Below are 100,786 nucleotides of genomic sequence, written 5' to 3'. Positions count from 1 at the left end.
TACTAAGAGCATAGGGTGAATGCCTTGGCACCAGAAGGCGAAGAAGGACGTGACAAGCTGCGAAAAGCTACGGAGAGGCGCAAATAGCCATTGACCCGTAGATATCCGAATGGGGAAACCCGGCCGAGTTAAGCACTCGGTCATCGTAACATGAATCCATAGTGTTACGAGGGCAGACGTTGGGAACTGAAACATCTAAGTACCAACAGGAAAAGAAATCAAAAGAGATTCCGTAAGTAGTGGCGAGCGAAAGCGGAAGAGCCCAAACCAAAAGATAGCAATATCTTTTGGGGTTGAGGACTAGCATAATGATCCTTGAGATATAGCAGAATGAGCAGCTGGAAAGCTGAGACCATAGAGGGTAAAAGTCCCGTAAGCGAAATGTTGAGAGGCAGGCTAGAATCCAGAGTACCACGAGGCACGTGAAACCTCGTGGGAAGCAGGGTGGACCACCATCCAAGGCTAAATACTAACTGGTGACCGATAGTGAAGCAGTACCGTGAGGGAAAGGTGAAAAGAACCCCGGGAGGGGAGTGAAAGAGAACCTGAAACTCTATGTTTACAAGCAGTTGAAGAGCGTTAAAGCTCGACAGCGTACTTTTTGTAGAACGGTCCGGCGAGTTATTGTATGCAGCAAGGTTAAGTACTAGAAGGTACGGAGCCGAAGGGAAACCGAGTGTTAAAAGCGCGAGAAGTTGCATGCTATAGACCCGAAACCGGGTGACCTACCCATGGACAGGTTGAAGCGGGAGTAAAATCTCGTGGAGGACCGAACCACATGACCGTTGAAAAGGTCTGGGATGAGCTGTGGGTGGCGGAGAAATTCCAATCGAACTCGGAGATAGCTGGTTCTCCCCGAAATAGCTTTAGGGCTAGCCTCAAGGGAAAATCAAACGGAGGTAGAGCACTGAATGGGCTAGGGGCCTTACCGGGTTACCGAACCCTATCAAACTCCGAATGCCGTAATGATGTTACTTGGGAGTCAGACTATGAGAGATAAGTCCCATGGTCAAAAGGGAAACAGCCCAGACCATCAGCTAAGGTCCCAAAATCACAGTTAAGTGGAAAAGGATGTGGGTTTGCTAAGACAACTAGGATGTTGGCTTAGAAGCAGCCACTCATTCAAAGAGTGCGTAATAGCTCACTAGTCGAGTGAGCCTGCGCCGAAAATTACCGGGGCTAAACTGTGTACCGAAGCTATGGATCAGCGTACATCCAATAGTATTGCTAAATGAAATAAGAAGCGAAGAGGTAATTTCACGAAATGTAACAAATGAAAAATAAATCAAAACATTTCGTCAAATTACATACAGCTAAACTTGTACCGTTAGCAGTAGTATTGGATGTACGAGGGTGGTAGGGGAGCTTACTGTAGTAGGTTGAAGCAAGATCGAAAGGACTTGTGGACGAGACAGTAGTGAGAATGCCGGAATAAGTAGCGAGAGTAAAGTGAGAATCTTTACCGTCGAAAGCCTAAGGTTTCCTGGGGAAGGTTCGTCCGCCCAGGGTAAGTCTGGACCTAAGCTGAGGCCGAAAGGCGTAGGTGATGGACAACAGGTTGAAATTCCTGTACTACCGTTAATCGTTATGAGAGAGGTGGTGACGCAGGAGGATAAGTCAAGCGATCAGCTGGAAAAGATCGTGCAAGCGGGGTAGATAGTCCGGTAGGCAAATCCGCCGGATGTTTCGAAGACGTGATGCGGAGGGAAAACAAGTACCGAAGTGACAGATTCCACACTGACGAGAAAAACCACTATCCAGATTAAAGGTACCAGTACCGCAAACCGACACAGGTAGGTGAGGAGAGAATCCTAAGACGAGCGGGAGAAGCGTTGTTAAGGAACTCGGCAAATTGACCCCGTAAGTTAGCGAAAAGGGGTGCCTCAAGAGATTGAGGCCGCAGAGAATAGGCCCAAGCAACTGTTTATCAAAAACACAGGTCTCTGCTAAATCGAAAGATGAAGTATAGGGGCTGACGCCTGCCCGGTGCTGGAAGGTTACGGGAATTGCTTAGGGGAAACCCGAAGGCATGAACTTAAGCCCCAGTAAACGGCGGCCGTAACTATAACGGTCCTAAGGTAGCGAAATTCCTTGTCAGGTAAGTTCTGACCCGCACGAATGGCGTAATGACTTGGGCACTGTCTCAACAACGTACCCGGCGAAATTGTAGTACTTGTGAAGATGCAAGTTACCCGCGACTAGACGGAAAGACCCCATGGAGCTTCACTGTAGCTTGATATTGGGTTTCGGTATTTTTTGTACAGGATAGGTGGGAGACTGAGAAGTGGTGGCGCCAGCCATCATGGAGTCGACGTTGGGATACCACTCTAAAAGTACTGGAACTCTAACCTGAGACCATAAGCTGGTCTAGGGACACTGTCAGGTGGGCAGTTTGACTGGGGCGGTCGCCTCCCAAAGAGTAACGGAGGCGTCCAAAGGTTACCTCAGTGCGGTTGGAAATCGCACAGCGAGTGCAAAGGCATAAGGTAGCCTGACTGCGAGAGAGACACCTCGAGCAGGTACGAAAGTAGGGCTTAGTGATCCGGTGGTATGAAAGTGGAATTGCCATCGCTCAACGGATAAAAGCTACCCTGGGGATAACAGGCTTATCTCCCCCAAGAGTCCACATCGACGGGGAGGTTTGGCACCTCGATGTCGGCTCATCGCATCCTGGAGCTGTAGCAGGTTCCAAGGGTTTGGCTGTTCGCCAATTAAAGCGGTACGCGAGCTGGGTTCAGAACGTCGTGAGACAGTTCGGTCCCTATCTGTCGCGGGCGCAGGATATTTGAGAGGATCTGTCCTTAGTACGAGAGGACCGGGATGGACGAACCTCTAGTGCACCAGTTGTCATACCAATGGCACAGCTGGGTAGCCAAGTTCGGCAGGGATAAACGCTGAAGGCATCTAAGCGTGAAACCCACCTCAAGATGAGATATCCCACTAGCAATAGGTAAGACCCCATGTAGACTACATGGTTGATAGGTCAGGAGTGTAAGCATAGTAATGTGTTAAGCTGACTGATACTAATAGGTCGAGGGTTTGACCCAAAAGAAACAGGTATCAAAAAAGTAGAAGGTCTTAAAACTAGACAATGAGAGAGCTTCACATCTTCTTAGAAGAATAACATTAGTCAGTTCTGAAGGTACAAAGTACCTGAGCAAAAATTAATAAGTCAGAATCAGATTTTCAGATGCAAGCAATACAAGGCACCGGCGAAGCGAGGAACGGAGTTTATGTGGATAAATGAGTACCGGAGCTAGGAAGGTAACGAAGTAGTGCGACGCATATTAAAATCTGTGAATTTTCTGGTGGAAATGACGAGATGGACACACCCGTTCCCATACCGAACACGGCAGTTAAGCATCTCAGTGCCGATAATACTTGGCTGGAGACGGCCCGGGAAAGTAGGTCTCTGCCAGATTTATATTCCTCAATAGCTCAGTCGGTAGAGCATGCGGCTGTTAACCGCAGGGTCGTAGGTTCAAGTCCTACTTGAGGAGCCAAAAAATAGATCCTTTAGGGTCTATTTTTTTTATGAAAAAATTTCATCAACAGATTCTTTTAGGGTCTTTTTTTTATAAATTTTTTAATATTGGTTGTTAATGGTCGATTAATTTTTATTAATATAGTGAAGCTAACAACTAAGAGCATGTTTAAATAATATCTATTAATTTTTTTTGGGAAATATATAATTTTTGATAAAATAAAAGGATTTTAAGTAACAATATGGAATATATACATTATACCAGAAAAATATACATAAATAGATAGTAGAAGTTTTAAACTTTATTTGGATGTGATTGCTAATGCTCAACAAGACACGAAAGCGGCTTGGAGATTTATTGTTGGAAGTTGAAATGGTAACACCAAATCAGCTTGAATCCGCTATTGAAGTGCAGAAAAAAACCGGTGAGAAACTGGGTTCTATATTAACAAAATTAGGTTATGTTACTGAAGATGACATAATTCAAGTTCTTGAATTTCAGCTTGGTATTCCACATGTTAAACTTGAAAAATATAATATTGATAAATCAGCTTATTTAGCAATACCTGAGAGTATTGCTAAGAGGTATGGTCTTATTCCTATTAAAAAGGAAAAAGGAATTTTGACTGTTGCAATGAGTGATCCTTTGAATGTTTTTGCGATTGATGACTTAAACATTTATTCAGGTATGGAGATACAGCCTGTTATTGCAAGTCTAGATGATATTTCCAAAGCAATAGATAAATATTACAGTGCACAAAAAGCTATGAAGGCTGTTGAGGAATTTAAAAAAGAACAAGTCTCTACAATAAAGATAAATTCAGATACATCAGAAGAGCAAATTGAAGAAATTAATAACGCACCTGCCGTTAAGGTTATTAATTCAATTATAGAGCAAGCTGTGAGAAACAGAGCCAGTGATATACATATAGAGCCTTTTGAAGAATACATAAAAATCAGATTTAGAACAGATGGTCAGCTTTGTGAAATTATGAGGCCAGAAATTGACATAATGCCTGCAATTTCTGCACGTATAAAGATAATTGGTGGTATGAATATTGCGGAGAAAAGGCTGCCACAGGACGGTAGGATAAGTATAGAGGTTGACGGAAAGGAATATGATCTTAGAGTTTCAATTCTTCCAACAATTTTTGGGGAAAAAATTGTTATAAGAATTGCAGATAAAAAGGCATTTGTTTTGAGTAGAAGTCAACTAGGGTTTAATGAACTAGAGGAGAAGCAGTTTCACAAAATGCTTCTCAACCCCCACGGTATTATTTTGGTAACGGGGCCCACAGGAAGTGGAAAGACTACTACTCTTTACAGTGCAATAAGTGAAATCAACAGCCCTGACATCAATATCGTAACAGTTGAGGACCCTGTAGAGTGTGTTATTGATGGAGTAAATCATGTTCAGGTTAATACAAAAACAGGTATGACTTTTGCGGCAGGACTCAGGTCTATATTAAGACAGGATCCTGATGTAATAATGATTGGTGAAATACGTGACAGAGAAACTGCGGAAATAGCTGTCAGAGCAGCAATAACCGGACATCTGGTGCTTAGTACACTTCATACAAACGATGCACCAAGCTCGGTTTTAAGGCTTATAGACATGGGAATCGAACCTTATATGGTTTCATCGTCTATTGTAGGTGTTATTGCTCAGCGATTATACAAAAAAATTTGCAATAATTGTAAAATAGAATATTTAGCAAATGAGGATGAGAAGAGAGTATTGGGTATCACAGATAAAGAGACTGTTTTATACAAGGGGAGAGGTTGTCCCATGTGCAATCATACCGGGTACAGAGGACGACATGGAGTTTATGAGTTGATATCAATTACAAAGAAGCACAAAGAATTGATTAATAAAAAATGCTCGGAAGAAGAATTCAGGAATTATTCCATACAAAATGGAATGGTTACACTAAGAGATAATTTAGCGAAAAAAGTGCTGGCAGGATACACAACTATTGATGAATTAATCCGTATTGCATATTCAAATGATTAAATTTATAGATAAGATAATTAATAATTTGATATTGTTTTGATAAGAAAGGCTTTGGAATTTATTATGCTTTCATTAGAGGATTTGCTAAAAAAGACTTTAGAATTTGGTGCTTCAGATTTACATTTAACAGTGGGGGTTCCTCCAACTATCAGAAAAAACGGAAGACTTTCTACCATAGGTGAAGAAAAGCTCATGCCCTCAGATACTGAAGCTTTCGTCAGAAGTATGCTCAACGAAGAACAGTGGAGAAAATATCAGGAGATTGGTGAACTGGATCTTTCTTTTTCACTTAAAGGTATGGGAAGATTCAGAGTTAATGTTTACAAACAAAGGGGTACCTGCTGTGCCGCCATCAGAATGGTAAACTTGCTTATTCCTTCTATCGAGGAACTTGGCCTACCTAATATTGTTACGGACATGAGCAAGAAAACTAAGGGAATGATTTTAGTTACCGGCCCCACCGGAAGTGGAAAGTCAACTACTTTAGCTTTAATTATTGATTTGATAAATAAAAATAGAGACTGCCATATACTTACATTGGAAGACCCTATAGAGTATCTTCACAAACACAATAAATCCATTGTAAATCAGAGGGAAATAGGGAATGATTCACAATCCTATGCTGCTGCACTTAGAGCTGCATTAAGAGAAGATCCTGATGTAATTCTAGTAGGAGAGATGCGAGATACTGAAACCATAGCTATAGCTGTTACTGCGGCAGAGACAGGACACTTAGTTTTGTCTACGTTACACACTATTGGAGCTGCTAATACAATTGACAGAATAATAGATGTATTTCCTCCTTATCAGCAGCAGCAGATAAAGGTTCAGCTTTCTACTGTCATTCAGTCAGTTATTTCCCAACAGCTTCTTCCGAGAAAAGATAAGCCTGGAAGAGTTCCGGCTATTGAAATTATGGTAGCTACTCCTGCTATAAGGAATTTAATACGTGAGGGGAAAACATATCAGATTAATTCCCAGATTCAGACAGGTGCAAAATACGGTATGCAAGCAATGGACTTAAGTTTGGCAAGCCTATATAAAAGAGGAATTATAAGCCAAGAGGATGCAATGACTTATGCCATGGATCCGGATAATATTATCAGATATATGGGATAAATCGAGTAATATTTATTGACTATTAATTAGGTTATGATATATTAAATATATAAACATTTCCATATCAATACATTTGTGGTTCACAATAATATATTTTTAAATAATATACTTTTTAGGTGATTTTTGTTGGCTAATTATATTTATAATGCTAAAACCAAGTCAGGTGAAACAGTATCCGGCAATGTGGAAGCATCCGACGTCAACATGGCAATAGCTTTTGTCAAAGACAAAGGGTATTTTCCTATGGCAGTGTATGAAAATACCGGACACGGTAAGGAATTTGAGTTTAAAGTACATAAAAATGTAAAGGTTAAAGACCTGTCAATTTTGTGTCGGCAATTTCATACTATGCTAAATGCGGGAGTTTCTGTTATCGGATGTCTTGATTTGTTGCGTAGCCAAACACAGAATCCTACCCTGCGTGATGCAATGTCACAACTTTATGATGATGTACAGAAGGGAAAAACACTTTCCGAATCAATGAAATCACTTTCTAAAGTTTTTCCGGTTCTAATGGTCAGCATGGTAGAAGTGGGTGAGGTAAGCGGAACCCTTGAACTAGTTCTGGAGAGACTATCAATACAGTTTGAAAAAGACACCAAAGTTAAGTCAAAAGTTTCAACTGCTATGATGTATCCTGCGGTTATAGGGTGTATTGCCTTAGTAATGGTTACATTTATGATTGTCTTCATAGTACCTAAATTTGTAAGTATGGTTAACAGTGTTGGAGGGTCACTTCCAATGCCAACCAGAATAATATTATATATAAGTGGACTTTTTACCAATCCTTTATTTTTGATAGGATTTGCTCTTTTTATAGCAGCTGTGGTGTTTGGATTTAGAAGGTTTAAACGTACGGAATACGGTAAATTTTTAATTGACAGTTTTATTTTTAAACTGCCAATGGTTGGTGTAAATGTTCAGAAGATTTTGGCCTCACGTTTTACAAGAACCTTGAGTACTTTGTTAAAATCAGGTGTTTCTCTGATTCATGCCCTTGAGGTTGTAGACGGTGTAGTAAACAACCAGATTGTTTCCAGAGGTCTTATAAAGGTTAAGGAAAGTATTAAAATGGGTTCAAATTTGGCAGCACCTCTTGAGAAAATGGGAATTTTTCCGCTGATGGTAACTCATATGATCAGTGTTGGAGAAGAAGCAGGTTCTCTTGATTCCATCATGGAAAAGGTGGCGGATTTCTATGATGAGGAAGTGGAGACATCTATAAGCAAACTGGTTGCTATGATGGAACCAATTCTGATGATGGTACTTGCGGTTATAATAGGCTTTATTGTTGTAGCAATGATATTGCCCATATTCAGCATGTATCAGGGTGTGGGCCAATAAAATAAATATATATATAACTAATAAGGGGGAGTTCTGATGTTCAAGTTTATTAAGAAAGTAAAGAAGAATCAAAAGGGTTATACCCTTACAGAGTTGATTGTGGTTGTAGCAATTCTGGGTATACTGGCTGCGGTAGCAACACCTATGGTATTAAATCAAGTGCAAAAGGCAAGAAATAGTGCGGATGCAGCTAACTTAAAGGCAATTCAAAATGCATATTTAGTAGGTATGGCTGGCGATTCAAATGCATCGGTTCCGTCTGATTTTACAGGCGTAAAGAATAAAATAGGAGATGCACTGGCATCTATTCCGAAACCTCACGATAGTAACAAGAAGTTTTATATTAATCCCAAAACAGGTGAAGTCACTGCTGCCACTGCAACACCAAGTCCTACAGCAGATTGGATTAATATGAATCCTTAATCAAAATGCAAACATTAATCATAATTTACATAATAATATTCGGGCTTGTAATAGGCTGTTTTCTTAATGTATGTATTTCTCGCATACCACAAAAGCAGTCTATTATAAGCCCCCCATCCCGTTGTACCAGTTGTGGGACAACACTTAGGCCACTGGATCTTGTGCCTGTATTCAGTTTTGTATTTTTGAGAGGCAAATGCCGCTACTGTGGGGAGAAAGTATCCGCCGTGAATCCCATAGTAGAAATCATTACAGCAGCTGTTTTTGTTGTAATTTATCTAAAATACTCATTAACAGTTGAGTTTGCTGCCATGACATTGCTATCCTGCATACTTATTTGCATTGCTTTCATAGATGCAGAGTACAGAATAATTCCAAATGGGTTTATTATTACAGGTTTAATAAGCGGTTCAGCTTTATTTTTATACAATTTATTTTATCCGGTGTATATCTTTGGAGACAGAGTATGGTTTAACCCTATATTGGGTTTTGCTGTGGGTACAAGCTTTCTGTTAATTGTTTCCCTTGTGGGAATGCTTGTTTACAAGAGTGATGATGCTATGGGAATGGGTGATATAAAGCTTTTTGCGGTTATTGGCCTTTTCCTTGGGTGGCGTATGACAATTATCAGTTTAATGCTTTCTGTCTTTGCAGCGGCTATCGGATGTGTTTTACTCATTATACTAAAAAAGAATAACAGAAAGTCCACTATTGCATTTGGGCCATATATAGCAATTGGGACTTTTATAACAATTCTATACGGATGGAATTTACTGGAACAATACATGACCTTACTCAAATAGATATATAAATCGAAATATTGAGGCGAAAGATATGATTGGAAAAAATCTTTTGGCGTTGGATATAGGGAATGACACTATTAAAATTGTCTGCGGCTCCGCAAGTAAGAAAAATATATTAATAAATGAATATGCTATCATTAATACACCCGTTGAGTGCATTAATGACGGTATGATATTTGATGCGGATACGGTGGCTGCGGCTATTTCTGATGCTATTAAAACTCACAAAATACGAGGCGGGGCTCTTGTAATGACTGTTACTGGAACGGGAGTTATTACAAGAGATATAATACTGCCAAAATCAACGGAACAGGAAATTGAGAAGATGCTTGAATTTGAGGCCCAGCAGTATTTTCCTGTGGATTTAAAGGATTATACCGTTGATTTTAAGGTTATGGAGAATATAGGAGAGCAGATTCGTGTGTTGGTTGTAGCTGCTCCTAATAAGCAAATTGAGACTTATATTAATCTGGCAAAGCTTTTAAAACAGCAATTAGCAGCTATAGATATTCCATCTAATTGTGTTCTGAAGCTTTTATCTTTTTTACCCCTGTCTAATGACGAAGCTGCAGAAGAATATGCTGTGGTTGATATAGGAAGGGATACTTCTAGAGTATGTTTTTTCAGAAATAACATTTTAAAATTCAGCAGGATTTTATTAAATGGTGTATCAGAGGTTGACAGCATTATTGCAAATAAATACAATCTGGAATTTAAAGCTGCTGAGGAACTTAAAAAGTCTTTTAAAGGGTTTAACAGTCAGTCTGATTCGGAAGATAGATTTAATGATTTAGGCGAGGTTATTAAAGGGGCACTTGACGGCATAATATCTGATTTAAACAGGTTTTTTGAATTCTATAATTCCAGAGATAATTCAAACAATGTAGAAAAAATTTACATTTATGGCGGTGGCAGTAAACTGACAGGTATTACAGAGTACTTTTCAAGTACTTTCAATATGCCGGTTTTACCCTTTCCTTTATTAAAAGAAATTGATTATAAAGGGCATAAAGGAAAAGAAGCTTTTGACAAGGACTATCCTATTTTGATTAACGCCGTAGGGTGTTTGAACAGGACATTTAAATAGACCTTCTCGTATTAAGGGACATGGTGAGGAGGGGCATTATTGAATATTAAAAGTGAAAAGGGTGTTACCTTAACAGAGGTAATCGGGGCAGTAACGATTTTGCTTATACTAATGGTACCACTATCATTTATTTTTACTACTACTTATACCAAATGTGTGGTAGAGGCTGACAAAGCGGCTGCTCAGCAAGTAGCAAGAGAAGTTCTGTATGGCGATGGAATAAACTTCAATGGCATAATAGGTGATTTGGGAAAGTCAAATTCAAAATGCAGTGAAGTAGTTATTAAAGATATACTTCCAGATGGATGCAGTATAAGTATTCCTTCTGGTAATGGAATCACAGAGTACTTGTATGAAACGGATAGTAGCGGAGGTGTGATTAAATATAACGGTAAGAGGATTAATGAAAAATCTTCTTCAGGAAAAGAAATTAAAATAATAGATTTTTATCTTCAAAAAATTATAAAAAATAATTTTAACGATAATGACCAATTAAGAGTTCAAGTCAGGGTATCTTGCGGCAAAAGCGGAATTGTAGAGGTTGAAAGCAGCTACAGATTCCCCAATATAGAAGAGTAGATAAAATATACATGCAAGGGTGGGATAGTATTTGAAAGACTTAAATCTTATTCCTAAAAGTTTGATTGTTGACAAAAAGAATAAAGTTAAAAAGACATATCTCTCTATCCTTATAATTTGTATAGGCATTATAGTTGCCGCTGCATATATAGTTCCTACAATTTATGAAAACAATTTGCGTAATAATAAACAAGAACTTGAAAAGAAGGTAAATAGTACGAATAGCTATGTTGAAACCGTGAATGAGTTCAATTCTCTAAAAAAAGCAGTAGAAGTAAGGGAAGCTGAAGGAAAGAGACTATCCTCTAATCGTCTTGATATTTTGGGTATTGTTAATGCAATCGAAAATGCATGCCCTGAGAAGCTTTTTATCCAGAATTTTGCATCAACGGGAAATAACGAATCAGATGCAAAAGTTGTTTTAAAGGGCGTTTCAACGGATGAGAACACCTTGGCTTCTTTTTTAAGAAATCTTATGGATGATGATTATTTTAATAGTGTTGTTTTATCAAATATTTCAAATAATCAAGTAAATAACGGTACTACTTTTGAAGTTACCTTAAATGGTATAAAGAAAAGCGACCTTATTATATATAATAGCTGGAATAACGGGTTCAGGATTTGTTATGAGCCTGACTGGAGTAAAAAAGCAGATAAAAATGATAATGTTTTGTTTACAGCAAATAATAGATTGACTTCTAGAGATGCAGATTCTCTTGAAATCACTGTCATTTCTACTGAACTTACATCAAAGAAATTTACTGATAAGAGAATTAATAAATTAAAAAATGAGCTGGAAGGATTTGATGAAATATATACTTCCAAGACTAAAAGCTCAGGAGAGGAAGCTTACAAAGTAATGTATCTGGGAGATGAAAAGGGAACCAGATATAAATATTTAGAGCTTTGCCTAGTCAAGGACAACAAGGGCTTCATAGTTAAATATAAAAGCGAGCCTAATAGTTTTGATGTTAAGGCAAGAACAATTGACCGTATACTTAAATCCTTTATTGTAATAGAAAGTTCGTAAATAGTTTTGATTCAGTTTGAGTGATTATTTGATAAACTATGAAAGAAGTGGAGATACATATGACGTTAACTCAACGTGATAAAAAACTACTAATTGCTTTGGGAGTTGTGGTATTTACTGTTGGTTTTCTGAAGTTCTTATTGTTGCCAAAGTTAGCTTCCATCAGCCAACTTAAAACGGACATTGCAACATTAAATGACTCCTATGCCATAAATATGGCTTATAAGGCAAAGGTAAACAGAATTGACGGAGATATCAAGATACTCTCTAAAAAGCTGTGGGACTTGAGAGAAACTTATCCGCCAAGTATTGACAGTGATGAGCTTCTGGTGCTTATGGATAATTTAACAAGTGAGGCCGGACTGGAAGTAAAGTCAATTTCTTTCAGCTCTATAAGTGGGATTGATGGAGGTAAGGCAGATTCAGAGGATGATTCTTCGTCAGAAGACAAGGATACTACTCAAAAAGAAGCCGATAGACATGGGGATAAGGTTAATGATAATGATATTTTAGAAAATGGAGATGGAAGTAAGTTAGGTAATGGAATATTGTCTGATATCAGAAATTACTTTTATCTTTGGGGACTTAAAAGTAAAAAAAGCAGTGCAGATGATTATGCTATGCCGGATGGCAAAAGCTACGGTGTATCTGTTAAACTTGAGGCCACTGGAAGTAATGAGCAAATAAAAGCCTATTTTGATAAGATTTCAAAGCTCAAAAACAAGGCGCTATGTAAAGCGGTTAGTATTTTACCCGGACAGGGCAGCAACCAGAATGATAAAAATAAGCAAAACTTAAAGCTGAGTGCTGATATAGTATTTTACGGAATTTTGGATAAAGGAGCAGGCGAATATTATATGCTTGAAGATGGCAAATGGGCTCCGATTCCCGCTAACGGAAAAAAAGATATTTTTAAAGCATATAATGGATTTAATCCGTTAGGGCAACCCGGATATACAAAAGATAAGAATATTAGCAATACTAACAACAATGTTGAAGATAAAGCTAAAAGTCAGTTGGATGAAAATATTCCCAGTATGTATGATTTTTCTGTAGTAGCATCTCACTTCGGAGGTGGGCTTGCTCCAAGTGTATCAATTAACTGTAAAAACCCGGCGTTACCGGAAAATTCCTACTCGGTAGTTTATGGTGACAACAAGGGTATAGAAAATGCTGAAATATTTATTGAGCAGAAAAACGGTAAATATTTCTGTAAATTTAAAACAGACCATGAAAGTTACCCTGATAAGGAATACAGGCAGACTATGGAATTTGTTCCGGTGGGAGAGGATTTAAAGCTTGTTATTATTTCTTCTGAGAGGCGAGATGAGAACGACAATTCAGGTGTAAAACTAAATATAATTAATAATTCGGATAAGCAACTTGTTTATCAGATTTTCATGGATGATTCCAGTTTGCCCAGAGTTGAAATTGGGAAAACAGTTGGAAATGTTATTAGGCAATAATAGCAGGTGATTTTTATGCTTAAACTCAAAAAGCTGCTTAAAAATGAAAATGGCGAAACCTTTATAGAAGTATTGGCTGCAGTAATTTTACTGGCGGTAATTGCAGGACCTTTGCTGAGTATAACCCTGTCTTCCTATTACTATAACAGGGATTCGGAGCAAAAGATTAAAGCGGCTTCCATAGCACAAATGGTGATGGATGAAGTAAAGTCTAAAAAGAACCTTAGAAGTACCGGGGACAGTTACTTACCGTTTGACATAGAGCCTTTTAAAGAGGCGGTTAGCACAACGCTGCAACCATACTACAAGATTGTAAACGTAGAAAAGGGTCAGTTAACGCCTACAACAGATTATACATATGATTACTCTGAAGCAGATAACCCTGATTTGGAGCTCATTATTGAACAGGGCACTAGTGGGGATAATGAGATACCTATGATTGAATTGAGAGTACTTCATGGAGCCATAGGTCCAAGCAGTATGAAAATTGATTCAGGGTTTAATTGCCGTATTGAGAAACTAATTATGGAGTTTGATAAAAATGGCTCTAGTTTCAAATGTGGTATAGGCAAAAGTTCACCTGTTAGTTTATTAGAATTTACACCGGTCAGTCAGGATTATATAAAGCTTAAGTTAAGTTGCAAAAATGATGATGGTAAGCCCAACTCTGATGAGCAGATTAAGGTTTTTACTTACAGCAATCAGGAGGTTAATCTTAAGGCATATGTAACTGATGGCAAAGAGTTGGAACCAGGAGTTTGCTTTGTTAATAAAAGTAGCAAGATGGAATATGAAATTAATTACATGGAAACAAAGGCTTTTGATTATAGTGGTTGGATGAATGAACTTCTCAAAATAGTAGTTGAAATCAGAAAAAAAGATGGCACAGTTATTTATACAGCCTCATCCTATGTAAAGAAGTAGCAGGTGATTACAATGTGTAAAATAAGGGGTTATTTTAAAAACAGTAATGGTTCTTCTTTGGCTATGGTTTTATTCTTAGTGTTTGTTTTATCTGCTACTGCTTTGGCTGTTATGGCACTTACAGGTTCAGAACTTGTTATGAGTACTGTAACATCTGACAGAAGCAAAGCTTTGTTTGCTGCTCAGGCAGGTGCCGAAAAAGTTGCTCAAAAGCTGGATACGCAAGTAGGAAAAATACAAGATGAAGCAAGGGTAACTTCCAGCCAAGTGATTAAAAAGGCTATTGATGACAGATTGCCTGTTTTCAACGAAATAATTGATACTACTGATTCTAATAATATTAAGGTATTGAAAGAGAAAGAACTAAATGATATTTATGAAGCTGAATATAAATATCAATTTTTTAAATTATTGCTGGATTGGATTGAACAGCAGACAGCTGCCGGAGGAGAATGGGACAGTACTATAACCCATGGTGTCCAACATATTGTTACTAAAGAGGGAAAAGATGTTATAATAAATGATGGAAGCTTTTTTTACAGCTTAATACGTCCCAATAAATCTGAAAAATTTTATTCGTCTATAGTTGATACCACACTTCAGATAAATGAAATTTCCTCAATCACCGTAAAATCAACGGGAGAATACAAGTCAGGCAAGTATACTTACAAAAGAAGCATTTTAGCAGAGTTTAGTCTTTTAACTGAATCAGTAAATGACAATTCTGAAATACCAATTATTTACAGCAAACTTACAAAGGTTAAGGTCAATAAGGACAACAAACCTGAAATACTTAAAAATAAAGCTATTGTGGCACGAAAAAATATTATTTCGGTTAGCGGAACCGTTAACATTGAGAAGGGAAATGCTATTTGCTTTGGATATATCCCAACCACAAACGGTACTGATATTGACTATAATGCTGATGGTTATAAATATGGCGGTTTTATGGCAGGGATGACAAGAGATACTTGGAATGATACCAATTTGGGACATGATAACAAAAGCATTAAAAATAGCATAATAGATGCTATACCCAGTATGTCTGATTTTGATTTCACAAATCTCCCGGGCTCTTTTAATATTCAAGAAGGTAATGCAATTACCGCAGCATATATTCATACTCTGTATAGTAATGCAAACTCACCATCAAAAATAAACATTCAAAAAGGAGATGTTTATGCCAGAAGTGTAAAAGTAGAAAATAAGGCTCATTCAAGTGAAGTTAACTTGAAGAATGTTATCTTAACTGATGATTTACGAATTGATTCAAATAATTCCACTGTAAATATAGGTAAGTGGGATGGAGGAGAAGCCGGGGAGGGTATGATTGTAGGGCTGAATCCAGGGGATTCAGCCTCTGGGTATGATACTTCCAGTGCAGTTATAGTTTCGGGGGACTCAAACCTTAATATAAACGGAAGTCTTTATATTGGAGGAACAACGTACTTTAACGAATATAAAAATATTACTGACAATAAAATGTACTTTTCAGGAATATCAGTACTGAAATCGGGAAGTTTACCGGCAGAAGCATTCCGTATGTGGGATGACATTGAAGTTCCGTCAAAGGAGGAATTCCCCGGAAATATATTTTATTTATTTGACAATACCCGTGATAAAAACGGCGTGCCGGACGCTGATGATTATATATATGTAAATGACCCTATAGAACAGCAAAAACTTATTAGTGCAGGGTTTAATTATAAGTCCAAGAACGAAAGTCAGTCTGATGAGTCTACCACAGTACAAATGATGATGGGAAGTCAAACAAGGCCTTTGTTCAACATACTTGACAGAGCTATGCACTTTAAATGGATATGGGATAACTTTTGGAAGGATGATGTGGGATATTATTCTTACCTAAATTCAGGAGATATCAAAATAGCATATTATGAAAAAGATAGTGATGGCAATGATATTAGAAAAACAGATAAAGTTAAAGGCTGGTGCTTTGGAGCTGTTGCCGCCAACGATACGGTTTATGGACCATATGGTGGATTTACGGAGACGGGTAACGAACAGTACTATATTGAAAAAGGTATGAGGTCTCTTTTATATAGAAATAACATGAATTTATTTGTACAGGAGTTTGAACAGGTAATGGATGTAAAGCCTGCTAAGAGCCTGACGGATAACGGAAGTGCCAGCGAAAAAAAAGGACTTATTAATACAGAAGTAAGGCCGGATGAAATAGTAGTTTCCAAATCAGGAATTTTTTTACTTAACAGCAGCCATAATGTTGTTTTATCAGGAGGGCAGGTAAACAGTGTAGATATTCCAAGAGAGGACGGATATTTGCAAGGGATTATCTATTCTGCAGGTGATATATATGTAGGGGCAGGGACTAAATTCAAAGGGATATTAATTGCAGAGGGTAATATAGTATTTCTTGGAGGAGCAGATATTTCTTATGATGAAAATGTCGTAGATATACTTTTGAGTGAAGAACCCGATGCAGGGAGACTGTTTAATTACAATGCGTCGGAGATTATTTTAAGTAATTCATCTATAAAGACAATTAAAAAACCAAATGTTAAAAATATAAAGATAACTTCATGGAAGGAAGAAAAATAAAATAATTGCATGGAGGTTGATGCTAATGTTCAAGAAAGCACTATGTGTCTTGATGGCTCTTATCATTATGATTGGGCTAATGATTCCACAGACAGTTCTGGCTGAAAGTAATACATACACAGAAGAATCAAATACACTATCTGGCGACCAAAGGTTGACTGTAGAAATTCAAAAGGTTGATTCAATATTTGTCTGGTTTACAGATGTTATATTGAGCCACGGATACGAGGATTGGTTTCCTGATAATAATTCCTGTAGTGATTACAACTATGATAATGGTATTTTCCAGTATATCAAGGTGAAAATCACAAATACCAGTGATTCTGTTATAACTCTTAGTGGAAATAACCAACTTGTGCTTAGGTTTACAAACAAGTCTGGAAAAGAACTGGGTTTGAAAATATATGAGTTTTCTGCCTATAAAAACATTGATAAATCAAACAGAGAGTATTCATTTGGCTCCGGATTGCTATCAAACAGAACTATAAAAAGTCATGGCTCCATGGATATCTACGGTTATGTAAAATGGATGAACTTCTCTGATTTGGGATGCACTATAGTGAGACAGCCTGCAGAAAATAAAATACAGATTAGACTTACTGAAAAAAGTTATCCAACTAATCCTTCTGAGTTTTCGTCTAAGGATAGAATTCATTCGGTGTTAAAGCTGTATAACGAGGGTAGTAATAATATTGATTTAAATAAAGTAAGAATACATTACTACTTTAACATGGATGGTGACTTAAACAAGGTTGCTCCTAAAACTGAAAAAGTAGAGGGAAAAATTTATAATTACCAGTCTAGCCGGTCAAATCCATATGAAGATGTTATACAAACCCTACCATCAGTATTTATTAATATGGGTGAGTATTCAACACCTGAAACCAACTGTTTTATTGAAATCGGTTTTCCGTCAAAAGATAACGTATCAAGTTACACGAATTATTTGTATAAATTTTTACGGTATCATAGCAGTTTATGGAATGACATTTTTATAAAGAGTGATGTAAACTGGCTGGATGATATTTTAGTAAAAAATATTAATATTGGAGGCAGCAATTGTTCTTCTGATAATGAGAAACACAGATGGTGGTGGAACTGGGCCAAGGACTATACTGTCAGTTCAAAGAATTATGAGCTTAGTGGGAAATCAGGCAATAATACTTCACATGCTGATATTGAGCTTGAAATAGTAAAGGAATTTATAGCTCAAACCACTGGAGATACGTCTGAACTGAGAAAATTTAAACAGGCTAATCACTACTCATTTAATCCCGGAGAAGAAGTGGATTGGGAAAGAGTTACAGTATATTATGATGGTGAACTTATATGGGGAAAAGAACCGGGGAAAGAGCTTGTGGCGCCTCAAACCCTTCGGGCAATTGCTAAAAGAGATGGCATATTGGTAAGCTGGGATGAGGTAAATGGTGCGGAAGGTTACAAATTGTGGAGAAAAGGTCCTGGTGATACTGATTTTCTTCCGCTTCCTCAGTTGTTATCTGACAGCTCCATTATTGACAATAACGTTTTGCCTGGAAAAACCTATACATATAAGGTGCAGGCTGTTTCAGAGAATGGAGAGAAGTTGGGACCATTTTCAAATGAAGCTTCTGCCACTGCCTTGATTCTGACGGTTAATGGGTTGTATGCGGAATATAATAACTGGAAAACTATTGATGGTAGTAGTTTAACAAACTATGGCTATGATTTGGAAAGCAATTTTACCACAAATTATATAATGGAAAATACGGAACTTGCAATGTCCAGAATTGACCCTAAAATTGATTTTACAAAAGATAATGCAGAACTTTACTACAGATGGGGCAATAGGGCGCCTGATCCGAAAGTCAATGCTGACCACTATTCAGTGATTTGGTCAGGGTATATTATGCCGGAGTTCGACGAGAACTATACATTCTATACCATAACAGACGACGGAGTGAAACTATGGATTGATTTAAACAGAAATGGCAGATTTGATACAAACGAGCTTTTGATTTCAAACTGGCAAAAGCATTCTGAAACAGAGAATAGTTCAAAGTCAGTACAAATGGAAAAGGGCAAAAAGTACAGAATTAGAATGGAATACTATGAAAATGAGTACGATGCCGTTGCAAAACTTTTATGGAGTAATCCGCGAAAAGCAAAAGAAGTAGTCCCAAACTCTCAGCTGTTTGTTGACGGAAAAATTGATATTCCCAGGACTCCGATAAATCTTAATATAGATTTGAATAATGACAATAGTGTAGTACTTACATGGGACAGTATTCCTGAAGCACAGGGATATAAGATTTATCAAACAGACTGGGAAGGCAATACCACAATAATTAATGTAAAAGATAATTCATACACCGTGCCTAACTTGCAATTTGGTGAATACAAATTCAGTGTAAGTGCTTGGAATGAGGCAGGAGAGAGTGCAAAATCTGAGCCTGTGAAGGTTGTAGTGGGACTGGGTGCACCTCAGAATCTGAAAGGTACTGTAAACAAAAACACAATTAACCTTTCATGGGACCCGGTAGATACTGCCTCGGGATACAGGCTGTATAGAGTGAGCGACGGAATACAGACAACAGTTCTTTCTATAGATAATAAATATACTGACAATAAGGTTGAATACGGAAAGGTATATAAGTATTTTGTTTCGGCCATAAAAGATGGCTATGAGGGTGCAAAATCAAGAGAAATAACTATTGCTGTACCCCCTGCTGCTCCTTCAAACTTAAAGGCGGCTCGGGCGGGAGAAGCTGTTCAGCTGCGGTGGAATCCTGCTCAAGGGGCTCAAACCTATAGCGTATTAAGGTCTAATAGCCCTAATGGGCCATACGAAATCATTAAAGAAGGAATAACAGAAATATCCTTTTTGGATAATTCTATTCCTAAAACCACAAACAACAGAGGAGTAAAATACTATTATAAGGTAGTTGCCGTTGCAAACGGTGTAAAAGGTCCTTACTCTAACATTGCAGATGTTGTAATGTATCCTTTTGTTGAAACAGAACTGGGTTTTGTATCGTATGACATAATAAATAATTCAAGAAACCCAAATCTTGAGTTTGTACTGGGCTCGTATATACCTGTTTCTTTTGAGTTACAGTTCAAAAACAGAACTTCAAATCCAGGAATGGTTATGAATACTGATGTTACAAATAAAAAGAATATCAATGAAAAACCATTTTTCTTGGAATTGGTCAGCAAAAATATAAAGGTTACTGTAAAGAAAAAAGATTCTACTGAGTTTTTAAAGGTTAATGATAATAAAATAACTAAAAAAGTCATTAAAGTAAAAGATAAATATATGATTGACATAGAAGTAAACGGAAGTTATGATGCAGGAGATGTGGTGAAAATTGAGTTTAGCCCCAAAGTATCCACATATAAGGATGATGATGTAGAGGATTACTATGGAGCTATATACCAGCTTAATTTAGGCTTGTACGCAGATGGTTATGGAAGCAGCGAAAAGCCAATAACAACAGATATTAATGGAAATTCTCTTAACCCTCTTGAAGTAAGAATTGTCAATCCAAATAAGCTCAATTAATTTAATTAGTAAATTTTATAAAGACTTGATTTCCTACATGGAGATTAGGTCTTTTTTTATTTTGGCAAATATTTCCGTTATATATATTACAAATATGTTGTAAATAGGTTTGATTTTATTACCCGGATTCTGTATAATCTCAATGTATCTGATTGAAAATATCAATTCATGATTATACTACATAATATCACAAAAAACATGGGGAATGGGGAACTTCTAAATGAAAAACAGGAAAAACATTAAGGTTTTATTTACATCTCTTTTTCTAAGTATGACCGTTGCAGCAGGTTCATTTTTTCTTACAGGATGTAATGAAAACGGGACAAAAGACCCTCAAAGCACAAGCGCAAGTACAAGCACAACTCCTTCATCTGCTGTAAGTACTGAGACAAAGCCTTCAGATTCGACAGCTGCAAATTCTACAGCAGCCTCAGATTCTACAAAAGAAGAGCAAGTACCTCAATCCGAAGGGTTACAATTATCGCCAAGTATTGAAAAAGCAAAAGTTAAGGCCGTATACCTTACAGGGCCTTCTGCTGGTTCTTCGGCAAAAGTTGATAAAATTATAAATATGGCGAAAAATTCTGAGTTGAATACTGTGGTTATTGATGTCAAGGAAGATGGTGCGGTAAATTATAGCACAAACCTTGATTTGGTTAAAAAATATGGCAAGCAAGTAAAATACTATAATCCTAAAGATGTTGTAAAAAAATTCCATGACAATGGAATATATGTAATAGGCAGAATAGTTGTTTTCAAAGACCCTGTTCTGGCCAAAAACAGAGCAGACCTGGGGGTAAAGACTCCAACTGGAAAACTATGGCTGGAAAACGGTTCAACCCCTTGGACAAACCCTTATATGGAAGAGGTTTGGGATTACAATTTAGCAATCGCAAAAGAAGCTATATCATACGGTTTTGATGAAATTCAGTTTGACTATGTAAGATTCCCTACAGGAAGTAAAAAATCCATTAGTTATGGTGCAAATGTTCCTGAAAAGGCCGAAGCAATAAACGAATTCCTTGCAAAATCTGAAAAAGAACTTCATCAGGAGTTGGGAATACCTGTTTCAGCAGACGTGTTTGCAATAATTATTGAAAGTAAATTAGATGGAGAAAGTATTGGACAGAGATTCCAGGAAGTTGGAAAAGATATATACTGCATAAGCCCAATGATTTACCCGTCACACTATGCAAATAATTCACCAAAAGGAATAATGGGTAATGGCGTAGGTCAGAAGATTAATGGGGTTACTTATACCAAACCGGATATGGATCCTTATGGTGTAGTTTACAATTCTTTGTTATCAGCAAAGAAGAAAATATCTGAAACTACGAACTACAAGGCAAAATTAAGACCATATATACAGGCGTTTACTGCGAAATATCTGCCAGCAGGTTATTTCCAGACTTATGGTACGGAACAGATCAGACAGCAAATCAAGGCAATTTACGATGCCGGGTATGAAGAATGGATACTTTGGGATCCAAGTAATAAATATCAGGAATCATATTTTGAAAAAGAAAAATAATTATTTCCCTTGAAAAAAATGCCTTGCTTCATTTAATTAATGGGGCTAGGCGTTTTTTTTATAAATTCAGAAATATTTATCTGTATTGAATATGTGTAATTTAAGTGATACAATATGTAGTGTCTTTTGAAGAGTAAAATACAAAATATAGACAAATGAGAGGGGATTTATTGATGAAGTTATCGGAGAATGCCATCAAAGTATTGGAGAAAAGATATCTTGAGAAAGACGAAAACGGAAATTTACTTGAGGACTGTGAAGGAATGTTTCATCGTGTTGCAAAGGCAATAGCCTCTGCAGATGCTAAGTATACTGATGAAAAAGGATTGGCGGCAATTGAACAGGAATTTTATGATATGATGGCTAATCTTGAATTTTTACCTAATTCACCTACTTTGATGAATGCTGGAAGACCTTTAGGTCAGTTAAGTGCTTGTTTTGTTCTTCCTGTAGAAGACACAATGGAAGGCATTTTTGAATCTATAAAAAATGCTGCATTAATACATAAAAGTGGCGGAGGAACTGGTTTCAGCTTTTCTAGACTCCGTGCAAAAGGATCAACTGTAAATTCAACTGGCGGCGTTGCAAGCGGCCCTATAAGTTTTATGAAGGTTTTTAATGCCGCAACAGAAGCGGTAAAACAAGGGGGAACCAGACGCGGTGCCAACATGGGTATTTTAAGAATTGATCACCCTGATATTATGGAGTTCATTTCCTGCAAAAGTGATAATTCAGAAATAACTAATTTTAATTTAAGTGTTGGAATTACTGAAGATTTCATGAATGCTGTAGAACACAATCTGGAATATGAGCTTTTGGATCCTAAATCAAAGAAGCCTGTTGCAAAACTTAATGCTAAAGAAGTTTTTAATGTAATTGTTGAAATGGCTTGGAAAAACGGAGAGCCTGGTATAATTTTCCTAGACAGACTTAACCGGGATAATGTAACTCCTAAGCTTGGAGAAATAGAAAGTACCAATCCATGCGGTGAGCAGCCATTGCTGCCTTATGAGGCATGTAATCTTGGCTCAATAAACCTATATAATATGATGGATGATTCACATAAAACAATTGATTTTGATAAATTAGAAAAAACGGTTAGAAAAGCTGTTCGTTTTCTGGATAATGTAATAGAGGTTAACAAATATCCTTTGCCTGAAATTGATAAAATGACAAGAGGTACCAGAAAAATAGGCCTTGGTGTTATGGGATGGGCAGATACACTTTGTGCACTGGGAATAGCATACAATTCTCAAACTGCAATTGATTTAGCAGACAAGGTTATGTCATTTATCAGTGACATTGCAAAGAAAGCTTCACAGGATTTGGCTGAATTGAAGGGTGTTTTTCCTTTTTATGAGGACAGTATATATGCCCAAAAAGGTATAAAGATGAGAAATGCCACTACTACCACTATTGCACCAACTGGTACATTGAGTTTAATAGCCGGTGTTTCAAGCGGAATTGAGCCGATTTTTGCAATTTCATATATCAGAAATGTTATGGACAACAGTGAATTGGTGGAGGTTAACCCTGTATTCAAAGCTGCTGCACTTTCAGGGAACTTCTATTCAGACGAACTTATGAAGAAAATTGCCAAGGTTGGAACTGTTAAAAATATGAATGAAGTACCAAAGAATGTTCAGGATATATTTGTTACTGCACATGATGTACTTCCCGAATGGCATGTAAAAATGCAGGCGGCATTCCAGCGTCATACAGACAATGCGGTTTCCAAGACAGTTAATTTAAGTCATGATGCAACTACTGATGATGTTAGAGAGGTATTCACTCTGGCTTACAAGACTCAGTGCAAAGGTGTAACAATTTACAGAGACGGAAGCCGCGACCTGCAGGTTCTCAATATTGGGAAAGTTAAAGGTAAGGAAAAAGCTGCTGACAAGGAGCCAGCCGAAGAGAATATTTACTGTGATGCTTGTGCAGTTAATAATATGCCCGGTAAAATAGAACCAAGGCCAAGACCAGACATTACAACAGGCTTTACAGAAAAAGTGGGAATAGGCTGCGGAAATCTGTACATTACTGTAAACTACGATGAAAATGGTATTTGCGAGGTATTCACAAATACAGGACGTGCAGGAGGCTGTCCTTCGCAATCAGAAGCTACAAGCCGTTTAGTATCGGTAGCATTACGTTCAGGTATGGATGTTAAATCAATTGTTGAACAGCTAAAAGGTATAAGGTGTCCGTCTACTATACGCCAGAAGGGCTTGAAGGTTTTGTCCTGTCCGGATGCAATAGGCAGGCTTATTGAGAAAGTTGCCAAAATCCAGAGCAACAAAGACGAGGACGTAGCAGGCGAAATATGTGCAACAACAGAATACAGTTTACTACAAAAGCCTTCTGCCAGAACTGCTCATACTGAAGCAAGTGATTGCGACTCACAATGCAGCAGCTGTACAATGAATGCAGTATGCTCAAACCCAGAAAATGATGTAGATTTTGTAAGTGCTGAATGCCCGGAGTGTGGTAAGGCACTGGAGCATGAAGGCGGTTGTGTTATTTGCAGGAGCTGCGGGTATAGTAAGTGTGGGTAATATCTTGGGGTGGTGTAAGGTCCTAGAAAAACTAGCATAGACTGGATTAGGTTCTTTTACACAGAAAACGTTTTTGAATTTTAATTAAATGAACTTGATTTATTTTTATAGTGAATAGAAAAAGGCTTCTTCTAAAAAGGAAGCCTTTTTCCTATTTATATGACGTCAACTAAATAAATATATTATGTTGTTCATTACTTTGATATGTTTGTTAAAGAAAGTCGCTAATATTATGTAATTATATTTTACCTAAAATGTAAATATAAACGTGGTATTGAATAATTTTACAAAATATTATAAAATATACAGATAGCTTGGTAGTATGGTAGCATGGTAGAAAAGTCATTTAAGTTAAGCTTTATGTTTTTAGCAAATTATGTTCATATGAATTGCAGTTAATTTTACTTCGCTGTTATTTTAGTTGTACAAATTGAAATAAAGAAAACTTTTCTTTGAAATATCCTATATATAGAGTATTTCCTTTCAAATGATTTATTTTTTACTTCTGCTTTATAAATCAAGCTAAAAAGATTTATAAAAAAATAAACAGGAGTGATTAGTGAATGTCTAATGTAAAGTTTTATTACGGTGAAAATGTACCTCTAGAAATGCATAAGGTACGAATTGTACAAAAATTGAATCTTGTGTCTATTGAACGTCGATTGGAAGCTATTAAAGAAGCAGGAAATAATACGTTCTTATTAAAAAACCGTGATGTTTTTATGGACATGCTTACTGACAGCGGTGTAAATGCAATGAGTGATAAGCAGTTGGCTGCTATGATGGAGGCCGATGACAGTTACGCTGGTTCTGAGACTTTTTCAAAACTGGAAAGCAAAATCACAGAAATTTTTGGAAAAAAGTATTTTCTTCCTGCACATCAGGGAAGAGCCTGTGAAAATATTCTTTCTCAGGGATTTGTGAAGCAAGGCTCAATAATTCCTATGAATTATCACTTTACGACTTCAAAAGCTCATGTTTATTTAAATGGTGGTACAGTAGAAGAAATAATTATTGATGAAGGTTTAAATGTTACCAGCGAATATCCTTTTAAGGGCAATATGGATGTTAATAAGCTAAAAGCAATAATTGCAAAGCATGGCCCTGATAAAATTGCTTATGTTCGTTTGGAAGCAGGAACAAATCTTATAGGCGGACAGCCTTTCTCACTTCAAAATATGAAAGAAGTTCATACTGTTTGTAAAGATTTTGACATTATGTTAGTACTGGATGCAAGTCTATTAGCAGATAATCTGTATTTTATTAAAACCCGTGAAGAAGCTTGTAAAAATATGAGCATAAGAGAAATAACCCGTGCTATGGCCGATTTATCCGACGTAATTTATTTTTCTGCACGTAAGCTTGGATGTGCTCGTGGGGGCGGAATTTGCACAAATAATAAGGATGTATATTTAAAACTTCGTGAGCTAGTAACGCTTTATGAAGGTTTTTTAACATATGGAGGTATGTCTGTTCGTGAAATGGAAGCAATAACAGTAGGTCTTGATGAAACTATGGATGAGAATATGATTAATCAAGGACCTCAGTTTATTGAATACATGGTGAATGAATTAAAAAAGCATGGTGTACCCGTCGTAACTCCGGCAGGTGGTTTGGGATGTCATATAAATGCTATGGAATTTCTTTCACATGTACCTCAAAGCCAATATCCTGCAGGTGCACTTGCTTCGGCACTTTACTTAGTAAGTGGTGTGCGTGGAATGGAAAGAGGTACAATTTCTGAGCAGAGAGATGAAAATGGAAATGAAACATTCTCTAACATGGAACTTTTAAGATTGGCAATGCCCAGACGCGTATTTACTCTTTCACAAGTCAATTATGCTATTGATCGTGTTCGCTGGCTATATGAAAACCGTAAATTGGTTGGTGGGCTAACCTTTGTGGAAGAGCCCCCAATATTACGTTTCTTCTTTGGAAAACTGTCAACAGTTTCAGATTGGCAGACTGAATTAGTTTCAAAGTTTAAAGCGGATTTTGGAGATAATTTATAGAGGTTATATACCTGAATTATTGAAATAATAGAAAATCCAGAAATGCCATTGTTAACTGGTGTTTCTGGATTTTTATACTATTTCTTCATCTTCATCTTTAATAAATGTTCTACATACTCTTTATCGAACGTTTCTACGAGCTGATATCTTGATTTTACATTGAGTAGTTTATAAATACGAGTCAAATTCTTTTTTACAGTACTTAGTTCAATATTTAACTCACTAGAAATCTGAGAACGACATTTGTTATCAAATATTAACTTTACATGCATTAATTGATGGCTAGTTAAAGAGTGTAGAAGACTATTGGTTTTTTCTTTTCTATAAGCATCAGCAAGAATATAATTAGGACTAACATCTGATAGTTGTTTGATTTTTGTAGAAATGTTTTCATTAATCGTAGTAGTAACTGGGGAAAGGACAGATTCTTTCGTAGTATAAACACCCGTGAGCATAATGGTTTTTGAGTTTATGTGTTTTATAAACAGTTCCTTCTTTAAATAAATACCATCCCAATCGTCGTTGGTCAAATTAATATCCAGAAAGATTATGTATGGATTATTTTTTATTGAAGGAAATGAAGTGTCTGTATCATTGTTTGAGATTGGCAATTTTATGCTGCTCATTGTTTGATCACCTCTTTTGAATTATATGTTTGCTAAAGTAAAAAGGAACTTGGTTTTATTTAAAAGTATTTTACATGTTTTATGGATTAGGACCAGCCATACTTATTGATATATATATGAAATAGTTAGAATGATTAATGAAAAATTAAGTACTATTAGGGAATATAAAAGCGATAGGTGCATAACCTTGTACTGAATTTGGAAAATATGGTAAAATAAGTACGCAAAGTAATTTTTCAAAAGAAAATGAAGACAAAGTTTTGGAGGATGTAATGGCAAACACACTTTTTTCTATAAAACCTTTATTAGAGACAATATTTAAAATCTTGAATAAAAGTACTAACTATTTTGCGGATGCATACTTATTAAAGAATGTTTCTCTAGTTTCTAAATGGAAGACAGGAAAAGTGATACCCAAAAATGAGGATATAAGTAAGATTGTTGAATTTGTAAACAATGAATCTACGGGAATGCAACGACATTTAATACGTAATAAACTAGAAGAATTAATTAATGAATCCTCGCTAGATGTGCATCTAAAAAGTATGTTGCTTAGAATAGAAGACTTTTCAGTGTTTTTGACTGAAGTACTCATTCTTTCCGTATCAGATACAGCTGAAAAAAGTGAATCTGAAACATTAGTGTACAATGAAGTGACGGAAGAACTACCGGAAGAAGAAGTGAATTTGCAGGAGGTACTATCTGATTCACATAGAATTCAAAGATTTTTCAAAGCAGTTTCAAAGAATTTGCACAAAACAAGGATAAAAAAAGTATTTCTTGTTATAGCGTTATGTGTTGCTATATTGATTTTTTTTAAGTTTATAACTAATAAGGATTTGAACAATTCAATATATGTGAGTAATCCAAACTTATCTAATGAATCTACTACAATAGAACTTTCTGATAAGTATTTTATGTCATATACGCGTATTAGTGATTCTGGTGATGAGGTTCAGGTAGACATTAATAGTAGTATTCCTATACAATTTCGTAATGCGTCTCCTCTATTGTTTGATAATGTGTTATACCTGCCTTTTGGAGACGTATTTATGAACATGGGATTTTCATTTGTTGATTTTAATGGCAGTACTAAAGTCTGCAAAGAAATGCGAACAGGACAAACTGTTATAGCAAAGGTAGGTACTAAAGAACTTCAGGTTAATGATAAAATAGTTAAGCTATCAGATTCCATAAGAATGGGAAAATACGATTTGTACATACCTGCATATAGTCTAAAAAATTTTACTTCATATTTAGACAGAATGATTCCTCAGAATATTGATATTAAGATAGATAGTAAAGATGAACCCCAATATAGGAATCCCCCTCGTATAGTTGATGGTGTTCTGTATCTATCCTTTAGATATATATTTGAAAAGTTTAAATATAATGTTATGCCTGATAGAACAACACAAAAGGAAACGGAGAGAGCCATTGCCGTAAATGATATAAAAAAAGTAGAAGTCGAGGAAGGTAAGGATTATGCAATTTTAAATGGAAATCCAATACCGCTTAGCTCAGCTGTATTTGTGTCTGGCAATATTACTTATGTTCCAGTAGATATAATTAAGCAGGTATTAAATATTGATTACAAGTGGGACAAAGATAATAGAATATTGGAAATAACAACAGGCAAGTCAAAATGATGGGGTAGGATTAATAATTATATAATGTGCAAAACAAAAACACTAAGTTTAAAACTTAGTGTTTTTTTGTCAAAAAAATAAATAGCTTCAAGGGGTAGTAAAAAAAAGTCGCCTTCAAAAAAACAATGGATTAGAATATAATAATTTACAACAAAGTAAAAAACAGGTAAATTAATTTTTTGTATGATGAAAGCTTGTGTGAGGCTTAAATATGACTATAGAAAAAGAAACTAAGAAAATAATTTTTGAAATAATAAAATTGTTTAAACCCTATAAATGGAAGGCGGTTATAGTCATTATATGCATAACATTAGCATCTGCTTTAAGTATATTAACTCCTATTATTAATCAAAAATTAATGGATGACGGGCTGATTTTAAAAAACACAAATATTATTATTAAGTATTCAATTTATAGCTTGTTGCTATTAGGGATTATTCAAGGATTAGGCGCTATTGAAACAAAATATCGTACATACATAGAAAATTTTATAGCGTTTACTCTTGAAAAAAAAGCTATCCGACATAGTTTAAGAATGAAAATGAGCTTTTTCAATGATACAAATTATGCAATGGTAATGAGTAATTTAAAAACTGATATAGGAAAAATATCTGGATTGTGTGATAGAAATACTTTTTACATTTTAACAAGCGTATTTAGAATCATAGTGGGAGTTGTAGGACTTATCATTATTAGCTGGAAACTCAGCATTTTAGTGCTGATTGTAACACCAGTTAGATATCTCATAGTAAAAATTTTATCTAAAAAAAGAATAAACTTATTTAGAACCTATATAAAAATAAGTCAGGATTATTCAAGCTGGCAGGGAGACACTTTTGCAGGGATAAAGGAAGTAAAGAACTGGGTTCTGGAAGATTTAAAAATAAATGAATTTATAAAAAAACAGAGAGATATCATTAAGCAAAATATAAAAATAGCTTATTTGGAAAGTGTAAATGGAATTTCAGAAACTTTATTTACTGAAATAATTATAACACTAATGTACATAATTGGCGGATATTTGATTGTAGGGCAAGAACTTACTGTTGGAAAGCTATTTGCATTTATCACATATAGTCATTACGTTACAGGGCCGATATTCGCAATTATGAATATTAAATATATTTTTGCAGGAATATTACCATCAGCCAAAAGGTATTTTGATTTTTTGGATATGGAATATGAAGGGGATTACAGAAAAGGAAAGTTAGAGAGAATAAATTCCGATGAGGTTTTAGGAAGTATTGAATTTAAAAATGTTGTTTTTTCCTATAAGGAAAAAGAGCCAATATTGAAAAACATAAGTTTTAAAATCAATCCCGGAGAAAAAGTTGCAGTAATTGGAAGAAATGGAGTAGGGAAAACAACTATTATAAATTTAATTTTAAGATTTTTAACACAAAATTCAGGGCAGATACTTTTGGATGGTAAGGATATTAATTCCCTTAACTTAAAGGATTATAGAAAACTGATAGCTATCGTAAGCCAAGATATTTATCTATTTAATACAACAATAAAAGAGAATATAATGCTTAATTCCAAAAAGACAGCAGATGAGTTTTGTACAGTTATGGAAAAATGCAGGGCAGATAAATTTATTGAAGAAATGCCTGATAAATATGAAAGCATGGTAGGGGAAAGAGGGAGTAAATTATCTGGTGGTGAAAGACAGAAGGTAGCTATGGCTAGAGCCTTAATAAGGGATTCAAAGATTCTTATATTAGATGAAGCTACAGCCAATTATGACATGCAATCCGAACGTGAGATAAATAATGCTATAAAGGAAAATTATAAAGATAAAACAACAATTATAATAACTCATAAACCTGACATATTGGAGATGGTAGACAAAATTATAGTTATAAATAATGGACAGGTTGAAGACATGGGTAATCACCATGAACTATTTACTAGAAACAAGTTTTACCAGGAAATGATGAGTGTGCCGGAAGGTATAACTGCTTAGCGTTATTAATATCCTTACTTTAGTTCTCGAGAAAAGAAGGATTTTAATATAAATACATAACGAAAGGAAAGATGAATAATGAAAAAATTAGGAAAGAAGAAGGTTGAAGCTGTAAAGACTATAGAGGCGTATGGAGATAGTACTATATGTACTAACAACTCTGACTACTGTGAATGCAATGGATACGTGTCTCATTATGAGCAAAATAATAGAAATTGGAGCGACTCCTATTATTATTGGAATTCGTAATATGAATTAAAAGAAAAGTAGAGTGCATAGGATGATTTTTTATCCTATGCACTACTAAAAAAGGGTGGTGTGTATGGGTAATAAACCGTTGATAAAGCTTTTTAAAACAAGAGAAAAGTTCTATTTTTTTGATACCAATAAGAATACTATAGTGGATATTACTAGCAAGCAATATCAGGCTATTGAAAAGTATATAGATAGTAATTCAGAAAGTAGTATAGCTTTAGAAGCTATTAATAATATGCGTGAAGAGGGCTATTTATCTTCAAATAGAGTAAAAGAAATAGTAAGTTCAGTGGATGAGGTATTTCAGTTCTATTTAGAGAACAATGTAGAGATGATTATTTTACAAGTAACACAACAATGTAATTTCAGATGTGAATATTGTATTTATTCAGGTAGCTATTATAATAGGACACATTCGAGTAAAAGAATGGACTTTGAAACAGCCAAAAGAGCTATTGACTTTCTTATTAGGCATTCAAAAAACCATGACAGAATAGGTATTAATTTTTATGGCGGAGAGCCTCTGATTGAATTTGATTTAGTTAAGAAATGTATAGAGTATGCTGAAGAAAAGTGCGAAGGGAAAATAGTACAATTTTATATGACCACAAATGGATATCTCTTAAATGATGAAGTTGTGGAATTCTTATTCAAGCATCATGTACATATAACTATCAGTCTTGATGGACCAAAGGAGATTCATGATGGACATAGAAAGCTTGCTTTTAATGACGGTGGTACATTTGACAAAGTTTATGAAAATATTGTAAATATACAGAAAAACTTTAATAATTATATGTTTTTTATTTCGTTTAATACAGTTATTGATACAAAAAATAATTTTTTTACTATAGATGAGTTTTTCAAGAACAATGAGGTTATAAGAAACTTAGATAGCAGAATAACATCAATTTCTGAAAGTGGTAGCAAAAAACCTTTAAAGGTATCAGATACCTTTTATATTAATAGGGAATATGAAGTTTTTAGAGAAATGTATTACCTTGTAAGAAAGCATACAAATAAAAGCAGATCTAAAATAACAAAAAATGCATGTGATAGCATAACTGGTTTACATGAACGTTTAAAGCCTGAAAACAGACTGCCTGAAAAATCACATCCAAGAGGTTCATGTATTGTTGGAAGCAAAAGACTTTTTATAAGTGCGGATGGCATGTTTTATCCATGTGAAAAATGTAATGAGGCTTCTGACCTATTAAGAATAGGAGATTTAGATAATGGTTTTGACACGGAGCAAGTTAGAAAACTTATAAATATCGGTAAAATAAGTGAGGATGAATGTAAGAATTGTTGGGCTATAAACCATTGTACTATATGCCCTGCTGTTTTAAATAGTTCAGATAATGAGTTTACAACAGAAGCTAAAATGGAGATGTGTAAAAAAGTTAGAATGGAAGTTGAAGAAAATTTAAAGAATTATTGTGTTCTCAAAGAATTTGGTTATGCTTTTAAAAGCGCTGAAGAAAATATGAATTTAATCAGTAATTAGGGAAGTGGGGTTGCTAGAAATGAAAAGTAAATATAATACAATGATATATCCCTTTGATATAGATAGTGTGTCACTAATCAGGCATAATGATATTGTTGAGGACTATACTTTTGTACATGCAGTTTCTCCAAATGGATGGGGGCTTACAGGCAAGGATGCTGGTTGTGCTGATGATGGCGAACCTACGGGGTTAATTGTTGAGAGCGATTTTAATAAAGCTTTGGAGGATTGTGATACTGTTATATTTGTAACGTCCAGTATAGAGTTAGACTTCATAAACAATGTATATCCTAAAATTATAAAGGCTGCTGAAAGTTCAAAGAATATAGTATGTGCTATAAAATTAGAAGAAGAAACACTGCTTAAAGTTAGTGAAATTTGTAGTAAAAATGATAAGTTTTTCAAGTATTTAATAGATGATCATAAAGCAAGTAAAAATCTATTACTTGAAAAGATTTTCAAAGTCGATGTACCCATAATATTTGTGGCTGGTTTATGTGAACAAACAAATAAATTTGAGGTACAGCTAAATATCAGAAAAAACTTAATGAAGATGGGCTACAAGGTGTCGCAAATAGGTACACGTAATTATTGTGATTTAATGGGATTTCATTCTTTTCCTCAGTTTATGTTTGAAAAGGATTTTTATGAGTGGGAAAAGGTAACCTTATTTAACTATTATGTAAGGAAGATAGAAATTGAGGAAGAGCCAGATGTTATAGTAATAGGTATTCCTGGAACAACGATACCGTTTAATGAAACTTTTCCAAGTAAATTTGGAATTTTAGCTTATATGGTTTCACAGGCGGTGACTCCTGATGTTACTGTATTAACTACTTTATATCAGAAAGGGTTTTCGAAGGAATACTTTGATTTAATGTCTAAGGTACATGAAAACAAATTTGGATATAGCATAGATTGTTATAATATTGCAAATTCAATATTTAATAGCGAATATAGCAGACTTGTTGAAAAAATGCAGTTTGTTACTTTAGATTATAAATTTATTAGCGAAAAGATTAAAAGTTACAGCAATTTACAAACACCTGTCTTTAATATTTTGGATAAGAATGATGGTAAAAGGATGACAGAATTTCTAGTAAATAAGCTGTCAGAATATGCAGTTTAAATAAGCTGGTTAGGAGGATTATATGTGTAACTCGTTAGAAAAAAATTATATAACTGAGAAGCTAAATAAAATATTTAAAAATAGATTTGAGATTGATTTATTTAGCGAGGAATTGGCTGTAAATATTGATGACAATATTCTAGGCAAGAAGTTTAGATTCAGGGCAAGGGATCTTATATACTTGGTATATGATATTGAAAAGGAATTTAACATTATTATAACAGATGAAGATATTGATGATATTAAGCTTAATACCCTAAGAAATATTATAACTGTTATTAACAAAGAATTAGAGCAAGCTAAGAGAAAAATCGTTTAAATGTAATATTTAGAATAACAGATAATGGTATTGAATTTAATGAAGCTGCATGTAATTTAGGAGTAAAGGTATCCGAAAATCAAACTGAAGGTGAATATACATCGAATTATATATCCACTGGAAGAATTTTAAATAAATTACTTCAGTAAATCCAATATAGCATTTCTCCAATATTATCTTATCTTGAATTAAATATTATTCTCAAATAAGAATTTCATAAATGCCAATAATTTTACATAACTACTTCAATGATAAATTTTAATCGAAAGGGGGAAAGGGTGAGCAGATAAGCAAGTTAAGGAGTAGTATTGTAAAATTTAAATAGCTGCAGTTACGTTTAATTTAACTGCACTAAATCAAAATATCTATAAATATAAGGAGAAAGTACTTATGAAAAAGATTACAAAATCAATACTAGGTTTTCTAGCAGCAACAATTTTATTTATTCAAGTAAGTCCCTTAAGTGCAAGTGCAGCAATAAATAGGCATTTTGCGATTAAAAACACAACAAAGGATGTATGGTACGGTGTAACAGCAGACGTAACAATACCGTCCACTATCAGTGGATTAGGTAGGGGAAGTGCAGGATATGCTGACTGGTATATAGGTATGGATCCATCAAGTGGCACTGCAGTTGAAGCAGGAATATCCTATAGTCAAGGGGAGTTTCGCGTGTTTTTAAATACCGGTAATGGTAATGGCGCTGGTGTAGTTGATTCATCAATTAAGCCTGGACAAAAGGTTAATCTAAAAATCAGGTTAAGCTCTGATGGTAAAACTGCATCTCTATATGTAAATGGAGCCTTAAGAAAGTCTGAAAGCACTGTTGGAAAGTTTACTAATGGAAAAGGAAAAGCAAAGATAGTAATCGGAGTACAAGATGAAGGAAATGCTTCTACTAGTGTAGCTACAATTGATAATGTTAAGCTTTGTGCAAACTCGGCAGGTACTACTTACACAACAATGACTTCTTCAATGGGCAGTTATAGTACATATAATGCAGGAACTACTTCTAAAAATCCTTTCACAGTATCTTCTACATTTCCATTAAAGGCTAGTTTAAATTCTGGATACTAATAAAAGATTGGGTCTGTAAATAATTTGAAAAGGCATATCAAGTATCCCTATATTTGGGTCATTGATATGCCTTTATCTACTTAGAACAACTACATGAATATTCAATAATAGTTAATATTATCCATAAATATGACGATAAAGGAATTGACTTTAATAGTTAAAAATTTTTACTAAGCAAATTTGCCTTCCAAATATAATGCGCTGGCAGGTGTAAAGTCAACAATGAATAACATAAAAATAACATTAAAATGGCAATATAATTTACATAATACAGAATACCAATTATTTACAAAGTAATTGATTGAGGTGATTAAAAATGGGGATTAGTACTACATATAGTAATTACTATAATGTAAAAGGCAGATTTACGTCAGAAACACAAGAAATTCCTGAATGGAAAAAGAAGTATGAAGTCACAACTGATAAAATTAAAAGTCAAAATTATAGTCAAAACAGTAATGAATATAAGGCATATTGCAAGTTGGAAGAAACTTATTATTCTTCTTCCATTTCTAACCGTGCAAAATATCAATGTGTTGATGAACTGAGTAATGCATTGGGGCAAAAATATTTGTTTAGTTCTAAATATAAAGATTATACTTATTCCCAAAGGCGAGCTATGTATGAAAATGAATTAGAAATGACATTATATGGGTGTTTGTTAGGAGGCGGTAATTTAAATGATCCCCATATATCAGGAGCTGTTAGTGAACCAACTGAGGAAAATAAGATTAGTTATAACCGTAAAATGGTAAATACACAGTTTAAGAGTATACTCTCTAATGTTGGCATAAAATGGGGGCTGTTAGATAATATTACTTTGACAATCGAACCATTTGATTATAAGCTTGAGGTACTTGGAATAGATAACCAAGAAATTATCCGGCAGTTAGAAGAAGCACTTAATAAGGATAATAATTCTAACCAGCTATTTTTTTATATATTACATAATTGTAGTACAAATATATCAGATGATGTTAGAACAAAGTATCGTGTTTCAAAAGATTTCCAGAATGTAACAGGATTGGATTTAAGAGATTTTGAACAAGTGAATGGTGACTTTATCAATAAGGATGGTAAAAATGCTTTAGACTTATATAAAGAAGCTCTTAAATCTACTACATCAGTACCAAGTGAATTCAAGGGCAATGCTTATTCATATTTTAAAGAGTTATTAGATAAAATAGCAAAAGTTAAGTTTTCAGAAATACCTGATTTAAATTTAAGCATTGGATTTAAAAATGGAATGCTTTATGACCTATCCAATGAATATGTTCAGAAAGATACTTTTAATATGTCAGTATAGATTAGATTTTTTTATTTACCAATATAAAAAAGATTTATATTGATGTGTAAAACATTTACATATTATAATAGAATTGGACGTGTGTAAAAACGTTAGAACAAAAGGAAATAATTGTTGGGAGGGAAAAGAATGTATAGTTTAAGAAAAAGGCTGTTGTCATTAGTGTTGGTATTAAGCATTTGCTTTTGTGGAAGTTTTGTTTTTAATGCCAACCAGGTTGCTACTGCGGCCACAGGACTTATCGGAGACCTGAATGGAGATGGTGCCATCGATGCACTGGATTATTCGTTAATGAAGCAAGTCTTGCTTGGCTCGATTACCGACCTACCTGTTCAGGATGATCTATATGCTGCTGACCTTGACGGTGATGGAAATATAACAGCATTAGATTTATCATTATCAAAGCAGTATCTTTTAGGACTTATTACAAAGTTTCCTAAAAATCCACCTGAAAACGTTACCACTGTTATAATGCCTTTAGGGGATTCAATAACTGATGGTATATTTGTACCAGGAGCGTACCGAATTAAGCTGTGGGAAAATATAACAAATGCTGGGTACAAAGTTGATTTTGTAGGATCTCTGTCAAACGGACCAGCTGAACTTGGTGATAAAGACCATGAAGGTCACTCTGGCTGGCGTATTGATCAGATTGATGCCAATATTAATACTTGGATGACTACATATAAGCCAAAAATTGTTTTATTGCACATTGGTACAAATGATATTTCACAAAATTATGATTTGAATAATGCACCTAACAGATTAAGTTCATTAATTGACAAGATATGCGCTAAATTACCTAGTGGCGGAAAACTCTATGTTGCAAAAGTCATTCCTCTTAGCTATGCAGATGTAAGAAATTATAATAATCAAGTTGCCCAAGTGGTTCAGAACAAGGCTAGTCAAGGCAAACCTGTATATCTTGTTGATATGTACAGTGCAATATCACTATCTGATTTATCAGATGGAGTTCATTGCAACAGAACAGGTTGTGATAAGATGGCGGATGTTTGGTTTAATGCTATTAAAAATGATTTAGGCAAATAATTTACCTTTATACATTTTAAGAGTTCATAAAATAGAATTTAAATTTAGCTCCTTAATTTGTGTTAAATATTTTCAACACAGATTAAGGAGCTGTTTTATTATGCAAAAAATAAAAATGAAGTTAGGATGTTTTGGATGAATTAAATCTTACAAACTTTGCTTTCAAGAGTAAAATGAGCAGTATTCCCACGCCTGCGCAGATAGCCGCAATTACAAATGCAGGGAACATCAATGATATATCATTAGCAGCTATGTTTTTATAATATCCGGCCACATATGAGGAAACAACGGCTCCAATACCGAATCCCATCAACACCAAACCATAATTTGTTGCCATGTGCCGAGCTCCGAACAAATCCGCGGTAAGAGCTGGAAAATTACTTAAGAAACCGCCATAGAAAAAGCCTATAAAGGCGATAACCACATAAATCCAGTACCCATTTGCGGCGTTAACAAGCAGGGACATGCCACCTGTGCCTGCAAGAAGGATAATAAGAGTAAGCTTGCGTCCTATTTTATCCGAAATTATACCCCACAGAAGCCGACCAAAGGAGTTGCATATAGAGATTATAAGAACTCCCACCACCGCAGTTGACTCAAGCCCTTTAGCAACTGCAATAGGTTTGGCGAATCCAATCATCATAAGGCCGCCCATGCAGGCAAGAGCCATTGCAAGGGTAATCAGATAGTAAGAAGGTGTTGCAAGGACTTGCTTTGGCGAAAGTTCAACACCTGTAGGCACGGGAGATTGTTGCTTTGATGCTCCACTTGGAGCTGATTTCATATTTTCATAGTTCTCTGGTGGATTTTTAATCATAAGTCCACCAATTGTACAAACCACAAGAAAGAGTCCGCTGAGAACCATAAAGGTTTTCTGTTCACCCATCTGCTGTCCAGAAATGGTAACATTCCTATGTAAAGCTGTAGGTTTATCACAATCGGATGAAGATACATATATAGATATAAGAGAACATTGGGCAAAAAAATGGATTGCAGCAGCGGTTTCACAGAATATAATTGACGATGGATTAACATTTCGACCGGATGATGCTATAACAAGACAAGAAGCTGTAGAGATGCTGTGCAGAGCGCTGGGTTTATCCCCTGACACATTAAATGAAACACCATTTTGTGACATAACCGCAGATTCAGGATATTCTACTAGAGCCTTTAAAGAATACCTTATGCTTGGCTCAGTCAAGGATAATGAAAGATATTTTTATCCCTTGAGTGTTCTTAAAAGAAGTGAAGCAGCTGCCATAATAGTAAATCTTTTAGATTATAAGTCAGATATAGAAAGCTTTAAAGCACAAAAGAAGGCTATATTGGATAAACAGGAAAAAGAAACTCCTACTACCCAAAAAATACAGCAGAAAGAAGTAATAGTCAGTACGGCAGAGGAGTTGATTAAGCAAATAGGTTCTAACAAAAGAATTTTGCTAAAACCCGGTACATATAATCTGTCATCTATTAAGCAGCTTGACAATGGGGACAAAACCGTTACATGGAAGCAGGTTGATGATGGAAAAGAACTAAACCTTAATAGTATTCATAATCTGACAATTGAAGGTATGAATAATCAAATAGCAGAAATAAAAGTAAATCCTATGCAATGGGAAGGGTAATTGGTCAGGAATACGATAACATAAGGTGCAGGTGCATTGATATTGACAAAACTGTGGATATAGACTCAATCTTTTCTGAGTTGGGTCAAAAGAAGTTTATATTTAATGTTTCATATCGTAATGGAGAAAGGTATATTCAGAGCCTGCAAAGAGAAACCCTGGATAGTAACGGCAGAGATAAGATTCAAATCAGGGAGAAGGGTGTGTACATAGTTGCTGGGGGTTCAGGCGGAATAGGTCTGGAAATATGCAGGTATCTCGCAGCAGAGAAAAAAGTGTCAATGACGTTTCGATTTTGTAATTTTATAGCGTTTAAATTTTGCTGTTTTATGGCAAAAAAATTATTCCTTAGTCTTAAATAATGTATTTACCATTGTGGTACTTCCTGTCATCATCTCCTTTCGTTCCTTTAGACGATAACTTTCACCTTTAATACTTACAACTTGACAATGATGTAGAATTCTGTCAAGAATAGCGGAGGCAATAGTTATATCTGAGAATACTTCATTCCATGCTGAAAAAGCTTTATTTGAAGTAAATATGGTTGTATTTCTTTCATATCGTTTGGCTATTAATTGAAAAAATAAGTTTGCACCTTGAATATCCATTGGAAGATATCCAATTTCATCAATGATTAGTACCTTGTATTTGGCAAAGTTCTTCAATCGTTCCTGAAGTCTATTTTCATAATGGGCTTTGTTCAACTGCGTAATTAAGTTATGGCAGTTAATATAATAAGTGGAATATCTATGCTCTGCAGCAATCATTCCAAGTGCTACAGCAAGATGTGTTTTGCCAACACCAGGAGTACCTAGAAAAACAACATTTTCTTTATTTTCCACAAAGCGCATGGTCGCAAGTTCCATGATCTGCTCTCTGTTAATGCTAGGTTGAAAATCAAAGTCAAACATGTCAAGTGTCTTTTTATATGGAAATCCTGACATTTTAATTTGATTTTCCACAGCTCTTGATTTCTTTGACTTGGCTTCTTCTGTGAAAATATGATCTAAGATATCGACGATATTTCTCTTTTCATGAATGGCTTGCTCTAAGTAATTATCAATAATCGTAAGTGTATTTCTCATTCCTAATGTTTCAAGGTTGTTCTTGATTCTTTCGTAAGCTAGTTCACTCAAAATGTTACTCCTCCCATCAGCTCATCATACTGTTTAAGAGAATGTTTTGGAGATGGAAAATCTACAATATCTGGATTATGTAGAAGTGTGTTTTCTATATCAAAACTCTGTTTAACCAACATTGTTTTATAGTGTTCTTTGTTGACGTTTAAGGTGTTTTTACTGTATGATAATTTATGAATTGATATTTGTTTTCCTTGAAAATATGCAGCTAACATATTTTGAAGGACAATGACTGCCACATCTTTGCCTACATATTCTGCTGGTACAGAATACTTATTACCGGCATAGCTGATAAGGCAGTCTTTTTCAACTCTTCGAAGATTAATTTTGTCTATTATGTATTCTCTTTTTAATGGAGATAACATCTCATCTCTCAATCGATCAATAGGACGTTCATTGGTAGTTCCATGAACCTTGCTGTTAACCTTATTACACCATGCATACGCCTGTCCATTTAAGTCATCGAGAGAAGCGTATTTTATACCTGTCATAAAGTTGTCTCTAACATATGCAACGGTTCGTTCTACTTTTCCTTTTGTCTGTCCGCGATATGGTCTACATAGAACAGGCTTATATCCATAAAATCCTGCAAAATCTTCAAACTGTCTATTGAGTTCACTGTCAGCTTGTTTTAATAATCGCTTTACAACAACTTGTTTCATATTGTCGTATAATATTTCTTCAGGATATCCTCCAAAATATCGAAAAGCATTTACATGACAACGTATTAGTGTTGAAGTACTCATATCTGTTACAAATTCAATATATCTCATTCTAGAATACCCTAAAACCATGAGAAAACAGTAAAGCTTTTTATATTCTCCATTTTCCAGTACCTTATAGTTTTCAAAGAATCCCCAGTCAACCTGTCCCTGAAGTCCAGGCATCGTTTCAAATCGGACAGTGGCTTTTTGATTTAAGTCCTGTTTTTTTGATGAAACATACTCACGGACTATGGTATATTTGCAGTTACAGCCTTGTTCTAGAAGCTTTTCATGAATTCTTACTGCACTAAATGGTGCTTCTTCTAGCCATAAATCGATCTGGTGCTTGTAAGAGTCTAATTTAGAAGGTTTGGGACCAGTAAGCTGATAGACAGGTTTTATATCTGATTCTGCATATTTCTTTGCAGTACGTGGATCCATATGATATTTTCTTGCAATCTCTGTGTAAGATAATCCTTTCTTGCGATCATTTCGTATTTCCATCCAGTAGTTTCCTTTCATTCTTTGTACACCCCAAGTTTTATTTGAAGTGTATCACAAGTTATTTTGTTACCACCATATACATACAAAATTTAACCGCTGTTTTCTTACATTTTATCACCGTCATTGACAGTCGAAACTAAAGTCCGGGCAGCAAGTAGAGGTGGCATTAGTCACTCGCGATACATACAGTGTTAATGAGCATGAGAAAAAAGCCAATCCCGACAATGCTGCGTTATTTGCTCTGGGCAGAGTAATATCTGCGGAATATAGAAGTATAAGGTGCAGAGGTATTGACATTGACTCAGACACAGGTAGCGATATACTTGCAAGAGAGATTTATTCTGAGCAGACTTCGTATTTAGTGGCCATAAGAGATGGAAGAAGATATATTCAAGAGTTAGGAAGATTGGATATGGACGGCGGCAGACATAAAGAGGTAGATATTAAAAGCGAGGGTGTATATATAATCACAGGAGGCCTTGGTGGAATAGGGCTTGAAATTGCGAGGCATATATCCCGGAAAGGGGCTGGAAATGTTGCTCTGATAAACAGAACAGCCATGCCTGACCGTGATAAATGGGCTTCAATTCTTAAAGCCAATGTTGATTCAAAATTATGTAAAAAGATTAGTAAAATAAATAGTATTGAAGCTAATGGAACGGCTGTTTATACATATCAAGCGGATATATCGTTAAGAGATCAGTTGGTGGGTGTTATTGATGAAATAAGGAGCAAATTCAAAAAAATTAACGGAATAATCCATTGCGCAGGAATGGCCGGAGAGGGACTTCTTGCAGTAAAGTCTCAGTCGGATTTCAGTAAAGTGCTGTCCCCTAAAATAGATGGTACATACATGCTGGATAATGTGACAAAGGATGATGAAATTGACTTTTTTGTTACATTTTCATCCATAATGTCCATATTAAACGTACCCGGTCAGGGGGATTACGCAACAGCCAATGCATATATGGACGCATTTGCACAGTGGAGAGGTTTTCAGGGGAAAAGGACGGTATCCATCAGTTGGCCGGCATGGAAGGATACCGGAATGGCTGCGGAATACAAGGCAGATAAAAATAAATCATTATTTAAACCAATTTCGGTTGAGCAGGCATTAAGTGACTTTGAGCTGATTTTAAAATCAGGCTCATCCCATGTAATTGCAGGGGAAATTGATTATGAAATGTTGTCAGGTATATCTGAAGAAGTACAGCTTTTCAAGCTGGAAGATGATATTGCCGCTGAACTGAAAAGTACAGTAAATACTAATAGAGGTACCACTGCAAATATGAGCCCGCTACCCAGGGTTAAACTGAAAGGCGGGGTGTCTGGATGCTATACCAAGCTCGAAAAAATAATCGGGAATATTTGGGGAGCAATTCTGGAAATCGGTGAAATCAGCATTCACGATGATTTCTACGATTTGGGAGGAAATTCGCTGTTATCTATAAATATGGCAAATAAACTTAAAGAGCAATTGAATGTTGAAATTGATATAAATAATTTATTTGAACATTACAGTATTGCCGATTTGGCTGTATATATCAGTGAAAAGTACCCGGAGTCGACACAAGATAAATCCTTTGAGGATGATTTGGATAAAGCGGTGGCAAATCAAGAATGTGTAACAACAAATACTGTTTTACCCGAATCAAACAAAATTGCTATTCAGGATTCCATAATCAATCAGATAAGCGGATTAATGTGGAGACAAATGAATTGCCTTGACAGAGGCTTTGGTGTACTGATAGGGCAGCATAGCAATGAAATGTTAAGACTGTTCAAATTATTTCTTGGTATCAAGCGATGTTTTAATCTAGAGGGATATTTGGGAGGTATATACAGCAAACAGACTTTCTATAACGGTAATCTTGTAGAGAACCAACTTCTTGAAAGCTTTGGATTAAAAGCTTGCGTAATGAAAGTCAATACTTTGGAAAGCTTACATGCAACAATATGCAGCTATATAGATAAAGGAAAGCCGGTTTTAGTTTGTTTTGATGAATATTATACATTCTACTCTTCCTTCTACCTAAGCAAGCACACTAACCACCTGGCTCTGGTTAACGGTTATGACAGTAGCAAGAAGGTATATTCAGTTATTGATTACAACCACTTGATGCAAAATGGATCAAAGATTATAAATTATGGCCAATTTTATACTACTTTTAATGTTATTGAACATATTTACTCCAATATGGAGAGTATGGAAATCCTTGTACTTGAAAAACAGCAGGATGTGGTTATTAGTCAGATTGCAAATAAGTTCACAGGAATACTGGAATACATTGCTGAAAATAAACTGCAAAGTGAAGATTTAGTCTTTATTAGAAATATTATGGAAAGTGAAGATCATTATTTGGATACTGAGAGTCTGAATAAGTTGTACTTCTTTCTTGGAAGTAAGGAATTGCTAATTAACACACTCAAAGAACATTTTAAAGAAAGACATAAAGATATTATAAGTATGTCTAATGATATATTGGAGTTGTCAAATGCACTTATTAATATATGTGCTACTAGTTTGATTAGAGGGAGAAGTATAAGGTTCGATAATACAGTGGTTAACAGTATTGATAATATGTGTAAAACCAGCACGAAGTTTATTAAGGGCATTAAAGAATACATCCATAATACAGTATGGTAAACAGGGTGAGTAGCCCTATAATATGAAAATTTATATACAGAAAGGAAAATGAGGGTTATGTCAGAAATAGTTGAAATGAGATTAAAAAAGGTTATTAAGGAAAATTATAAGGGTTCGGACGTTGCCGATAATATCAGGCTTGATGATACTTTGGCTGTATTTGGATTGAATTCAGTTGAATTTGTCAAATTAGTAGTAATGATTGAAAATGAATTTGGGTTTGAATTTGATAACGAGTACCTCGATTTTTCTAAATTTACCACTATGAGGAATATTGTGGAATACATTGAAAGCAAAATATGATATTTGTAAACATATTCTAAAAAATAACTGCAAGGGGATAAAATGATGAAAAACGATATGATTTGGTTTGATGGTAGGAATTTAAAAAACGAAGAAGCTATTTTAAATATGATTTATATTTTAAACTTTGAAAATTTATTAATTAAAAAGTGTATGTTAGATACCATAACACCACCACATAAAATGAATCTGATTGTTGAAATCAACAGCGAAGTAGATATGGAAGATTTAAACAAGGAGCACATAGTTTTGTCAGCAGATCGGCAGTTATTGCAAAAATCAGTTGAAAAAGGGTTCAAGACTGCTCTTTTGCACCGGATATTTGACAGAAACAGTATGGACGAAGCATGGCAGATCGGTTCAAATTTCGATTATGTTGTAGCTGAATTTTCTGACACAACTAATATACCTTTGGAACTGCTAGTAGCAAAGCTCCAGTCCAAAAAGACTAAGGTATTAAAAATAGTTAACAGCTGTCAGGAGATGGAGCTGGCTTTCGGGGTAATGGAAGTGGGTAGCGATGGTGTTGTATTCAGCAACGAGGATCGTAGTGAAATAATCAAAGTTAATTCTTTTATAGAAAAAATGGGAACATCTAAAATTCAGTTGGTAAAAGGTAAGGTTACTGAGGTATTGCATATTGGAATGGGCTACAGGGCATGCATAGACACCACTGGTCTACTGAAAGAAAATGAAGGAATGCTCATTGGTTCAACTTCGGAAGGAGGCATTTTGGTTAGTTCTGAGACACACTTTCTTCCATATATGGAATTACGTCCCTTTAGAGTTAATGCAGGTGCCGTACATTCCTATGTCTGGGCACCAGATGGTGAAACCTCGTACATTACCGAATTAAAAGGAGGAAGTAAATTATTGTGTGTAGATACTTCAGGAAACACAAGAGAGGTAGTGGTCGGAAGGGTAAAAATAGAAAAAAGGCCATTGTTAAAGATTGAGGTTGAAGTGGACGAAAAGCGTATTAATGCAATGGTACAGGATGATTGGCATATAAGGATTTTTGGAGCCGATGGAGAGGTTAGGAATGCTTCAACAATAAAGGAAGGTGAAGAACTCCTTACTTATGTGTGCCAGGGTGGCAGGCATGTAGGTTTGAAAATTGATGAGTCAATTCAGGAAAAGTAAAGGTTAATTTGCAAATAGTTTATAATAATTTATAAAAGGAGATCGATTTCATTATGGATGGAAAAGCCTTAAGATTAGCACGGCTCATTAAACCTTCATGCAAAAAGACATGTATTGTTCCGATTGATCATGGAGTGACATTGGGGCCCATTGCAGGTCTTGGAGATTACAGAAAACTTATAGACCAAATTATAAGTGGTGGTGCAGATGGGATTGTTCTTCATAAAGGTATATTAAAAAAACTTTGTCAGGATGAAATTTTCCTGGAGGGAAATTACATATTACATTTATCCGCTTCGACAAAATTTAATGATGATTCTAACTGCAAGGTACTGGTAGGCTCTGTTGAGGAAGCAGTGCAATTAGGGGCTGACGCGGTTTCGATTCATGTTAACCTCGGGGATGCAGGTGAAAGCTCTATGCTTAGGGATTTTGGAAAAGTATCCGAGGCCTGTGCAAGATGGGGTATGCCTCTGCTTGCCATGGTATATGCTAAGAGAAGTCAAAGAAAACAGGGGGATATCGCACATACTGCCCGACTTGCAGAAGAGCTTGGGGCTGATCTTGTAAAAATTGAGAGTCCTGAAACCATGGAAGAAATGCGCGAAGTGGTGAAGAATGTTCACATTCCTGTACTAGTAGCAGGTGGTGAAAATATGAACAATCCAGAAAAACTACTTTATATGGTAAACAACTCAATTTTGGCAGGAGCAGCAGGGGTGGCCATAGGAAGGAATATTTTCGCTTCTAAGAATCCGGGTCTGCTTATAAAGCTTATTAGTATGATAACACATAAAGAAAAAGGACTTGATGAGTGTATTGAAATACTTAAAAATGATTGTAAATGTTCATCGGATACAAAGGTGCCTGTTCTTTTCTAATATAACGGTATGAATAAAAGAACCATCCAGGGACTGTAAATAGTTTTGGTGTATGAAGCCTTTCAAACTCAATAATGGCTAAGTATTTACAAAGTATTAACTCTCAAAAATTTAATATTATATTTCAAATTATTGCCATATCGCTCTATTTTTATGCATTATTTAGATTAAATCTGGCAATAATTATTTAATAGTGGTATTTCTGTGCTTATAACTGTATTTTAAGGTCTAGCCCGTTTCCGGTATCGTTGAGTCCATTTTTTTATTACATTCATTGATGCAAAATAAAGCATCTTTCAAGGGAAGTAACAGAAGGAAAAACCGCTTTAGTCTTAGTAACTTCTCTGAACTGTCGGTGCAATCCTTTAATTTTATACGGAAGTACTTTGGTTAAATAGAAAAAGATCTGTTTTGCAACAGACCCTTTTTTATCCTTATTCATTAATATTACTTTACTTTTTTCAATCTTATAACATTCCAGGAAAGATTCTTTAAGGAAGCCTTGATACTTCCATCTTCTGCAATAGCATTTCCATTGTTGCTGGGTATAACGTTATTTGGATTTTCTTTTGTATTAGTAGCTTTCACATCATCATGCTCAAGAACTATATGTTCAACAACCTCAAACTGTCCGAAGCCGTTTAGTTCAACATCAAGAGTAATGCTATCTTCCATATGTCTGTTTACTGCAAAAACGGTAATTTCATCATTGCTGTCACTAATAACTGCTGTTGCGTCTATAGCTGAAACGTCAGTAAAATCCTTAGTATCAAACTTAGGTGCTTTCATAATAGTGTTTAGAACAGTGCCACGTCCAAAAACTGAAGTGTGGAGGTATGGATAGTAAATGGTCTGCTTCCAAGCACTACCGCCGTTCTCAGTCATTATTGGTGCAATAACATTAACAAGCTGTGCAAGACAAGCTATCTTTACCCTGTCGGCATTTTTTAACAGAGTTATCAGCATACTACCAACTAATAGTGCATCCTCAAAATTGTAAATATCTTCAAGTTGGGGTGGTGCTATTGACCATCTGTCAATTTTTTTGTCTGCCTCATTGGAGTGGAACCAGACGTTCCATTCGTCAAAGGAGAGGTTTATTTGCTTCTTACTGCGCTTTTTTGCTTTTACATAATCACAGGTTGCAACAACAGACTTGATAAAGGCATCCATATCTACAGACTTTGCCAGGAAGTTAGCAGTGTCATTGTCTTGGTTTCCATAATACGTATGAAGTGAAATATAATCAACATGTTCATATGTATGTTCAAGCACCGTAGCTTCCCACTGTGCAAATGTAGGCATACCGCTTCCTGAACTTCCGCAGGCTACTAATTCGATTGTAGGATCCACCATTTTCATAACCTTTGCAGTTTCGCAAGCTAGTCTTCCGTATTCTTCTGCAGTTTTTGCACCTATTTGCCAAGAGCCATCCATTTCATTTCCAAGACACCAGGTTTTTATGTTATGAGGCTGGCTGTAACCATGAGACTTTCTCAAATCACTATAGTATGTTCCCTGAGAAAGATTACAGTATTCAATAAGATTTCTTGCTGCCTCAACACCTCTTGTTCCCAAGTTAACGGCCATCATAACTTCTGTACCTACTTCTTTAGCCCATGTCATGAACTCATTGGTTCCAACTTCGTTGGTTTCAATTGTAGACCAAGCTAACTCTGTGCGTCGAGGCCTCTTATCTACAGGACCTACACCATCTTCCCATTTGTAGCCGGAAACAAAATTTCCGCCGGGATATCTTACTATAGGCACCTGTAATTCTTTTATCATTTCTGAAACGTCTTGCCTGAATCCTAATTTGTTAGCTGTAGGGTGTCCTGGCTCATAGATTCCGCCGTAAACAGCCCTTCCCAAATGTTCAATGAAAGAGCCATAAATTCTTTTATCAACGGGTCCTACAACATAGTCTTTGTTAAGTATCATTTTTGCGTTATCCATGCCTACCTCCAATAAAAATATTAATTAGTCAAGATGATTAATAAAAATATTAATCACTTAATAGTAACCTTAATAACAATATAGTATATTCCATTTTTCTATATGTCAATACAAATAATTGACTTGATATTTACAAATTATAACGTGTAATTTATACTTGTATTAATTTAAATGAGGAGCAAGATATAAATGAAGACAGATATATCTGAAAAGTGGCTGCCTGTGTATGAAGCATTAAGCAGCAGTGTAAGAATTAAAATAATTAACTTACTTGCAATGGATGCTTTAAATATTAAACAGCTTGCCCAAGAGCTTGGCTTGAGCAGTGCAATAGTAACAATGCATGTAAAAAAACTTGAAAAAGCCGGCATTGTTCATTCAGAAAGAAAAAGCATTAACGGGGCAGTACAAAAACTATGCTTTCTTGACATAGACTCCTTGGAAGTCCAATTTCCTAGTAGACAGTCAAAAACAAGAAAATACCACGAATTTTCAATGCCAATAGGTCATTATACCAATTTTACAGTTACCCCCACTTGCGGAATAGCAACACCTGAAAAGGTTATAGGTGAGTTTGATGATCCAAGGTATTTTTTGGAGCCGGATAGAGTTAACGCAGGAATACTTTGGTTTACGGAAGGTTATGTAGAATATAAGATTCCAAATTTTTTGCTTTCAGTTCAGCAGCCTGAAGAATTAGAAATATCAATGGAGCTTGGTTCTGAAGCTCCAGGAATAAACAGCAATTGGCCATCAGATATAACTTTTTTTCTTAATGAAAAGAAAGTTGGTCAATGGACCAGTCCAGGTGATTATGGAAACAGCAGGGGAAGATATACTCCTGACTGGTGGAGCCTGCAAGTTGGTCAATATGGGCTGTATAAATCCATACGGATAACACAGGACGGATCTTATATAGATGGCATTAAAGTTTCAGATACATCTCTTTCATCTTTGGATATTCGTCAGAAATATTGGACTTTCAGAATAGCAGTATTGCCAGATTCACAAAATGTTGGTGGGGTAACAATATTCGGCAAAGGTTTTGGCAATTATAGCCGAGATATATTGTTTAAATTATACTATAAATAAATTAAAATTAATAAAAAATTCAACAAAATTCATAAAAAAATATACTTTTCAATAACGCTATTTGAATTAATAATTTACTTAATAAATTATTATAAAAAACTCTTAATATATTCTGTTTCGATAAATAAACAGCTTTGCTAAAATAATCTTGTCGGTGGAAAATACCGGTAGGCAGTAAAGTTTATTATAGGAGGAATAATTAATGAAAAAAAGGTTAATTGCGTTGCTAATGTGCTTTTCGTTAGTAATGGCAGCAGGTTGTGGAGCTGCTGGTACGGATTCGAATGATTCTGACTCGTCTCAGGCTGCCCAATCATCTACAGCTGCTAATGATTCAGACAGCAATAAGTTGATTACTATAGGTTTTTCACAGGTTGGTGCTGAAAGTGACTGGCGTGTAGCTAACACAGCATCCATGAAGTCTGCTTTGTCAGAAAAAAATGGCTTTAAGTTAATTTTTGCAGATGCACAGCAAAAACAGGAAAATCAGATTAAAGCGGTAAGAGATTTTATATCACAGGATGTTGATGTTATTGCAATAGCACCTGTTACAGAAACCGGATGGGAAACTGTATTAGGCGAAGCAAAAGATGCAGGAATACCTGTAATAATAGTTGATAGAATGATAAAGGTTTCAGATGAATCACTCTTTAGCTGCTGGGTTGGTTCAGACTTCCAGAAGGAAGGCGTTGATGCAGCTGAATGGTTGGCAAACTACATAAAAGAACAGGGAAAAACCGATACACAAAATGTTGTAGTTCTTCAGGGAACAATAGGCTCTTCTGCTGAAATAGGCCGTACAAAAGGCTTCGGTGAAACAATAAAGAAATACAGCAATTTTAATATATTAGCACAACAGACTGGGGAATTCACTCAGGCAAAAGGTCAGGAAGTTATGGAATCTTTCCTCAAACAGTACAATGACATTGACGTAGTTGTAGCACAGAACGATAACATGGCCTTTGGAGCAATTGATGCTTTAAAAGCAGCTGGTAAGGTTCCCGGAAAAGATGTAGTAATTGTATCTTTTGATGCAGTTAAAGCAGCATTCAAGTCAATGATAGCCGGAGATATGAACGTATCAGTAGAATGTAATCCGTTACACGGACCAAGAGTAGCTGAATTGGCTAAAAAGCTTATGAATGGCGAAAAAGTTGAAAAAATACAGTATGTTGATGAAAAAGTTTATCCTGCTGAAACAGCTGAACAAGAGCTTCCAAATCGTCAATATTAATTTAATCCTAGGTTGTAATTGAATAAAAAACAGGTGTGAATAAAATACTGTTTCACACCTGTTTTTTTAAAAGATTAACTGCAGCAAGTTATTGGGAAAGGATGGAGAAGGCGTGGGGAATGAAGGTCATGAAGTTCTTAAAATGAGAAACATCTGCAAGACTTTTCCAGGAGTAACAGCATTGTCCAATGTAGATTTTACATTGCGAGCCGGTGAGATTCACGCTCTTATGGGCGAAAATGGTGCTGGAAAAAGTACTTTGATTAAGGTTTTGACAGGTGTTGAAGAATTTGAATCAGGTCAAATACTTATAGACGGTTTAAATCATCCAGTTATTAATAAATCTCCCCAAGAAGCACAAGCAAACGGAATAAGTACCGTATACCAGGAGATAAATTTATGCCCAAACCTTTCGGTAGCTGAAAATATTTTTATAGGAAGAGAGCCAAAAAAGGCGGGGCGTATTGATTGGAGAGCAATAAATAAAAGAGCAAAAGAGATATTATTAAGTTTCAATGTAGATATTGATGTTACAAAATCACTGGATAATTATTCAGTAGCAATGCAGCAGATGGTTGCCATCGCCAGAGCTGTTGACATTACCTCAAAAGTGCTTATTTTGGACGAACCAACATCAAGTTTGGATGAAAATGAGGTTGAAAAACTTTTTGAGGTAATGAGAAAATTAAAGGCCCAGGGAACAGGTATCATATTCGTAACACACTTTCTTGAACAGGTATATGCAGTATGCGATAGGATTACCATTTTGAGAAATGGCAGTCTTGTAGGCGAATATGAGGTTGACAAACTGCCTAGAGTTCAACTGGTTGCAAAGATGATGGGTAAGGAATTTGATGATTTGGCTTTGATAAAAAAAGCAGCAAAGGAAGAGGAAATCAAAGCAACAAGGGAGAACTTTATCTCTGCTAAAAAGTTAGGACATACAGGAACTATCAAGCCTTTTGATTTAGAAATCAAAAAAGGCGAAGTAATAGGGCTTGCAGGTCTTTTAGGCTCTGGGCGTTCTGAATTGGCTAGAGTATTGTATGGCGCTGATAAGCCAGATTCCGGAGAATTGGAAGTAAATGGCCAGAAGTGCAGTTTTAAGGCACCCATTGATTCAATGAAAGCGGGAATGGCTTTTTGTCCTGAAAATAGAAAAGAAGAGGGAATTATAGCAGATTTATCTGTAAGAGAAAATATGATACTTGCTCTGCAGGCTAAGAGAGGTATGTTCAAACTTATAAGCAAAAAGGAGCAGGAGGAGCTTACAGATAAGTTTATTAATATGCTTCAGATAAAAACTTCAAGCCGTGAAACCCCTATAAAACAGCTAAGCGGCGGTAATCAGCAAAAAGTTATACTGGGTAGATGGCTTATGACGGAGCCGGACTTTTTAATTCTTGATGAACCTACAAGAGGTATAGATGTTGGAACAAAAACTGAAATACAAAAACTTGTAGTGGACTTTGCAAGTAAAGGAATGACGGTAATGTTTATTTCTTCCGAAATAGAAGAAATGCTTCGTACTGTTAACAGAATGGCTGTTCTGCGAGACGGCCGAAAAGTGGGAGAACTTGACGAAAGTGAATTGTCTCAGGAACATGTTATGAAGGTTATTGCAGGAGGTGATGCTAATGAGTAGTCAAATTAAGAAAATCACAAAATATCGTTTGTTCTGGCCATTAGTATGCCTTTTTGCGGTATTGGTTGTGAATCTTATCAGAACTCCTGACTTTTTTAATATATCAATTAACAGTAATGGGGTATTATATGGGTATCTCATTGATATAATAAACCGTTCCAGCGAATTAATCATTCTTGCAGCAGGTATGACAGTATGTGTAGCATCCTCGGCAGGAACAGATATTTCAGTAGGATCGGTAATGGCTGTAACAGGAGCAGTGACATGTTTCTTATTGGGAACAGGGGATGCATATAATATGCCTTACGCCCTTGCAGTATTAGCCGGGATTCTGGCTGCAACTGCTTGCGGTGCTTGGAATGGTTTCCTTGTTGCAAAAATGAAAATCCAACCAATGGTAGCAACATTAATTCTGTTTACCGCCGGCCGAGGTATTGCGCAATTGATAACCGGAGGAAATATACTTTACATAAAAGTGAAAAATTTCAAATATTTGGGCTCTGTACTTCCCGGAGTACCTTTACCGACTCCTATTTTTGTAGCTGTAGCAGTAGTAATTCTGACTTCTGTTCTTCTTAAAAAATCGGCGCTTGGAATGTATATTCAGAGTGTGGGTATAAATGCAAAAGCAAGCAGATTAATCGGATTAAATTCAACACTGATAATATTTTTGACCTATGCATTTTGTGGTTTGTGCTCAGGGATTGCAGGGACAATAGCCACCTCAAGAATCTATTCCATTGACGCAAATAATGTTGGACTGAATATGGAAATGGATGCAATTCTTGCAGTTGCACTGGGGGGGAACAGCCTAGCAGGAGGAAAATTCTCATTAGCAGGCAGTGTTATAGGTGCAATTACAATACAGGCATTGTCTACTTCACTTTACTCAATGGGAGTATCGGCAGACCAGTTACCTGTTTATAAAGCAATAGTAGTAATAATAATTGTATCCTTGCAGTCAAAAGAATTTAAAAAGTTCGTAAAAAATATTAGTCTAAAGCTAAAAATAACTGGGGCTGGAGAGAAGGTGACACAATGATAAAGAGTTTACGTAGCAAATTAAGCGGCAATAACTTTTTGCTGTTTGTAACTATTATATTATTTTTTGTGTTATACATATCCGGCATGGTGATATTCCAAGATAAAGGCTTTGGAAAGCCTCAGGTTTTTTTAAACCTGTTTATAAGTAATGCAGGATTAATTATTGCGGCTGTGGGTATGACAATAGTATTGATTACAGCGGGTATAGACATATCAATCGGCTCGGTAATAGCAATGACATGTATGCTCCTTGCCTGGATGATGGAGAAAAAAGGCATGGATGCCTGGTTAAGTATAGTAATTGTTTTGGTTGTGGGTGTTGTGTTTGGCCTTGTACAGGGTTTTCTGGTGTCATATCTCAACATTCAGCCCTTCATAGTAACGCTGGCAGGTCTGTTTTTTGCAAGAGGAATGACTGCAATAATCAGTGCTGAAATGATAACCATTACAAATAAAACATTCCTTAGTATAGCAAACGCTAAAATATATATACCGTTTATTTCCACGGTAACAAAGAAGGGAAAAGTAATACATCCTTACATATACCCCAGTGTAATTCTTGCCATTGCTGTTTTAATAATTGCTTTCGTTATTTTAAAGTACACGAAATTTGGTCGTTCTATATATGCAGTTGGCGGTAATGAGCAATCCGCACTACTTATGGGATTGAATGTCAGGAGGATAAAGCTGAAAGTATATGCACTTAATGGTTTTCTTGCAGCTTTAGCGGGTTTTGCTTTTGCCCTAAATTCCTGCGGAGGCTTTGTTGAACAGGCCAGGGGTTTTGAAATGGATGCTATTGCTTCGGCTGTAATCGGAGGAACTCTTCTTACAGGTGGTGTCGGTAATGTCATAGGTAGTTTGTTTGGCGTCATGATAAAGGGTACAATAGAATCAATAATAACTTTTCAAGGTACGCTGTCTTCATGGTGGACAAAGATTGCAATTGCAGCACTCCTATGCATATTCATTATACTGCAGAGCATATTTGCATCAATTAAGAGAAAGAGTAAATAGCATTTAAAAAAAGTAAATAGAAAGAGACAGTCTTTTATAAAAGACTGTCTCTTTTGGTGCATTCAGGATTGGGATATAAATAAGAGGAGAAATTATTATGAAAATTAAAAAATATTTAGGCATATCATTAAAAACAAAAATGAGAGCTTTGATGGTTAGTGCTATTATTCCCCTTTTGGCATTTGTTTCTTATCTTATTTTCCAAGTGGGAACATATTCGGATTACTACGATGCAATTTATAAAAGCATATCTGTTGCTAATGATTTCTCCCAGAAATTCAAATATGATTATGATTACAGCATGTATCAGATTGTAATTGGGTCAAGCAATTTCAAAAAAGAGGACATATTTGGTAAACTGGAAGATGCATATAATAAAGTGAAATACCTGAGAACATCCGCATTAATGCCTGAAAACAAAAGTACTACTAAATATATGAAAGATTATATTGATAGTCTTAAACGAAGTACTGAAATTATTAAAGAAAATTTAGAAGCTGATGGGCCTAAATACGATAAGAATTTAATGATTCTTGATAATGATATTAGAACTACTACGACCATGATTACTGATGCCATTCAAAAATACGTATATATTGAAACTTTTCAAATGAACAAGGTACATACTAAAATTGAAGCGGAAAGAAAAAGAAATGTTACGTTTACATGTATAATTTTTGCTGCACTATTAATAGTAACTCTTATTTTGGTAGAATTTATTTCTTACAGCATTACAAAGCCTATAAAAAACCTCTGTATATCAGCAAAGTTGGTTGGAAATGGAGATTTTACTACACGAGTCCCGGATTCTGAAAGTGATGAGATAGCCATGCTAACATCAAGTTTTAACACAATGATTGAAAAAATAGGCAGTCTGGTGGAAGATGTAAAACTGGAGCAAATAAATTTGAGAAAGACAGAGCTAAAGCTTATGCAGGCTCAAATAAATCCACATTTCCTTTATAATACATTAGATACTATTATATGGTTGGCTGAAGGCAACAAAACCAAGGATGTTATACAGATGGTAAGTGCATTGTCCAGATTTTTTAGGATTGCATTAAGTAAGGGCTATGACTTTATAAGTATTAGGGAAGAAGAAATGCTTATAAGGAGCTATCTACAGATTCAACAGTACCGGTATCAGGATATTCTAGAATATGAAATAAATATTTCTGAGGAGCTTGAAAATTGTAGTATTCTAAAGCTTACACTTCAGCCTATAGTCGAAAACGCACTTTATCATGGAATAAAAAACAAAAGAGGAATGGGAAAAATAGTTGTAGAGGGCTATTGTCAAGGAGAGAATGTGTTATTAAAAGTAAAGGATAATGGAATTGGAATGAATCAGGAGCAAATTGAAAAAATTAAGAAACTCTTAATCATGCCCAAGGATAAAAATGCTCCGGAGCAAAAAGGATTTGGTTTATTTAATGTAAATGAAAGAATTAAGTTGAATTTTGGGGATGAGTACGGATTAGATGTAAAAAGTGAATACGGTGTCGGAAGTGAATTCACTATTTGTATCCCAAAAATCACCCAAAACCGTCATTATAATATTTAAATTTCAAAAAGAAGGTATTGTAAATCTTAGGATGGAATATTGTACTTAGTACGGTCAGAGAGGTGATACAGGTGTATAAAATATTTCTTGTGGATGATGAAGTTATAGTTCGTCATGGTATCAGGGATTGTATTAATTGGGAGCAAACGGATTTTGTATTTTCAGGTGAAGCACCTGACGGTGAATTTGCACTGCCGCTTATTATGGAAATAAAACCGGACATATTAATTACTGATATAAAAATGCCGTTTATGGACGGATTGGAGTTAAGCCAAGTGGTCAGGAAAAATATGCCTTGGGTCAAAATTATTATTCTTAGCGGACACGACGAATTTGGTTTTGCAAGGGAGGCAATGCGTATAGGTGTAACCGAATACTTGCTAAAGCCAGTGACTGCCCACGAACTCCTTGAATCACTGGAAAAAGTTAAAGAAGTAATAATAACCGAAAAAAAAGAAAGAGAAAACGCGGAAAAAATAAAAAAACAACTTGCGGAAAATGCTCCTTTATTCAGGGATAAATTTTTAAGCGAGCTGTTATTGGGGATGGTTCCTCTGGCCGAAGTTATTGATAACTGCGAAAGATTAAATATAAGTATAATTTCAAAGTTTTACATTGTTGAGATTATAGAACTGGAAATGCCCAAAAAAAGTCCTTCAGAAGGAGAGTATACAGAAGTACTGCAAGCAGAGGCTTTGATAGATAACATAGTTGGCAAAAACAGTGAGATTATTAAATTTAGAAGGACCCTTGGAGAAATTATAGTAATAATAAAAGGGGACAATCCCCAAAGTATGGAAGAAGCAGCTTACAGTTTAGCTCAATCTCTTAAATATGAGGTGGAAAGGAAAACTTCATGCATTCTTGGAATCAGCATTGGTGGTGCGAGAGAAAGAATACAAGGGATTACCCAATCCTATAAGGAAGCGGATGAAATAAAAAACTATCGCTATGTATATGGGAAACGAAAGATTCTTGGTATAAACGATATAAAGTCTGATATGGGTAGTAAAAAGGATTTTATTAAGATTGATATGAACGATACCTACGAATTTCTGAAATGCGGACTGAAATCAGATGTGGGATGTTTTGTAGGTAAGTTCATTGATAATCTCAACGAGATTGATATGAAGTCACCAATATATATACATTATCTGTTCATGGATGTGGTAATAAGTGCGTCAAGGTTCATTGACGAACTTGGAGGTGAAATTGAAACTCTGATACCCTGGGTATCAAATTTAGAGAACTTCGTTGCAGGTATAGATTCTATAGAAAAGTTCGGAGAATTAGCAGAGCGTACTTTAAAAATAGTATTGGAATTCAGGGATACTAGAGTAGAGAGAAAGTACGACAGTATTATAAAAAAAGCAAAGGAGTATATACATAACAATTTTGCCAATTCTAGCATTTCTCTCATTTCAGTTGCATCATATGTCAATGTAAGTCCTAGTCATTTTAGCACTATATTTAGCCAAGAGGCAGGAGAAAATTTTATAGAATACCTGACAAAGGTACGAGTAAAAAAGGCAATGGAGCTTTTGAAAACTACTTCTCTAAAATCATCTGAAATTGCTTATAATGTTGGATATAACGATCCTCATTATTTCTGCTATATTTTTAAGAAAGCTACAGGTGTTACTCCTAAGGAGTATCGAAGTGAAATGTAGTAAGAAAAAATATATTATAACAAAGTTAAAAAAAAATATACAAATGCAATGAGTAAAATAACCAATTTACTATTTTTTCATCATATGGTAAAATAATTACAAAATTTTATACCAATAACAAAAAGATTTTTATTGAGATGGAAACTGTTTACATTCTATAATTAATTAACATAGTTAATATGTACTAAACGTTCTTTTTCATTTTACTCCTATTCTTACATTAGCCAAAGTAAGTCAATACCTCTTATATATAATTAGACAATAGAATATCATTTGTTATTGGTATTGGCTTATCTTTTGGCCAAGTGCTGAAAGATAACAATTAGACAACAATTAAGAAGGGGGGGCTCAGAAAAACACTAAAAAATTGTCTATTTCCCTACCAGTCGTAATAATTTAAAGTAATTAATTCTGACCAAACTTGTATGCAGGAGCATACATCGATAATTTGTATTAGTATACACTTTTCAAAAAGCATTTTAAGAGGTTATCTTGTTCTGCCGGAAATGGTAACCTTGGCTTATCTTGAAGATTTAATACTTCAGTAAAACACTATATACGCATTTATTTGTTGAGATCATTGCCAAATTATTCGTACATAATGGGATGGTTGCGGCTTATGCTGTTCATTTGAACAGTGTTTTATGCTGCTAGTTACCGGGGGTAACTATATCTGTAATTTTCAAAATTTTAGAACGGAGGTTAATAAGAATGATTAAAAAAAGCAACAATTGTAAGTTAAGAATCTTTAGTATTCTACTTTCAGCTCTTTTGTGTGCTTGTATTATCAACAGCAGTCTGCCGCTTACAGCTGATGCTGCAATGGCTACAGGAAAACCAAAATTTGTTGGTAATATATGGTATGATGGTAGTGTACCTAGTAAATTTGGAGACTACTGGAATCAGCTTACACCTGAAAATGCAACTAAATGGGGTTCCTGCGAGCCACAGCAAGGTGTATATAATTTTAGCCAAGCTAAAGCAATGTACAACTACTGTAAAACAAATAAGATTCCTTTTAAGTTCCATACACTTGTATGGGGTTCACAGTATCCAAACTGGTTAAATAATCTTTCTGGAGCAGCAAGGAAAACAGCCATTGAAAACTGGTACAAAGCAGCTGCACAGAATTTCCCGGATCCAGAATTCATAGACGTTGTTAACGAGGCTATGCCTGGACATGCTCCATTTCCATTCAAAAATGATATCGGAGGTGACAATGGCCTCTATGGTACAGGCTGGGATTGGATAGTATGGTCTTTTGAAATGGCTCGTAAGTATTTCCCAAATGCAAAGCTGTTGATTAATGACTATAATGTTTTGAATGAATGGTCATGTCTTGATCAATATATACCTGTTGTAAAAATATTGAAAGCCAGAAACCTCATTGATGGTGTTGGCTGTCAATCACATGGTCTTGAAAAGACAAGTGCTGCTAATCTAAAGTCAAGATTGGACAGGCTTGCTGCAACAGGTGTACCTATATATATTTCTGAATTAGATTTAGATATTGCAGATGACAATGCACAGAAAAGTAAGATGCAGGAGCTTTTCCCTGTAATGTATGAACATTCTGCAGTAAAAGGTATTACTATCTGGGGATATATACAAGGACGTACATGGATTCAAAACTCTCACCTTATACGCAGTAACGGAACCGAAAGACCAGCATTGACTTGGTTAAAGCAATATTTGGCAAACGTTCCTGGTGAAGATATACCTGTAGAGCCCAGAAGCGCATTTGAAAAAATAGAAGCAGAGAGTTATAACGATCAATCCGGAATTCAAACTGAGACATGTAGTGAAGGCGGAGAGAATGTAGGTTACATTGAAGACGGCGATTACATTGTTTATAAAAGCATAGATTTCGGAAACGGTGCTACAAGCTTCAAAGCCAGAGTAGCAAGTGCTACCAACGGAGGAAAGATTGAAATCAGATTGGATAGTGCTAATGGAACATTGATAGGTACTTGTCCAGTTGCAGCAACCGGAGATTGGCAGACTTGGGTTGATGCTACATGTAGCGTTAGCGGAGTAAGCGGAAAGCATGACTTATACCTGAAATTCACAGGTGGAAGCGATTATCTATTTAATATCAACTGGTTCATATTTGGAAATACTCCTGTTTCTACAGACAAAATAGGTGATTTAAATTCAGATGGAGAAATAGATGCCTTGGATTTCCAAATTTTGAAAAAGTGCATTTTAGGAACAGAAACAGTTAAAAATGAAAAACTTGCTGATTTAGATGGCAGCGGTGCAATTGATGCACTTGACTTTGTTCTTATGAAGCAGTATCTGCTTGGACAAATAACAAAATTTCCGGCTGACAAATAATTATTAATTGTGAAGGGAAAGTATTCTACCTTTCATAAAAGTGATTTAAAAATGAGGTATTTAAATGAAAAAAGTATGTAAAATTGCAGCCCTCTTGTCAGCAATTACATTATTTATTCCAACAGTAAGCTATGCTGACAACCCTATAGTACAGACCATATATACTGCTGATCCGGCCCCTATGGTGTATAACGATACTTGCTATCTTTACACTACACATGATGAGGATACATTGGTAAATAATTTCTTTACTATGAATGACTGGAGGTGCTACTCCTCAACTGATATGGTGAACTGGACGGATCATGGCTCACCACTGTCTTACAGTTCATTCAGTTGGGCAAAAGGAGATGCATGGGCAGGCCAATGTATTGAAAGAAACGGAAAGTTTTATTTTTATGTTCCACTAACACCTAAAAATGGTGGTACGGCAATTGGAGTTGCAGTATCGGACAGCCCTATAGGACCGTTTAAAGATGCTCTTGGAAAACCGCTGGTTAGTACGGGCAGTGGTGACATTGACCCAACAGTGTATATCGATGATGACGGGCAGGCCTATCTGTATTGGGGTAATCCAAACCTTTACTATGTAAAATTGAATCAGGATATGGTCTCCTACTCAGGGAGTATTGTAAAGGTACCGTTGACAACTGCAAGCTTTGGAGTCAGAAGTAAAAATGACAGGCCAACTACATACGAAGAGGGACCATGGTTTTACAAACGCAACAGTTTATATTACATGGTATTTGCAGCTGGCCCCATATCTGAACATATAGGTTATTCTACCAGTACAGGACCTACAGGACCTTGGACATATAGGGGCAAAATCATGCCAACCCAAGGCAGCAGCTTTACCAATCATCCAGGGGTAGTTGATTATAAGGGCAATTCGTATTTTTTCTATCACAATGGAGCTTTGCCCAATGGAGGAGGGTATCATCGTTCGGTTTGCGTAGAGCAATTTAACTATAATGCCGACGGTACTTTCCCAACAATAAATATGACTACAACTGGTCCGGCACAAATCGGCAACCTTAATCCATATGTTAGAACCGAAGCCGAAACAATCTGTTGGGAATCTGGTGTTGAAACTGAAACCTGCAGTGAAGGTGGAATGAATGTAGGCTTTATAGAAAACGGAGATTACATAAAGGTAAAAGGGGTTGATTTTGGTACAGGTGCAGAATCCTTCGCTGCAAGAGTTGCCTCGGCTACCAGTGGGGGAAATATAGAGCTGAGACTTGATAGTCCAACAGGAAAACTGGTAGGAACTTGTGAGGTTACAGAAACAGGTGGATGGCAGACATGGGTGGACAAGACCTGTACGGTAAGCGGTGCTGAGGGGATACATGACTTGTACTTGAAATTTACAGGTGGAAGTGGTTATCTGTTCAATTTAAACTGGTGGAAGTTTACCAAAGCGGAGAATACCTCTGCTATTGGAGACCTCAATGGAGACAACAGCGTGGATGCGGCAGATTATGCCATGATGAAAAAATACCTTCTTGGATTAATTGAAGATTTTCCGGCAGAAAACGATATTGAAGCCGGAGACTTAAATAAGGACAGTGTTATTGATGCACTTGATTTTGCAGTTTTTAAAAAATATCTGCTTGGTACAATTCCAAGTTTATAATGATTTTACGTGTTAAAAGAAAGGAGTTAAATAAATGAAAAGAAATATATTAACTAAAAAAACCCTTTGGGGAATGGTGGCATTTGTTTTTGCTTTGACTTTAATCTTTACGGTGCCTGATACTAAGGTACAGGCTGCAACATTGCCAACTACACCGCCGGCAGGATATGACCAGGTTCAGAATAATATTCCACATGGTCAGGTAAGTTACATCAATTATCAGTCAGCGGCAACAAATAGTACAAGAAGAGCTAGAATTTATCTGCCACCAAACTACTCACCTGACAAAAAATACAGTGTAATGTATTTATTGCACGGTATTGGTGGAAATGAAGACGAGTGGTACACTAACGGTGCACCAAATGTTATTCTTGACAATCTAATCGCTGCAGGTAAAATTCAGCCGTTTATATGTGTATTACCAAACGGAAATGCAACAGGAAACGGTGTATCTGACGGTTGGAGTAATTTTACAAAAGATTTAATCGGTAGTCTTATTCCATATATAGAATCACACTACTCTGTTTATACAGACCGTAATCACAGAACTGTTTGCGGACTCTCAATGGGTGGCGGACAATCATTTAATATCGGACTTACAAATTTGAATTTGTTCCCATATGTAGGAGCTTTTTCTCCAGCACCAAACACACTGCCTAATTCACAGTTATTCCCTGATAATGGAGCATCTGCTAGAGAACTATTGAAATTCTTGTTTATTTCTTACGGAACTACCGATAATTTGATTAGTTTTGGTACAGGGGTACATAATTACTGTGATTCTAACAATATTCCAAATACCTATTTCCTTATCCAGGGTGCAGGTCATGATTGGAATGTATGGAAGCAAAGCCTTTGGAACTATTCTCAAATGATATGTGAAAGAGGATTTACAGACTATGCTCCTGCTGAACCTATATCAGCATTTTCAAAAATTGAGGCTGAAAACTACACAAGCCAATCAGGAATTCAAACCGAAACTTGCTCAGAAGGAGGCCTGAATATAGGATTCATCGAGAACGGAGACTATGTTGTTTATAAAGATGTAGACTTTGGTACTGGTGCAACAAGTTTTCAGGCAAGAGTAGCAAGTGCTACTAATGGAGGTAAAATCGAAATCAGACTCGATAGTCTTACAGGTCCTTTGGTAGGAACTTGTGAAGTTAAAGGAACTGGTGATTGGCAAGTCTACACAGATGCAAGCTGCAGCATCAGCGGTGCAAGCGGAAAACATGATTTGTATCTGAAATTTACTGGTGGTAGTGACTATCTTTTAAACGTGAATTGGTTCAAATTTGGTAATACAACTCAGACTCTTACAGGTGACCTTAATGGAGATAGCAGTGTAGATGCAACAGACTATGCATTGCTGAAAAAGTATCTTCTTGGTCAAATTACTACCTTCCCTGCTGGTGATATAAATGCTGCAGATATGAACAATGACGGTGTAGTTGATGCTATAGACTTTGCTGTTTTCAAAAAAATCCTTCTGGGCACAAATTAATCTAAAAGTTAGCAGGTAAATTTTTAATTTACCTGCTAACTTTTAACAACAAAAAGGAGGAAACATGAGATGCTTTTTAAAAAGGTCTTCAGTATTATTTTACTGGTGTGTTTAATAGCTGCTCAGACGACTTTTGTCGGAGCATGGCAGTCAGATAATAATAACGGTACATATACAAATCCGATTTTAAATGCTGATTATCCTGATATTGCTGCTATCAGGGTAGGAAGCGACTACTATATGGTAAGTTCCACATTTGTGTCATTTCCATCAATACCTATCCTACATTCAAAGGATTTGATCAACTGGGAAATTATAGGATATGTCACTTCAGACCTTAATGGTACAGGAAAATCTTATAATCTTTCAAATACTTTTAATGATTACGGACATGGCTGTTGGGCGCCCACCATTGCCTACCGTAACGGGACGTATTATGTGGGTATCTATCAGGCACAAGGGAAATTCATTATGTGTACTGCCACAAATCCTGCAGGACCTTATACAAAAACAGTTTATAATCAGGGGTTCCATGATCCTGGACTTTTCATTGATGATGACGGCACAGGATACATAATTTCTGAAGCAAATGACGTTAGAGTTACTAAACTAAGTGCCGACTATAAGTCGGTAGTAAGTAGCCAGGTAACTACTCGTATTGAAGGTGTAACAGGTAATTATCTGGTGGAAGGCACTCATGTTATGAAAAGGAACGGATATTATTATATATTCCGTAACTCTACACCTCCAGAATCATATACCTACTGCCTAAGGTCTAAAAACATATATGGGCCTTATGAAATGAGGATACTGCTGAATGGACCGAGCATTCCGGGAGGAAGCCAAATACATCAGGGAGGGCCTATAGATACTGTAACTGGTGAATGGTGGTTCTATGTATTCCAGGATGGTCAAGGTCTGGGCCGAAGAGATATTTTGATACCTATGCAGTGGCAGAATGATTGGCCAATACTTGGAGACCCGGCCACAGTAAAAAATGTAACAATAGCAGGAAAAAGCTATCCAATGGGTTCCGTACCTATTACATATAAAAAGCCAGATGTGGGTGCAACATACCCGATTCTTACAATTCCTAATTCTGATGAATTCAATTCAACAACAATGGGATTGCAGTGGCAGTGGAATCATTATCCGGATAATACAAAGTGGTCTTTAAGCGAGAGACCTGGTTATCTGAGACTTCACGCAAAAAATGCAAATAATTTGTGGAGGGCTACCAATACCCTTACACAAAGAGTGGAGGGACCTGATTGCCAAGGCACTATAGAGCTTGACACTACCAATATGTTAGACGGTGACAATGCAGGCCTATGTCTCCTTAATATTCCATATGGAACCATCGGGGTAACTAAATCAGGCGGAGTAAAAAGAATAGTGGCCAATATAAACGCTAACAAGGATACGGCTGGAACCATTACAAATGGTCCTACACTTACGGGAAATATTGTTTATTTAAGGGCTAAAGCAGATCTTAACAGTAATAAGGCTACATTTTACTATAGTACTGACAATATAAACTTTACTCAACTTGGGGGAACATTAAACATGCCTTTTGACTTGGGGTTTTTCCAAGGTGACAAGTTTGGTATATACAATTATACAACTGCTTCCTCGGGAGGTTATGTCGATATTAACTGGTTCCGTTATTATACATCTGCAGGACCAAATACTCCTATACCTGATGTTCAGTTATCAGCCTTTGAAAAAATAGAAGGAGAAAACTTCAATTCACAATATGGAATTCAGAATGTGGATTGTGATGAAGGCGGTCTGGCTGTTGGCTACACAGAAAACGGAGATTACACCGTATATAAAAATGTTGATTTTGGAAATGGAGCAAGTAGCTTTAAGGCTAGAGCATCCAGTGCAACCAACGGAGGTACCATTGAAATAAGGCTTGACAGTCCAACTGGAACTTTAATAGGTTCTTGCAAAGTTGCAGGAACAGGAGGATGGCAAGTATTTACGGATTCTATTTGTGATGTAGAACCTGTTAAAGGAAAGCATGACTTGTATCTGAAATATACGGGAGGAAGCGGATATCTGATTAACCTTAACTGGTTTCAATTTACCGAAGCCGATAGTTCTGTCCTTCTGGGAGATGTTAATTCAGACGGACAAATAGATGCTATTGACTTACAGCTCATGAAAAAACATATTCTGGGTTTAGGGGAAATTGAAAACATAGAATCCGCTGATTTAGATAATAACGGTGATGTTAATGCACTTGACTTTTCTCTAATGAAACAATACCTACTGGGGATAATTAGTGTTTTTCCGGGACAAGGCACATGATTAATGGAAAAACATAGAAGATATATTGAAGTAAATTAGAAAAGAGGTGTTTTTGTGAAGAAAGTATGCAAAGTTTTAGGGCTTTTAATTATTTTTACTACGCTTTTTTCATTTGTATGTTATGCGGATAACCCAATTGTGCAGACATATTATACTGCGGATCCCGCATCAATGATTTATAACGACACTTGTTATCTGTACGTTACACATGATGAAGATACCACAGTAAATGATTTTTATACAATGAACGAATGGAGATGCTATTCATCAACTGATATGGTAAATTGGACAGACTGTGGTTCTCCGCTGTCTTACAAAACATTTAGTTGGGCAAAAGGAGATGCATGGGCGGCACAGTGTATACCTAGAAACGGAAAATTTTACATGTATGTTACACTGACAAACCAATATGGCGCAAGAACAGTAGGTGTTGCAGTGTCAGACAGCCCTACAGGACCTTTTAAAGATGCTCTTGGGAAGCCTTTAATTGCAAATAACGGGGCACAGGATATTGATCCTACCGTGTTTATTGACAATGACGGACAAGCCTACTTGTATTGGGGAAATGGTAATGCATACTATGTGAAATTAAATCAGGATATGATTTCCTATTCAGGAAGCATAACTCAAGTAAACCCAAAGCCGTCAGGCTATATAGAGGGTCCATGGCTTTATAAACGTAATAATTTATATTATCTGGTATATGCAGGTATGGGCTCAAATGGTGAAAATATACAGTATGCTACAAGTAGCAGTCCTACCGGACCATGGACATCTAAAGGTGAAATCATGCCTTCGAAGAACAGCTTTACAATTCATCCAGCAATAACCGACTTTAAGGGAAAATCATACTTTTTCTATCATACAGGGGATTTACCGGGAGGAGGAAGCTACAAACGTTCAGTGTGTGTAGAAGAATTTAATTATAACTCTGACGGTACCATACCAAAGATATCAGCTACTAAAACAGGTCCTTCGAAAATTCAATACCTGAACCCATATGTTAGGAATGAGGCTGAAACAATTTGCTGGGAGTCCGGAGTAGAAACAGAAGCTTGCAGTGAAGGCGGTTTGAATGTTGGGTTTATCGAAAACGGCGATTATATAAAGGTTAAAGGTGTAGATTTTGAATCAGGAGCATCATCATTTGTTGCTAGAGTTGCTTCAGCAACAAGCGGCGGTAATATAGAACTAAGACTAGACAGCCCTACAGGTACACTTGTGGGAACTTGTGCAGTTAGTGAAACAGGGGATTGGCAGACCTATGTTGATAAGTCCTGTACAGTAAGCGGTGCAGAGGGAGTCCATGACTTGTATCTGAAATTCACAGGCGGAAGCGGTTACCTGTTTAATATCAATTGGTGGAAATTTGAAAAAAGCGGAACAACTACAATTGTCGGGGACTTAAATGGAGATGACAGTGTAGATGCAACAGATTATGCATTGCTAAAGAAATATATACTTGGATTAATTACTGAATTCCCGGTAGATAATGGCATTGAAGCAGGAGATTTAAATAAGGACGGAGCTGTTGATGCACTGGATTGCGCCGTTTTCAAAAAAATTCTGTTGGGTATTAATTAAAAACTTAAGGTGCGAATGTGTTGATAGGGCAAATCTACTACCTGATTTGCTGCAGCTTATTAGGTAGTAGATTAGATTTATACAAACTACATAATTGAAGGGGGAGATAATATTATGAATAAAATCCGTGCGGCCAGTACACTTTTTCTTTTTGGTCTTGTGATTACTATTGTAATGACTTTGAATACAGGAGCATGGGATAACGGTCTTGCAAAAACACCACCAATGGGGTGGAACAGCTGGAATATTTTCCATGGAGATATCAATGAAACTAAAATCAAACAAATTGCAGACGCAATGGTAAGCTCTGGTATGAAGGATGCAGGTTATGTGTATCTGAATCTGGATGATAACTGGATGGCAAATCCAGCACGTGATTCCAACGGAAATCTGCGAGCTGATCCTACACGTTTTCCAAACGGTATTAAGGCTTTAGCGGACTATGTACACGCAAAGGGTCTTAAACTGGGAATATATGGATGCCGTGGAACTATGACTTGTATGAATATTCCTCAAAGCGGAAGCAAGGGTTATGAAGATAGAGACGCAAAGACATTTGCTTCTTGGGGTATTGATTATCTTAAATATGATAACTGCAATGTGCCAAACGGAAGTGACATGAAAACCGATTACCAGAAGATGCAGACAGCTCTTGCAAATTGCGGAAGACCAATTGTATTCAGCATATGTGCATGGGGATATCAGAACTGGATGCCTGCAACAGGTAATTTGTGGCGTACTACTGGGGATATTACCGATAAATGGGACAATGGAAACGATTGGTTCAAAGGTATTATAAATGCAATTGATGGTAATGCTCAATACGCAAGTTCAGCTGCTCCAGGGGCATGGAATGACCCTGATATGCTTGAAATAGGAAACGGTGGATGTACAACAGAGGAATACCGTACCCAGATGAGCATGTGGAGTATGATGGCTGCTCCACTTATTGCAGGAAATGATATAAGGAACATGTCACAAGCCACAAAGGATATTCTATTAAATAGAGAAGTAATAGCTATTGATCAGGACCCTGCCGGAGTTCAAGGAAAAAGAGTTAAAAGTGCAAACGGTCTGGAGATTTGGGTAAAGCCACTTGGTACCGATGGAACAACTAAGGCAGTTGCTTTATTGAACAGGAATTCATCAACATCTAATATTACTGTTAATTGGTCAGACATAGGTGTAACCGGAAGTGTAACTGTCAGAGATTTATGGGCTAAAGCAGACAAAGGTAGTTTTACGGGTTCATATACAGCATCAGTTCCTTCACATGGAACAGTATTGCTTAAGATTTCTACTGAACCGCCAGCTCCTATTGATGCAACCAAGCAAATAGAAGCGGAAAATTTCAGCTATCAGTCAGGAATTCAGACAGAAACCTGTTCGGAAGGCGGAGAGGATGTAGGGTACATTGAAAACGGAGACTATACCGTTTACAAAAATGTGGATTTTGGTAACGGTGTAGGAGGTTTTCAGGCCAGAGTAGCAAGTGCAACCAGCGGAGGCAACATTGAAATACGGCTTGATAGTCCTACCGGGACTTTAATTGGAACTTGTCCAGTTGAAGGAACAGGAGATTGGCAGACTTATACTGATGCAAAATGTGTTGTCAGCGGTGTAACGGGAAAACATGACTTGTATCTTGTTTATACAGGGGGAAGTGGATACCTGTTCAACCTTAACTGGTTCACATTCACAGCAGGTAGTGTCAATACCGGAAAATTGGGTGATATAAATAATGACGGCCAAATAGATGCGATAGACTTACAGTTATTGAAAAAGCATCTACTGGGATTAGGAGAAATTGAAGATACAAAGCTGGCCGATTTGGATGCCAACGGAGATATCGACGCAATAGATTTTTCGCTCTTGAAACAATTTTTATTGGGAATAAGTACTAGCTTTCCGGGCCAGGGGGCAGCATAATCAAGAGATTTCCAGTTAGGAGATTGAATATGAAAAGAAAGATTTTATCTATTCTTTTGCTAATCACTATTACTACCACAATGTTGACGGCTTCACCAATGCATGTTGCTTTAGCCGCTGATACGGACTTCGTGCTGGACGGAAATAATATCAAAACTGGTAATGTCAATGGCCTTACATTTAAAGGGTTTGGTGTTCTTAGCGGTAATAGTACAAGTGCGCTGTTGATGGACTACAAGGCAGAGCAACCTGAGAAATACGCTGAGTTGCTACAAATTTTGTTCGGTGGAAAAAATCCGATCATGACACATGTCAAAATTGAGATGGGTAACGACCGTAACAATTCCACCGGACCGGACCCTGCCACAATGCGTTGGGAAAATGAAGCTGCAAATGTCAAAAGGCACCCTGGTTTCCAACTGGCAGCTGATGCCAAAAAGGTGAACCCTGATCTTAAAGTCAGCATATTACGCTGGAATGCCCCTGGTTGGGCAAATACCAATGATAAGATTTATACATGGTATAAGAACACTATACTGGCTGCATATCGTCAATATGGTTATATGGTTGATTACGTAAACCCGGGGGTAAATGAACAAACACCGGACTTAGCATGGACTAAACAATACGCCCAGCGCATAAAAACAGATAGTACTGGCTTTAACAATGCTGAAGAAAGGACACTATACAATAGCATAAAGGTAGTGATTTCAGACGAGGTTTCCATTGGCTCTTTTGGAGATGATATGATGAGTGATGCCACTCTTCGGGATGCCGTATCAGTTGCTGCATATCACTATAATACTGATGATGACAGTTTTGGGAGTTTTAAGAAGTTAGCTGAGGCCTATGATAAAGAGGTGTGGAATAGTGAAGCACAAGCCACATTTAGTAATTCTTCCTTTAGACCAAACAACAATATGAAAGATCCATCAGTACCAGGAACAGGCATAGGAGGTATAAACAGCCCGCTAGAAATGGGAAACACTGTTATCAAGGGGTTTGTGAATTCCAGAAGAACACATTTTATCTATCAGCCTGCCATTGGCTCCTTCTATGAAGGGGGACAGTACTCATTTAAAGAATTGATATCTGCACGAGATCCCTGGTCAGGGTGGATTCATTACGATGCTGGACTTATCATATTACGGCATTTCAGTTGGTTTTCAAAGGCTGGCTGGGAAAATGAGAGTAATACCGCAGGGATTTGGAGGGCTGTACCACAGGCTAGTTTTACAGGTGCCACGGGTACTAATCCGATTAACGGACGTAATGGCACTCCTAGTTATATGACCCTAGCTTCACCGGACAAGAAGAATTTCTCAACCGTTTTTATTAACGATAGTGAATACTCCAGAACTTACACATTTAAGACAATAAATATGGCCTATTCGGGAAGCCCTTCTCTAGAAGTATGGGAAACTCGCGCAGCCGACAAGGGAACAGCATTTAATAATAATTACATGAAGTACTTGGGAACGGTTATAGCAAATAACAGCGGAGTTTATACAGTAAAAGTAAAACCTTATTCAATTGTTACAGTTACAACATTAAACAATAGTGGAAAAGCTGAGTTCAATAAGCCTCTTCCAGTGGAGGGAGAACGCTCAGTGCTGGATACGGACAAGACCGGTTCCATACAGGACACCAGTGATAACATATTATATGCTGATAACTTTGATTATTCCGACAAAACTGCCCCTATTATAGCTGAGGGGGGAGAAATCACAGGAATCCAAAGCTATATAGATTCCCGAGGAGGCTCAAAAGGTGCTATCCCTCGTTATACCAGCGACAGAAACGGTGCATTTGAAGTTTATCTTCCTGACGGCTCTAACAACTACGTCCTTCGTCAACAGGTAGATCAATCCATTATGAAGCTTGGAGGTACATGGAATAATGGTAATCCAATCACTGGAATTGGAGATAACCGATGGATGAACTATAAGGCAAGTGTAGATGTTTCATTTGAACATAACAGTACTGAGGGCGGAAACAATTATGCTGCAATCGGTGCAAGACAACAGGGTGGTGAAAATTCACATTACTTAAATGGTACTCCTTATGTACTAAAATTCTGGTTTGACGGCGGTTGGTCACTACTAGTCAATGGAAGTACTGTGGCAAATGGTAATGTTGTAAGCGGCTCAGGTGGAGTGAAAATCAGCGGTTTTAATACAGCTTATAATGCATGGCACAACATTGCTATTATGGTTGCAGACAACAAGGTGACTGCTTATCTGGACAATACCATCCTTTGCACCTACACAGATTCTAACCCGAGATTGTCAGGGCGTATTGATTTGGCTAGCGGATATTACAATACACGTTTTGACAATTTAAAGGTTGAAACAATTGACGGGTATGCGCCTTACTACTCAGAAGTCCTTGACAATTTGGAAATGTACGATTTGTCTTCTGTTCCTGCTACAAAGCTCGTTTACAGCGGACCTTGGGCACATGAAAACGGCAAATCCATGTACAATTACCAAAGGTCTCTTTCCTCCAGCCAGGGAGCCGGTGCTACAATTCAGTACTCATTCACTGGTACCGGGATTGACATTCTTGGGCCCAACAATGGTTCAGCAAAGTTGGAGGTGACAGTTGATGGGAGAGTTGTTAATTCTTCAGCGCCTACCATGGTTTCAGGAAATTTCTACCAAACAATTGCAATTCATGGCCTTGATTACGGTAACCACACAGTTAGTTTGAAAGTGCTAAGTGGTACTCTGGTTGTAGATGCGGTTGGAGTTGTTGCAAACATTGCTGGTGCTCCAGTGGTTCCTGATGAACAATCTGCGTATTCAAGGATTGAAGCAGAGGGTTACAGCAACCAATCCGGAATTCAGACAGAAGCCTGCTCGGAAGGCGGACTGGATGTAGGATTTATTGAAAGCGGGGACTACACTGTATATAAAAATGTGGATTTTGCCAGCGGTGCAGGAAGCTTTACTGCAAGAGTTGCTAGTGCTACCAACGGAGGTTATATTGAAATCAGGCTTGACAGTCCTAACGGAACTTTAATTGGAACTTGTCCGGTTAAAGGAACAGGGGATTGGCAGACATATATCGACGTAAAATGTGCTGTCAGCGAAGTAAAAGGAAAACACGACTTGTATTTAATGTTCACTGGGGATAGCGGGTATTTATTTAATATTAACTGGTTTACATTTACTGCACTGAGCTTAGCTAAATTGGGTGATTTGAATATGGATGACCAAATAGATGCAATGGATTTCCAGTTGATGAAAAAGTATCTACTGGGATTAGGCGAAATTGAAGATACAAGGCTGGCCGATTTGGATGCAAGTGGTGCTATTGATGTTTTAGATTTAATACTTCTAAAACAGTATCTACTAGGTATAATAAATTCTTTTCCGGGGCAGGGTTCTTAATTGCCTTAAAGGCATGAAATAAATTTAACTAAAAAATAATTCGAAAGTGAGGAAGAAAGATGAAACATTTATTTAAAAAAGGTTTTTCAATGATTTTTTGCTTGTTTTTAATATTTGCAAGCGCTTCTGTGGTTAACGCTGCAGCAAACCCGAATCCATCATGGAGTGTGGACGAAAGGGTTATTTTCCACAACCAGTGCAGCCCATATGATTACTATGCGGCTAAAGACCCTACTATCGTTTATTATAACGGTAAATACCTTGTTTATTACACTGGTGCAAATAAAAGCGGTGGCTGGCAAATGTGTTTTACATCTGCAAGCACAATTGAAGGACTAAAAACAGCTCCACGTACTTATTTAAGTAAAATAGGAGAAAGCTATTTCTGCGCTCCTGAATTGTTCTACTTTGAACCTCAGAAATTGTGGTACCTTGTATACCAGGATGGTACATATGGAGCAGCATATGCAACAACAACAACACCTGATGACCCGAATTCATGGTCCGGACCAAAATCCTTTGGCATATCAGGTAACATGGGATGGGATTATTATGTAATATGCGATGATCAGTACGCTTATATGTACAACACACCAAGTGACGGTTCAGGCAAACTGTACATGAGAAAAACCACTCTTGCAAATTTCCCAAATAAGGGCTGGAGCACACCAACTGTTGCATGTTCAAATGTTTTTGAAGGAGCAGCAGTTTACAAAAGTCTTGCCGACAATCAATACTATCTGCTTGTTGAAGCCATGATAGACGGTAGAAGTTACGAGTTGTTTACATCATCAAGTGCAGGAGGTCCATGGACTCTTGTCAACAATAAATGGGCAACAAGAAGCAATCTTACAAAATACAATGCTGATAAATGGACAACTAACGTATCACACGGTGAACTTATACGTGCAGGATATAATCAGAAGCTTGAAATAAACGATATAAACAAGGTTGATTTCCTTATTCAAGGAACTACTAATATGTCAGGTGAATACCAGCAGATTATATGGGATCTTGGTTTAATCAGAAACTACGATGGAAAACCTGATACCCCAGTTACTCCAAGATCAGCTTTTGAAAGAATAGAGGCAGAAAGCTGGAATACTCAGTCTGGAATCCAGAATGTTACATGTGATGAAGGAACCGAGGCTGTAGGTTATACCGAAAATGGAGATTATTGTGTATACAAGAGCATAGATTTCGGAAGCGGTGCCACCGAATTCCAGGCAAGGGCATCAAGTGCCACTAGCGGAGGTAAAATTGAAATAAGACTTGACAGTGCAAACGGAACCTTGATTGGAACTTGTGAAGTTAACGGAACAGGCGGATGGCAGGTTTTCCAAGATGCAAAATGTACTGTTAGCGGTGTAAGTGGGGAACATGACGTATACCTGAAATATGTTGGAGGCAGCGGATACTTAATCAACCTCAATTGGTTTAAATTTAATAATACACCTGTTAGTACAGGCAAATTGGGAGATATAAATTCTGACGGACAAATAGATGCAATTGACTTACTTGAGTTGAAAAAGTATATTCTTGGCTCTGGAACAATAGAAAATACAAAGCTTGCGGATTTAGATGCTAACGGTGAAATTAACGCAATTGATTTTGCACTTATGAAGCAGTATTTGCTGGGTATTATAATTGAATTCCCAGGAGATGATTCTACTGAACCTGCAACTCCTAAATTCCATTGTTTCTTATTGCTTGGACAGTCCAATATGGCTGGATATGCTGCAGCACAGGCTTCTGATAAGGTAGAAGATCCTAGAGTACTTGTACTTGGTTATGATAACAACGCAGCACTGGGCAGGGTAACAGACCAATGGGATGTGGCATGTCCCCCTCTTCATGCATCATGGCTTGATGCCGTTGGACCTGGAGACTGGTTCGGAAAGACAATGATACAAAAGGTTCCCTCCGGTGATACTATCGGTCTTATACCATGTGCTATAAGCGGTGAAAAGATTGAGACTTTTATGAAATCAGGAGGAACAAAATATAATTGGATTATAAATCGTGCAAAACTTGCTCAGCAAAAAGGTGGAGTAATTGAAGGAATTATTTTCCATCAAGGTGAATCAAATAGTGGTGATAGCAGCTGGCCGGGAAAAGTAAAAACACTGGTTAATGACCTAAGAACAGATTTGAATCTAGGAAATGTTCCATTCATTGCAGGTGAACTGCTTTACAGTGGTCCATGTGCAGGACACAATACACTGGTAAATCAACTTCCTTCCTTGATTTCAAATTGCTATGTAGTTTCAGCTGACGGGTTAGTTGTAGATCCTTCTGATACACAATATCGTCTTCACTTCGGACATGATTCAACAGTTACTTTGGGTAAGCGCTATGCAGAAAAAATGATTCAGGCGCTGAAATGGTAAAGAGCATGGAACCTTTGTTAATAGAGACAAGTTCAAACAGTGAAAATTACATTTAATAACAACTCCTGAATTTATTCTTAAAAATATAAAGCATGGGCTGGAATACATTAATAACCAGCCTGTGTTTTGTATTCTGAGTTATTTTATATGGAGAAAGAAGGCTATAAGGTGTTGTGGAAATGAAAATCATATCGCTATAAAGGAGGGACTTCATGAAGATTAATATGAAAATTATCAGGAGATTCGGTGCTGCTATCTTGGCAGGGGTGTTAATTACAAGTGGAAATTTGCAGTTTTGTGGATATAAATCACTGGCTGCTTCTCAAGACACCGTTGAAACAGAAGAGACTTCTCTTCAGGATAACGACTTAAAATTATTTTACAACACCATGGCGGGAAGTAACTTTTCAGGCAACCCGTACGATAATAATGAATCATTTTACAAGGCATTACCCCTTGGAAACGGGCGTATTGGTGCAATGGTTTACGGGAACTATCCTGATGAGCGAATTGATTTGAACGAGGCTACTTTTTGGAGCAGCGGTCCTGGCAACAATAATAGAGCCGGAGCAGCAAATTCATTAAAAACTGCCCAGGACCAATTGTTTGCTGGCCAATATAAAAATGGTAGTACCACTATTGCTAATAGCATGATAGGTGGCGGGGAAGCAAAGTATCAATCAATCGGGAATTTAAAACTTTCATTTGGACACAATTCTGTTTCTAATTACTCAAGACAGCTAGACATGAATACAGGGGTTGTTTCAAGTGATTATACATATAATGGGAAAAATTATCACAGAGAGTCATTTGTAAGCTATCCTGACCAGGTAATGGTAACAAAAATATCTTGTAGTTCGCCGGGCTCAATATCTCTCACTGCTGAATATGAATCTTCACTTACCGGCCAGTATACCGTTTCTACCTCAGGTAATGACACCTTAGTAATGAATGGGCACGGGGATTCTGACAATGGTATTCCATATGCGGTTTGGTTTTCAACACGTTCCAAAATTATTAATACAAATGGTTCAGTCTCTGCTAATAACAACCAAATATCAGTTACAAATGCAGATTCAGTAGTTATTCTTACCTCTATCCGTACAAATTTTGTTGATTACAAAACTTGTAACGGAGATGAGAAAGGAAAAGCCACTACGGATATTACAAAGGCTTCGGCAAAATCATATGATACCTTATATAACAGTCATGTTGCAGACTATCAGAACTTGTTCAAACGGGTGGACGTTGATTTAGGCGGCAGTGACAGCGAAAACAGTAAACCTATGGGACAACGTATATCTGAATTTAGCAGCACAAATGACCCGAAACTGGTAAAGGTACTTTTCCAATATGGAAGATATTTAATGATATGTGCCTCCCGGGATTCACAGCCAATGAATCTTCAGGGAATATGGAATAAATTCCGTAATCCTGCATGGGGATGTAAGATGACCACTAATATAAACTATGAAATGAATTACTGGCCTGCCTTTACTACAAATCTAGCGGAGTGTTTTGAGCCATTCGTTGAAAAGGCTAAAGAACTTCAGGCTCCCGGCAATGAAACTGCCCGTGTTCATTACAACATATCAAACGGATGGGTATTACACCACAACACCGATTTATGGAACAGAACAGCTCCTATTGATGGTGAATGGGGGTTCTGGCCAACAGGTGCTGGTTGGATTTCTAACATGCTGTATGATGCATACAACTTTAATCAGGATACTGAATATTTAAATGAAATATATCCAGTAATAAGGGGTGCAGCAGATTTTTTGCAAACACTAATGCAGTCCAAAAGTATTAACGGACAAAATTATCAGGTTATCTGTCCGAGTACTTCACCTGAAGTTACACTCCCGGGAAACAGTGGAGGACAAGGTGCATACAACAGCTATGGAGTAACAATGGACAATGGAATCAGCCGGGAACTTTTCAAGGATGTAATTCAGGCATCGAAGATACTTAATGTCGATTCTACATTTCGTTCCACCCTCCAATCAAAGTTTTCACAGATTAAACCTAATACGATTGGAAGTTGGGGACAATTGCAAGAATGGGCTTATGACTGGGATAGCCAGACAGAAAAAAACCGCCATATTTCCTTTGCCTACGACTTATTCCCGGGATTTGAAATAAGCAAACGGAAAACACCTTCTATTGCCAATGCAGTAATTAAATCCTTAAATGCTCGTGGAGATGAAGGGACAGGCTGGTCTGAAGCGTGGAAGTTAAATTGCTGGGCAAGGCTGGAGGACGGAGCCCATGCATACAATCTTGTTAAACTGCTTATTTCACCTGTTAATAAAAACGGGCGACTCTATGATAACTTGTGGGATGCACATCCTCCTTTCCAGATAGACGGAAACTTCGGATTTACTTCAGGAATAGCAGAAATGCTTTTACAAAGTCATAATAATGAAATTCAACTTTTGCCGGCTTTGCCAAGCCAGTGGTCAACGGGACATGCCAATGGCCTTTGTGCCCGTGGAAATTTCACTGTTACAAATATGAATTGGGAAAATGGTGTTTTAAAGAGTGCTACTATTAAATCAAATTCAGGGAATGTATGTAACGTACGTTACGGTAACAAAACCATAAGTTTCCCCACCAAGAAAGGATACTCTTATCAGTTGAATGAATCATTACAATTGGTAGAACCCAATACAGTCCTGACAAATGTAGCTTTGAATAAGACTACCACTGCTTCAGGTGCAAATCCCAGTGAAGAGGGCGGAAAAGCTGTAGATGGTTCAGCTACTTCCAAATGGTGTCATGATAAGGGTATGAGCGGTGAATGGCTGCAAGTTGATCTTGGCGCAAAGTATGACATCAGCCGTTGGGTTGTGAAACATGCCGGCGTCGCTGAAGCAATTAGATATAATACCAGGGATTTTACTCTTCAGAAAAGTGATGACGGGTTTACTTGGTCTGATGTTGATGCTGTTTATGGGAATCAAGAAAATATAACAGATAGAAATGTTCCGACTTTTAGTACAAGATATGTCCGCCTATATATTAATACAGCCACTCAGGATAACTCCGGCGGTGCCAGAATTTATGAACTTGAACTCTGGGGCAAGCCAAGTATTGATATTCCTAAATCTGCATTTTCACAAATAGAAGCAGAAGAGTTCAGCGGCCAATACGGAGTACAAACTGAAACTTGCAGTGAAGGTGGACTGGATGTTGGATTTATTGAAAATGAAGACTTTACTGTTTATAGCAATATTGATTTCGGAGAAGGTGCCCAAAGCTTTCAGGCACGAGTAGCAAGCGCTACTAGCGGGGGAAATATTGAAATCAGACTTGACAGTATTGACGGTCCCCTGGTAGGAACTTGTCCCGTTCAAGGAACAGGTGATTGGCAGACCTGGTCTGATGTAACTTGCAATGTCAGCGGAGCAAGTGGCAAACATGATTTATACCTGAAATTTATCGGGGGCAGCGGATATCTGTTTAACATTAACTGGTTCAAATTCAGCAATGCGCCTATTGTAACTGGGAAACCCGGAGACATAAATAACGACGGACAAATAGATGCAATAGATTTACTATTACTTAAAAAATATCTATTGGGATTAGATACAACAGAAAATATGGAATTGGCTGATTTGGATGGAAATGGAGAGGTTAATGCAATTGATTATTCACTGCTGAAGAAATACCTCTTAGAACAATAACAAAAAAATTAAATAAGGAGATTAGGAATGATGAAAAAGTTTATAAGCGTTTTATTAACAGCCTTATTTCTTATAAATTTCATGAATATTATTACAATTAAAACATCAGCAGCCACACTTCCAACATTGCCACCAACGGGATTTGATACTATACAAAATAATATTCCCCATGGGCAGGTAAGTTATTTTAATTATCAATCTTCAGCTACAAATAGCCAGAGAAGAGCAAGAATTTATCTGCCTCCAGGATATTCAAAAACTAATAAGTACAGTGTTCTTTATTTGTTACACGGATACGGTGGAAATGAAGACGATTGGTACAACAGCGGTTCAGCCAATGTTATCCTTGATAACCTCATTGCAGCTGGTAGCATCAAGCCATTTATTGTAGTAATGCCAAATGCCAATGCAACAGGTGTAGGAATATCTGATGGTTATGCAAATTTCAAAAACGATTTACTCAAAAGCCTTATTCCATATGTTGAGTCAAACTATTCGGTTTATACAGACCGTCTTCACAGAGCACTTGCCGGTCTTTCTCTGGGTGGTGCACAATCTATGAATTTTGGTCTGACAAATCTGGATCAGTTTGCATATATAGGTGGTTTTTCGGCAGGAGGGCCTGCTTCTATAACAAATGTTAATATGTTTCCGGACCCTACAGCAACAAAACAGTTAACGAAGCTTCTGTTTCTCTGTATAGGCACTAATGATAATACATCTTTCAGCGAATCAATTGTTAATAACTGCAAGAAATACAGTATACCTTATACATATTTTCTTATTCAGGGAAGAGGCCACGATTGGAGCGTATGGAAACCAAGTTTATGGAATTTTTCACAAATGGCATCTGCTGTAGGATTTACAGATTATGGTCCTATAAATCCACCGGAGCCTACTTCTGCTTATTCAAAAATAGAAGCAGAAAGCTTTAGTAGCCAGTCTGGTATTCAGACAGAAGACTGTAGTGAAGGCGGACTGAATGTTGGATTTATTGAAAATGAAGACTTTGCTGTTTATAGCAATATTGATTTCGGAGAAGGTGCCCAAAGCTTTCAGGCAAGGGTAGCAAGCGCTACCAGCGGAGGAAACATTGAAATCAGACTTGACAGTATTGACGGTCCCCTGGTAGGAACTTGTCCCGTTCCGGGAACAGGTGATTGGCAGACCTGGTCTGATGTAACCTGTAATGTCAGCGGAGCAAGCGGCAAACACGATTTATACCTGAAATTTATCGGAGGCAGCGGATATCTATTTAACATTAACTGGTTTAAATTTGGCAATGTACCTACCGTAACTGGGACACCTGGAGATATAAATAACGACGGACAAATAGATGCGATAGACTTACTATTACTAAAAAAATATCTATTGGGATTAGAAGCAATAGAAAATACTGAATTAGCTGATTTGGATTCAAATGGAGAGGTTAATGCTATTGATTTTTCAATGTTGAAGAAATATCTTCTTGGGACAATCTAGAAAATTTTTTAGGAGGAGAATAGTATGGTAACAAACATGAAAAAAATACTAAGTGTACTTTTGATTTGTTTAATTGTTTTTTCACTGGTAATAACAGTACCGGTAACAGAGGTTTCAGCCGCAAGTGATGTAACTGTTAATCTGTCAGCAGAGAGGCAGGAAATGCGCGGTTTTGGCGGAATGGTTCACACCGGTTGGCAGTCTGATTTAACTGCAGCTCAAAGAGAAACAGCCTTTGGTAACGGAAATGGACAGCTTGGATTTACTATTTTAAGGCTCCACGTTGACGAAAACAGCAGTAACTGGTCCAAGGGATTAGCAACTGCTAAAAGTGCCATAGCACATGGTGGAATAGTTTTTGCTTCTCCTTGGAACCCTCCTGCATCTATGCAGGAAAAATTCACACGTAATGGAGTTGCTAATCAGACTCGTTTGAGATATGACCAGTATGGTGCATATGCACAGCATCTGAACAATTATGCAAAATACATGAAGGATAACGGAGCTCCACTTTACGCAATATCTGTTCAAAATGAGCCTGATTATGCTGAGACATGGACATGGTGGACACCACAGGAAATGCTCAACTTTATGAAAAATTACGCTGGCTCAATTACCGAGGCAAAAGTAATAGCTCCTGAATCTTTCCAATACTTAAAGAATATGTCAGACCCTATATTGAACGATCCAACAGCACTTGCAAATATGGATATTCTGGGTGCCCATTTCTATGGTACCAGCGTTAGTAATATGTCTTATCCTCTTTTTCAACAGAAAGGAGCGGGAAAAGAGCTGTGGATGACAGAAGTATATGTTCCAAATAGTAATGCTGACTCAGCAGATCGTTTCCCAGAAGCATTAGAGGTTGCATATAACATGCATAATGGTATAGTTGAAGGTAATTTTCAGGCATATGTATGGTGGTACATACGTAGGTCATATGGTCCTATGAAAGAAGACGGAACCATGAGTAAACGTGGTGCCATGATGGCTCAGTACTCCAAATTTGTTCGTCCAGGATACAAAAGAGTTGATGCAACTAAGAATCCAAATACAAATGTATATATATCAGCATATAAAGGCGATGGCAAGGCTGTAATTGTTGCCATTAACAAAGGTACTTCCGCAGTAAGTCAGAAGTTTAATCTGCAGGGTGCAACATCAGTATCTAAAATATCTTCATGGATAACTGATGGCAGCAGAAATGTTGCAGCGTCAACCTCATACACTGGGACATCCTTTACAGCTCAGCTTCCAGCTCAAAGTGTTATAACCTTTGTAGCAGATCTTGGAACCATAACTCCTGTAGAAAAAGATGCTTTTTCACAAATAGAAGGAGAAGGCTATGATGACCAGTCAGGTACCCAGAATGGAAGCTGTAATGAAGGAGGCGAATGTCTCGGATATATAGAAAACGGTGATTATGCAGTTTACAAGAATGTTAATTTCGGAGAAGGTGCCCAAAGCTTTAAAGCAAGAGTATCAAGTGCTACCAACGGAGGAAACATAGAAATCAGACTTGACAGCCCTACCGGTACTTTAGTAGGTACCTGTCCGGTTCCAGGCACAGGAGGTTGGCAGAATTGGGTAGATGTAAGTTGCAATGTCAGCGGAGTAAGTGGTAAACATGATTTATATCTTACTTTTACAGGAGACAGCGGATATCTGTTCAATATTAACTGGTTCAAATTCATTAATGCACCTGTTGTAACAGGAAAAACGGGTGACATAAATAATGACGGTCAAATAGATGCAATAGATTTATTATTATTAAAAAAATACATTTTAGGGTTAGAAACAATAGAAAATACTAAATTGGCTGATTTGGACGCAAATGGTGATATAAATGCTATTGATTTCTCACTGCTCAAGCAATATTTACTGGGATTAATAACTGTTTTACCTACACAGGGAGCAGCATAATAGTACATTTGCCAGGATAGTTATAGTGATATTCCAGTCAGTTAAATTAGCTTAACAAAGGAGCATTGACTGACTGGAATTCATTAATATAGTAAATTTAAACAGGTGGTGGTAGAGTGTGAAAAAATATGTTATTCCTGCGGCGCTTGCTATAGTTGTTCTCATAGTAATTTTAACAGCCTCCTGCTCGGACCGCCGTAAAAATTTAGAGCTTTTGTCCGGGGATGTAATTCCCTCAAAGGCAAAACTAATCCGTGTTTCCGGTGAATCACATAATATAAGCGATGTAAAAAGCAAATATAAAGTTATATTCTACCTTGACAGTACAAATGAAGATTGTATGAAGAGGCTTGACTGCATTTCAAAAACAATTAATCTTCTCAGTTGCAAAGATGTTAGTTATTTAATAGTTTGGGAAGACAAAATACCTGTAGAAGAGATAAAAAAAGCAGGAATTGATGAAGACTATAATTATTCCCTAAAAAGCAAGGTCATACTGAGTGAATCAAAGCCGAATGCTTTTCTTGTGGATGAAAACAGCAAAATTGCAATGGTAACGGGCTACAGCTACATATCCTTAATAAATGAAATAATTAATTTAAACGGAAAAACAGATTTAAGTGCAAAAGCAGGAAAAATGATTGTAAATAATGTATCCAAGTCAGGAGACTTTTCAGGTAACAGCAACGAAAAGACACTTCTAATGTTTATGTCATCAGGATGTAAATCATGTAGAGTCAGTGAAGATATCATAAGTAAAAATATGGATTCCATGAGTAAAAAAATAAATTTAATAACTGTACGTTCGGATTTTGATACAAGACAATCTTATGATAAGAATTTTGAGATTGACCCTCAACAGATATATTTCAATATATTTTGTCAGGAACAGGACATTCAGGCTTCAGACCGAAAATACCCAATGTTTTTAATAATTAACAAAGAATATTCTGTTGAAAAGTTTTTTACAGATGCCAATGAGGTAGTTAAGTACATATTGGGGTTATAAATCCGCAAATGAGGAGTATACAATGAAAAAGTTTCCGATTTTCCTTATAGCTTTGTTATTGATGTTACATGGAAGTGTTTTCAGCTCTTGGGCAGAAGATGAAACTAAAGTCAAGTTAGTATACTTTTATAGCCCTACATGTGCATCTTGCAGGAGTATGTCTGACTTCCTTGAAAATTTTAGTGAAAAGCATAATACTATAGACTTAAGAAAGTATGATATATCTGATTTGAGATACAAAAGTCTGCTGGACAAGTATGATGAAGCATATAATGTTTTACCAGAGGATGAGGGAATTGTTCCCGTTGTATTTATCAGGGACAAATATTATACAGATGAAGAGCTTATTAAAACTAATCTTGAAAAGGTGTTAAATACTCCAGGAGTCAAAACAATTGAGATTAATGATTTGCAAGAAACCCATGAAAAAGATATCAGGAGGTTTAAAGGCTTTACCACTCCAAGCGTATTACTGGCAGGTATTATTAATGGCTTAAATCCATGTTCATTGTCTATGCTGCTATTTTTTCTATCCCTTTTAACTGTGAAAAAAGAGAAAGTACTTAAAATTGGATTATCTTTTATTTCAGGTAAATTTCTTGCGTATGTGCTGCTGGGAACCATTTTATTCCGGTTTTTATCAATCTTTGATTTCAGTTTGTTTAATACAGTGTTTAAGATAATTTTCACAGTTGTGCTGTTAATTTTGATTGTTATGAGTATACAGGATTATTTTGCAGCCAAAGCCGAAAGATATGACAAAATACGTCTGCAGCTGCCTGAAGTACTTAGAAGGTTTAACCATGGGGTAATAAAAAAAGTATCGGGCTTTGCAAACCTGAAAATTATATTGTTATTAGGTTTCCTGATGGGAATAGTTATATCTTTAGGGGAGTTTCTGTGTACAGGGCAAATCTATCTTGCTACTATTATTACAATTTTTCAGACAAATTCCCAGTTAAGCCTTCAAGCATTGATTTCTCTTGTTCTGTATAATTCGGGGGTCATTCTACCGCTTATTATATTGTTATTTCTGGTATACAAGGGAAAAGAAATTTTTGAGGTTTCAGAGGCAATAAGGGAACGGCTTCATATTATAAAGTTAATAAATGCACTAATTTTAGCTTTATTCGTTATAATAATTCTTTTGCTTTTTTAGCTAAATTGGAGGTGTAGGACCATGCAACCAAAAAGAATAATTTTTATTGATAAAAAGGGCTGTACAAATAATGAATATAAATTGAATTCGTTGCCTTTCAAAGAAGAAATAATCATTAAAAAGAGTATCGAATTATTTAATGACCGTGAGCCATGTATTATTCACAGAACATATGTAATGAAAAAGCTCATGCTGGAGATAAACGAATATTTCAACGAAGTGCTTCCTGACGGCAAGGGCCAAATTGAATTGGAGGAGATACCCAAAAATATTAGAGCACTTTTAAATATAAATAATGATGTGGTAAAAGTTCAACTGGATTCTTAAGGAGGTATTAGAAAATGCAAAAAAGTATAAGAATCAAAATTCCAAAGGCATTGTACATAACAATTCTGGTTTCGCTTTTTTCTTTCGCTTTATTGTTTCCCAAACACGCATTTGCTTCAACCCCGGATTGGAAGAGCGTATTTAAAAATTCAGACTCATGGTTTGGCAGTTCCCAAGGAATTGCACTGGCAGACAGTATAGTTCAGTACCAGCTTCCAGATGGAGGTTGGAGAAAGGATATGACAACAAGTACCAGCGGGTCATGGGGCAAATCTACAATAGATAATGATACAACCACTTCTCAGATAAAAGTTTTAGCAAAAACTTATAATCAGACTAAAAACACAAAATATCTGACTGCTTGCCAAAAGGGTATAGACCTTTTATTGAACGGACAATATTCAAACGGTGGATGGCCTCAGGTATTCAACGATGCAGGAACTTATCATGCACACATTACCTATAATGATAATGCTATGATTCATGTTATGAATTTATTAACCGATGTATCAAAAAAGGCAGGGGATTATACTTTTATAGATTCTACCAGAGCCTCAAGAGCAAGTAGTGCTGTTCAAAAAGGTATCCAATGTATTTTAAATACACAAATAATAGTAAACGGTGTAAAAACCGCATGGTGCCAGCAGCACGACGAAGTGACTCTGAAGCCTGCCAGTGGAAGAGCTTATGAATTGCCATCCATTTGCACCAGTGAGAGTGTAGGTATAGTGAATTACTTAAAAGGAATTAGCAACCCCAGTTCAGAGATAACAAACGCAATTAATTCAGCAATTAACTGGTTTGCACAAGTTAAAATACTGGGAATTAAGGTAGTTGACACGGGAGATGACAAAATAGTTGTCAGTGATCCTCAAGCACCACCTATATGGGCACGTTTTTATGAAATGGGTACTAATAGAGCAATATTTGTTGATCGTGACGGTTCCCTACATTATAAATTGTCAGAAATAAGTCAGGAAAGAAGATACGGATATGCTTGGTATGGCGATTGGCCCAAAAACCTTGTTAAAGAAGTTGTTATCCCAACACCTATTCCCGATGGTCAAAATATCAAAACTCTGGTTGTAAATGATGGGGATAATGCTGTGGATTGGTCTATTCAATCTAATTTACAGGTGGGAGATTCAATATACGGAGACAGAACATTCAAATTTGTTCAAATTCCACAAAGCCTTATAGGTTCTGAGTGGATAAGAACAGCATGTGATTCAAAACTATATGCCTCAGATGAAGCCTCCTTTACTGCTAAATCAGATATAACAGTTTATGTAGCCTTGGATACAAGGGTTACCAACATACCAGCTTGGCTTGGAAACTGGACTAAAACCGGCGAATCCTTAAACTCAGATAATGCCCTGACGTACAATATTTACAAAAAGGATTTTACTGCTGGCTCTAGTGTGATACTTGGGACTAACGGGGCGTCCTCCAGTGTAGTTAATTACACAGTGATTGTAAAACCTAAATCCACAATTATAAATGGGGACGTAAACAGAGATGGAGCAGTAGATGCTTTGGATTTTGCACTTGTAAAGAAATACTTACTTAATGGAGTAACTGACGGAATGGATTTACAGGCAGCAGATATGAATAATGATAATTCTATAAATGCAATTGATCTGGCACTTATTAAAGGCTATATATTAGGAATTAGTAAATAGTATGGGATTGGAGGAAGTCATATGGGAAGAAAAATGTTTTCTAAGTTAGCTTTAATTTTTATCTTTGTGCTCCAAACGATGGTTGGCTCACTTTTAACGTATAAAGTAGAAGCGGTGTCCTATGATATTGTTGTAGCAAAGGATGGAAGCGGTAATTATACTACCGTACAGGCAGCAATTAACAGTGTACCGTCTAATAAAGCAACCAGAACAACCATATACATTAAAAACGGCACATATAAAGAAAAAATAAATATTTCTTCATCTAAAATTAATATTTCTTTGATTGGACAAAGTAAAGCAGGCACGATTCTAACCTACAATGATGCAGCAAGCACCCCAAATTCATCAGGGGGAACATTGGGTACCACGGGAAGTGCCAGTGTTACCATTGCAGGCGACGGGTTCCAGGCTGAGAACATAACTTTTGAAAATTCATATGATGAGGTTGCTAACGGCAGAAGTCAGGCAGTGGCTGTCCTTGCTAAAGCAGACAAGATGATATTCAAAAACTGTTCATTCAAAGGTAATCAGGACACTTTGTATGCAAACGGAGATTCGCGCAGGCAGTATTATTACAATTGTTATATTGAGGGAGATGTAGATTTTATATTTGGCTCAGCAAATGCAGTATTTGACAGCTGTGAAATTTTTTCAATCAGCAGAAGCGGAGGATGCATTACGGCTCCTAGTACCAAGGCAAATCAAAAGGGATATCTTATATACAAGTGTAAGCTGACAAGCAATTCAAGTCCTAAATCTTTTTATCTGGGAAGACCTTGGATTCCCAGTTCTGACACTGTTCAGACCACCCCTAAGGTATTATTCCGGGAATGCGAATTAGGCTCACATATTGCTGATGCTGGATGGACAGTCATGTCAGGAAACAATCCTGCAAACTATGAAATGTGGGAGTATCAGAATACAGGTGCAGGTGCAAATGTATCCAGAAAGCAGCTACCTTCCTCAAGGGCAGCGGAGTATACAGTGGAGAAATTCCTTTCAGGCTCAGATGGTTGGAATCCTAATGTCAACGAAAATATTCCTGTACCTATTCCCGATGGACAATACATAAAGTCGCTGGTTGTAAACGATGTTATAAATGCTGCAGATTGGTCTGTACAGTCAAATTTGCAGGTAGGAGACATAATATACGGTGACAGGGCATATAAATTTACACAAATTCCACAGAAGCTTACTGGTTCCGAATGGATAAGGACGGCCTGTGACTCCAAAACATATTCGGCGGATGAAGCTTCCTTTATAGCAAAATCAGATATAACGGTTTATATTGGCTTGGATACCAGAGTGACAAGTTCTCTTAATTGGCTAAACAGTTGGACTCCAACGGGGGAGACCTTGGTGAGCGATAATAATGGGGTTGCTTACAATCTATACAAAAAGGATTTTGCAGCAAACTCCCTTGTTACACTGGGATTTAACGGAGCATCCTCAAGTACTGTAAACTATGTTGTTATTGTAAAGTCAAAGACAGCTGAAGTTCTTCCAGGTGATTTAAATGAGGATGGAACAGTAAGTGCCTTGGATTTTGCATTACTGAGGAAGTACATATTGACTGGGATATCTGACGGTATAAATATAACAGCAGCAGATATGAATAATGACGGAAATGTAAATGCTTTGGATTATGCGCTGCTAAAAAGCTATTTATTAAGTGGTAATTAAAATAAATAAGGAGGGGTTAAATGTGTTAAGAAAGGTGTTTTTGGGCTTCTTAATTAGTGTAATGCTACTAACTTGTTGTAGTTTTCAACAAACAGTATCTGCTGCAACAGCACGCCAAATGGAAAATTTGGATAGAGGTGTGGTCGCGGTTAAAGTTAACGATGGTGTTTTTATAAGTTGGCGTATATTAGGAACTGAATCATCTGATGTAACCTATAATCTTTACAGAGATTCGGTAAAGGTGGCTAACATATCAGGGGCAAGCAACTATATTGACAAGTCAGGGACTGCAAATTCTAAGTACTCTGTAAGTGCTGTAATAAATGGCAACGAACAGGCAATTTCACCATCAGTAAGTGTATGGGGCCGTAACTACCTGCAGATTCCTCTCCAGATTCCCAATGGAGGAACTACACCTGACGGAGTGGCCTATACATATAGTGCAAACGATTGCAGCGTTGGGGATTTGGATGGCGACGGTCAATATGAAATTGTTTTAAAATGGGATCCGTCAAATGCAAAGGATAACTCTCAAAGTGGATATACAGGAAATGTATACATTGATGCATATAAACTGAACGGTAAACGTCTATGGAGAATTGATTTGGGAAAAAATATCCGTGCAGGTGCCCATTATACACAATTCATGGTATACGATCTCAATGGAGACGGCAAAGCTGAAATGGCATGTAAAACATCAGACGGTACCAAAGACGGTGTCGGGAATGTAATCGGAAATGCCGGTGCAGACTATCGTAATTCATCGGGGTACGTACTTACAGGTCCTGAGTACTTGACCATATTTGATGGAAATACTGGTAAGGCTCTATACACAGAAAACTATGAACCAGCCAGAGGTACTGTTTCCAGTTGGGGAGATTCATATGGTAATCGAGTTGACCGTTTTCTGGCGTGTATTGCGTACTTGGATGGGGTGCACCCAAGTCTTGTTATGTGCCGAGGATATTATACACGGACAGTGTTAGTTGCTTACGACTGGAATGGCACAAAATTAACCAAACGTTGGACATTTGACAGTAATAGCAGTGGCAATTCCGGTTATGCCGGACAAGGCAACCACAACCTTAGTGTAGCAGATGTGGATGATGATGGAAAGGACGAGATTGTCTATGGTTCATGTACCATTGATGATTCAGGAAAAGGACTTTATAATACAAATTTGAAGCATGGGGATTCAATGCATCTGGGTGACCTTAATCCAAACAGGCCAGGTCTTGAGGTATGGTCCTGTCATGAGGACTCTGCCGGAAATGGAGGGGTTGGTGCATCTTTTCGAGATGCTAAGACAGGAAGTGTGATTTTTAAGTTTCAGGCATCCAAAGATGTAGGAAGAGCATGTTCAGCAGACTTGACCGCACAATATCCAGGTGAGGAGGTATGGGCATCAGGTTCACCATTATTTAGCTGTACAGGACAAAATATCGGTTCTGCACCTGGACAGACGAATTTTGCAATATGGTGGGACGGCGATGAACTTCGTGAGCTTTTAGACGGTACAAGCATAACTAAATATGGTGGAGGACCATTGCTTTCAGCAGTAGGCTGTGAGTCCAATAACGGCACAAAATCTACTCCCTGCCTACAGGCGGATATTCTGGGCGATTGGCGGGAAGAAGCTATATGGAGAACATCTGATAGCAAATATTTAAATATCTATACTACCACAGATTTGACAAGCAGACGTATTTATACCTTAATGCACGATCCTGTATACAGACTGGGAGTAGCCTGGCAGAATGTAGCGTACAACCAGCCCCCACACACCAGTTTCTTCCTGGGAAGCGGTATGGCAACACCTCCCAAGCCTTCTATATATCTGGCAGGAGGAAATCCTATTACAATTGATGGTAAACTAATAAAGGCTTTAACAGTAAATGATAATGAAAATTCTGTTGACTGGTCAATTCAATCAAATTTACAGGTGGGCGACTTGGTATATGGTGACAGAACATATAAGTTTACACAGGTTCCACAGGAACTTACAGGTTCCGAATGGATAAGGACGGCATGTGATTCAAAAATATATGCCACCGATGAAGCATCCTTTATAGCAAAATCCGATATTTCTGTTTATGTGGGATTGGATACAAGGGCTACAAATATTCCAGCATGGTTAAGCAGTTGGACTGTAACGGGGGAGACCATAGTAAGCGATAATAATTCTGTTGCATACAATATCTATAAAAAAGATTATAAAGAGAATTCTCTTGTAACCCTTGGTACAAACGGTGCCTCAGCAAGTATAGTTAACTATGTTGTTATTGTAAAGCCTCAGACAGCCGATTTTCTTTTAGGTGATGCAAATGGTGACGGAGAGATAAATTCTCTTGACTATGCTATCCTCAAGTCATATCTGCTGGGAAAGATAAGCTTATCACAGGAAGCCATGAAGACTGTAGATTTTAATTATGATAATACAATAGATGCTATTGATTTGGCTTTGTTCAGAAAAGCGCTGTTAGGCGGACCTATAACTACTATAAATTAATAACCTAATCAAATAGGAGCTGTTGCAAAACTATTTCTTATCTTTGTCTACCTTGTACGTGAGTATAAATTATATCTTGGAAGCAAACATTGATATAATTTTATACGGAAGTACCAGTGTTAAAACAGTTAGAATTTTTGTTTTGCGATAGCTCCTATTTTCATATATTAACAATTTCTAAGTGGTACTAAATACTCTTATATTCAAATATTTACATGACAGTTTATATTTGCTATATTATATTTTATATCCTTTTTATTGCTTTCATCTATTGATTCCATTACTTAATATGAAACTTTTATAATAGTTATTTATTAATTTTTGTTAGGGGGATTTATTTGGAAAAGAAACCGAAAGAAGTATCTAATTTAACTTCAATAAAGAATAACATCTTTGCGCTAAAAGTTGCATGGACTATTACTAAAAGCTATGTAATCCATGCATTGATGATGAATATTTTAGGATGTTTTGAATGGGTGTTTTTCAGTACAATTTTTATGAGATACATAATTAATGCATTTGAAAAGAAAATGGGTTTTAACAGTATATTGGTATTTATACTATTTTGCGGGGTTACATTTGCATTAATTGGCCTATACAGGAGCTATGTAAATAACGTTGCATTTCCCCTGAACAGTACTAAAATGTACGAAGGACTGTATCTGAAACTGTATCAAAAAGCTAGAAATGTTGAACTTAACTGTTTTGAAGATGCAGAATTTTATAACAAATACACTATGGCACTTGACAGTGCAGGTGACAAAATAGCTACGGTTGTAAAAAATGTGTGGGGAATACTAACGGGCTCAATTGCAACTATTGTGGTATTTATTTCTATGTATGATATAGACAAGTTAGCTGTGTTATTTGTAATTTTTCCAATAATAGGTAATTTTATTTTTGGCGGTATTTTGAACAAACTGGAGATGAAAAGGTACGAGGAGGGTATACCCAGTGAAAGAGTTTTTCAGTATGTAAACAGGGTTATGTACCTTGCTGAATATGCCAAGGAAATGCGACTATCTAAAGTTTATAGTCTGATAAAGGAAAAATACAATGAAGCTATAAAAAAGACTATCAGTATAGCAGAGAAATATGGGGCTAAATCAATAATAATGGAAGTATTGAAAGTTGTATTTACTTTTTCTATAATCTTTGAGGGTGTTCTTCTGTATGGTGCTTACAGGGCAATTGTTGAAAAGAGTGTTTCTCTTTCAGAACTTGCTGTGCTTTCAAGTACAATGGTGGCAGCCACATGGATCTTAATCGGGTTATTTAATAATATAGTGGAGGCTATGAAGAACGGAATGTTTGTCAATAACCTTCGTACTTTTATTGAATACAAAGAAGTTATTCCCGAAGACTGGGATGGAGATATACCTGAGCCTGTTATTTCATCTATTGAATTCCGAAATGTCAGTTTTGCTTACAAAAAAGGTAAATATGCATTGAAAAATCTGAACTTCTGTATATCGGGAAATAGTGTCGTAGCTGTTGTAGGACATAATGGAGCAGGGAAATCAACTATCATCAAACTATTGTTCCGCCTATATGATCCTACCTCCGGCGAAATTCTTGTAAACGGCAGAAACATAAAAGAATATAATCTTAGGGCTTACAGGCAATTGTTTGCCGCCGCCTTTCAGGACTACAAGGTGTTTGCTCTCTCTGTAAAAGATAATGTTTTGATGGGGTATAAAGTTGAAAATGAGGAAGAAGCCGTTATAGAAGCTTTAAAGAAAGCCGGTGTCTATGAAAAGGTTGAGACTCTGCCAAAAGGAATAAATACCATTTTAACCAAAGAATTTGACGAGGACGGGGCGGTGCTTTCAGGTGGACAGTATCAGAAAATAGTAGTTGCAAGAGCCTTTGTTCAAAATACTCCAATTAAGGTTTTTGACGAACCTTCATCAGCCCTTGACCCAATTGCCGAATATGATTTATATAAAAGCATAATGCGTGAGAGTAAGGACAAAACCATGATTTTTATCTCCCACCGTCTTTCATCAGTACGAAATGCTGACAGAGTATTTATGTTTGAACACGGAGAGCTTATTGAGCAAGGTACTCATGAAGAATTAATGAAACTGAACGGCTCCTATGCGGATATGTATACAAAACAGGCTATGAACTATCTGGCAGTGGATAAAATAGAAGGAGGGGTTGCACTATGAGTGATGTAAAAAAGAAACAGCCCTTTAAACAGGTATGGGATAATAATTTATTTATATTAAAGATCTGTTTTTCAGCTTCACCATTATATATTCTTGCATTTATATTGGACATATTAAGAAATCAGATTTTAATTTTCCTTGAGCATACTTATGGTATCGGTTATGTACTTGAATCAGTGGAATTTGGACGGCCCTTTTATAAGGTAGCTGTATTTATAGCAATACTATTTATATTAATAGCTTTGGGTATGGTATATGGTGCTTTTGTAAATCAGCTTATATCAAAAAAGGCATTGCCAAAGATGAAGCAAAAATTCAAGTTTATGCTTTATGAAAAGGCACAGGAGCTTGATTTGGAATGTTACGATAATCCCGAGTACTATAATGAGTTTGTTTTGGCAGTTTCTGAAGCAGATAATCAAGTAGACAGACTGATGGAATTTCTAAACAAGATATTTACAGGTCTTACTGTTTTTGCTACTGTAGGAACATATTTTCTTATAAAAGACTGGTTTTCCGTAATATTTGTTCTGACTTCCTTTATTTTGTCCTTTATGCTTATGCAGATTTTCAACAAAATAAATTTTAAAATACGTTTGCAAAAAAATCCTGAGGAACGAAAAAGAGCTTACGTTAATCGTGTATTCTACCTTAATGATTATGCTAAGGAACTAAGGCTGAATCCGGATGTGTCAGGGAAACTTCTTGATAAGTTTAAAGAAGCAAATAAGACTATCTACAATATTGACAAAAAAAATGCAAAAAAGAAATTTGTTATAAGTTTTTTTAGAGACTATGTATCCAATGATTTTATAAGCGATGTACTTTACATAACTTATCTGGTATATAAGGCTACAGTTTTACATACAATTTCTTACAGTAGTGTTGTGATTTTATTTAACTCCTTCAACAACCTGAAACAAAGCTTAAGGACTATAACTGAAATTTATCCTTATGCCAGTGAAACAAGCCTATACATTGATAAAATCAGAAACTTCTTAGATTATGAGCCTAAAATTGTAAGTCATAAAAAGCTTGATGTACCTAAGTCGCCAAAAACATTTAATATTAATAATGTATCATTTGCATACAAAGAGGGAGAAAAAAGAATAATAAATAATATAAATATGACAATTAAACCCTATGAAAAAATAGCACTTGTGGGCTACAATGGTGCAGGAAAAACTACTTTAATCAAGCTGCTTATGCGTTTATACGACGTACAGGAAGGTACAATTTCATTGGACGGCATTAATATTAAAGAATATGACGTTACTAGGTACCACGACTATGTGGGAACGGTCTTTCAGGACTATATGATTTATGCTGCTACAGTCAAGGAAAATGTATTGATGGATAATGCGCATGGAATACCGGAGACCCCTGTAATGACAGCACTGGAACAAAGCGGATTTGCACAGCGGCTTCAAAAATTTAAGCTGGGCCTTGATACTCCCCTTACGGCAGAATTTGAGGAAGATGGAGTGAATCTGTCCGGTGGAGAAGCACAAAAAATTGCAATATCCAGAGCTTTTTACAAAGATTCCAGTCTGATAATACTGGATGAACCATCTTCTGCACTTGATCCTATTGCTGAATATCAGCTTAACCAATCAATGTTGGAGGCTGCTGCAAATAAAACAGTGGTGTTTATCTCTCACAGACTTTCTACTACAAGACTGGCAGACAAAATATTTATGCTTGAAAATGGGAGAATTATTGAAGAAGGAAGCCACGATGAACTGCTCCAGCTAAACGGCAAGTATGCTGAGATGTGGCGTGTACAGGCAGGTCAATATATACAGGTATAGTTACACATAGGGGGCTGTCCCCAAAAACGTTGACCTTAATCCAGTTTGATGGACACAAGGAATCCCTATATAATAAAAACATGGAGGGATTCAAATGGCTGAGAGAAAAAAGTTTGATAAAGCATTCAAGGAACAGACCGTTGAAAAAATATTGGCAGGTGAAACAACAGCAAGCTTAATGGCAAAAGAAATTGGAGTGCACTACTCAACAGTAAGAGACTGGTTAATCGCTTATGAAAAGGATGGTTCAAGTGCCTTTCCAGGCAGTGGTAACCTTAAGCCTGACGATGATGAAATAAGAAAATTACGCAGGGAATTAGCTAACCTTAAAGAGGAAAATGAAATATTAAAAAAAGCCGCGGCCTATTTTGCGAAAAATCAGAAATAAACAAGTTTAATTTTATCTATAAACACCGCTTCATATTTCGGATTGCAAAGATGTGTCAGGCCCTTCAAGTATCAAGAAGCGGTTATTATGCATATTTTTCACGTAGCGAAAGTAATCGGAGCAAGTCAAATAGAGAGCTCCTTGAAACTATTAAAGAAATCCATAAAAAGAGTCATGGAATTTATGGTGCTCCTCAGATAACAAAGAATCTTCCGGAAAATCAGAAAGCCAGTAAAGGCCGTGTTGCAAGGTTAATGAAGGCAAATGGTATACGTTCCAAAGTGTCAAAGAAATATAAAGCGACTACGTACTCAAATCATAGTCTTCCTGTGGCAGATAACATTCTTAATAGAGAATTTACTGCCAGTAGACCTAACCAGAAGTGGGTATCAGATATTACGTATATTCCTACAAAAGAAGGTTGGCTTTATCTTGCTGGTGTAATGGACCTCTATGGACGTAGGCTTGTAGGATGGGCTATGGCGAACCATATGAGAACGGAGTTGGTATCTGCTGCTCTGAATCAAGCAATTGGAAGAACCGGTGCTAAAGAAGGATTAATAATTCATTCTGACCGGGGAATTCAATACGCCAGTAATGACTATCAAAATCTGCTAAAAAGATATGGATTTGTATGCAGTATGAGCAGAAAGGGCAATTGTTATGATAATGCCCCTATGGAATCTTTTTGGGGCAAACTTAAAATGGAATGGCTAAATGATTATAATTTTGAGACCAGAGCTGAGGCTAAAAAGGCTGTTTTTGAATACATAGAACTGTTTTATAACCGTAAAAGGACTCATTCAGCAAATGGATATATTCCCCCATTCGTGCTGAAGGAAATATCATAGATATTGTAAGAATTAATGAGATAAATAGTGATTCTTGCTGTCTATTTTATTGAGGCAAGGTCACGTATCTAGAAATTCGTTTTTGGGACAACCCCCTTTTCAGACTATTTTGAATTATAGTATTTGAGAGAGTTTCTCCCAAAATTCACATTCATTTTCTAAACATTTTCTAGTAATAGAACTAAGGATAGTATCTAATGAAAACAAAGCATCAGTACGTCTTGATCTCATCAATTTATTTTTTGCTATTTCCCAGTTACGAATAATATCATTAACAATACTTGAAAGCTCATTATATTTTGATTCACTAATATAGTTTTGAGTATATATTTCCTTTAATAATAACGAATTTGCAATTTGCCTGTTGCAGTTGATATTTAAATCAGCAACTCCTCCATCAACAATTAATTCTATTTGGTCACTAGGAGAGTACTTCCAAAAATCATTACACTTGTTTATATTGGAAACGTCATTAATTATATTTTTTGCATTTCTTTTTACAACTTCTATATTTAATTGGTATGGTTGTATATTCTCTGCAAAACGATATACCAAGCAAGGTGAACTAATTTGTGGCCTAGTTGTGTTGCCCCCATAATCAACAAAATAACCTGAACCAAAGAAACTTTCAATTAATCTGCTTTCAGGTATTTCCCTTATATCCCGACCGCTATTATCATCCTCAATAGTATAAAAAGTCTTTGAATCATCATCGAAGCCAACTATCATTGCAAAATGATTCCAATGATGTTTTTGCCAGGGTAATGAATTTGGTATCCAACTAAATAAATCTACAAATAAAGCCAGCAGATTTTCAGACATTATTAATTCTTTTACTTCATCAATAAAATTGTCATAATTCTTAAAAGTATAAAATTCTTGTTTTATAATATTCTTTGAATAGAATTCTTGATAAGAAAATTGTATTCTAGGATATCTAATGGGTTCTTGATAGAAGTCACGAATATAATAGGTATATGAATTTAAATATGCAGCTGTTTTATAACTAGGATGTAAATAAGTCAATACTTCGAAATAATTATTTAATATGCAATTCATATAAAATTCTTTGAAAGGAACAATACCTAGTAACTTTTTCATAATATTACCGTGTATAATTTCACATTATACATTTTCCTTTTCTTTGAATAAAATACAATAAGTAAATTGCTAATTTGACACGTTATTAAATAATTGCAATGAAATTCACTTTAGTATATATTATCATAATATGTAAAAAAAAGCAATATTTTCGACTTACTAGGTTGAGCTAATTTACTAAAAAACCTGTTTTATTTTTTACATACTGCCTTTTGACTTGTGAGTTGTATAATTATTGCAATAGATGTATAATTATGACAGTGACATTTGAATACAGTAATTGTAACAATTTAACATTTCTCGCTACCTATTCCGAATTCAATCAACGTATTAAATTTTTATACTATTTGTTATATCACATTGAAAAGTAAATAAGGTGCTCAGAGCATGGGATAAACAGCTTATGCTCCGAACATACACTACCTCGAAAACCTTTGTGATTTCGAGAAATTTATTAATTTTAAGGAGGTCAAAAAATGAAAAAGGTAAGTGTACTGGTTGTGCTTGCTGTTTTACTGGTAAGCATTGTTCCACCTGCAGTTTCAGCTAAGGAAAACAACTTTAACTATGTTGATGCATTTGCCAAATCAATTTTGTTTTACGAAGCAAATTGGTGCGGACCTGATGCAGGGAACAACAGAATAAAATGGCGTGGTCCTTGCCATATTGAAGACGGAAAAGATGTAGGACTTGACTTAACTGGAGGCTTCCATGACTGCGGAGACCATGTAAAGTTTGGTTTGCCGCAATGTGCTTCTGCTTCCACCCTTGGATGGGCTTATTATGAGTTCTCAGATGTTTTCATTGAAAAGGGTCAGGATGAGTACATGCTTAATATTTTGAAGCATTTTTGCGATTACTTTATAAAATGCTTCCCTAACAAAACTACTTTTTACTATCAGGTAGGCGATGGAGATGTGGATCACCAATATTGGGGACCACCAGAGCTTCAGACATATGACAGACCTGCATATTATGTTGCAACACCCGAAACTCCTGGCTCGGATGTAGCAGGTGACGCGGCAGCTGCATTAGCACTTATGTATTTGAATTACAATGATAGGGACCCTGAGTATTCACAAAAATGCTTAACTTATGCAAAAGACCTTTATGACTTCGGTATGAAATACAGAGGAAACAGTAAAGGACAAAGCTATTATTTGCCAAGAACATATCTTGATGAACTTATGTGGGGAGCAATTTGGCTTTATGTAGCTACAAATGATAGCAAGTATATGGATGATGTAGATAAGTTAATGGCTGAAAAAGGAATTGCTAATGGTAATTCATTTAATGACAATTGGACACAGTGTTGGGATTATGTTTTGACAGGAGTATTTACAAAGCTTGCAACACTTTCAACTAATCCTTTATACAAATCAATTGCTGATGACCATATTGATTATTGGCAGAACAGATTACAGACTACTCCAGGTGGTTTAAAATACCTAGATAGTTGGGGTGTTTGTAAATATCCTGCTGCAGAGAGTATGGTTCAGCTTGTTTATTACAAATATTTCGGTAATGAAAAGTGCTTAGAATTTGCAAAGAATCAAATAGATTATATTTTAGGAGATAATCCTAACAATATGTCTTATGTAGTTGGTTTTGGGGATAATTATCCTAAACAACCTCATCACAGAGCCTCAAGCGGAGCTCTCGAAGGGCCTCCTGCCGATGAAAAGAAAGAATTGCCACAAAGGCATATTCTTTACGGTGCTCTTGTAGGGGGAGCAGACATGCAGGATGAATATCATGACAATGTAAATGAATATGTTTATTCTGAAACAGGCTTAGATTACAATGCTGGTTTCGTTGGTGCAATGGCAGGTATGTCAAAATACTTCGGTAAAGACCAGCAGCCTGAACCTACTCCTGGTATTGAAGGTGAACCTACACAATACTATACAGAAGCTCAGCTTTATAAATCAAATAATGAGGGTGTCACTGTTGACCTTAATTTATACAATATAGTAACATCACCTCCTCAATATGAGAAAGACTTATCAGTTAAGTTCTTCGTTGATTTATCAGAATTTGCTGCTGATGGAATAAATCCTGCTAAGTTTACTACAAAAGTATATTATTCTCCCGCTGGCGCAGAAATATCTTCAATTCAGCCATATGATAAAGAGAATAATATCTATTATGTAGAAATAACTTTCCCGAAGGATGCATTATACGCAAGAACCTATGTGCAATTCTGTATTTACAATTACGAAAGTAAACTTTGGGATTCATCAAATGACCTTTCTACAGCAGACTTAACAGATAAATATAAAAAAACAGAGAATATTGCAATATATAAAAACGGAGTTAAAGTTTACGGAAATGAACCGTCAGGAGGAGAAGAAGAAATCCTATACGGAGATTTGAATAATGATAAGGAAATAAATGCAATTGACTTTGCATTGTTAAAAAAATATCTCCTGGACGGAAATGCAGGAGGAATCATATTAACTAATGCTGATATGAATAAAGACGGAGCTGTAAACGCTTTGGATTTTGCAAGCCTGAAACTCTATTTGCTGGGTAAATAATAACAACTAACAAAATTTTAAAGAGCCGTACCTTATAATTGCAAGGGTACGGTTCTTTTTTTGCTTGTTATATTTTTTTGGTATATGTTACTATAACGATAAAGAATTTTAATTGACTTTATATACTGAAATAGAGAGGTAGTAAAATAAAATGGTCAAGATAAAAATTAGAAACAGTATTTTCAGCCGCCTTGTAATAACCTTTCTAATAATAATAATTCCTCTTTACGGTTTAGGAATTTATATATATAATAGCGGTTTGCGTACCATAAAAAGCGAAATATCAAAATCAACTATAGCTCAGGCATCATTCTATCTTGAAAGTCTCGAAAAAGAAATAGAAAGAATTAAAATACTCCAATATGATTGTCTAAATGATGAACAACTAAATAAGCTTGCAATAAGATGGGAGATTATGAATGAATATGAAATATCCCAAACCTTACTTCAATTAAAACAAAGACTTGTTGCTATAAAAAACAGCAGTATATATGTAAATGATGTAAAAGTACATATTCTTCCAATTAATAAGACAGTTTCTTCAAATAACGGAGTAGATGATATTCATATAGATGAATACAATGATATATTTGTTCCAACAGGATTAAAGGGAGCACAAATCATTAATTATAACGGTCAGCTATATCTAAGTACTTTTCAGAAATACAGCGGTTCAACAAAGCCTTTATTTACTATTGATATAGAGTTAAATCAGGATGCTTTAAAACATGCCCTTGCACAATTCAATACCTATACGGGAAGCGGTTCCATACTGATAACACGTACAAATATTATTACAAGCAAATCAAAAGAGGATAATTCGCAATTTATTCAGAGTATTTTACTGAGCATGAATGAACAAGAGAAAGACGGAACAATACTCACAAATATTGGGAATGAAAAGTACTATGTAGTTCATACAAATTCTCCATACTTAAATATGACTTTATTAAGGTATTTTCCACAGGAATTTATACTAAAACCCATAGTGAATTTTAAAATCTGGGCATGGGTATTTTCAATTGCGGCCATATTAATAATTATTATATACTCTTTATCCACTTATAAATTTATGCATCAGCCATTGAATGAACTGGTAAAAGCTTTTCGTAAAGTGGAAAATGGCGATTTAAAGGTCACCATAAATCATGATTCCAATAACGAGTTCGGATATCTGTTTAAAAGTTTTAATGACATGGTTAAAAATCTTAATATGCTCATAGACCAGGTATACAACCAGAAAATACTAATGCAGAAAGCTGAATTGAAGCATTTGCAGTCCCAGATTAATCCCCATTTTCTTTATAACAGTTTTTTCATGATTAATACTATGGCTAGAATAGGCGATGAGAATTTAGTACCCTTTACAAAACACCTTGGAGAGTATTTTCGTTTTGTCACAAGAAACTCCATGGACAATATACCACTGGAAGAAGAAATCAATCATGCCAAGGTGTATACGGAAATTCAGCTTATGCGATTTTCAAAAAGACTTCAGATTCATTTTGGAGAATGTCCCCCTATGTACAAGGATTTGAAAGTGCCGAGACTGATACTACAGCCTATAATTGAAAATGCATTTGAACACGGTCTTGAAAAGAAAAAAAATGGTGGATTATTGCTTGTTAATTTTGAAGGAAATGAAAATGAGCTAAGAATTATTGTTGAAGATAACGGGTGTGATATAACAGATAACGAGCTTGAAAAGTTACAGGATTTATTGGAGGACAACGAGAAGGAGATTGAAACAACTGGAACGTTGAATATACACAGACGAATAAGGTTGGTTTTTGGTGAAGAGAGTGGTCTGATTATTT

65 protein-coding genes, 1 tRNA gene, 2 rRNA genes and 1 pseudogene (2 of these 69 running past the window's edge) are annotated in these 100,786 nt (G+C 36.4%); 62 read left to right on the top strand and 7 right to left on the bottom strand.

From position 1 onward, the window contains the following. From K412_RS0103255 to K412_RS0103170, 18 genes are all read left to right on the top strand, one after another. Nucleotides 1–3,047 (top strand): 23S ribosomal RNA (locus K412_RS0103255) (it extends 8 nt beyond the left edge of the window). A 257-nt stretch (nt 3,048–3,304) separates the two neighbouring features. Further along, nucleotides 3,305–3,421, top strand: a 5S ribosomal RNA gene (rrf, locus tag K412_RS0103250). Between the two features lie 6 nt (nt 3,422–3,427). Beyond that, a tRNA-Asn gene (locus K412_RS0103245) sits at nt 3,428–3,503 on the top strand. A gap of 303 nt (nt 3,504–3,806) precedes the next feature. Continuing rightward, the gene (locus K412_RS0103240) at nt 3,807–5,498 is read left to right on the top strand and encodes a GspE/PulE family protein (RefSeq protein ID WP_024831787.1); all 1,692 of its coding nucleotides are present in this window, start codon (nt 3,807–3,809) and stop codon (nt 5,496–5,498) included. 63 nt (nt 5,499–5,561) lie between these two features. Continuing rightward, nucleotides 5,562–6,617, top strand: coding sequence for a type IV pilus twitching motility protein PilT (locus K412_RS0103235; RefSeq protein ID WP_024831786.1), 1,056 nt, complete (start codon nt 5,562–5,564; stop codon nt 6,615–6,617). Nucleotides 6,618–6,743: 126 nt separating this feature from the next. Further along, nucleotides 6,744–7,961 carry a type II secretion system F family protein gene (locus tag K412_RS0103230; RefSeq protein ID WP_024831785.1) on the top strand — a complete coding sequence of 406 codons (1,218 nt, stop codon included), beginning with the start codon at nt 6,744–6,746 and terminating at the stop codon, nt 7,959–7,961. Between the two features lie 36 nt (nt 7,962–7,997). Further along, on the top strand, nt 7,998–8,384 hold the full coding sequence (locus K412_RS0103225; RefSeq protein WP_024831784.1) for a prepilin-type N-terminal cleavage/methylation domain-containing protein: 387 nt from the start codon (nt 7,998–8,000) through the stop codon (nt 8,382–8,384). A 5-nt stretch (nt 8,385–8,389) separates the two neighbouring features. Next, nucleotides 8,390–9,187, top strand: coding sequence for a prepilin peptidase (locus K412_RS0103220; protein WP_024831783.1), 798 nt, complete (start codon nt 8,390–8,392; stop codon nt 9,185–9,187). 31 nt (nt 9,188–9,218) lie between these two features. Then, nucleotides 9,219–10,274 carry a type IV pilus assembly protein PilM gene (gene pilM / locus K412_RS0103215; protein WP_024831782.1) on the top strand — a complete coding sequence of 352 codons (1,056 nt, stop codon included), beginning with the start codon at nt 9,219–9,221 and terminating at the stop codon, nt 10,272–10,274. Between the two features lie 39 nt (nt 10,275–10,313). After that, the gene (locus K412_RS0103210; protein WP_024831781.1) at nt 10,314–10,853 is read left to right on the top strand and encodes a hypothetical protein; all 540 of its coding nucleotides are present in this window, start codon (nt 10,314–10,316) and stop codon (nt 10,851–10,853) included. A 31-nt stretch (nt 10,854–10,884) separates the two neighbouring features. Continuing rightward, complete coding sequence (locus K412_RS0103205; protein WP_024831780.1) at nt 10,885–11,883, top strand: PilN domain-containing protein; 999 nt, start codon at nt 10,885–10,887, stop codon at nt 11,881–11,883. Between the two features lie 59 nt (nt 11,884–11,942). Further along, nucleotides 11,943–13,349, top strand: coding sequence for a hypothetical protein (locus tag K412_RS0103200; protein WP_024831779.1), 1,407 nt, complete (start codon nt 11,943–11,945; stop codon nt 13,347–13,349). A gap of 15 nt (nt 13,350–13,364) precedes the next feature. Then, on the top strand, nt 13,365–14,273 hold the full coding sequence (locus tag K412_RS0103195) for a type IV pilus modification PilV family protein (RefSeq protein WP_024831778.1): 909 nt from the start codon (nt 13,365–13,367) through the stop codon (nt 14,271–14,273). 12 nt (nt 14,274–14,285) lie between these two features. After that, nucleotides 14,286–16,850, top strand: a complete 2,565-nt coding sequence (locus K412_RS0103190; protein WP_024831777.1) for a pilus assembly PilX N-terminal domain-containing protein — start codon at nt 14,286–14,288, stop codon at nt 16,848–16,850. Between the two features lie 25 nt (nt 16,851–16,875). After that, nucleotides 16,876–20,394, top strand: a complete 3,519-nt coding sequence (locus K412_RS0103185) for a fibronectin type III domain-containing protein (protein ID WP_024831776.1) — start codon at nt 16,876–16,878, stop codon at nt 20,392–20,394. A gap of 220 nt (nt 20,395–20,614) precedes the next feature. Next, complete coding sequence (locus K412_RS0103180; RefSeq protein WP_024831775.1) at nt 20,615–21,925, top strand: putative glycoside hydrolase; 1,311 nt, start codon at nt 20,615–20,617, stop codon at nt 21,923–21,925. A 173-nt stretch (nt 21,926–22,098) separates the two neighbouring features. Further along, on the top strand, nt 22,099–24,483 hold the full coding sequence (locus K412_RS0103175) for a vitamin B12-dependent ribonucleotide reductase (RefSeq protein WP_024831774.1): 2,385 nt from the start codon (nt 22,099–22,101) through the stop codon (nt 24,481–24,483). 563 nt (nt 24,484–25,046) lie between these two features. Next, nucleotides 25,047–26,495 (top strand): tryptophanase, encoded by a 1,449-nt coding sequence (locus tag K412_RS0103170; protein WP_024831773.1) that lies wholly within the window; start codon nt 25,047–25,049, stop codon nt 26,493–26,495. Between the two features lie 77 nt (nt 26,496–26,572). Here K412_RS0103170 and K412_RS0103165 read toward each other — a convergent pair whose 3' ends face one another. Further along, the gene (locus K412_RS0103165; protein WP_024831772.1) at nt 26,573–27,121 is read right to left on the bottom strand and encodes a transcriptional regulator; all 549 of its coding nucleotides are present in this window, start codon (nt 27,119–27,121) and stop codon (nt 26,573–26,575) included. Between the two features lie 272 nt (nt 27,122–27,393). Between K412_RS0103165 and K412_RS0103160 the strand changes: the two genes are divergently transcribed. From K412_RS0103160 to K412_RS0103125, 9 genes are all read left to right on the top strand, one after another. Beyond that, nucleotides 27,394–28,770, top strand: coding sequence for a copper amine oxidase N-terminal domain-containing protein (locus K412_RS0103160; RefSeq protein WP_024831771.1), 1,377 nt, complete (start codon nt 27,394–27,396; stop codon nt 28,768–28,770). A gap of 211 nt (nt 28,771–28,981) precedes the next feature. Beyond that, nucleotides 28,982–30,736: an ABC transporter ATP-binding protein gene (locus tag K412_RS0103155; protein WP_024831770.1), complete on the top strand. Its 1,755-nt coding sequence runs from the start codon at nt 28,982–28,984 to the stop codon at nt 30,734–30,736. A gap of 78 nt (nt 30,737–30,814) precedes the next feature. Beyond that, entirely contained in the window at nt 30,815–30,985 is a 171-nt protein-coding gene (locus tag K412_RS22105) for a CLI_3235 family bacteriocin precursor (protein ID WP_117385187.1), read from the top strand. Nucleotides 30,986–31,058: 73 nt separating this feature from the next. Next, a complete protein-coding gene (gene ccpM, locus K412_RS0103150; RefSeq protein ID WP_024831769.1) occupies nt 31,059–32,498 on the top strand; it encodes a Cys-rich peptide radical SAM maturase CcpM in 1,440 nt (479 codons plus the stop codon). A 19-nt stretch (nt 32,499–32,517) separates the two neighbouring features. Beyond that, the gene (locus K412_RS20360; protein ID WP_034847108.1) at nt 32,518–33,627 is read left to right on the top strand and encodes a TIGR04066 family peptide maturation system protein; all 1,110 of its coding nucleotides are present in this window, start codon (nt 32,518–32,520) and stop codon (nt 33,625–33,627) included. A 22-nt stretch (nt 33,628–33,649) separates the two neighbouring features. Then, nucleotides 33,650–33,946: a peptide maturation system acyl carrier-related protein gene (locus K412_RS0103140; protein WP_024831768.1), complete on the top strand. Its 297-nt coding sequence runs from the start codon at nt 33,650–33,652 to the stop codon at nt 33,944–33,946. 390 nt (nt 33,947–34,336) lie between these two features. Further along, nucleotides 34,337–35,023: a LamG-like jellyroll fold domain-containing protein gene (locus K412_RS20355; RefSeq protein ID WP_024831767.1), complete on the top strand. Its 687-nt coding sequence runs from the start codon at nt 34,337–34,339 to the stop codon at nt 35,021–35,023. Nucleotides 35,024–35,339: 316 nt separating this feature from the next. Further along, nucleotides 35,340–36,329 carry a DUF4885 family protein gene (locus K412_RS0103130; protein WP_024831766.1) on the top strand — a complete coding sequence of 330 codons (990 nt, stop codon included), beginning with the start codon at nt 35,340–35,342 and terminating at the stop codon, nt 36,327–36,329. A gap of 129 nt (nt 36,330–36,458) precedes the next feature. After that, on the top strand, nt 36,459–37,379 hold the full coding sequence (locus K412_RS0103125; protein ID WP_024831765.1) for a dockerin type I domain-containing protein: 921 nt from the start codon (nt 36,459–36,461) through the stop codon (nt 37,377–37,379). 121 nt (nt 37,380–37,500) lie between these two features. On the opposite strand, the gene K412_RS20350 is transcribed toward K412_RS0103125, so the two are convergent. Beyond that, nucleotides 37,501–38,265 (bottom strand): MFS transporter, encoded by a 765-nt coding sequence (locus K412_RS20350; protein WP_242835510.1) that lies wholly within the window; start codon nt 38,263–38,265, stop codon nt 37,501–37,503. Between the two features lie 13 nt (nt 38,266–38,278). Between K412_RS20350 and K412_RS20345 the strand changes: the two genes are divergently transcribed. Further along, nucleotides 38,279–39,004 (top strand): S-layer homology domain-containing protein, encoded by a 726-nt coding sequence (locus K412_RS20345; protein WP_242835508.1) that lies wholly within the window; start codon nt 38,279–38,281, stop codon nt 39,002–39,004. Then, nucleotides 38,992–39,366 (top strand): Rossmann-fold NAD(P)-binding domain-containing protein, encoded by a 375-nt coding sequence (locus tag K412_RS0103110; protein WP_024831763.1) that lies wholly within the window; start codon nt 38,992–38,994, stop codon nt 39,364–39,366. Before K412_RS20345 ends, K412_RS0103110 begins: the two co-directional genes overlap by 13 nt. Here the strand turns inward: K412_RS0103110 and istB are convergent. Both istB and istA read right to left on the bottom strand, forming a co-directional pair. Further along, nucleotides 39,346–40,140, bottom strand: coding sequence for an IS21-like element helper ATPase IstB (gene istB / locus K412_RS0103105; protein ID WP_024831762.1), 795 nt, complete (start codon nt 40,138–40,140; stop codon nt 39,346–39,348). The genes K412_RS0103110 and istB overlap by 21 nt on opposite strands. After that, complete coding sequence (istA, locus tag K412_RS0103100) at nt 40,137–41,369, bottom strand: IS21 family transposase (RefSeq protein ID WP_024831761.1); 1,233 nt, start codon at nt 41,367–41,369, stop codon at nt 40,137–40,139. The genes istB and istA overlap by 4 nt, the downstream gene beginning before the upstream one ends. A gap of 142 nt (nt 41,370–41,511) precedes the next feature. Here istA and K412_RS0103095 point away from each other — a divergent pair, with 142 nt between their 5' ends. From K412_RS0103095 to K412_RS0103080, 4 genes are read left to right on the top strand one after another with little or no spacing between them, the layout of a single operon-like run. Then, nucleotides 41,512–43,998, top strand: a complete 2,487-nt coding sequence (locus K412_RS0103095; RefSeq protein ID WP_024831760.1) for an SDR family NAD(P)-dependent oxidoreductase — start codon at nt 41,512–41,514, stop codon at nt 43,996–43,998. Between the two features lie 57 nt (nt 43,999–44,055). Further along, nucleotides 44,056–44,301, top strand: coding sequence for an acyl carrier protein (locus tag K412_RS0103090; protein ID WP_034847103.1), 246 nt, complete (start codon nt 44,056–44,058; stop codon nt 44,299–44,301). A gap of 42 nt (nt 44,302–44,343) precedes the next feature. Further along, a complete protein-coding gene (locus tag K412_RS0103085) occupies nt 44,344–45,444 on the top strand; it encodes a 3-dehydroquinate synthase II (protein ID WP_242835506.1) in 1,101 nt (366 codons plus the stop codon). Between the two features lie 53 nt (nt 45,445–45,497). Further along, entirely contained in the window at nt 45,498–46,325 is an 828-nt protein-coding gene (locus K412_RS0103080; protein WP_024831757.1) for a 2-amino-3,7-dideoxy-D-threo-hept-6-ulosonate synthase, read from the top strand. Nucleotides 46,326–46,564: 239 nt separating this feature from the next. Here the strand turns inward: K412_RS0103080 and K412_RS22100 are convergent. Both K412_RS22100 and arfA read right to left on the bottom strand, forming a co-directional pair. Next, a pseudogene (locus K412_RS22100) lies at nt 46,565–46,695 on the bottom strand (IS256 family transposase); the annotation flags it as partial. A 77-nt stretch (nt 46,696–46,772) separates the two neighbouring features. After that, complete coding sequence (gene arfA, locus K412_RS0103075; RefSeq protein ID WP_024831756.1) at nt 46,773–48,281, bottom strand: arabinosylfuranosidase ArfA; 1,509 nt, start codon at nt 48,279–48,281, stop codon at nt 46,773–46,775. Nucleotides 48,282–48,470: 189 nt separating this feature from the next. On the opposite strand from arfA, the gene K412_RS0103070 reads away from it, so the two are divergent. The 27 genes from K412_RS0103070 (at nt 48,471) to K412_RS0102935 (ending at nt 95,328) form a co-directional block, all read left to right on the top strand. Next, on the top strand, nt 48,471–49,373 hold the full coding sequence (locus K412_RS0103070) for an ArsR/SmtB family transcription factor (RefSeq protein WP_024831755.1): 903 nt from the start codon (nt 48,471–48,473) through the stop codon (nt 49,371–49,373). Between the two features lie 202 nt (nt 49,374–49,575). Beyond that, entirely contained in the window at nt 49,576–50,607 is a 1,032-nt protein-coding gene (locus K412_RS0103065) for an ABC transporter substrate-binding protein (RefSeq protein ID WP_024831754.1), read from the top strand. Nucleotides 50,608–50,719: 112 nt separating this feature from the next. Next, entirely contained in the window at nt 50,720–52,252 is a 1,533-nt protein-coding gene (locus K412_RS0103060; RefSeq protein WP_024831753.1) for an ATP-binding cassette domain-containing protein, read from the top strand. Further along, nucleotides 52,245–53,294, top strand: coding sequence for an ABC transporter permease (locus K412_RS0103055; RefSeq protein WP_024831752.1), 1,050 nt, complete (start codon nt 52,245–52,247; stop codon nt 53,292–53,294). Before K412_RS0103060 ends, K412_RS0103055 begins: the two co-directional genes overlap by 8 nt. After that, a complete protein-coding gene (locus tag K412_RS0103050) occupies nt 53,291–54,313 on the top strand; it encodes an ABC transporter permease subunit (RefSeq protein ID WP_024831751.1) in 1,023 nt (340 codons plus the stop codon). Before K412_RS0103055 ends, K412_RS0103050 begins: the two co-directional genes overlap by 4 nt. A 97-nt stretch (nt 54,314–54,410) precedes the next feature. After that, entirely contained in the window at nt 54,411–55,877 is a 1,467-nt protein-coding gene (locus tag K412_RS0103045) for a sensor histidine kinase (RefSeq protein ID WP_024831750.1), read from the top strand. A 71-nt stretch (nt 55,878–55,948) separates the two neighbouring features. After that, nucleotides 55,949–57,547, top strand: coding sequence for a response regulator (locus K412_RS0103040; protein ID WP_024831749.1), 1,599 nt, complete (start codon nt 55,949–55,951; stop codon nt 57,545–57,547). Nucleotides 57,548–58,258: 711 nt separating this feature from the next. Then, nucleotides 58,259–59,884, top strand: coding sequence for an endo-1,4-beta-xylanase (locus tag K412_RS0103035; RefSeq protein ID WP_024831748.1), 1,626 nt, complete (start codon nt 58,259–58,261; stop codon nt 59,882–59,884). A 64-nt stretch (nt 59,885–59,948) separates the two neighbouring features. Beyond that, complete coding sequence (locus K412_RS0103030) at nt 59,949–61,520, top strand: family 43 glycosylhydrolase (protein ID WP_024831747.1); 1,572 nt, start codon at nt 59,949–59,951, stop codon at nt 61,518–61,520. Nucleotides 61,521–61,554: 34 nt separating this feature from the next. Beyond that, nucleotides 61,555–63,024 (top strand): carbohydrate-binding protein, encoded by a 1,470-nt coding sequence (locus K412_RS0103025; protein ID WP_024831746.1) that lies wholly within the window; start codon nt 61,555–61,557, stop codon nt 63,022–63,024. A 69-nt stretch (nt 63,025–63,093) separates the two neighbouring features. Then, nucleotides 63,094–65,340, top strand: coding sequence for a family 43 glycosylhydrolase (locus tag K412_RS0103020; protein ID WP_024831745.1), 2,247 nt, complete (start codon nt 63,094–63,096; stop codon nt 65,338–65,340). A 54-nt stretch (nt 65,341–65,394) separates the two neighbouring features. After that, nucleotides 65,395–66,924 carry a family 43 glycosylhydrolase gene (locus K412_RS0103015; RefSeq protein ID WP_024831744.1) on the top strand — a complete coding sequence of 510 codons (1,530 nt, stop codon included), beginning with the start codon at nt 65,395–65,397 and terminating at the stop codon, nt 66,922–66,924. Between the two features lie 114 nt (nt 66,925–67,038). Then, on the top strand, nt 67,039–68,853 hold the full coding sequence (locus tag K412_RS0103010) for a carbohydrate-binding protein (RefSeq protein WP_024831743.1): 1,815 nt from the start codon (nt 67,039–67,041) through the stop codon (nt 68,851–68,853). Nucleotides 68,854–68,882: 29 nt separating this feature from the next. After that, entirely contained in the window at nt 68,883–72,248 is a 3,366-nt protein-coding gene (locus tag K412_RS0103005) for a carbohydrate-binding protein (RefSeq protein ID WP_024831742.1), read from the top strand. A gap of 59 nt (nt 72,249–72,307) precedes the next feature. After that, nucleotides 72,308–74,638 (top strand): non-reducing end alpha-L-arabinofuranosidase family hydrolase, encoded by a 2,331-nt coding sequence (locus K412_RS0103000; protein ID WP_024831741.1) that lies wholly within the window; start codon nt 72,308–72,310, stop codon nt 74,636–74,638. 212 nt (nt 74,639–74,850) lie between these two features. Continuing rightward, nucleotides 74,851–78,327: a glycosyl hydrolase family 95 catalytic domain-containing protein gene (locus K412_RS0102995; protein ID WP_024831740.1), complete on the top strand. Its 3,477-nt coding sequence runs from the start codon at nt 74,851–74,853 to the stop codon at nt 78,325–78,327. 30 nt (nt 78,328–78,357) lie between these two features. Continuing rightward, the gene (locus K412_RS0102990; RefSeq protein WP_051461044.1) at nt 78,358–79,809 is read left to right on the top strand and encodes a carbohydrate-binding protein; all 1,452 of its coding nucleotides are present in this window, start codon (nt 78,358–78,360) and stop codon (nt 79,807–79,809) included. 24 nt (nt 79,810–79,833) lie between these two features. Beyond that, nucleotides 79,834–81,732 carry a glucuronoarabinoxylan endo-1,4-beta-xylanase XynC gene (gene xynC, locus K412_RS0102985; protein ID WP_024831738.1) on the top strand — a complete coding sequence of 633 codons (1,899 nt, stop codon included), beginning with the start codon at nt 79,834–79,836 and terminating at the stop codon, nt 81,730–81,732. Nucleotides 81,733–81,850: 118 nt separating this feature from the next. After that, a complete protein-coding gene (locus K412_RS0102980; RefSeq protein ID WP_024831737.1) occupies nt 81,851–82,741 on the top strand; it encodes a hypothetical protein in 891 nt (296 codons plus the stop codon). Nucleotides 82,742–82,763: 22 nt separating this feature from the next. Then, entirely contained in the window at nt 82,764–83,900 is a 1,137-nt protein-coding gene (locus K412_RS0102975; protein ID WP_024831736.1) for an urease accessory protein UreH domain-containing protein, read from the top strand. Between the two features lie 21 nt (nt 83,901–83,921). Continuing rightward, nucleotides 83,922–84,227 carry a hypothetical protein gene (locus K412_RS0102970; RefSeq protein ID WP_024831735.1) on the top strand — a complete coding sequence of 102 codons (306 nt, stop codon included), beginning with the start codon at nt 83,922–83,924 and terminating at the stop codon, nt 84,225–84,227. 14 nt (nt 84,228–84,241) lie between these two features. Then, nucleotides 84,242–85,909 carry a pectate lyase gene (pelA, locus tag K412_RS0102965; RefSeq protein ID WP_024831734.1) on the top strand — a complete coding sequence of 556 codons (1,668 nt, stop codon included), beginning with the start codon at nt 84,242–84,244 and terminating at the stop codon, nt 85,907–85,909. A gap of 21 nt (nt 85,910–85,930) precedes the next feature. Beyond that, complete coding sequence (locus K412_RS0102960) at nt 85,931–87,595, top strand: pectinesterase family protein (RefSeq protein ID WP_024831733.1); 1,665 nt, start codon at nt 85,931–85,933, stop codon at nt 87,593–87,595. A 22-nt stretch (nt 87,596–87,617) separates the two neighbouring features. Further along, nucleotides 87,618–90,104: a rhamnogalacturonan lyase family protein gene (locus K412_RS0102955; protein ID WP_024831732.1), complete on the top strand. Its 2,487-nt coding sequence runs from the start codon at nt 87,618–87,620 to the stop codon at nt 90,102–90,104. A gap of 338 nt (nt 90,105–90,442) precedes the next feature. After that, nucleotides 90,443–92,278: an ABC transporter ATP-binding protein gene (locus K412_RS0102950; protein WP_024831731.1), complete on the top strand. Its 1,836-nt coding sequence runs from the start codon at nt 90,443–90,445 to the stop codon at nt 92,276–92,278. After that, entirely contained in the window at nt 92,275–94,089 is a 1,815-nt protein-coding gene (locus K412_RS0102945) for an ABC transporter ATP-binding protein (RefSeq protein ID WP_024831730.1), read from the top strand. Before K412_RS0102950 ends, K412_RS0102945 begins: the two co-directional genes overlap by 4 nt. Nucleotides 94,090–94,183: 94 nt before the next feature. Next, nucleotides 94,184–95,328, top strand: a protein-coding gene (locus K412_RS0102935; RefSeq protein WP_278244529.1) for an IS3 family transposase whose coding sequence is annotated in 2 segments (ribosomal slippage) — nt 94,184–94,448 and nt 94,448–95,328 — 1,146 coding nt in all. Because the reading frame shifts where the segments join, the coding sequence is not laid out codon by codon here. Between the two features lie 114 nt (nt 95,329–95,442). On the opposite strand, the gene K412_RS0102930 is transcribed toward K412_RS0102935, so the two are convergent. Beyond that, entirely contained in the window at nt 95,443–96,387 is a 945-nt protein-coding gene (locus K412_RS0102930) for a hypothetical protein (protein WP_157833808.1), read from the bottom strand. A gap of 518 nt (nt 96,388–96,905) precedes the next feature. On the opposite strand from K412_RS0102930, the gene K412_RS0102925 reads away from it, so the two are divergent. Then, nucleotides 96,906–98,969, top strand: a complete 2,064-nt coding sequence (locus K412_RS0102925) for a glycoside hydrolase family 9 protein (RefSeq protein ID WP_024831726.1) — start codon at nt 96,906–96,908, stop codon at nt 98,967–98,969. Nucleotides 98,970–99,120: 151 nt separating this feature from the next. Then, nucleotides 99,121–100,786: the 5' portion of a sensor histidine kinase gene (locus K412_RS0102920; RefSeq protein ID WP_024831725.1), read on the top strand. Its footprint extends 71 nt past the window's final position; 1,666 of the gene's 1,737 nt are visible here — the first part of the coding sequence; the start codon lies at nt 99,121–99,123; its stop codon lies beyond the right edge, outside the window.

This window comes from Ruminiclostridium josui JCM 17888 (assembly GCF_000526495.1).
GTDB classification, from domain to species: domain Bacteria; phylum Bacillota; class Clostridia; order Acetivibrionales; family DSM-1351; genus Ruminiclostridium; species Ruminiclostridium josui.
Note: the sequence above shows the minus strand (reverse complement) of the source record. Positions and strands in the feature narration are given on the sequence as shown.

Bases quoted from the DNA above. Each gene is read 5' to 3' on its own strand.
- K412_RS0102960 (WP_024831733.1), top strand. From the start codon at position 85,931: ATGGGAAGAAAAATGTTTTCTAAGTTAGCTTTAATTTTTATCTTTGTG.
- K412_RS22105 (WP_117385187.1), top strand. From the start codon at position 30,815: ATGAAAAAATTAGGAAAGAAGAAGGTTGAAGCTGTAAAGACTATAGAG.
- K412_RS0103200 (WP_024831779.1), top strand. From the start codon at position 11,943: ATGACGTTAACTCAACGTGATAAAAAACTACTAATTGCTTTGGGAGTT.
- K412_RS20345 (WP_242835508.1), top strand. From the start codon at position 38,279: ATGGTAACATTCCTATGTAAAGCTGTAGGTTTATCACAATCGGATGAA.
- K412_RS0103010 (WP_024831743.1), top strand. From the start codon at position 67,039: ATGAATAAAATCCGTGCGGCCAGTACACTTTTTCTTTTTGGTCTTGTG.
- K412_RS0103220 (WP_024831783.1), top strand. From the start codon at position 8,390: ATGCAAACATTAATCATAATTTACATAATAATATTCGGGCTTGTAATA.
- K412_RS0103000 (WP_024831741.1), top strand. From the start codon at position 72,308: ATGAAACATTTATTTAAAAAAGGTTTTTCAATGATTTTTTGCTTGTTT.
- K412_RS0103140 (WP_024831768.1), top strand. From the start codon at position 33,650: ATGTGTAACTCGTTAGAAAAAAATTATATAACTGAGAAGCTAAATAAA.
- K412_RS0103130 (WP_024831766.1), top strand. From the start codon at position 35,340: ATGGGGATTAGTACTACATATAGTAATTACTATAATGTAAAAGGCAGA.
- K412_RS0103005 (WP_024831742.1), top strand. From the start codon at position 68,883: ATGAAAAGAAAGATTTTATCTATTCTTTTGCTAATCACTATTACTACC.
- K412_RS20355 (WP_024831767.1), top strand. From the start codon at position 34,337: ATGAAAAAGATTACAAAATCAATACTAGGTTTTCTAGCAGCAACAATT.
- K412_RS0102945 (WP_024831730.1), top strand. From the start codon at position 92,275: ATGAGTGATGTAAAAAAGAAACAGCCCTTTAAACAGGTATGGGATAAT.
- K412_RS0103225 (WP_024831784.1), top strand. From the start codon at position 7,998: ATGTTCAAGTTTATTAAGAAAGTAAAGAAGAATCAAAAGGGTTATACC.
- K412_RS0103155 (WP_024831770.1), top strand. From the start codon at position 28,982: ATGACTATAGAAAAAGAAACTAAGAAAATAATTTTTGAAATAATAAAA.
- K412_RS0103085 (WP_242835506.1), top strand. From the start codon at position 44,344: ATGATGAAAAACGATATGATTTGGTTTGATGGTAGGAATTTAAAAAAC.
- K412_RS0103055 (WP_024831752.1), top strand. From the start codon at position 52,245: ATGAGTAGTCAAATTAAGAAAATCACAAAATATCGTTTGTTCTGGCCA.
- K412_RS0103065 (WP_024831754.1), top strand. From the start codon at position 49,576: ATGAAAAAAAGGTTAATTGCGTTGCTAATGTGCTTTTCGTTAGTAATG.
- K412_RS0103025 (WP_024831746.1), top strand. From the start codon at position 61,555: ATGAAAAGAAATATATTAACTAAAAAAACCCTTTGGGGAATGGTGGCA.
- K412_RS0102925 (WP_024831726.1), top strand. From the start codon at position 96,906: ATGAAAAAGGTAAGTGTACTGGTTGTGCTTGCTGTTTTACTGGTAAGC.
- K412_RS0103050 (WP_024831751.1), top strand. From the start codon at position 53,291: ATGATAAAGAGTTTACGTAGCAAATTAAGCGGCAATAACTTTTTGCTG.
- K412_RS0103110 (WP_024831763.1), top strand. From the start codon at position 38,992: ATGGGAAGGGTAATTGGTCAGGAATACGATAACATAAGGTGCAGGTGC.
- K412_RS0103175 (WP_024831774.1), top strand. From the start codon at position 22,099: ATGAAGTTATCGGAGAATGCCATCAAAGTATTGGAGAAAAGATATCTT.
- K412_RS0103165 (WP_024831772.1), bottom strand. From the start codon at position 27,121: ATGAGCAGCATAAAATTGCCAATCTCAAACAATGATACAGACACTTCA.
- K412_RS0103045 (WP_024831750.1), top strand. From the start codon at position 54,411: ATGAAAATTAAAAAATATTTAGGCATATCATTAAAAACAAAAATGAGA.
- arfA (WP_024831756.1), bottom strand. From the start codon at position 48,281: ATGGATAACGCAAAAATGATACTTAACAAAGACTATGTTGTAGGACCC.
- K412_RS0103185 (WP_024831776.1), top strand. From the start codon at position 16,876: ATGTTCAAGAAAGCACTATGTGTCTTGATGGCTCTTATCATTATGATT.
- K412_RS0102975 (WP_024831736.1), top strand. From the start codon at position 82,764: ATGAAAAAGTTTCCGATTTTCCTTATAGCTTTGTTATTGATGTTACAT.
- K412_RS0103195 (WP_024831778.1), top strand. From the start codon at position 13,365: ATGCTTAAACTCAAAAAGCTGCTTAAAAATGAAAATGGCGAAACCTTT.
- K412_RS0103125 (WP_024831765.1), top strand. From the start codon at position 36,459: ATGTATAGTTTAAGAAAAAGGCTGTTGTCATTAGTGTTGGTATTAAGC.
- K412_RS0102930 (WP_157833808.1), bottom strand. From the start codon at position 96,387: ATGAATTGCATATTAAATAATTATTTCGAAGTATTGACTTATTTACAT.
- K412_RS20360 (WP_034847108.1), top strand. From the start codon at position 32,518: ATGAAAAGTAAATATAATACAATGATATATCCCTTTGATATAGATAGT.
- K412_RS0103240 (WP_024831787.1), top strand. From the start codon at position 3,807: ATGCTCAACAAGACACGAAAGCGGCTTGGAGATTTATTGTTGGAAGTT.
- pilM (WP_024831782.1), top strand. From the start codon at position 9,219: ATGATTGGAAAAAATCTTTTGGCGTTGGATATAGGGAATGACACTATT.
- K412_RS20350 (WP_242835510.1), bottom strand. From the start codon at position 38,265: ATGGGTGAACAGAAAACCTTTATGGTTCTCAGCGGACTCTTTCTTGTG.
- K412_RS0103160 (WP_024831771.1), top strand. From the start codon at position 27,394: ATGGCAAACACACTTTTTTCTATAAAACCTTTATTAGAGACAATATTT.
- K412_RS0103235 (WP_024831786.1), top strand. From the start codon at position 5,562: ATGCTTTCATTAGAGGATTTGCTAAAAAAGACTTTAGAATTTGGTGCT.
- xynC (WP_024831738.1), top strand. From the start codon at position 79,834: ATGGTAACAAACATGAAAAAAATACTAAGTGTACTTTTGATTTGTTTA.
- pelA (WP_024831734.1), top strand. From the start codon at position 84,242: ATGCAAAAAAGTATAAGAATCAAAATTCCAAAGGCATTGTACATAACA.
- K412_RS0102970 (WP_024831735.1), top strand. From the start codon at position 83,922: ATGCAACCAAAAAGAATAATTTTTATTGATAAAAAGGGCTGTACAAAT.
- K412_RS0103035 (WP_024831748.1), top strand. From the start codon at position 58,259: ATGATTAAAAAAAGCAACAATTGTAAGTTAAGAATCTTTAGTATTCTA.
- K412_RS0102990 (WP_051461044.1), top strand. From the start codon at position 78,358: ATGAAAAAGTTTATAAGCGTTTTATTAACAGCCTTATTTCTTATAAAT.
- ccpM (WP_024831769.1), top strand. From the start codon at position 31,059: ATGGGTAATAAACCGTTGATAAAGCTTTTTAAAACAAGAGAAAAGTTC.
- K412_RS0103030 (WP_024831747.1), top strand. From the start codon at position 59,949: ATGAAAAAAGTATGTAAAATTGCAGCCCTCTTGTCAGCAATTACATTA.
- K412_RS0103190 (WP_024831777.1), top strand. From the start codon at position 14,286: ATGTGTAAAATAAGGGGTTATTTTAAAAACAGTAATGGTTCTTCTTTG.
- K412_RS0102995 (WP_024831740.1), top strand. From the start codon at position 74,851: ATGAAGATTAATATGAAAATTATCAGGAGATTCGGTGCTGCTATCTTG.
- K412_RS0103180 (WP_024831775.1), top strand. From the start codon at position 20,615: ATGAAAAACAGGAAAAACATTAAGGTTTTATTTACATCTCTTTTTCTA.
- istA (WP_024831761.1), bottom strand. From the start codon at position 41,369: ATGAAAGGAAACTACTGGATGGAAATACGAAATGATCGCAAGAAAGGA.
- K412_RS0103070 (WP_024831755.1), top strand. From the start codon at position 48,471: ATGAAGACAGATATATCTGAAAAGTGGCTGCCTGTGTATGAAGCATTA.
- K412_RS0103170 (WP_024831773.1), top strand. From the start codon at position 25,047: ATGTCTAATGTAAAGTTTTATTACGGTGAAAATGTACCTCTAGAAATG.
- K412_RS0103090 (WP_034847103.1), top strand. From the start codon at position 44,056: ATGTCAGAAATAGTTGAAATGAGATTAAAAAAGGTTATTAAGGAAAAT.
- K412_RS0103080 (WP_024831757.1), top strand. From the start codon at position 45,498: ATGGATGGAAAAGCCTTAAGATTAGCACGGCTCATTAAACCTTCATGC.
- K412_RS0103020 (WP_024831745.1), top strand. From the start codon at position 63,094: ATGCTTTTTAAAAAGGTCTTCAGTATTATTTTACTGGTGTGTTTAATA.